This is a genomic window from Pedobacter sp. MR2016-19 (assembly GCF_014947265.1).
Classification (GTDB): domain Bacteria; phylum Bacteroidota; class Bacteroidia; order Sphingobacteriales; family Sphingobacteriaceae; genus Pedobacter.
The window spans coordinates 230686-346028 of sequence record NZ_JADCNK010000001.1 but is presented as its reverse complement, the minus strand read 5'-3'; the positions used below and the strand labels follow the sequence as shown (position 1 = coordinate 346028).

92 protein-coding genes, 1 tRNA gene and 1 pseudogene (2 of these 94 only partly in view) are annotated in these 115343 nt (G+C 37.3%); 49 read left to right on the top strand and 45 right to left on the bottom strand.

Features of this window, described 5'->3' with window-relative positions; all coding sequences use genetic code 11:
• On the bottom strand, positions 1-294 hold the 5' portion of the coding sequence (locus tag IM793_RS01495) for a 5'(3')-deoxyribonucleotidase (protein WP_227256099.1). The gene continues 228 nt to the left of window position 1, outside the view; the window shows 294 of its 522 coding nt (coding positions 1-294); it begins with the start codon at positions 292-294; its stop codon lies off the left edge, out of view.
• Positions 295-438: 144 nt separating this feature from the next.
• On the opposite strand from IM793_RS01495, the gene IM793_RS01490 reads away from it, so the two are divergent.
• Entirely contained in the window at positions 439-999 is a 561-nt protein-coding gene (locus IM793_RS01490; RefSeq protein WP_132395762.1) for a 30S ribosomal protein S16, read from the top strand.
• 79 nt (positions 1000-1078) lie between these two features.
• The gene (rimM, locus tag IM793_RS01485; protein ID WP_193419408.1) at positions 1079-1606 is read left to right on the top strand and encodes a ribosome maturation factor RimM; all 528 of its coding nucleotides are present in this window, start codon (positions 1079-1081) and stop codon (positions 1604-1606) included.
• A gap of 30 nt (positions 1607-1636) precedes the next feature.
• Here the strand turns inward: rimM and IM793_RS01480 are convergent, their stop codons facing one another.
• Complete coding sequence (locus tag IM793_RS01480; RefSeq protein WP_193419407.1) at positions 1637-3787, bottom strand: UvrD-helicase domain-containing protein; 2151 nt, start codon at positions 3785-3787, stop codon at positions 1637-1639.
• A 193-nt stretch (positions 3788-3980) separates the two neighbouring features.
• On the opposite strand from IM793_RS01480, the gene trmD reads away from it, so the two are divergent.
• From trmD to IM793_RS01465, 3 genes are all read left to right on the top strand, one after another.
• A complete protein-coding gene (gene trmD, locus IM793_RS01475; protein ID WP_193419406.1) occupies positions 3981-4655 on the top strand; it encodes a tRNA (guanosine(37)-N1)-methyltransferase TrmD in 675 nt (224 codons plus the stop codon).
• 138 nt (positions 4656-4793) lie between these two features.
• A complete protein-coding gene (gene rplS, locus IM793_RS01470) occupies positions 4794-5141 on the top strand; it encodes a 50S ribosomal protein L19 (RefSeq protein WP_025141628.1) in 348 nt (115 codons plus the stop codon).
• 70 nt (positions 5142-5211) lie between these two features.
• Entirely contained in the window at positions 5212-6387 is a 1176-nt protein-coding gene (locus IM793_RS01465; protein ID WP_132395754.1) for a mechanosensitive ion channel family protein, read from the top strand.
• 346 nt (positions 6388-6733) lie between these two features.
• On the opposite strand, the gene IM793_RS01460 is transcribed toward IM793_RS01465, so the two are convergent.
• The 3 genes from IM793_RS01460 to IM793_RS01450 all read right to left on the bottom strand — a co-directional run bounded on the left by IM793_RS01460 (position 6734) and on the right by IM793_RS01450 (position 10236).
• Positions 6734-7393 (bottom strand): phosphatidylserine decarboxylase family protein, encoded by a 660-nt coding sequence (locus IM793_RS01460; protein WP_132395752.1) that lies wholly within the window; start codon positions 7391-7393, stop codon positions 6734-6736.
• A 55-nt stretch (positions 7394-7448) separates the two neighbouring features.
• Positions 7449-7991, bottom strand: coding sequence for a hypoxanthine phosphoribosyltransferase (hpt, locus tag IM793_RS01455; protein ID WP_193419405.1), 543 nt, complete (start codon positions 7989-7991; stop codon positions 7449-7451).
• An 82-nt stretch (positions 7992-8073) separates the two neighbouring features.
• Complete coding sequence (locus IM793_RS01450) at positions 8074-10236, bottom strand: transglycosylase domain-containing protein (protein WP_193419404.1); 2163 nt, start codon at positions 10234-10236, stop codon at positions 8074-8076.
• Between the two features lie 131 nt (positions 10237-10367).
• Here IM793_RS01450 and IM793_RS01445 point away from each other — a divergent pair, with 131 nt between their 5' ends.
• From IM793_RS01445 to IM793_RS01435, 3 genes are read left to right on the top strand one after another with little or no spacing between them, the layout of a single operon-like run.
• On the top strand, positions 10368-11444 hold the full coding sequence (locus tag IM793_RS01445; RefSeq protein WP_121285419.1) for an Mrp/NBP35 family ATP-binding protein: 1077 nt from the start codon (positions 10368-10370) through the stop codon (positions 11442-11444).
• A 34-nt stretch (positions 11445-11478) separates the two neighbouring features.
• The gene (locus IM793_RS01440) at positions 11479-11724 is read left to right on the top strand and encodes a NifU family protein (protein WP_029274884.1); all 246 of its coding nucleotides are present in this window, start codon (positions 11479-11481) and stop codon (positions 11722-11724) included.
• A gap of 53 nt (positions 11725-11777) precedes the next feature.
• The gene (locus IM793_RS01435) at positions 11778-12413 is read left to right on the top strand and encodes a hypothetical protein (protein WP_121285421.1); all 636 of its coding nucleotides are present in this window, start codon (positions 11778-11780) and stop codon (positions 12411-12413) included.
• Between the two features lie 188 nt (positions 12414-12601).
• Here IM793_RS01435 and def read toward each other — a convergent pair whose 3' ends face one another.
• The 4 genes from def to IM793_RS01415 form a co-directional block, all read right to left on the bottom strand.
• Positions 12602-13162: a peptide deformylase gene (gene def / locus IM793_RS01430; protein WP_193419403.1), complete on the bottom strand. Its 561-nt coding sequence runs from the start codon at positions 13160-13162 to the stop codon at positions 12602-12604.
• Positions 13163-13306: 144 nt separating this feature from the next.
• Positions 13307-14539, bottom strand: a complete 1233-nt coding sequence (locus IM793_RS01425; protein ID WP_193419402.1) for a pitrilysin family protein — start codon at positions 14537-14539, stop codon at positions 13307-13309.
• 26 nt (positions 14540-14565) lie between these two features.
• Positions 14566-15018 (bottom strand): hypothetical protein, encoded by a 453-nt coding sequence (locus tag IM793_RS01420; RefSeq protein WP_193419401.1) that lies wholly within the window; start codon positions 15016-15018, stop codon positions 14566-14568.
• A gap of 91 nt (positions 15019-15109) precedes the next feature.
• Positions 15110-17188 (bottom strand): S9 family peptidase, encoded by a 2079-nt coding sequence (locus IM793_RS01415; protein WP_370629748.1) that lies wholly within the window; start codon positions 17186-17188, stop codon positions 15110-15112.
• A 356-nt stretch (positions 17189-17544) separates the two neighbouring features.
• Here IM793_RS01415 and proB point away from each other — a divergent pair, with 356 nt between their 5' ends.
• Both proB and IM793_RS01405 read left to right on the top strand, forming a co-directional pair.
• Complete coding sequence (gene proB / locus IM793_RS01410; protein WP_193419399.1) at positions 17545-18624, top strand: glutamate 5-kinase; 1080 nt, start codon at positions 17545-17547, stop codon at positions 18622-18624.
• Between the two features lie 135 nt (positions 18625-18759).
• Complete coding sequence (locus IM793_RS01405; RefSeq protein WP_193419398.1) at positions 18760-20007, top strand: glutamate-5-semialdehyde dehydrogenase; 1248 nt, start codon at positions 18760-18762, stop codon at positions 20005-20007.
• 132 nt (positions 20008-20139) lie between these two features.
• Here the strand turns inward: IM793_RS01405 and IM793_RS01400 are convergent, their stop codons facing one another.
• Together IM793_RS01400 and IM793_RS01395 are read right to left on the bottom strand one after the other, a co-directional pair.
• Entirely contained in the window at positions 20140-21522 is a 1383-nt protein-coding gene (locus IM793_RS01400) for an MBL fold metallo-hydrolase RNA specificity domain-containing protein (protein WP_193419397.1), read from the bottom strand.
• A 192-nt stretch (positions 21523-21714) separates the two neighbouring features.
• Positions 21715-22065: a hypothetical protein gene (locus tag IM793_RS01395; RefSeq protein ID WP_193419396.1), complete on the bottom strand. Its 351-nt coding sequence runs from the start codon at positions 22063-22065 to the stop codon at positions 21715-21717.
• A 94-nt stretch (positions 22066-22159) separates the two neighbouring features.
• Here IM793_RS01395 and IM793_RS01390 point away from each other — a divergent pair, with 94 nt between their 5' ends.
• Complete coding sequence (locus tag IM793_RS01390; protein ID WP_193419395.1) at positions 22160-22408, top strand: hypothetical protein; 249 nt, start codon at positions 22160-22162, stop codon at positions 22406-22408.
• 53 nt (positions 22409-22461) lie between these two features.
• Here the strand turns inward: IM793_RS01390 and IM793_RS01385 are convergent, their stop codons facing one another.
• From IM793_RS01385 to IM793_RS01355, 7 genes are all read right to left on the bottom strand, one after another.
• A complete protein-coding gene (locus IM793_RS01385; protein WP_193419394.1) occupies positions 22462-23142 on the bottom strand; it encodes a type 1 glutamine amidotransferase domain-containing protein in 681 nt (226 codons plus the stop codon).
• Positions 23143-23227: 85 nt separating this feature from the next.
• The gene (locus tag IM793_RS01380) at positions 23228-23797 is read right to left on the bottom strand and encodes a Crp/Fnr family transcriptional regulator (RefSeq protein ID WP_193419393.1); all 570 of its coding nucleotides are present in this window, start codon (positions 23795-23797) and stop codon (positions 23228-23230) included.
• A 114-nt stretch (positions 23798-23911) separates the two neighbouring features.
• Positions 23912-24286, bottom strand: coding sequence for a hypothetical protein (locus IM793_RS01375; protein WP_193419392.1), 375 nt, complete (start codon positions 24284-24286; stop codon positions 23912-23914).
• Positions 24287-24690: 404 nt separating this feature from the next.
• Complete coding sequence (locus tag IM793_RS01370; protein ID WP_227256098.1) at positions 24691-25347, bottom strand: vancomycin high temperature exclusion protein; 657 nt, start codon at positions 25345-25347, stop codon at positions 24691-24693.
• 45 nt (positions 25348-25392) lie between these two features.
• Complete coding sequence (locus IM793_RS01365) at positions 25393-25995, bottom strand: hypothetical protein (protein WP_193419391.1); 603 nt, start codon at positions 25993-25995, stop codon at positions 25393-25395.
• Positions 25996-26021: 26 nt separating this feature from the next.
• Positions 26022-26741 (bottom strand): hypothetical protein, encoded by a 720-nt coding sequence (locus tag IM793_RS01360; protein ID WP_193419390.1) that lies wholly within the window; start codon positions 26739-26741, stop codon positions 26022-26024.
• A 17-nt stretch (positions 26742-26758) separates the two neighbouring features.
• A complete protein-coding gene (locus tag IM793_RS01355; protein ID WP_193419389.1) occupies positions 26759-27421 on the bottom strand; it encodes a hypothetical protein in 663 nt (220 codons plus the stop codon).
• Positions 27422-27514: 93 nt separating this feature from the next.
• Here IM793_RS01355 and IM793_RS01350 point away from each other — a divergent pair, with 93 nt between their 5' ends.
• The gene (locus tag IM793_RS01350) at positions 27515-27904 is read left to right on the top strand and encodes a hypothetical protein (RefSeq protein WP_193419388.1); all 390 of its coding nucleotides are present in this window, start codon (positions 27515-27517) and stop codon (positions 27902-27904) included.
• Between the two features lie 3 nt (positions 27905-27907).
• Here IM793_RS01350 and IM793_RS01345 read toward each other — a convergent pair whose 3' ends face one another.
• From IM793_RS01345 to ffh, 3 genes are all read right to left on the bottom strand, one after another.
• Positions 27908-29446: a YifB family Mg chelatase-like AAA ATPase gene (locus IM793_RS01345; protein ID WP_193419387.1), complete on the bottom strand. Its 1539-nt coding sequence runs from the start codon at positions 29444-29446 to the stop codon at positions 27908-27910.
• Positions 29447-29568: 122 nt separating this feature from the next.
• Complete coding sequence (locus IM793_RS01340) at positions 29569-30771, bottom strand: hypothetical protein (protein ID WP_193419386.1); 1203 nt, start codon at positions 30769-30771, stop codon at positions 29569-29571.
• A gap of 404 nt (positions 30772-31175) precedes the next feature.
• On the bottom strand, positions 31176-32513 hold the full coding sequence (gene ffh, locus IM793_RS01335; RefSeq protein ID WP_121285452.1) for a signal recognition particle protein: 1338 nt from the start codon (positions 32511-32513) through the stop codon (positions 31176-31178).
• Positions 32514-33468: 955 nt separating this feature from the next.
• Here ffh and IM793_RS01330 point away from each other — a divergent pair.
• Entirely contained in the window at positions 33469-35889 is a 2421-nt protein-coding gene (locus IM793_RS01330; protein ID WP_193419385.1) for a DUF5916 domain-containing protein, read from the top strand.
• 104 nt (positions 35890-35993) lie between these two features.
• On the opposite strand, the gene IM793_RS01325 is transcribed toward IM793_RS01330, so the two are convergent.
• Positions 35994-36983, bottom strand: coding sequence for an AraC family transcriptional regulator (locus tag IM793_RS01325; protein WP_193419384.1), 990 nt, complete (start codon positions 36981-36983; stop codon positions 35994-35996).
• A gap of 97 nt (positions 36984-37080) precedes the next feature.
• Between IM793_RS01325 and IM793_RS01320 the strand changes: the two genes are divergently transcribed.
• Positions 37081-37809: a hypothetical protein gene (locus IM793_RS01320; protein WP_193419383.1), complete on the top strand. Its 729-nt coding sequence runs from the start codon at positions 37081-37083 to the stop codon at positions 37807-37809.
• Positions 37810-37811: 2 nt separating this feature from the next.
• On the opposite strand, the gene IM793_RS01315 is transcribed toward IM793_RS01320, so the two are convergent.
• The 7 genes from IM793_RS01315 to ruvX all read right to left on the bottom strand — a co-directional run bounded on the left by IM793_RS01315 (position 37812) and on the right by ruvX (position 42788).
• A complete protein-coding gene (locus tag IM793_RS01315) occupies positions 37812-38834 on the bottom strand; it encodes a DUF3078 domain-containing protein (protein WP_193419382.1) in 1023 nt (340 codons plus the stop codon).
• Positions 38835-38927: 93 nt separating this feature from the next.
• Entirely contained in the window at positions 38928-39251 is a 324-nt protein-coding gene (locus tag IM793_RS01310; RefSeq protein WP_370629747.1) for a hypothetical protein, read from the bottom strand.
• Positions 39248-40000 (bottom strand): hypothetical protein, encoded by a 753-nt coding sequence (locus tag IM793_RS01305; RefSeq protein ID WP_193419381.1) that lies wholly within the window; start codon positions 39998-40000, stop codon positions 39248-39250. Before IM793_RS01305 ends, IM793_RS01310 begins: the two co-directional genes overlap by 4 nt.
• A 48-nt stretch (positions 40001-40048) precedes the next feature.
• Complete coding sequence (locus tag IM793_RS01300; RefSeq protein ID WP_193419380.1) at positions 40049-40891, bottom strand: glucosaminidase domain-containing protein; 843 nt, start codon at positions 40889-40891, stop codon at positions 40049-40051.
• A gap of 81 nt (positions 40892-40972) precedes the next feature.
• Positions 40973-41647: a glucosaminidase domain-containing protein gene (locus IM793_RS01295; protein ID WP_193419379.1), complete on the bottom strand. Its 675-nt coding sequence runs from the start codon at positions 41645-41647 to the stop codon at positions 40973-40975.
• A gap of 81 nt (positions 41648-41728) precedes the next feature.
• Positions 41729-42364 (bottom strand): O-methyltransferase, encoded by a 636-nt coding sequence (locus tag IM793_RS01290; protein WP_193419378.1) that lies wholly within the window; start codon positions 42362-42364, stop codon positions 41729-41731.
• 7 nt (positions 42365-42371) lie between these two features.
• On the bottom strand, positions 42372-42788 hold the full coding sequence (gene ruvX / locus IM793_RS01285) for a Holliday junction resolvase RuvX (RefSeq protein ID WP_193419377.1): 417 nt from the start codon (positions 42786-42788) through the stop codon (positions 42372-42374).
• Positions 42789-43361: 573 nt separating this feature from the next.
• On the opposite strand from ruvX, the gene IM793_RS01280 reads away from it, so the two are divergent.
• The 4 genes from IM793_RS01280 (at position 43362) to IM793_RS01265 (ending at position 49495) form a co-directional block, all read left to right on the top strand.
• A complete protein-coding gene (locus IM793_RS01280) occupies positions 43362-44510 on the top strand; it encodes an ATP-binding protein (RefSeq protein WP_193419376.1) in 1149 nt (382 codons plus the stop codon).
• A gap of 1 nt (position 44511) precedes the next feature.
• Positions 44512-46011, top strand: coding sequence for a regulatory iron-sulfur-containing complex subunit RicT (locus IM793_RS01275; RefSeq protein WP_193419375.1), 1500 nt, complete (start codon positions 44512-44514; stop codon positions 46009-46011).
• Positions 45980-46471: a gliding motility lipoprotein GldH gene (locus IM793_RS01270; protein WP_193419374.1), complete on the top strand. Its 492-nt coding sequence runs from the start codon at positions 45980-45982 to the stop codon at positions 46469-46471. Before IM793_RS01275 ends, IM793_RS01270 begins: the two co-directional genes overlap by 32 nt.
• Positions 46472-46636: 165 nt before the next feature.
• A complete protein-coding gene (locus tag IM793_RS01265; protein WP_193419373.1) occupies positions 46637-49495 on the top strand; it encodes a TonB-dependent receptor in 2859 nt (952 codons plus the stop codon).
• Between the two features lie 214 nt (positions 49496-49709).
• On the opposite strand, the gene murF is transcribed toward IM793_RS01265, so the two are convergent.
• Entirely contained in the window at positions 49710-51011 is a 1302-nt protein-coding gene (gene murF / locus IM793_RS01260) for a UDP-N-acetylmuramoyl-tripeptide--D-alanyl-D-alanine ligase (protein WP_193419372.1), read from the bottom strand.
• A gap of 83 nt (positions 51012-51094) precedes the next feature.
• Here murF and IM793_RS01255 point away from each other — a divergent pair, with 83 nt between their 5' ends.
• The 10 genes from IM793_RS01255 (at position 51095) to IM793_RS01210 (ending at position 72517) form a co-directional block, all read left to right on the top strand.
• On the top strand, positions 51095-53590 hold the full coding sequence (locus tag IM793_RS01255; RefSeq protein WP_193419371.1) for a M14 family metallopeptidase: 2496 nt from the start codon (positions 51095-51097) through the stop codon (positions 53588-53590).
• 1512 nt (positions 53591-55102) lie between these two features.
• Positions 55103-58324: a SusC/RagA family TonB-linked outer membrane protein gene (locus IM793_RS01250; RefSeq protein ID WP_193419370.1), complete on the top strand. Its 3222-nt coding sequence runs from the start codon at positions 55103-55105 to the stop codon at positions 58322-58324.
• A gap of 16 nt (positions 58325-58340) precedes the next feature.
• Complete coding sequence (locus IM793_RS01245; RefSeq protein ID WP_193419369.1) at positions 58341-59768, top strand: SusD/RagB family nutrient-binding outer membrane lipoprotein; 1428 nt, start codon at positions 58341-58343, stop codon at positions 59766-59768.
• Between the two features lie 480 nt (positions 59769-60248).
• Entirely contained in the window at positions 60249-63419 is a 3171-nt protein-coding gene (locus IM793_RS01240) for a SusC/RagA family TonB-linked outer membrane protein (protein ID WP_193419368.1), read from the top strand.
• An 11-nt stretch (positions 63420-63430) separates the two neighbouring features.
• Positions 63431-64903, top strand: a complete 1473-nt coding sequence (locus IM793_RS01235; protein ID WP_193419367.1) for a SusD/RagB family nutrient-binding outer membrane lipoprotein — start codon at positions 63431-63433, stop codon at positions 64901-64903.
• 20 nt (positions 64904-64923) lie between these two features.
• Positions 64924-65565 carry a DUF5011 domain-containing protein gene (locus IM793_RS01230; protein WP_193419366.1) on the top strand — a complete coding sequence of 214 codons (642 nt, stop codon included), beginning with the start codon at positions 64924-64926 and terminating at the stop codon, positions 65563-65565.
• A 24-nt stretch (positions 65566-65589) separates the two neighbouring features.
• Entirely contained in the window at positions 65590-66072 is a 483-nt protein-coding gene (locus IM793_RS01225) for a lipid-binding protein (protein WP_193419365.1), read from the top strand.
• 1076 nt (positions 66073-67148) lie between these two features.
• On the top strand, positions 67149-70343 hold the full coding sequence (locus IM793_RS01220; RefSeq protein ID WP_193419364.1) for a SusC/RagA family TonB-linked outer membrane protein: 3195 nt from the start codon (positions 67149-67151) through the stop codon (positions 70341-70343).
• Between the two features lie 23 nt (positions 70344-70366).
• The gene (locus IM793_RS01215; protein ID WP_193419363.1) at positions 70367-71935 is read left to right on the top strand and encodes a SusD/RagB family nutrient-binding outer membrane lipoprotein; all 1569 of its coding nucleotides are present in this window, start codon (positions 70367-70369) and stop codon (positions 71933-71935) included.
• 24 nt (positions 71936-71959) lie between these two features.
• Positions 71960-72517: a DUF1735 domain-containing protein gene (locus IM793_RS01210; RefSeq protein WP_025141583.1), complete on the top strand. Its 558-nt coding sequence runs from the start codon at positions 71960-71962 to the stop codon at positions 72515-72517.
• Between the two features lie 111 nt (positions 72518-72628).
• Here IM793_RS01210 and IM793_RS01205 read toward each other — a convergent pair whose 3' ends face one another.
• Complete coding sequence (locus IM793_RS01205; RefSeq protein WP_193419362.1) at positions 72629-73315, bottom strand: hypothetical protein; 687 nt, start codon at positions 73313-73315, stop codon at positions 72629-72631.
• Between the two features lie 1243 nt (positions 73316-74558).
• Between IM793_RS01205 and IM793_RS01195 the strand changes: the two genes are divergently transcribed.
• Entirely contained in the window at positions 74559-77711 is a 3153-nt protein-coding gene (locus IM793_RS01195; protein WP_193419361.1) for a TonB-dependent receptor, read from the top strand.
• A gap of 11 nt (positions 77712-77722) precedes the next feature.
• Positions 77723-79204: a RagB/SusD family nutrient uptake outer membrane protein gene (locus IM793_RS01190; protein WP_193419360.1), complete on the top strand. Its 1482-nt coding sequence runs from the start codon at positions 77723-77725 to the stop codon at positions 79202-79204.
• A gap of 73 nt (positions 79205-79277) precedes the next feature.
• On the opposite strand, the gene IM793_RS01185 is transcribed toward IM793_RS01190, so the two are convergent.
• Together IM793_RS01185 and IM793_RS01180 are read right to left on the bottom strand one after the other, a co-directional pair.
• The gene (locus IM793_RS01185) at positions 79278-79685 is read right to left on the bottom strand and encodes a DoxX family protein (protein WP_193419359.1); all 408 of its coding nucleotides are present in this window, start codon (positions 79683-79685) and stop codon (positions 79278-79280) included.
• Position 79686: 1 nt separating this feature from the next.
• On the bottom strand, positions 79687-80586 hold the full coding sequence (locus IM793_RS01180; RefSeq protein ID WP_193419358.1) for an LD-carboxypeptidase: 900 nt from the start codon (positions 80584-80586) through the stop codon (positions 79687-79689).
• A gap of 40 nt (positions 80587-80626) precedes the next feature.
• On the opposite strand from IM793_RS01180, the gene metG reads away from it, so the two are divergent.
• The 3 genes from metG to IM793_RS01165 all read left to right on the top strand — a co-directional run bounded on the left by metG (position 80627) and on the right by IM793_RS01165 (position 83861).
• A complete protein-coding gene (metG, locus tag IM793_RS01175; RefSeq protein ID WP_193419357.1) occupies positions 80627-82735 on the top strand; it encodes a methionine--tRNA ligase in 2109 nt (702 codons plus the stop codon).
• A 196-nt stretch (positions 82736-82931) separates the two neighbouring features.
• Positions 82932-83003 (top strand) — tRNA-Arg (locus tag IM793_RS01170).
• A gap of 309 nt (positions 83004-83312) precedes the next feature.
• Positions 83313-83861 carry a phage integrase SAM-like domain-containing protein gene (locus tag IM793_RS01165; RefSeq protein ID WP_193419356.1) on the top strand — a complete coding sequence of 183 codons (549 nt, stop codon included), beginning with the start codon at positions 83313-83315 and terminating at the stop codon, positions 83859-83861.
• Here the strand turns inward: IM793_RS01165 and IM793_RS01160 are convergent.
• Positions 83829-84071, bottom strand: coding sequence for an ATP-binding protein (locus IM793_RS01160; protein WP_370629752.1), 243 nt, complete (start codon positions 84069-84071; stop codon positions 83829-83831). The genes IM793_RS01165 and IM793_RS01160 overlap by 33 nt on opposite strands.
• A gap of 69 nt (positions 84072-84140) precedes the next feature.
• Between IM793_RS01160 and IM793_RS01155 the strand changes: the two genes are divergently transcribed.
• On the top strand, positions 84141-84413 hold the full coding sequence (locus tag IM793_RS01155) for a hypothetical protein (protein ID WP_193419593.1): 273 nt from the start codon (positions 84141-84143) through the stop codon (positions 84411-84413).
• Positions 84414-84798: 385 nt separating this feature from the next.
• On the opposite strand, the pseudogene tnpA reads toward IM793_RS01155, so the two are convergent.
• From tnpA to IM793_RS01140, 3 genes and pseudogenes are all read right to left on the bottom strand, one after another.
• Positions 84799-85147: pseudogene (gene tnpA, locus IM793_RS01150) on the bottom strand (IS200/IS605 family transposase); the annotation flags it as partial.
• Positions 85148-85504: 357 nt separating this feature from the next.
• On the bottom strand, positions 85505-86095 hold the full coding sequence (locus IM793_RS01145) for an IS4 family transposase (RefSeq protein ID WP_193419355.1): 591 nt from the start codon (positions 86093-86095) through the stop codon (positions 85505-85507).
• Positions 86050-86466: a hypothetical protein gene (locus IM793_RS01140; RefSeq protein WP_193419354.1), complete on the bottom strand. Its 417-nt coding sequence runs from the start codon at positions 86464-86466 to the stop codon at positions 86050-86052. The genes IM793_RS01145 and IM793_RS01140 overlap by 46 nt, the downstream gene beginning before the upstream one ends.
• Before the next feature lie 516 nt (positions 86467-86982).
• On the opposite strand from IM793_RS01140, the gene IM793_RS01135 reads away from it, so the two are divergent.
• Entirely contained in the window at positions 86983-87240 is a 258-nt protein-coding gene (locus IM793_RS01135) for a hypothetical protein (protein ID WP_193419353.1), read from the top strand.
• A 112-nt stretch (positions 87241-87352) separates the two neighbouring features.
• Here IM793_RS01135 and IM793_RS01130 read toward each other — a convergent pair whose 3' ends face one another.
• The 4 genes from IM793_RS01130 to IM793_RS01115 all read right to left on the bottom strand — a co-directional run bounded on the left by IM793_RS01130 (position 87353) and on the right by IM793_RS01115 (position 92691).
• Positions 87353-87997 carry a glycosyl transferase gene (locus IM793_RS01130; RefSeq protein WP_193419352.1) on the bottom strand — a complete coding sequence of 215 codons (645 nt, stop codon included), beginning with the start codon at positions 87995-87997 and terminating at the stop codon, positions 87353-87355.
• A 98-nt stretch (positions 87998-88095) separates the two neighbouring features.
• Positions 88096-89688: a tryptophan halogenase family protein gene (locus IM793_RS01125; RefSeq protein ID WP_193419351.1), complete on the bottom strand. Its 1593-nt coding sequence runs from the start codon at positions 89686-89688 to the stop codon at positions 88096-88098.
• Positions 89689-89694: 6 nt separating this feature from the next.
• A complete protein-coding gene (locus IM793_RS01120; protein WP_193419350.1) occupies positions 89695-91419 on the bottom strand; it encodes an ABC transporter ATP-binding protein in 1725 nt (574 codons plus the stop codon).
• Positions 91420-91470: 51 nt separating this feature from the next.
• A complete protein-coding gene (locus IM793_RS01115; RefSeq protein WP_193419349.1) occupies positions 91471-92691 on the bottom strand; it encodes a glycosyltransferase family A protein in 1221 nt (406 codons plus the stop codon).
• A 637-nt stretch (positions 92692-93328) separates the two neighbouring features.
• Here IM793_RS01115 and IM793_RS25085 point away from each other — a divergent pair.
• The 6 genes from IM793_RS25085 (at position 93329) to IM793_RS01090 (ending at position 98799) form a co-directional block, all read left to right on the top strand.
• Positions 93329-93673 (top strand): DUF6249 domain-containing protein, encoded by a 345-nt coding sequence (locus IM793_RS25085; RefSeq protein ID WP_370629746.1) that lies wholly within the window; start codon positions 93329-93331, stop codon positions 93671-93673.
• Entirely contained in the window at positions 93673-94200 is a 528-nt protein-coding gene (locus tag IM793_RS01110; RefSeq protein ID WP_193419348.1) for an RNA polymerase sigma factor, read from the top strand. The genes IM793_RS25085 and IM793_RS01110 overlap by 1 nt, the downstream gene beginning before the upstream one ends.
• Positions 94197-94499, top strand: coding sequence for a hypothetical protein (locus tag IM793_RS01105; protein ID WP_193419347.1), 303 nt, complete (start codon positions 94197-94199; stop codon positions 94497-94499). The genes IM793_RS01110 and IM793_RS01105 overlap by 4 nt, the downstream gene beginning before the upstream one ends.
• Positions 94500-94512: 13 nt before the next feature.
• Positions 94513-97230 (top strand): outer membrane beta-barrel protein, encoded by a 2718-nt coding sequence (locus IM793_RS01100; protein ID WP_193419346.1) that lies wholly within the window; start codon positions 94513-94515, stop codon positions 97228-97230.
• A gap of 12 nt (positions 97231-97242) precedes the next feature.
• Positions 97243-98040: a GLPGLI family protein gene (locus IM793_RS01095; RefSeq protein WP_193419345.1), complete on the top strand. Its 798-nt coding sequence runs from the start codon at positions 97243-97245 to the stop codon at positions 98038-98040.
• 93 nt (positions 98041-98133) lie between these two features.
• Positions 98134-98799, top strand: coding sequence for a S8/S53 family peptidase (locus tag IM793_RS01090; protein WP_193419344.1), 666 nt, complete (start codon positions 98134-98136; stop codon positions 98797-98799).
• A gap of 79 nt (positions 98800-98878) precedes the next feature.
• Here the strand turns inward: IM793_RS01090 and IM793_RS01085 are convergent, their stop codons facing one another.
• The 4 genes from IM793_RS01085 to IM793_RS01070 all read right to left on the bottom strand — a co-directional run bounded on the left by IM793_RS01085 (position 98879) and on the right by IM793_RS01070 (position 103210).
• Positions 98879-99553, bottom strand: a complete 675-nt coding sequence (locus tag IM793_RS01085) for a hypothetical protein (protein WP_193419343.1) — start codon at positions 99551-99553, stop codon at positions 98879-98881.
• The gene (locus IM793_RS01080; RefSeq protein ID WP_193419342.1) at positions 99531-100916 is read right to left on the bottom strand and encodes a radical SAM protein; all 1386 of its coding nucleotides are present in this window, start codon (positions 100914-100916) and stop codon (positions 99531-99533) included. The genes IM793_RS01085 and IM793_RS01080 overlap by 23 nt, the downstream gene beginning before the upstream one ends.
• 111 nt (positions 100917-101027) lie before the next feature.
• Positions 101028-101225: a hypothetical protein gene (locus tag IM793_RS01075; protein WP_193419341.1), complete on the bottom strand. Its 198-nt coding sequence runs from the start codon at positions 101223-101225 to the stop codon at positions 101028-101030.
• Positions 101226-101308: 83 nt separating this feature from the next.
• On the bottom strand, positions 101309-103210 hold the full coding sequence (locus tag IM793_RS01070) for a S41 family peptidase (RefSeq protein ID WP_193419340.1): 1902 nt from the start codon (positions 103208-103210) through the stop codon (positions 101309-101311).
• 721 nt (positions 103211-103931) lie between these two features.
• On the opposite strand from IM793_RS01070, the gene IM793_RS01065 reads away from it, so the two are divergent.
• From IM793_RS01065 to IM793_RS01030, 8 genes are all read left to right on the top strand, one after another.
• A complete protein-coding gene (locus IM793_RS01065) occupies positions 103932-105062 on the top strand; it encodes a serine hydrolase (RefSeq protein ID WP_193419339.1) in 1131 nt (376 codons plus the stop codon).
• A gap of 347 nt (positions 105063-105409) precedes the next feature.
• Entirely contained in the window at positions 105410-106021 is a 612-nt protein-coding gene (locus tag IM793_RS01060) for a GIN domain-containing protein (RefSeq protein WP_193419338.1), read from the top strand.
• 493 nt (positions 106022-106514) lie between these two features.
• Positions 106515-108053 (top strand): hypothetical protein, encoded by a 1539-nt coding sequence (locus IM793_RS01055; RefSeq protein ID WP_193419337.1) that lies wholly within the window; start codon positions 106515-106517, stop codon positions 108051-108053.
• A 28-nt stretch (positions 108054-108081) separates the two neighbouring features.
• Positions 108082-108420 carry a hypothetical protein gene (locus IM793_RS01050; RefSeq protein WP_121285603.1) on the top strand — a complete coding sequence of 113 codons (339 nt, stop codon included), beginning with the start codon at positions 108082-108084 and terminating at the stop codon, positions 108418-108420.
• A gap of 17 nt (positions 108421-108437) precedes the next feature.
• Positions 108438-110081, top strand: coding sequence for a hypothetical protein (locus IM793_RS01045; RefSeq protein WP_193419336.1), 1644 nt, complete (start codon positions 108438-108440; stop codon positions 110079-110081).
• A 6-nt stretch (positions 110082-110087) separates the two neighbouring features.
• A complete protein-coding gene (locus tag IM793_RS01040; protein WP_193419335.1) occupies positions 110088-113996 on the top strand; it encodes a hypothetical protein in 3909 nt (1302 codons plus the stop codon).
• A gap of 5 nt (positions 113997-114001) precedes the next feature.
• Positions 114002-115282, top strand: coding sequence for a hypothetical protein (locus IM793_RS01035; protein ID WP_193419334.1), 1281 nt, complete (start codon positions 114002-114004; stop codon positions 115280-115282).
• 27 nt (positions 115283-115309) lie between these two features.
• A protein-coding gene (locus IM793_RS01030; protein ID WP_193419333.1) for a TerD family protein crosses the window boundary here: on the top strand, positions 115310-115343 show its 5' portion. It continues 533 nt past the right edge of the window; the window shows 34 of its 567 coding nt (coding positions 1-34); the start codon lies at positions 115310-115312; its stop codon lies beyond the right edge, outside the window.

Here is a 115343-nt window from a genome sequence, read left to right as displayed (position 1 = left end):
CAATGAATTGCGGAACTCCATTGCTGCCGAAACAATATACACATCATATTTTTCCTTTAAGGCTTTAATTACCCGCTGGCTATCTTCAATCACCTCAAGGTCGCGAAAAAAGCCAGGTTCATTGATATATTCGAACCATTTTTGGTTAACATCCTGTGGAACATGGTGGTAAATCTCGTTTCCTGCGTCAATCTTTAAATCAAGCGGAACATTAAAATCCCGGTTATATAATTTAATAAATTTTCCAACGGCGTCGGCAATCACCTCGTCCATATCAATCGCAATTCTTTCCATTCTGTACCTGCAAATATTTTGGTGCAAATATCCTGAAAACAAAGAAATTAAACTATGTTTTTAATTTACAGTATTTTAGTTATCTTTGCAGCCCCGCAGCATGAAGCTCCGGGAACTATGTTGAATACATAAATACAAAAGAAAATGGCAACTAAAATCAGATTGCAAAGATTCGGTAAAAAAGGAAAACCTTTTTTCCACGTTGTGGTAGCAGATTCTCGCTCTCCACGTGATGGTAAATTCATTGAGCGTTTAGGTTCTTACAACCCAAATACCAATCCTGCTACCATCGAAATTAACTTCGAAAAAACTTTAGCTTGGGTAAACAGTGGTGCACAACCAACTGATACTGCTCGTGCTATCCTTTCTTACAAAGGTGTTTTATACAAAAAACACTTAGAAGGTGGTGTTAAAAAAGGAGCTTTAACTCAAGAACAGGCAGATGAAAAATTTGCAGCTTGGTTGGATGCTAAAGCAGGTAAAATTTCTGGTAAAACAGAAGGTTTAGCTACTTCTAAAGCAGATGCGCGTAAAGCAGCATTAGCAGCAGAAGCTAAGAAAAAAGAAGATAAAGCAGCAGTTATCGCAGCTAAAAATGCACCAGTTGCAGAAGAGGTTGTTGAAGAAGAAGCACCAGCTGTTGAAGCTGAAGCAACTGAAGAAGCTCCTGCAGCAGAAGCTACTAAAGAAGAAGGAGCAGAATAATTTTAATTATTTTGTTTCATAAAATAGCGTTCCGGATTCGGAACGCTATTTTTTTAACTAAAAATGTCAATGTAATAATATGAAACACGAAGAAGCATTTTATATAGGTTACGTTACTAAAACTAGGGGTTTAAAGGGAGAAGTTCAGGTATTTTTCGAATTTGATGAATACGAACAACTCGAATTTGATGTGGTATTTGCCGATATGAATGGTAAGCTTGTTCCCTATTTTGTGGCTTCGGCAAAATTACAAGCCAATAAAACCGGATATTTTAATTTTGATGATGCTGATCATATCGATAAAGTGCAGCAGCTATTAAAAAAGAAACTATACCTGCCCCTGTCGCAAATGCCAGAACGCGAAGAAGGAGAATTTTTCTATACTGACTTTAAAGGTTATTTAGCAATAGATGAAACTTTGGGTGAACTAGGCGAAATTTTGGAAGTAAACGAATACCCACAACAATTTGTGGCTGCAGTGATGTACAAAGAAACCGAAATCCTGTTCCCGTTAAATGAAGATTTTATTGTAGAATACCACGAGGATGAAAAAATTGTGACGTTGAATCTACCTGAGGGTTTACTAGATATCTATTTAGAAAAATAAAATAATTCTTTTGACATACCTAAATAAGTATTAATTAGGCTCAATTTGTTTTTCTCCGCAGTAAGGGCAAAAAACGAATTTTTTATCTATCTGATTTTTACAAAATTTACATGTATTATGTTCAATTATCGGATTAAATGACGAGTTTGCCTTATGAGTAAAATTGTCTGGTATTTCTTTTAAGAAACTTGATTCATTTCCTTTTTCAGTAATTAAAAACAACTCATCTTTGGCCCTAGTAATGGCAACATAAAAGAGTCTTCTTTCTTCTTCAAACAATAGATCATGATTTGAAATCTTTATTGCTTGAAAAATTCTATCTTCCATCCAGATATCGGGGAAGCCACCATTTCCTTCGGTTAATCCAATAATGAAAACGGCTTTAGCTTCCAAACCCTTTGATGCATGTATTGTTTTTCCTGTAACAGACAATTTTTCCTGTTTCATACGATCTAAATAAGGATTAAACATCTTGCTTCTCCTGTACAAAAAAAGAATATCTTCTCTTAAATAGCCCTTTAAAATTAATTTTTTTACCTCGGCAGCAACATAGTCAAGATTCTCATTTTCATCTTGTCCTGCAAAGATGTTAATCTTATTATCTGATTTTTTAAAAGATTGAATATTTTTCTCAACCTTAAATTTATTGTTTTTTATAACTTCATTGCTAGCGCTTACTATATGCTCAGTGCTTCTATAGTTCATGTTTAATTTTATTGTTTTGGAATGCTGAAAATAGCTTTCAAAATTTACAATGTAATCAACATTTGACCCTCTAAAGCCATAAATGCTTTGCCAGTCATCTCCAACACAAAATAATTGATTATTTTGTGTTAACAATAATTTGAGAAGCGCTACTTGAAGATTATTTACATCCTGAAATTCATCAACTAAAATATATTCAAATTTCTGCCTGAATTTATCACCGATTTCTTTATGATTTTGGAATAAATCAATGGTTTTAATAATCATGTCGTTAAAATCCAGATATGATTTATTGATACAGTACTTCTGGTACTCTTTTAATAATGGGATAGCTAGTTTGTAAAAATCTCTTACTCTTTCATGTTGGTCTTTTTGCGATTTTTTCAATAATAAATCTGTTGCTATATTTTCGACCTTTACCAAATCCAAGGCTGAAAGCGCCAATCTTAAAAAGTCCTTTATTTCTTTGTGGTAAAATTTAAACTCCTCTTCAAAATTTAATGCATTAGTATAATGATAATTTGCTGGTAGCCTGTTTTTAACGATCCGCTCTAGTGTAACATTAAATAGAGCCGTATCTTCCGTTTGCTTCTCATAAGTTTTTACAAGAAGCTTATTTGCTTTTTGAAACTGATCTTCCTTGTTTTTAGTTGAATAACTTTTGTCACTGATATGTTCTATGTATAAATTTGCTTCTGGAATAAAGAAGTCAGGTTTGAAATCAAAATCAGAAAAATTTATAATTGGTTCATATTCAAATTTTATGCTGTGCCTATAAAGCCAGTCTGAAATATATTGCTCGGATTTGGATCTTACTTTTGTTCCATTTAAAGATGTGTAATACTTTCCCTCAGGATATAAATTAGGCCTAGCTTGGTTTTTTTGATGAATCTTATCTACTAAATAATCAAGAATATATCTTTTTAAGTCTAAAAGGTAATTGTTCGATTTACAACATTCAATCAAAATTTTATGCATAACCTCAAAGGATGTTTCTGTAGCAGAGTATTTTGTGAACTCATCTTGGTGGTTTTTTGTTTCACCAATTATTTTGAATTTATTATCAAACTCGTTTACGCCAAAATTTCTTAAGATATTATAGCACAGACTGTGAAATGTACGGAGCGTCAAGTTGTCAATCCATTTATACTTTTTACTGAAAAAATATCGCTCAATATCCTTTTCTTTTGCAGATTTATTTTTATCTGATAAAATTTCCCGATAGTTTTCGGTATCATCAGCAGAAATGATCAGTCTATCAAGCATTTCATTAACGGCGTTTTTAGTAAATGTGATCGCTAGTATATTAGAAGGATTAACATTCTTTTCTTCAATTAAATAAATCAATTTCTGCAAAAGTGTTTTTGTTTTTCCTGAACCCGCACCAGCAAGAACGAGCAGTCGTTTTGTTTCTGAAACCACAGCTTTCTTCTGTTGGCCGTTTAGATTGCTTAAATCAGTTTTTACTTTCTTCATTGGAATGGTGAATTATTTAATATCCGGTGCCTACTAGTTTTAAACTTTAAGCTAATTTACGAATTTTTAAGGGTATCTAATTTTGGATCTCTTCTGATTACTTGCTCCTATTGCTATTCATTTCAAATTTTAATCAAACAGCAAAATTCGACTTCGGGCTAAAGACTTCAGACTAAAGCCTTACCTTTGCGTTATGCGTTTCGATATTATAACAGTTCTGCCCGCTTTATTAGAAAGCCCGTTTGCTCATTCTATTTTGCAACGTGCACAAAAAAAAGGCATTGCCGAAATCGTGGTACATAACCTGCGGGATTACGCCACCAATAAACAAAAAAGTGTAGATGATTATCAATATGGCGGAGGAAGCGGCATGGTGATGAGTATCGAACCCTTTGCAGCGTGTATAGAAAAACTTCAGGCTGAGCGCGAATACGATGAAATTATTTTCATGAGTCCCGATGGTGTTACTTTAAATCAAAGTACAGCCAACGAGCTTTCTATTAAAAAGAACATCATTATTTTATGTGGCCATTATAAAGGCATAGATCAGCGTATACGCGATATCTTTGTAACGAGGGAGATTTCTGTGGGTGATTATGTTTTAAGCGGTGGTGAGCTTCCTGCTGCGATTGTGGTAGATGCTGTGGTGCGTTTAATCCCCGGTGTTTTAAATGATGAGACCTCTGCCCTGTCTGATAGTTTTCAGGGAGAATTGCTTGATGCACCAGTTTATACGCGGCCGGCAGATTGGCGCGGATATAAAGTGCCGGATGTTTTATTAAGTGGTCACGAGGCAAAAGTGAATGAGTGGAGACACGAACAGGCTTTAGAACGGACTAAAATGCGCCGCCCTGACCTTTTGGAATAGAAGCATTTAACACAATCGAATGTGGAATTCATAAAGAATGTGGAAAAAATTAAAATAGGTTTTTTTTTATCAAAAATAATCCCTAATATTGCAATCCGATTTTCACGGGATGAAATATCGATTTAATAGCTTAAAATCATGGATTTAGTAAAATTTGTTGAAGAGCAGGCCATCGCGAAAAAAGATTTTCCTGCGTTCAAGTCTGGCGATACAGTGAGCGTACACTATAAAATTCGCGAAGGTAATAAGGAACGTATCCAAATTTACCAAGGTGTTGTGATACAACGTAACAGTGCTGGTGCTAACGAAACTTTCACAGTTCGTAAAATGAGCAACAGTATTGGGGTTGAGCGTATTTTCCCTATCAACTCTCCAAACATTGAGAAGGTAGAAGTAAATAGCTATGGTAAAGTTCGTAGAGCGAAATTGTTCTATTTACGTGCTTTAACTGGTAAAGCTGCCCGTATCAAATCTTTGAGAAAATAATATTCTTTATTATAAGATATAGCCTTCACGATTCATTTCGTGGAGGTTTTTTTGTTTGTACCTTTGTTAAATGTTAGATTCTGCTTTTTTCGACCAGGTTTTTTGGGGCAATACTGTAAAAGCCTATTTTCTTTTAGGTGGCATTCTTTTTTTAGGCCTAATATTCAAAAGGATTGTATCAAAACTTTTAAGTAAACTGCTGTTTAGGCTCTTTAAAAATTTCTCTAGTCAATCTCATGACGAAGCATTTGTTGGGCTTTTACTTAAGCCGATAGAGGTTTTTATTCTGTTAGCTACGCTTTACCTTTCTATCAACCAGTTAAAGCATCCGCTAGAGGTCGCTGTATTCCATTATAGTAAATTAATCGGTAAGGTTAAAGAGTTGATCCCGGTAACCATTGGCGATTGTATCGACCGGATATTTTTGTTTGGGATCATTCTATCTGTTTTTTGGATTATTTTAAGGATAATCGACTTCATTAGTCACGTTTGGTTATATAAAGCATCGCTTACTGAAAATAAGGCCGACGATCAACTGGTGCCCTTTTTAAAAGAGCTGTTGAAAACGGTAGTGATCTTTATTGGTTTTTTTACCCTGCTGGGTTTTGTTTTCGAGGTTAATGTATTGACGCTGATAACCGGATTGGGTATTGGAGGTATTGCTATTGCATTGGCGGCTAAAGAGAGCTTAGAGAACTTAATAGGTTCGTTCACCATCTTTTTAGATAAACCTTTTACTGTTGGCGACCTGGTGAAGGTTGACGGTGTGGAAGGCACTGTAGAAAAGGTCGGTTTCAGAAGCACAAGGATCAGAACTTCCGAAAAAACCATGGCTACCCTACCCAATAGGGGCATGATCGATGGGGTTTTAGAAAACCTTTCATTGAGAAATTCACGTAAAGTATCATTTGTGATCGGACTTACATACGAAACCAGTTCCGATTCTTTAAGAAAAATTATCACCGAAATTGAAAGTTACATCAATAATCATGAGGGCACCAGCGATGATGGAAATGCCTCGTTTAAAAGCTTTGGCGATTCGGGTTTGAATGTTGAAGTTAATTATTTTGTAACAGTACTTAATTATTCCGAATTCCTTAAAATCAGGCAGGAAATCAACCTGGAGATTATGGACATTGTAATCCGTAATAAATCTGATTTTGCTTACCCAACACAGCGTTTAATTAGCGACAGGCCCCTTGGCAATGCCACAGAAAAAGAAGTGGGTAATGATGCTACAGATTAGTTCTGATCCCGTGGTTTTTGTCTCCACAAACCACTGCGTAAATTAAAGAAATTGCGATACAGAAGATGTAATGGATAAGGAAAAAAAGTTGCTTTTTTTTGGAAAGCAAAGCCTGTGGAACTATTAAAGTTTGTTCCTGCTATTCACTACAAGTCCTCTCCCGATGAAAAATCGGGATCCGGGCTTTCCGTTGCTATCAGGTTTAGGTGGATTCTTCAGTGTTTCAAAATACTTTCAGGTTCCGTGGTCTGTGTTCTCACGGAATACTGGGTTAACACAATGGTAGTAAAAACAAAAAGCCGGTTTAGCATTAACTAAACCGGCTTTTTTATAAAGTATTATATCCTTAGCTTAAAGTTGCCAATGTAGTGATTCCACCTTTTACCACCTGGTTAAGTTCTACATTAACTTTGGTGCCGACCGGAAGAAAAACATCTACCCTCGATCCGAATTTGATAAAACCGAACTGTTCAGTTTGTATCACCTGATCGCCTTCTTTTACATACCATACAATCCTGCGGGCCAAAGCACCTGCAATTTGACGGAACAATACAGGTGTGCCGTTTTTATGCTCGACAACAGTGGTTGTACGTTCATTTTCGGTAGATGATTTTGGATTCCACGCTGCAAGATATTTTCCCGGGTGATATTTGAAGAACTTCACTACTCCCGAAATCGGATTACGGTTAATGTGAACGTTTACTGGCGACATAAAAATCGAAACCTGTAAACGTTTATCTTTAAAATATTCTCCTTCTTCAGTTTCTTCAATTACCACAACTTTACCATCTGCAGGGCAAATAACCAGGTTATCGCCTGAAGAAAAGCTGCGGCTCGGATTGCGAAAAAACTGCAGTACAATAATGAATAATGCAGCTGAAAAAATATAAATGAACCAGCGCAACCAGGTAATGTCGTGATACTTATAATCAACAATAGCGTTGATGACGAAAATAAACAGTATGCTTAAGGCAATGGTAGTGTAACCTTCTTTATGTATGGTCATTGTGTTAAAAATTATTGGGCAAAGGTGCGAAAAATAAATTAATCCAATTTAAAAATTATGCGCCCGTTGCTCTGTAAATATCCGTCAGGTTTCTGCCAAGACCATTGTAATCTAACCCATAGCCCACCACAAACTCGTTAGGTATTTCAAAACCAACATATTCCAGCGCTTTAATTTCATGTTTTAGAGCACCTGGCTTAAGTAAAAGAGAAGCAACTTTAACTGTTGCCGGATTTTTTTCTTTTATCGTTTTTAAAATATGCGTTAAGGTTAAGCCAGTATCAACAATATCTTCTACAATAACAATATCTCTGCCTTCGATGTTATCCGGCAATCCGATCAGTTCTTTTACATTCCCTGAACTTGCTGTTCCTTCGTAGGAAGCTACACGTATAAAAGCAACTTCGCAAGGTACATTAATCTCTTTGATCAAATCAGCCATAAATAGGAAACTGCCATTTAGTACACCGATAAATAACGGGCATTTATTTTCGTAGTCCACATTCATTTGGATGCCCAGTAAACGGATCCTTTTATTTAGGGTATCATTTTCTAAAAATATCTCGAACTCCTTATCCTCTACTTTTATTTTGTGCATGCCGCTGTTGGGTGGTTAATTATATAATTTGGTTAACTGGTTAATTATTGGGTTTAACCATGAACTGTAAACTGGTAACAGCCTACTGCTGACTTTTCTCCAATTCTTTCTGTCTTCTTCGTTCTTCCCTTCGCTCCTGCCTCAATTGTTTTTTGGTTTTGGTGGTATCGGCAGGTGTGGTGGTCTGTTTATTTATCGTTGTATCTTTTTTAGCCCCACTACCAAAAAGGCGTTCGAAGAAACTTTTATTTTTATCGTGTACAATTACAACCGGCAATCCATCTCCATCATCGTCAAATGCAGAAGTATCAACCAAAGCAGTATCAGGTGCTAAGTAACGACGGAGTCCTTCTCTCAGGCGAACATTATAAAAGCCATAACCTGAGGTGTCGCCAGGTGTTAAGCCTTTTCTGGCCATAATATTACCCATAAACCTGAAATAGTTGAACATATAAGGTTTCAGGCTTCCATCGGCCATAAATTTATACATCGACGCTTTCGGTTTAGGTACAATACTGGCCAGGAACAGCCCATCGCCTATAGTTAAATCGGCAGGTTGTTTTCCAAAATAATATCGTGATGCTTCCCCTATCCCATAAATATTTTTCCCCAATTCCATGATGTTGAAGTATACCTCCAGCATCCGCTGTTTGCTAATCAGGTGGTTATGTTCAATAAGCCAAACAATCAAAATCTCTTCGGCTTTACGGGCCAAAGTTTTCTGACGGCTTAAATATACATTCTTAACCAGTTGCATGCTGATGGTACTGCCACCACGCTTAAATTTCTTTTCTTTAAAATTTACGGCGATTGATTTGCGAATCGATTCTTCAACAAAACCATTGTGCGTAAAAAATGAAGGATCTTCTGCCGTTAAAACGGCATTGATAAAATTCTTTGAAATGGCTGATAATGGCGTGAAATTAGGGTTCGATGGTCCAATGGTAATATCACGCATCGGTTTGCCATATTCGTAAGGTGTATATACAAAAGTATTGTTGATTTTTTGCAGGTTGGTTTTTCCCCACTGCACAATTTTGAAATTAACTGGCGTTAAGGTCGAATTAAAGCGTACGCTATCAGGTATTTTGGTGTCCAGGTAAAAGTTAAGGTTATATTTAACTTTGCCCTGTACTTTTAATCCCTCGAGCGATTCGAACAAGCCTTGTGGAAATGCATCTAAAATCCCTTGCGCATCCTGCTCTTCAGCATTTAGCTTTAGCTCATATATTTTATTCTTTCCTAAAGTATATTTAACAAAGGGATGGATCTGTGCATTTTTCAAATAAGCGGTTGAGGTACTGTCCAAAGCAATGTAATTAGGTCCAACTAAGATATCTGCATCTAATTTTGCGCTTTGGATTATAATGTCGTTTGAAGCAATACGGTGTTGATTAATCAACATGTTTTTAACTGACCACGAGCCAGATATCTTATAATCATCGCCACTGTATTTGGCATTTTTTAATTCGGTTTGCAAGGTATCGAAACTAAGCTTGGCATGTAGTTTACTATTGAGGTAAGGTAATTCCAGCTTTTTTCCATCAGCATAGGCCATAAAATTTAACTTTTTACTGCCCGGATTAACATAACCATTAACATGCCAGATAGATTCGTTGTTGTTCACGTCAATGGTTGATTTTAAGTCGCCGCCATCTATCGTAGCATTGGTTGCAAAACTTAACCTGGCCGTATCGTGATCGTTTAACCTGAAAATCATGTTTTTTACATCCATATCATCAGGTATTTTATATAAAACCTGATTTAAAATGTTACTGGCTATTTCTGATAAATTGGCTTTTCGGTTGGTTTGAGTGCTGTCTTTTTTCTTCCGTTTTAAGATGAAATCGATATTTGTAGTCGAATCTTTAAGCACGACATTAACAAAACCGTCTTTCAGTTTTACTTCCGAAAGTTTTACGTTACCGAATATTAATGGAAAAAGTTTAACACTAACACTCAGCTCATTAATGTTTGAAAGGGTATCGCGTTCTTTAGGCACAACAGAAATATTGGTCATTTTAACCGTGCTGAGACCGGTGAAACCTACTGATCCGATTTTGACATCCAGATCATAATCTTTATTGGCCTTGGCAATTGCTTTAGCCACCATTTTTTTAAGAAGCGCCTCCCTTTTGCTGTAGGCTACTGCCCCTAGCGCAATACAAACAACTAAAAAAACACCTAAAACCCAGGCTCCGATTTTTAAATATTTTTTGGGGATCTTAATTTTTGGTATTTGCATATAGTCGTTAAAATGGTTAATTGCTTAAACGTAACAATTAAATGTTTATTTCGTGTTAAAATTACAGTTAAAAAGCCTAAATAAAAGTATTTGTGGCTATGTTTTGTTAATTTTGAATTTAAATTAATACCATGCAGATTAGCCCGCAACAAGTTTTAGATGCGCTTAAAAATGTTGAAGATCCCGATCTTAAAAAAGATCTGGTTACTTTAAACATGATTAAAGATTTACAGATTACAGATAACCTGGTCAATTTTACATTGGAGCTTACCACACCGGCATGTCCAATGAAGGAGATGCTGAAAAATGCCTGTACAAATGCCATCAAACATTTTGTATCGCAAACGGCAGAGGTGGTGATCAATGTAACTTCAAGGGTTACTCAACCAAGTAATTCATCATCGCTAGATAACATCAAAAACATTATTTTGGTTTCATCTGGAAAAGGGGGAGTTGGTAAATCTACTGTGGCGAGCAATCTGGCAGTTGTATTGGCTAAAGATGGTGCCAAAGTTGGCCTTATCGATGCCGATATTTATGGCCCATCGGTACCAACTATGTTTGATCTGGTTGATGCCAAGCCAGGTGCCGAAGAAACCGCTGATGGTAAAACGAAAATTTTGCCAATTGAGAAATACGGGATAAAATTATTGTCTTTAGGTTTTTTTGCAGATCCTGGGCAGCCAGTGCCGTGGCGTGGACCAATGGCATCTAACGCAGTAAAACAATTGTTTAATGATACCAACTGGGGAGAACTGGATTATCTGATCGTAGATCTTCCACCTGGAACGGGCGATATCCATATCACTATTACGCAAAGTTTCCCAATTTCAGGAGCAGTTGTGGTTACTACGCCGCAACAGGTTGCATTGGCTGATACACACAAAGGTTTGGCGATGTTCAGAATGCCTGGAATTAATATCCCGATTTTGGGTGTTATAGAAAATATGTCGTATTTTACTCCTGCAGAATTGCCGGAGAATAAATATTATATCTTCGGAAAAGGTGGTGGTACCGAGCTAGCAGCACGTTTTGATGTGCCGTTTTTAGGAGAAATCCCAATTATTCAAAGCATTTCGGAGGCCGGAGATCAAGGGAAACCAGTGGCATTAAATCAAAACCCGTTATTGGATGTTGTATTTGGCGATATTGCAAGTAAGATTGCACAACAGATCTCCATCAACAATGCGCAAATGGTGAATTGCTAAAAAATTACTATTTTTATAAATTAAAATATATATAATGAATTTAACAGAACAAGTAGAACAGGCATTGGAAACTATCAGACCTTATTTAAAGGCTGATGGAGGTGATGTTTCTGTTGAAGAAATTACATCTGAAGGAACAGTAAAGCTTAAGCTTTTGGGCAACTGCGGTTCTTGCCCGATGAGTTTCATGACTATGAAATCTGGGATCGAACAAGCGATTATGAAAGCTGTTCCGCAGATTACATCGGTAGTTGCCGTTAACATGGCAGAGCAAGATTAAGCTTTAACACTATTTAACAAGGAAGTTTTATTAATAAAATTACTTTTGTCTTAATGAGATATTGTATTGTCCTGATTTGCTTAATTTTTTCTGTAACTGCTTTTGCGCAACAAAAGCCGGAACAGGATAAACTCATCCAATTTTCAGGAATTATTACCGATATCGACAGTTCAAATGTGATACCTTACGTAACCATCACCAATCTTTCTGCCAAGAGTAAAAGGGTTGGAGCAGATTATAGAGGATATTTTACCTTTATTGTTAATCCTGGCGATACGATCTTGTTTACGGCCATTGGTTACAAGAAGTTTTCAACGGTGATTCCGGAAAGTACACCAGATAGCAAGTACACGATTATGGTTAAATTGAAAGCTAATGTGATCGATTTACCTTCGGTGCGTGTTTTCCCTTGGGCTACAACAGAAGAATTTACCCGTGAGTTTTTATCGATGAAACTGGCGGATGATGATATGGCCATTGCTAAAAAGAACCTTTCTCGTTCGTCAATCGATGGCTTGATTCAAACGCTACCGCGCGATGGACAGGAAATCGGCAGTCAGAATTACCGCTATAATTTTGACAGGATGATTAATAAAAACATGGTTCAAACCAATCCACTACTTAATCCTTTCGCCTGGGGCAAGCTGATGCAGCAAATTTTTGATGGCGATAAAAGTAGGACGAATTAGTTTCATCGTGCGGTCATCTCGACTGAAGCGAAGCAAAATGGAGAGATCTATTTAGTTAGATTTAGCTTCGTTGAGCAATCTTGGTTCTAGACTACGTTGCACCCCGCTCAAAATGACGACTGCGGTAATTGCAGAAATAAAAAAGGGAAAACGTTTCCATTTTCCCTCTCACATATTCCATTTTAAGCCTATCTTTTTTTGCTCTTATTCGGAAACTTCATTTTGTAATCTGTTTTGATATTTCCTTTTGAAATCGCATCCAGCTTACTTTTAAGCATGGTTTTACGCAATACACTTACTTTATCTGTAAATAGTTTACCTTCAATATGGTCGTATTCGTGCTGGATTACACGTGCAGGCATTCCATCAACATCATCAGTATGCTCTACCCAGTTTTCGTCGAAATACGTAATCTTGATATTTGGTTTGCGCATAATGTTTTCACGGATATCAGGAATACTTAAACAACCTTCGTTAAAACTCCAGGCTTCGCCTGTTTCTTCTAAAATTCTGGCATTGATAAATACTTTTTTATAGCCTGGATTGCCGTCTTCATCTTCTCCGGTATCTACAATAAACAAACGGATCGGTAAACCAATCTGAGGTGCAGCAAGCCCTACTCCATTGGCGTAATACATGGTGTCGAACATATCGCTGATTAATTGTTTTAATTCCGGATAATCTTTATCGATATCGGTACCTATCTTTTTTAAAACAGGATCGCCGTAAGCTACTATTGGTAATTTCATTGTATTGTATTTTTTTCAGAAGTGAATCTGAACTCTTTAATTATTATAAAATGGTGTCAGTCTGAGCCTGTCGAAGACTCATCATTAAGTCCTTCGACAGGCTCAGGAAGACAAACTGAAAGATTTGACTTACAAAAATAACAATTATTCCTCTATTGGGCAGAAAGTAAAGATATTCAGTTGCTCAATATCTAAAATTTCATGGGTAACATCGGCCATTTGTGTGGTGGTAACGGCATTAATTTTCTCAAAAACAGTTTCTAAAGAATCTATTTTATCATGATCGATCAGGCTTTTGGCCATTGAAATGATTAAACCAATTCTGTTTTCTTCTCCCAAAGCAATCTGTCCTATAAATTTATGTTTGGCCTTTTGTAACTGCAATTCATTTAAAGGATGTTCTCTGAGCTTTTTGATCTCCTTAAAGATTAAAGAGAGCGCTTTTGCTTGTTTTTCTTTATCTGTTCCGAAATAAATGGAAAAAATACCTGTATCACTCAAGGGCGAAAAATTGGATTCGATGGTATAAGCAATCCCGTATTTCTCCCTGATCTGCAGGTTTAAAACAGAGCTCATTCCATTACCACCAAAGTAATTGTTGAGCAGCATTAAAGAAACTTTTTGCGATTGGTAGGTAGAATAGGCCTGTGTACCCAAAATGCAATGCGCCTGCATAATTGGTTTGTAAATGGTGGTATTGCTCTGCGGAAGTATGCCTGGTTTAATCCTTTTTTTAACCGGATTATTCTCTTCAACATCAGCAAAATACTTGCTTCCTTTATTTACAACGTTGTTTAAAGTATAATTTCCTAAAACAGCCACCACAATTTCGTTGGTGCGATAATTTGCTTTTCTGAAATTGATGACATCCTCACGGGTAAAGTTTTGAACAGATTCTGTTGTACCCAAAATATTGTTTCCCAATGCATGCCCGGCGAAAAGCATATCTTCGAAATCATCATTAATAGCTTCTTCCGGTTGATCTAAATAAGATGAAATTTCATCCAGAATTACACTTTTTTCTTTATCCATTTCTTCTTCAGGAAAAGTAGAATGGAAGATAATGTCGTTAAAGAGATCTAAAGTTCTATCCAAATAAGGATTTAAAAAAGAAGCATGTACGCAGGTATATTCTTTTGTGGTATAGGCGTTTAAGTCTGCCCCAACGCTCTCCAACCGGTTTAAAATCTGGTTGGTGCTTCGTTTTTCGGTACGCTTAAAGATCAGGTGCTCAATAAAATGTGCTAAACCTGCTTTGCCTTCAGGCTCGTCTCGTGATCCTGTATTAACGATGATGCATGCATGAGATATGGCAGAGGCCGCAGGCACATGCAATATGCGTATGCCATTTGGCAAAGTGTGAACATTGTATTCCATTAAGGGGCAAAGATAAGCCTAATTGCTTACAAAGACTCGGTATCCGGGTATTGCAATTGTAAGGCGGAAATCAATTTATCTTTTGTTGGTCTTTTTAGGGCTAGAAAAACAAAATTAGCGAGGCCAAAAATTAAAAAGAAGGAGTTCTGCGTGATAAAAAAGCCTACGATATTAAAAAGTGCCCCACCTTCTAAAAGTGCTGCGCTGATGATAAAGGCACTTTGATACATATTGATCTTAGTATCGGCAGAGGCAGATTTATCTATTTTAGAAATTAAATTTCTGTAAAAAAAAATACTCCCCGATATGGTAATCAGTCCCATAATTGGGAATATCGGGTTAAAAGGTGCAGTAGTTTGCGGATTGGCATCAAAAAACATGATTTCGCGGTTAAGGAAAATGGTGACCAACGCGAAAAGTAAAACGCCTGAGCATAGTGCGAGGTGGATGATTTGGAGTGTTTTTAGTTTGGTGTTCATTGAGGGGTGAAATATAATTTATTAATGGTTTAAAAAGATCCGTCATCTCGGCTGCGTTGCACTCCGCTCGAAATGACGGATTTAGGGAAATTTATTTAGTTATGCCCTCCAGCGAGAATAAAAACGCCCAGCGTAATGAAACGTCTTTTAAATAATCAAAACGGCCAGAGGCACCGCCATGGCCAAATTCCATATTGGTTTTAAGGAGTAAAACATTCTTATCAGTTTTGGTTGCCCTTAATTTAGCTACCCATTTTGCCGGTTCAAAGTACTGTACCTGGCTATCGTGCAAACCAGTTGTAACCAGCATATTCGGATAAGCTTTTTTCTCTACGTTTTCGTAAGGCGAATAGCTTTTCATATAATTGTAAGCCGCTTTTTGTTTCGGATTTCCCCACTCATCAAATTCGTTTGTGGTAAGTGGAATGCTTTCATCCAGCATAGTATTAATTACATCCACAAAAGGAACATCAGCAATAAGACCGTTCCATAAATCGGGTGCCATGTTGGCTACAGCCCCCATTAATAAACCGCCAGCACTTCCGCCATGGGCATATAAATGGCCTTTTGAGGTATATTTCTGATCAATTAAATATTCTCCTGCAGCAATAAAATCGGTGAAGGTGTTTTTCTTTTTCATCAGTTTTCCATCTTCGTACCATTGACGGCCCATTTCCTGTCCACCACGGATATTGGCGATGGCAAATACAAAGCCTCTATTCAACAAACTCAAACGTGGCGAAGAGAAATAAACATCCGAATTTGAGCCATAAGAACCATAACCATAAAGTAACAGAGGTGATTTCCCATTCTTTTCGAAGCCCTTTTTATAAACCAGGGCAATTGGCACTTTGGTACCATCTTTCGCCGTGGCAAAAACACGCTCAGTAACATAATCTTTCGGATTATAGCCGCCCAGAACTTCCTGTTGTTTCATTAGTTTCTGGTCTTTTTTTATCAGATCGTAATCGTAGGTAGAGTTTGGAGTAGTTAATGAGGTATAAGCATAACGCAATGTGGTGTTGTTGTATTCGGGATTTGAGCCCACGCCAGCGTCATAAACTGGTTCATCAAATTTGATATAATAATCGCTTTTATCTTTTTTAAGTACGCGCAACTCAGTTAATCCGTTTTTACGTTCAGATAAAACAGTGAAATCTTTAAACTCTTCAACACTTTCCAATAAAACATCTGCACGGTGCGGAATCACCTCTTTCCAGTTTTCTTTTTCGGTTTTATCCAGCGGACATTCCATTAAACGGAAATTCTTGGCGTTCCAGTTGGTTAAGATCAAAAATTTGCCATCAACAGGCATTACATTATACAATACATCTTTTGATCGGGCTGCAAAAACTTTAAAAGGGCTTTCCGGATGGTCGGCATCTACTATTTTATATTCCGAAGTAAGCGTTCCCTGCGAAGCGATAAAAATATACTTTCCGTTTTTCGATTTACCTACACCGATATAATTGGTGTTATCTTTCTCATCGTAAACTACCGCATCTGTTTTGGCATCTGAACCGAGTACATGTTTTTTAATTTTTTCACTAAGTAACGTAACAGGATTTTTTGAGGTGTAAAAGAATGTTTTATTATCATTGGCCCATGCCACCCCACCTTCTGTATTGGTAATGACATCTTTTAACATTTCACCAGTCTCTAAATTTTTAATGTTAATGGTGTACTGACGGCGCGAAACCTGATCGACACCAAAAGCTAAAAGTTTATTGTCAGGACTAACATTAAATCCGGTGGCGCTGTAATAGGAGTGGCCTTTCGCCAATTGATCTACATCCAGCAAGATTTCTTCCGCTGCAGATAAACTTCCTTTTTTACGGCAGTATTTAAAATATTGCTGTCCATCCTCTGTGCGTGAGTAATAGTAGTAGCCATTTCTAAAAACCGGAACCGATTCGTCTTTTTCTTTGATCCGACCTTTCATTTCCTTAAATAAATCAGCCTGAAATTGATCGGTACTCTTCATCATGGTATCCAGATAAGCGTTTTCGGCTTTCAGGTAATTCACAACCTTGGTACTATCGGGGCCTTTTTTAAAGTAATCGATCATCCAATAATAATTATCTACTACGGTATCGCCGTGTATAACTCTTTGGTGTGGAATAATTTCCGCTATGGGTGCCTTTGCATCAGGCCACGTTATTGCTTTCATTTCTTTCTTTTGAGGGTGATTACAAGCCGTAATTGCGCTAAGCAATATAAGACCGGGTAAGATACATTTCATCGCGGTTTGATTTCGGTTCAATTGCAATTTAATAATTTAGTTCAATAGTTCATTAGCCATTGGTTGATTAGTGGCGTGATGGTTAATTGTAAAAGAAATTGTTTAATTGTTGAATGGTTAGATTGTTACCTTTAAATTGTTGTGGAGGGTTAATCGACTCCAAACGCCAAACGCTCAACCCCAAACTCATTTCCATTTTCGCAAAAATCCATCAAGCCTATAGATAATCATTCGAATTAGAAAAATTGATGTTAAATTGCCACATCCAAACGGTTTAAATCATAATGAAATTAGGGTACAAAAAGATAGTTGTTAAAGTTGGTTCGAATGTAATTACGCAGGCGAATGGTTTGCCGGACGAGGCAAGGATCAAACACCTTGTAAATCAACTGGCGGATATTAAAAAGCAGGGTATTGAAGTAATTTTGGTTTCTTCAGGTGCGGTGGCATCGGGAAGAAGTTTGATTAAAGTATCTGAAAAACAAGACGCCGTAACTACCAGACAACTATTGGCGGCCATTGGTCAGGTGAAATTGATCAATACCTACTCCAATTTCTTTGCAGTACATGCTATACAATGCGCTCAGGTTTTGGTTACGAAGGAAGATTTCCGCGACCGGGCACATTATTTAAACATGAAAAACTGTTTGCAGATCTTGCTTCAGAACGAGGTAATTCCTGTTGTGAACGAAAACGATGTGGTTTCGGTTACTGAGCTGATGTTTACCGATAACGATGAACTGGCAGGGTTAATTGCTTCGATGTTAAATGCCGATGCCCTGATTATTCTGTCGAATGTAAACGGTATCTACAACGGCGATCCGAAAGTTGAGGGTTCAGCTGTTATTGAGGAAATTACTGGTTCGGTTGCTAACCTGGCTTCTTTTATACAAACCGGAAAGTCGCAGTTTGGCCGTGGCGGAATGATCACAAAATCGACCATGGCACAAAAAGTGGCTAAATTGGGTATAACTGTCCATATTGCCAATGGAACGAAAGATGGTGTGCTGACTTCTCTATTAAACAATCAACTGGTGCATACGCGCTTTGTTCCCGAGAAAAGCAAATCAGGCAAGAAAAAATGGATTGCCCATTCCGAAACAGCTGCAACTGGTGTCGTAAAGCTAAATGATGGTGCCAAAACGGTATTAACTTCCGGTAAAGCAACCAGTTTATTACCCGTGGGAATTATCGAAATCCAAACAGACTTTTTAAAAGGTGATATTATTAAAATTATCGACGAAAAAAATAACCTGATCGGATTGGGAATAGCAGAATATGGTTCTGATAAAGCCAGAGAGCGTATTGGACAGAAGAAACAAAAGGCTTTGGTGCATTATGATTATTTCTACTCAGCTATTTAAAGGGGTTTACCGCAAAGGACGCAAAGAGATGCGCGAAGGCAAACAGAGGTAGGGTAAACAAGGTTGTAAATATGCAATTAACTTTAGCGTTCTCTGCGAAAAACTTAGCGCTCTTTGCGGTTAATAATTAACAACATGGATTACAAACAATATTTCGAAAAAGCAAAACTGGCTAGTCGCACTTTGATTAGCTTGGGAAAAGAAACAACAGATGCAGTTTTAAAGGATCTGGCTGAAGCCCTGGTGGCTAATATAGCCGAAATTCTTACTGAAAACGCAAAGGATTTAGCCGAAATGCCCATCGAAGACCCCAAATATGACAGGTTAAAGTTAAGCGCTGTACGCATTGCAGATATTGCAAACGACCTTAAAAATGTTGCAGGCTTAAACAGTCCATTGGGTAAAATCCTTTCTGATAAAACGCTGGAAAATCAGCTACACATCCAAAAGGTTAGTGTGCCTTTGGGTGTTGTGGGTGTAATTTACGAAGCACGGCCTAATGTTACTGCCGATGTATTTTCGCTTTGTTTTAAGACCGGGAATGTTGCCGTATTAAAAGGTGGCAGCGACGCTGAGTTTTCTAATCTCGCAATTGCAAATGTAATACATCAGGTATTGGATAATCATAAAATCAATCGGGATGTTTTAGCCTTATTGCCTACAGAGAGAACTGCAACCGAAGCTTTATTAAATGCGAGGGGTTTTGTAGATGTACTGATTCCGAGGGGAAGTCAATCGTTGATTAATTACGTTCGCGAAAACAGTAAAATCCCAGTTATCGAAACCGGAGCAGGCATTGTACATACTTATTTTGATGAATCGGGCGATTTAGAGAAAGGTAAGACAATTATTTTTAATGCAAAAACCAGAAGGGTAAGTGTATGTAATTCTTTAGATTGTGTGTTAATTAACGAAAATAGACTGAATGATCTACCTGCACTTTTATCCCCTCTTGCAGATGGAAATGTAGAATTATACGCTGATGAGAAAAGTTATGCAATATTAAAATATTCTTATCCAGCTCACTTACTAAACCAAGCCACGCCTGAACATTTTGGCACCGAGTTTTTATCATTAAAACTGGCAGTTAAAGTTGTCACGGATTTAACAGAAGCATTGAACCACATTGCCGATTATAGCTCGAAACATAGCGAAGCCATTATTTCTGAAAATGCAGAAAATATTGCCCAATTTTTAAATGAAGTAGATGCGGCTGCGGTGTATGCCAACGCCTCGACAGGTTTTACAGATGGCGCTCAATTTGGTCTTGGTGCCGAAATCGGTATCAGCACACAAAAACTCCATGCCCGTGGACCAATGGGTTTGGAGGAATTAACCAGTTATAAATGGGTGGTACGGGGTGATGGGCAAGTGAGGAAGTGATGTTATTGTCATTCTGAGCGCAGCGAAGAATCTTTTTTGGGTTGATAGTTCATGGTCCATGGTTTTTTAGCCGCAATGGCCATCAACTATGAGCCAAAGGACCATGGACTATTAACACGATGACCAATTGAACTAAAGTTCAAAAACCTCTCCCCTTTCAGGTACTTCTACATTGAAACCATCTTCCTGCAGTGCCAGTGATAAACTTTGAAGGCTTTTATCTTCTCCGTGCACAAGGAAAACTTTTTTAGGCTGACCGGTTTGTTTAATTGTTTTCACTAAATCGTTATGGTCGCCGTGGCCGCTTAACAGATCGGTTTGGCGGATGGTGGCGTAAACCATCATTTCCCGGTCTTTAATGCGCACAATAGGTGCTCCGCTTAATAACTTATACCCAAGCGTTCCTTTTGCGCAGTAACCAATAAAAAGGATGGTACAATAATAGTTCTGAATGTTATAATACAGGTGATCCTGAATCCTTCCACCTTCTAACATGCCGGCAGATGAAATAATAATGCAGGGATCGAAATAATTAGAAACATCTTTACTTTCTTTCATGGTTTGAACGTAAGCCAGGTGCTCAAATTCAAACTCATCACCCATGGTCTGGTAAAAATCTTTTGCTTCCTGATTCACCAGGTTATGGTGTTTGCGGTAAACCTCCGTGGCTTGAATCGCCATTGGGCTGTCTACAAAGATTTGAACAGGTGGCAATAATTTTTTGGTGAATATCTGGTTTAAGGCAAATACCAGCGATTGGGTCCGGCCAATACTAAATGCCGGAATAATCAATCGTCCAGGACTTTTGATACAGGCTTCTGTAATTTCCTGAACTAATCTTTCTTCCAGTGTTTGGTCTTTGGTGTGCACCCTGCCGCCATAAGTGGCTTCACTTATAAGATAGTCAACCTCTGGCAGCGGCTCAGGATTAACCAATACTGGGTAGTTCTCTCTGCCGATATCGCCTGTAAAAGCAATTTTCTTCTCTATGCCGTGATCGTTTATGGTTAGAATAGCTGCGGCAGCACCAAGTAAATGGCCAACAGGAACAAAGGTTAAGCTAATATCCCCATTAATCTTAAAAGCTTTATTAAAAGCAATGGTTACAAAACGATCGATGGTATCCATTACATGTTTGTGCAGGTACAACGGTTTGGGTCCGCTGAAATTACCACGTTTAGTTCTGGGTTTACGACCTGCCTTTCTTAAGAAAAGTTCAACGGAATCGAATAATAATATCGAAGTAAGATCGGCTGTGGGCGGAGTACAAAGTACCTGGCCCTCAAAACCAAATCGAACCAATGTTGGCAAATTACCTGAGTGATCGATATGCGCATGAGTTAAAATTACCAGGTTTATAATTGCCGGATCGAAGGGGAATTGTTGGTTTTCTTCCTGGTAGGTTTCCTTCTCGTAATCTAATCCGCAATCTATCAGTATTTTATAATGCCCAATTTCGAGCAAGTGCATACTGCCTGTTACTTGTTGTGCTGCGCCCCAAAACGTTAACTTCATCTTCTTATCTATCGCGTAAAATCTTTAGCCGTAAAGTAGTATAAATGATGGGATTTTTAAACAATCAGGCGTAATTTTTTAATTATCATTTACCATAGAGGTCACAGAGAAAGACCACAGCGCACACTGAATTTATAGTAATTCCTTTACGGTGTAAAATCAGACAACTACCTTTCCTGAATTTGGCCTTATTTATAGTTGATTAACTTCTCTGAATTTAAGACTCTTTGATATTTCACCTTTTGCCTCTTCCGAAAAATCTTCTAAATCAGCTGTAGTAATGGTTTTATCTACAAGCATAGCAATTACCGTATCAAAAAACCAGGAATTTCTCATGCCGTCGTACCTTCTGGCAATGTGTTTGTCGAAATCTGTTACAGCGGTAAAAATTTTATAATAATCGGCTTTGTTGTCTTCAGGTTGTTGTGTTTTCCATTGGTCTAAAATTTCAGAAAATGCCTGCATTTCTTTTTTTAATTCCCTTTGTAAAGCTACCTCGAATAATTTTCGGGCAACTTTGTTATCTGCTTTTGAAAAATCCATAATGTAAATTTATGCCATAAAGATAAGAATGTCATTATATCTAACTGGCTTAACCCAAAGAAAGATTTTTTATCTTTGAAGAAAAATATCCGCTATGCAAGAACCTTTTGACATCGAAATAAGAGCAATTAATTATTCAGTTTTTCCGGAGGGAAATGATTCGTATACCATTTTTAAAGATGGAAGAGAATACATTCAGATTCAAAAAGATACTTCATCGATCTGGTTGAAAATGGACTATAAAACCGAACTTCCCATTTTTGAGGAAGACGAAGAAGTGAATGCAATTGGCCAGGCGATTGAAAAATACGTGCCTGAAGAAGATGATGAAGAAGAGCTATAATAAGCAATCCTCAACAAGGTTTGGCTATACCAGTCCGTGTTGAGGATTTAAATTTAGGCAAGAAGCTTTAATAATTCTTCTGCAACTTTTTCTGATGAGGCTGGATTTTGTCCGGTAATCAATAAGCCATCAACTACAGCATAGGGATTCCAATCAGCTATCTTGCTGTAATGTCCACCATTTTTTATTAACATATCCTCTACCAAGAAAGGCACTACGTTTGTTAATTGTACAGCTTCTTCTTCGGTATTGGTAAACCCGGTTACATTTTTTCCATTCACCAGGTATTCACCATTTATCTTTACATCCTTAAGCACTCCCGGAGCATGACATACAAAAGCAACAGGCTTGTTGGCGGTATAGAATTCGGTAATGAGCTGTTGTGAAGTTGCGCTTTCTGCTAAATCCCAAAGTGGTCCGTGGCCACCAGGATAAAAAACTGCATCATAATCATCCATTTTTATATCATCCAGTGGGATGGTATTTTTTAATTTGGCCAAAAGAGCAGTGTCTTTGTCCATCCTTTTCGTCGTTTCGGTTTGAAAAGAAGGATCTTCACTTTTAGGGTCTATTGGTGGCTGACCACCTTTTGGTGAGGCCAATACAACATCAATACCTTTGTTGGCTAAGGCATAATATGGCGCTGCCAATTCTTCTGACCAAAAACCTGTTTTTAAACCTGTATTTCCTAATTCGTCGTGGCTTGTAAGCACGAATAAAACTTTCTTATTCATATTTTTTATGCTAAGTGTACCACAAAATTAGTGCTGTTGATTAAGGCAGCAAAGGAGTTCAATCACAAATTTAATGTGAGCAGAATCACACTTTTGCGGAAAGCCTGCTTAAAGTTTCTCTTGAAATGCCCAGGTATGCTGCGATTATTGTTTTAGAAACCCTTTGCATCAATTGCGGATATTGATGAGCGAGTTGTTCAAAACGCTCTTTCGGGCTTGTGGTTAAAAGTGATAAAATCCTTTGCTGTAAAGCTACATAACCCAAACTGTTTTTTATCCTGAAAAAATGCTCCATTTTATGACTTTCGCGGCAAAGCTGATCTAAATTATCTTTGCTGATGGAGAGTAGTTCGGAGTTTTCCAGGCAGCTGACGTTGGTAATCGATTTAACATGACCATAAAAAGCCCTAAAATCAGAAAGCCACCAGTTTTCCATCGCAAACTGGATAATATACTCTTTGCCATTGGCATCTGTAAATGTGGCCTTTAATAAACCTTTAACTACAAAATAAATGTGATTGACAAATTCGTCTTCCTGGATCAGGTACTGGTGTTTTTTAAGCGTTTTGGGTTTGAAGTGTGCTGCTATATGTTCAAACTCCTGATCGGTGAGGGAAACGATTTCTTCGAGGTGTGTTTTTAATTCAAAACTCATGCTATAAATTTAATTAAATTAAGCATGAAACTCATTGTTTTGATTTTCGAATGAGGTAAGGCTAAAAAATAAGGCCCGATTTTTTACTGATCGGGCCTTGTGTCTTTAAATGGTTTACCTAGTGCAATTTGCTGTCCAGGTTTTCCCATCCTTCGAAACCAACATTTTAAGGTTACTGGCATCAATACTGATACCGGTTAAACCCGATCCAATACTTACATAACTGTTGTCGCCTGTTTTTTCAAACTTTACACCTGTAATGTCAGGAATGCCGTTACCAAAGTAAAAATTATACGTTTCGCCAACTTTGCTTACAGTTACTTTACCATCGCTACTGTTAGTTGTAGTCTCTCCATCACGATAGGAAACGGTTCCTTTGTAAGTACCCACGAAGAAATCCCGATCTGCAGGATCAGTATCTTTTTTACATGATACCATTACGGTTAATGCTATTAAAAGCATACTGAAAATTTGAACTGTCTTTTTCATCTCTTTCACTTTTTTAATTTTAAATAGGTCATAAATGTAACAGTGTTATGACAACGACTGTGCCAAAGCGTTGTGACTATTGGCTGAATAAGGCTTTAGAATATAGTGAAATGAAATTATTTTTCAATTTAAAATGCTGTAATACAGTGTCTTGATTAATTTTAAAAAAGAAAGAAAGTGAAAATCTTTTAAGCGTCGATCTGGGAGTTGCGTTAAAGTTTTAGCATAGTAAAACTGTTCAGTTTAAAAGAACCTGTTCAATTTAGCTATAGATAAAGTCTAACATTCTAACCTTTTTAAGTCTATTGCTGTCTTTTAGTAAATCATTTAAATAAGGTACCTAAGGATGGCTATCTTTTTTGGAAATAGGATTACAAGCAAAAAATATGTTAAGGTACTTTATGCTATTCTTTGGTGTAGTTTGATGGACCATTAATGTTAACTTTTTCGCCTAAAAAATGAGGTTTTCTACCAATCATCAAGTCGATTGTTGATTTTACAACGGCAAAGTACTCTCTAAAGGATGCGTATTTGAAACCCTGGTATGTTCCCTGGTCTGCAACAAAACCGTAAGACTTAATACCCAGTTTATTGCCAATATTGATACACCTGTTTAGGTGATATTTTTGCGATACCAGGATCGCGGTATCTATGTTAAAAATAAATTTTGATCGGTACAGCGTAGAGTAGCTATCAAAACCAGCGTAATCAAGATAAATTTTATTGGTATCAACACCATGTTCATAGCAGTAAAGTTTCATTACTGTTAATTCGTCGTGTGCATCACTTCCATTATCTCCTGACAGCAGAATTTTATCAATTTTATTATTTTTATAAAGTTTTATGCCAGCATCAAGCCTGTCCTTTAAATATTTACTGGGTTTATTGTTGTTTATTCCTGCTCCAAAAATAATACCCACTTTAGTTTTTGGTACATCTTGTTCATTCGAATAAATCGCCGGATTAGTCTGGTATTTTATGAGCAAGTTTACACTTAATACTACAATAACAGCCAAAATAAAGGCATATAAGAGCAATTTAATGATTTTTTTGATGTTCATTTATTGATATGTTAATCGTTTATCTCTTTAATCTGTGGTTTTGAATTATTGTTTTTTTAAGATCCTGACAATCTGTTTATCCAGATCTAAATTATCATTATCGTCGAAAGGTTTGCCAATTTTATATGGTATGTGTCTTTTATTAAGTCTATACAACTGATAATAATTAGTGCCTGTTAAACCATAACTCACAATTACTTTGTATTTTTTGGTGTAGCTGGGGTTAACGATATTGTCGAAATCTTTAACCTTGGTTAAGGTATGGTTTTTGGGATTAACCAGGTAAAGATTGTAAAACGAATTTCCTCCCCTTCCACCTGTATCTTCGAAAATTAACAGATCTTTTATCCCGTCGTTGTTATAGTCTTCGTAAGTGATATTATCAGAGATATGGCGCATTTCTATGTTTTCTTTCCAAAAGATTTTATCTGTTTTTACGCCTTTTTTACCAAAATATATATTGGCATGGCATAATTCTGCCGAAGGTTCTTTTTTAATAATTAAATACTGTATAGCGAGTACATAGTCTTTATTTTTAAAAGGATAAATGTATTGCCAAATTCCTGTTGAGGTTGGCTGATGGAATACTTTTTGGGCAAACGAATGACTGGAAATAAATATAAAGCATAGAAAAAATATGCTGTTCATGTTTGGCATATTGCAATAGATTTATGTTAAATTTCTGAAAGTTTTTCGGCAAGTTCTTCCGTCATTTCATTAAGTGTAAGCAATCTGGCCCAATTAAACTTTTTCCATACCGTTTTCGGTTTGTTGGTTTTGTCGCTAAACATATTGCCGCCAGAGGTTTCACTTTTTTTTCGTGTAGAGAAATTAAGGCTGGTAGTGCTTTCTTCTCCCGAAGATCGGCTATAGTTCCCCGTTTGATAGCCGATTAGTTCCATTTTTTGATTTTGGAACCTGAATGTATAACCGACATTACTAACCCCGTAAGAACCACAGCTTGACCAGTATTGATAACTTAAAATCAGTACTCCGTTTTTTATGCTGATGGCACCAGTTTCTTGTAAAGGATCGGCGAGACAAGTGCTCTCTATGTCATTTTCAGTTGGGATAAAATTGGTGTTTTGAGCCAGTAAGCTGTAATTCCCGGATGTTTTTATAAGTACCAAAAGCATACGGGGATTCACATTTAGTGTGTCACGGCCCATACCGTCATTTTTGATGATATTTTTTGGATTGGTATTCTGAATAATGATCGCTTCGTCAGGTAAAGGATCTTTATTTAAATCGCCTTTGGCCTGATAAATTACTTTCCATCCTTTTGGAACAAAGGCATTTGTATTAGTGCCTGTTTTTGGGATTTGAGGATGATCTACCTGCGCATATAGCTGAATAGAAATCAGCGAAAAGAGGATGAATAAACTATTTTTCATGGTCGATTTATTTATAATCAATAATAGAAATATTTGTTGTTGGCCGGAAATTTTAATTCTACTTTACCAGGAGCAAAACCATCCATTTTGGGGATAGCTTTAAACGGATATTTAAAATTGTAAAAACTATCTTTTGGTATTTTTTTGTCGTCATCACAACTTCCGTAAGTGTAAGCCACATTGACTTGTTTGGTAGAAAAATTGATATCATATTGGTAATCAAAATCGCAGGTATCATAATCTTTCATGGTATAACCGATTACAAACCAATCGTTATTTTGATAAAGGTAAATGTTTTTCCAGGTGCTGTAATGCCTGGTGTTGTGATTAAAGGTCTGTTCAGTAATCAGGGTATTGTTTTTAATTTTTATCGAGAGGTTTACGCCTGCATCTGCACAAAAACCACAATCTTTACTGCTCCGTAAAACGGTGCCATTGCTTTTCCATAGTTTTATTTTACCATCAACCTGTTTACAGATATAGAGAATCCTCTTTAAGCCATCTTTCCCATCCGTTTTATCGGTATCAAAAGCATATACCACTTCCTCTTTGCCTAAATCGCCTCTGGCTTCGAGCACCAATTTGTAATTTTTGGGCGGATTAAAATCGGGCAGTGTTTGGCCTATACTTTGTAAAGCAAATAAAAGTATGCTGAAAAGCGCAAAAATTGATTTTTTCATAGGGCTGTTTCTTGTGCAATGATTCATTACAAATCTCTAAAGCTGCAATTTATCTTTTCTATCTATCTTTACTAATAAACCCGTTAAGATTATATGATAAATACAACAACACATATACATTATAAGGATAAGATTCCTTTACATTTTGAAATTAAAAACTTAAAAGGAAATAAGAATGAATTTTTATCGATGACAACTTTTCTAATCTCTGAAAATATAGAAGTTATCATTAATAAAGCATTAAATGTCTTAGTTCCATTTACTGATCAGATTTTTAAAGATGAATATGAGAAAAAACAAGGATATTTTGAACTTGGCGAGATTACAGTAGAAGATACAGGACCACATTCTTATGTGTCTAATCACATTACATATACATTGGCATTTTCGTTAGAATCCCATTCTGGATTTGTTTTGGATTATCTTAGTTATAGTGTTGTATTTGATACCCAGTTTACTTTAACGGCAGTAAGTAGAGGCTAAATATTACCCCGCCCAGCCATCCCTATCCAAGCTCCTGTAATTAATCGATTCTGCTAAGTGTTCCATTTCTACGTTTTCACTTCCATCTAAATCGGCAATGGTCCGGGCAACTTTCAAAATCCGGTCGTAGGCACGGGCCGAAAGACCTAATTTTTCCATGGCTGATTTCAGGAGACTGTTTCCTTCATCACTGATCTGGCATACTTTGCGAACCATTTTCGGACTCATTTGGGCATTGCAATGCAGGTCTTCTCTATCTGCAAAACGTAGATCCTGAATTTCTCTTGCTTTAATTACGCGTTCTCTGATAAAGTTGCTTCTTTCTGTTTCGGTAGTGGAGGCTAATTCTGTAAAGTTAACGGGTGTTACTTCTACATGAAGATCTATCCGGTCTAAAAGCGGTCCGGATATTTTACTCAGGTATTTTTGCACCACACCAGGTGCACAAACGCAATCTTTCTCCGGGTGATTGTAAAAACCACAAGGGCAGGGGTTCATTGAGGCCACTAACATAAAGCTGGCTGGATATTCTACCGAAAACCTTGCCCTTGCAATAGCTACTTTTCGGTCTTCTAAAGGTTGACGCATTACCTCTAAAACAGTTCGTTTAAATTCGGGCAATTCATCTAAAAACAGAACACCATTGTGTGCCAGCGATATTTCTCCGGGTTGCGGATTGATTCCGCCGCCTACCAGTGCTACATCGCTAATCGTATGGTGTGGTGAGCGGTACGGACGGCTTGTCATTAATGCATCGCTTGCAGAGAGTTTTCCGGCAACAGAATGGATTTTCGTGGTTTCTAAGGCTTCGTTTAAATTTAATGGAGGTAATATCGTGGGCAGTCGCTTGGCCAGCATGGTTTTACCTGCCCCTGGCGGCCCTATTAAAATAACATTATGACCACCCGCTGCCGCAATTTCCAGGGCTCTTTTAATATTTTCCTGTCCTTTAACGTCGGCAAAATCGTGTTCGTAATTATTGATATTTTTTAAGAATTCTTCTTTGGTATTCACTTTAACTTGTTCCAGCGCTTCGCTTTTATTAAAGAAAGCAATTACCTGGGCCAGGTTTTCTACGCCGTACGCCACTAAATCGTTTACAATGGCTGCTTCACGAACGTTTTGTTTCGGTAAGATGAATCCTTTAAAACCTTCCTGTTGTGCTTGTATAGCAATTGGTAAAGCTCCTTTTATGGGCTGTATGCTTCCGTCTAAAGAAAGTTCGCCCATAATAAAATAATCTTCTAGTTCGTCGGCTGGGATTTGGCCTGAAGCCGCTAAAATACCGATGGCAATTGGCAGATCGTATGAGGAGCCTTCTTTTTTCATGTCGGCAGGTGCCAGGTTTACCACTATTTTCTGTTTAGGCATGCGAAAACCTGAAACATTAATGGCACTGGCCACCCTTTGCAAGCTTTCTTTTACCGCATTATCGGGCAGGCCTACCATATAGTATTTGGTACCTGCGCTAATATTCACTTCGATTGTTATGGTTAGTGCATTTACGCCATAAACAGCACTCCCGTATGTTTTTACAAGCATTGATTTTAATTAAAATAAATTCGGATGTAAATTATTCGGGATGAATATTGATATAGGCTAATATATAAAGAATTATCTAATTTATTTACTGTTGATTGAAGCTAGGACAATTCAACGACTCTTTAAAAATCTTTACTAAGTTCAATATTACATCTAGAATCGAAAATTTTAACATAGGTTTTAGTTTTGCCATTATCAATCAACCAAACTTGTGCATAATAAGTGTCTTTACTGAATGTTGTTGAAGGTAAAATTTCTGACAAAGGAACCTCTACTCCATGGTAATCAACCCATGAAAGTTTAAGTGTTTTTTTGGAGTTGTTTATGATTATTAATTTTGATTTCTGTTCAGAGTGACCGGATGGAATTTTGCTAAATAAAACCTGTGATTTCTTCTTTATTAGTGTAGATAATATTTTTCCACTATAGATAGAGTCAATTAATTTGTACCCTTGAAGGTCATATGATTTTAAGCCCTTAGGACCAGCTGTTGGCTTATTGCCTTTCATATAGTCTCCATGGGCTCCAAAATACCATGTTGTTAGTTCAGCCCAATATTCTTGTTCGTTTGTTGCTGCATAAGCTCCTTTCCATAGCCCTTGGGTTTTAACAGATGAAATGTATTGAGATACGATTTTACTTCTCACCAAGCTGTCAAGTCCAAAATCCATTATACTATGCGAAAATTCATGTATACAGATATCATATCCACCAGCGTATTTATCACCTTGAAGATTTAATAAATTTTCTTCACCACATGACGCATATATTCCACCCATTCCTCTTGTTCGTTCATCAATATCTGTCATTGAGCCGTTATCCATGTATTGAACACCCTTCATTTCTTTAAATTCTGGTAAATCTGAGGTTTTTTGGTTTTTGCCGATAATGTGAAGTTCAATGCCATTCGCAATTAAATTTTTTCGTACGATCGGCATGTCCTTTAGTAAGTAATCCAATTTTTTAGATGCAACTAATAACGCGCTATCGCTTACTATTTCTGCCGAACGAATGGCGATTCCTTGATTGTCTAAATACTTCGCGTAGAAGCCTTGATATGGTGGACTGATTTTTTGTACTGCATTTATTTCTGTGATCGTATTTTGAGCAATTGAACAGTTAGTAATCAGACATAGTAATAAACTGTAGATAATTTTAGTTGGATTAAGCATATAATTTATTGATGGCGGACTAACAATATATTTATTATAAACCGAACTTTTAAATCTATTTACACATTGCTTACCCGCACTAATATTCACTTCGATTGTTATGGTTAGTGCATTTACGCCATAAACAGCACTCCCGTATGTTTTTACAAGCATTTAATTTTAATTAAATAAATTCGGATGTAAATTATTCGGGATAAATATTGATTCTAATATACAGATTGTTTAAATAAAGATCAAGTTTTAGTATTTATAAGCTTAAGCCCGTTGGTTTTTAGTAAACGATGTTAAATAAACCTGATTGGACGAATGCCGATTCCTTCTATCGGCAGCAGGGAAAGCAGGGCTGAAACCCCCTATGGAAAGCTGAATACTCATTTCCAAAACCTATAAAACAAAAAATCCTGATCATTGCTGATCAGGATTTATATTATTTTTAAAGAGGCTGAAACAATCGATAGCGTCGGATCAGCATGACGCTTTAGGTTGCGATCGGAATTTATATTTTCACAAAGAATAAGAGCTACGGCCTAAACCCTCTCTGCCCTAAACCTCCTAAACTATCTGCCAAATGGCATTTTAGGCATACCTTTCATCATGGCGGCTGCGGCTGCAGGGTTCGAAAACTGCTTCATCATTTTACGCATATCTTCAAACTGTTTAATCAGCTTTGTTACTTCTTCTACCTTACTTCCTGAACCTTTTGCAATACGTAAACGGCGACTTTGCTGAATGCTATCCGGGTTTTCTTTCTCAAACGGTGTCATTGAATTGATGATGGCTTCGATTGATTTAAAAGCATCATCCTGGATATCTACATTCTTCATCATTTTGCCCACACCGGGAATCATACCCATCAGATCTTTCATGTTACCCATTTTCTTGATCTGCTGAATCTGGTTGTAGAAATCGTTGAAATCAAATTTATTCTTACGGATTTTCTTCTGCAGTTCTGCTGCTTCTTTCTCATCGAACTGCATTTGTGCACGTTCAACAAGCGAAACCACATCACCCATACCCAAAATACGCGATGCCATACGATCTGGATAGAAAACATCCAGTGCCTCCATTTTCTCGCCGGTACCGATAAATTTAATAGGCTTGTTTACCACCGATTTAATGGAAAGGGCCGCGCCACCACGGGTATCGCCATCCAGTTTGGTTAACACAACACCTGTAAAATCTAAACGGTCGTTAAATACTTTGGCTGTATTTACCGCATCCTGACCAGTCATCGAATCTACTACGAATAAAATCTCGTGTGGTTGCGTTTTAGCCTTAACTTCAGATATTTCGTTCATTAAAGATTCGTCGATCGCTAAACGACCTGCGGTATCGATAATGATTACGTTATTTCCATTTTGTTTACCGTGCGCAATACCTTCTAAAGCGATGCCAACAGGATCGTTTGATGCACGGTTTGCGTAAACTGATACACCAACAGAGGTTCCTAAAACCTCCAATTGATCTACAGCCGCCGGACGGTACATATCGCCTGCTACCAATAAAGGTTTTTTGCCCTTGCCTTTTAAGTGCAGGGCCAGTTTACCTGCAAAAGTAGTTTTACCCGCACCGTTTAAACCTGCAATTAAGATAATGGTAGGGTTTGCTTTAGTATCTAACTCTGTAACTTCGCCACCCATTAAGGCTGCAAGTTCATCGTTCATTATTTTAGTAAGCAACTGACCTGGAGAAACCGCAGTAAGTACGTTTTGCCCCAAGGCTTTTTGCCTCACATCATCAGTAAATGTTTTTGCTGTTTTATAGTTAACATCGGCATCTAATAATGCTTTGCGGATTTCTTTCATGGTTTCTGCCACGTTGATTTCCGTAATGCTGCCTTGTCCTTTTAATACTTTAAACGCTCTGTCTAGCTTGTCCTGTAAATTATCAAACATCTTTTTTTAAGCTAAAAGCTTCATGCCAAAGGGCAAAAAGCTACTTGTTTTTAATAAAAGGCAAATGTATCAAATTTTGCTTGTAAATCGCTGCACCTCAAAGTCAAAAATCTTTTTTTGAAAATGAGCAGTTTGGTTTTCATAGGTACTGTACTCCCGCCATTCACTTCAATCTTTTTGTGCCTCAGCATTACAGCTAAGTTTGCTATCGTGTGGACACATCTTTTTTAAGTTTAGTTTAGGCGTTTTGCTAACTAACTTTAATAAAGCACGAATTTTAACCAAGGATGCTGTCAATCCCAAGAGCCGGAGAAATCAAAAAAACAGGTGCACAACAGTAAAAATGGCAGTAACAAACCTGAAACGCAGTGGTTTTGTGTTCATAACCGATAATTTAATTTTAAAAAAAAATATTGAACACAAAATGAAGTGTCGCTGTTTTTTTTGATGCGTGTAAGACTGTGCAAAAGGCTCATTGCTGGATTGACGAAGCGTTTTGGGTACTTTGGCGCTCCAAAGTACCATGCCCTGCGGCATAGAGCGATAGAAGAATATTTTACTCAATTGTGTCGATACGATAAGGTATAGAACGGAAAAAAAATCAACATTTATCTCCAAACTAAAGTCTTTAAGCTATAAAAGCTCGTTATTTAGCAGGAAAGATGCTGAAATAAATTCAGCATGACGATCGACCTAGACAACGGCGCTAATATGAATTAGCTGAGATGTGTCCACACGATAGCTAAGTTTGGGAGCGGTGCAGCAAAAAGTATTTCCGTTTCTGTCGGGTTTAAGCACAATGGTTTCCTGCCAGGAGGAAAGGAAATAACGGACAAAAATATTGCGCTGAAAAACAATAAAGCTTAAATCGTTGAATGACCTAAATTTTATGTTTTTTTCATTTGGTGCAACATTCTGGTTAAGGCATAGTCTTATATCTAACTAACCTAAACGAATGAAACGCTGCATCCTCCTTTTTTTTATATTTATTTGTGCTTTTTCTCAGGCTCAGGATATTTCGAAACAGCGCCAGCTGGAAGCGAAGAGAACTGTACTAAGTCCAAAAATAGATGGTATTTTAGATGATGAGTGCTGGAATAATGTTCCCATTGCTACCGATTTTATTCAGATCAGGCCAAATCCGGGAAAAGTAGAAGCCTATGACCGGCGTACCGAAATGAAGGTGCTTTACGATGATGTGGCTGTTTACGTCTACGCCCGGATGTACGATCATCCTGATAGCGTTTCACACGAGTTGGTTTCGAGGGATAATATTGGCAACGCCGATTTTATCTCGATAATTCTTGATCCTTTTTATGATAAAATGAACGGAAACGGGTTTTTCGTTACCGCTGCCGGTGTGCAGTTTGACGCTAAATATTCGCAGGTGGGTGATGAAGACGCCAACTGGAATGCAGTATGGGAAAGTGCCGTTAAATTGGATGACAAAGGTTGGACCTGTGAAATGAAAATTCCCTATTCAGCCCTTCGTTTTTCGAGTAAAGATATTCAGCAATGGGGATTGAATTTTAGCCGCAGGATACAGCGGAGCAATACGCAAACTTTTTGGAATTTCGTTGACCCTAAAGTAAATGGCTTTATTAACCAGGAAGGCCTTTGGACAGGGATAAAAGATATTAAGCCGCCATTAAGGTTATCTTTTTCGCCTTATATTTCGGCCTATGTAAATCATTATCTGGTTAATTTGCCAGGGGTAAAAAACACCACCTCGCGGTTTAATGGTGGGATGGATGTAAAATACGGGATCAACAACAGTTTTACCCTCGATATGACGCTGGTACCTGATTTCGGTCAGGTGCAATCTGATAACCGGATCCTGAACCTTACCCCTTTCGAAGTAAAATTTAACGAAAACCGCCAGTTTTTTACCGAAGGGACAGAGCTTTTTAATAAGGGGGATCTTTTTTATTCGAAACGGATTGGTTCTATTCCGTCCTATTACGATTATAGTGGCGTAGGTGCCGATAAAATTGTGAAGGATCAGAAAGAAGCCAAGGTGCTGAACGCTACAAAAATATCTGGACGGACGGCGAAAGGCCTTGGTATCGGAATTTTCAATGCGGTTACAAATGGCATGGAAACAGAAGTGGAAGATACGAAGGGTAACCTCCAGATGGTCGAAACCCAGCCGCTTACCAATTACAATATTCTGGTTTTCGATCAGTCATTAAAAAACAACAGCTCGGCAACATTTATTAATACCAATGTGTTAAGGCAGGGTTCGGCTTACGATGCCAACGTAACTGCCTTACTGTTTAATCTGAACAATAAGGGCAATAAATACTTTGTTAATGGCGCAGGTAAAATGAGCTCTTTACGGGGTAAAGAAACCAGTACCGGATATAGCTATGGGCTTAAGTTTGGTAAACAGAGTGGTAATTTTACCTGGAGCTATTCGCAGCAATACGCCGATGATAAATTCGATCCCTCTGATTTAGGCTTTTTTACCAACAACAATTTTTTAGACCAGGTGGCGGATTTTCATTACAATGTTTATAAACCAGGCAGTTGGTACAATCAATTATTAAGCTACTTTAATGTTTTATACTCGAGGAGGGCTACTCCAGGCAGCTTCCAAACTTTTTCTGTAGAAGGCGGACCTTATGTTCAATTTAAAAATCTTTGGTCGGCAGAAATAAACGGGATCTATACCGCTGCAAAAAACGATTTCTATGAATCCAGAAACGGGCAGGTATATAAAGCCCCCGAAAGCTATAGTTTCGTGTTATATGTTAATCCCAATCGTGCAAAAGCTTATAACTTCGGTGGAAATTTCCGTTACAGGGAACAGGAACTTTTTAAGGGCAAAGAGTACAATTTTTACTTTTTCCAAAACCTGCGGATAAATGATAAAATTGCTTTTGGTTTAGATCTTAATTTTAACCCGAATTATAATTATGTAAACTGGGTAACAGCACAGGGTGATAAAGCTATTTTCTCCAAATACGACCGCAGAACGGTAGAAAATTCATTCGATGCCAAGTATACTTTTACCAATTTAATGGGATTTATGGTGGTTTTGAGACATTATTGGAGCGATAGAAGGAATAAAGAATATTTCTTGCTTAAACCTGATGGCAATTTAACCGATTATACCGGAGCGCCGCTAAATGGATTGGACAGAAATTACAATGTATTTAACATTGACTTAATTTATACCTGGCAATTTGCTCCAGGCAGCACTTTATCTGTTTCCTATAAAGATGCGGCAGAAACTTACGACACTTATTACACACAGCGTTACAATAAAAACCTGAGCGGAATTTTAAATGCCCCTCAAAATAACAGCCTTTCGGTTAAGGTTTTGTATTATGTAGATTATCTGGACTTTAAGAAAAAAAGGAAAAAGGTTTAGAAAGGTTTGATCTGGACATTTCTAGCTTTAGGTCTAAACCCAAGCTAGGAAATAAAAAATATGAGCTGAGACTAAGGACTGACGACTATGGACTTTTGACTAACCTAACGCGCTTTCCCTGGGCTTATGCCAAATTTCTTGCTAAAGGCATTACTGAAATGCTGTACTGAAGAATAACCTAGTTCATCAGAAATGCTTTTGATGTCCTTGCTGCTATCTGCCAGTAGTTCTTTGGCCTTCAGGAGTTTATAGTCACTCAAATAACCAAAAACAGTATTTTTAAAGACTTCTTTAAAGCCATGTTTTAGCTTAAATTCGTTTATGCCTGCGGTTTTGGCCAGTTCGATTAAAGATGGCGGATGATTTGCATTGGCCAGCAGGTATTCCCTGGCATAATAGATTCTTTCTTTATCATAAGCGGATTTGAGGGCTGGTCTTTCGGTCTTTTTAGCCGCTTCTTCAAAAGCCTGGGCCTGTAGTGCCAGCAGTTCCAAACATTTAGACTGAAGAAACAATAATTTTAATCCACCTGTAAAGTTGCAGTTCATAATATCATTAATGCAGCTATGCATGGCCAGGGTAATGGGCAGGTTTTCTGATGAAATTTCTACCGAACGGCTGTTCATAATGTTTTCGGCAAAATTCTTTAACAGCATGCTGCTTTCGCAGGTTAAATCAATAAAGCGTGATCTTTCGAAATTTACTTCAAAAAATTTATGCGAACCTCCTGTATCAAACTCTGCCATCCCATCAAAATCTGGACTGTAGATAATGTTGTGCTGGTTTGCTTTAATATCCTGGCGTTTATTGGTGAGGTAATTTTCCATAATGCCCCCGCCGGTGAGCGCAAAGTGGAGCTCTACCACATCAGGTTCATCAAAAGCTTTGATGCGCAGGCGGCTCTGTTTCACCACCATATCACCGTAAACAATATAAATACCCGAAAAAGCGATCTCCACAATCTCTGCATCGCCAAATGGAAAGCTGTATTTATCCCTTCTTTCGGTTACCAGTGGCTGATTAAATTCTGTATTGTCGAACTTGTTGCCAACAGTATAGTATTTATCGTCACCATCGTAAATGTTTAAGGCCATAAAAATCCTTTTGATATAAACTTTAATCCTTTTGGCATAAAAAGATTCGTTTGTTAGACGATTATTTTTGTTCAAAGTTACTAAACAAAAGAATACGATGGCTAAATTACCTTCATGGCTGGCCGACACAATGGAAAAAGTGATCAGCAATAAAATATATCAAGTAGAAGTTGTAGAAACCAAAATGTTATGCAGCAACTTAAAGTGCGTTACCTTTAAAGGCGATTTTTTCGATGCTAAATTTATTCCGGGAATGGAGGTGCTGTTTAGGGTTAACGCCAACGAGTATAGACATTATACATTATCAGGCTTTGACGAAGCGCACGAAACCTGTGAGGTGATTTTTTACCTGAACAGACAAGGACCCGGACATCATCTGGCCGTAAATATCCAAAAAGGAGACCGTTTAAAACTGATTGTAGACCGGGCAAAGGTAAAATACAATGAAGCATCCAATCAGCATTTCTTTTTTGGTGATGAAACCAGCCTTGGTTTGTACGAATCGTTAGGTAAAAAAGTAATTGATGAAGATGTAGAATATTTTGGGGTGTTGGAACTTCAGGAAGAAAACCTGCATTCGGTTAAACACCTTAAATTATTGATCGATACCGTACCATCTGACCTGAACGCCCCTGCTAAAAATGCCATTACCTGGATGGATAATATGCATCCGCTATGTTGGGAAATGTGGCAAAATGCTACGTTTTATTTAACAGGCAGGGCGAAATCTGTACAACAGTTTAAACGTTACCTAAAACAAAGGGGCGTAAGCTTTAGGCAGATTATTACCATGCCTTATTGGGAAATGGATAAGGTTGGTGGGTAGGCTTACCTCGGGAAGGTAAAACCAAAACCAAGGGCCAGCGTTTGGTTGGCCTGTATTTTATTGGTGCCTGTATCCTTATCGAACAGGAGTACGCCAGTTAAACTGGTGTTCATAAAACGATTGATTTTTGCCGTTAATGCAACATCTAACCGGTGATCAATATTGCTCATCTTAAAATCCTGATACGGAATGAACATCTGATAACGTGCCTTAAGATTTGTATTGGTAAATATATCCTTATCAAACGCACTTACTACTTGAAAAGCTAATTCGTTACGTATCTTTTTACCTAAATCGACCCCGTAAACGCTAGGCTTTAATTGTTTGGTTGGATCTGGATCAATGAAAAGTTTCTCGTCTAACACAAAAGTTTGACGTGCAGTACCTGTACCAATACGGGTAGAAAAATAGGTAACAGGTTTATACTCGAAACCGATAGATTCTGTCAAATAACCCGGACCCATAAATTTTGAAATCAGTGTGGCGGTTTCCTGGCCGTTTACCACACTGTAAGAATAACCATTATCGAATTGGGATTCAAAACTTAAGGATCCGAAGAAGAACCAGCTTTTTGATAATTGAAAAGAGGCTTTATTGTCCCAAAAAATACGGTCGTTGGTTTTCTTTTGCAGCTGATCTTTATTTTTTATCTTACCATATTGCAAAACAAGCTCGCTTACATAGCTATAACTATCTTTATTGTATTCTGCCTTCCAGTTAACCAAACCACCAACGGCTACCGAATTGGTACCCCCGCCCTTCCAGTTATTGCTAAACTGTGCCTGGTTAACGTTAATGCCGATACTGGTTTTGGTTTTCCAGTAATTAATCTTGGCGTTTACAACCAAAGGTTTAATTTTTACCGGCTCAAAGTTTAACGGGCCCTGTCTGCTTGGCAGTGGACTGCGTTTCAACTTAATGTTCAGGTCTTTGGTATTGATTGGAATGGTATCAATTTCCTGTGCATATAATTGAGTAGAGCAGAAACTTAGAATCAGGATGATGGCAGCTAAACAGTTCTTCATTATTACAAAGAAAAAGAAAAAATTTAGAGATAAAAAGCATTTAACAAAATGATTGCCAGAACAACAATTAAAGCTAGAGTAGAAGTTGCAGTTTCACATCTTTTTGGTCCAGCCATACCAATTGCCATTTTTCAGGTAATTTAAGTCGGTTTCATAATCGTAAGCCTCTTTCTCAAAAACAATGTTCCGATAGGCAAGATCGTGTTTCTTGTATCTGAAAAGGTTGATCAGATAATTAAGCAGGTATAAGATATAAAAGGGGAATATGAGTAATTCTAACTGCTGGCGCAAATGGATTTTTTCGTGGTTAATCATCTCCGGATCGTTTTTAAGCTTTGCCGATTTTAGCAGGATAAATGGAAAAATGGCCATACCGGCTGCCGGAAGTTTTTTAACGATCAGGATGGGCGCTTTCACAGCTTATCGATTGTTATTTTGGGCAATGCTGGCAATTGTAGTGCCCTAGGATTTAACCTGTAGCTTTTATAGGCATTTCTGATAAAAAGGTTAAAGGAATAATCTGTTGCATCTAATACAAATTGATAGGTAGGACGATACTGCTGCATAAAATCTGTCAGTTCGGCATCTTTTATGCCTAATACCTGACTAACCAGGCTGGCGCTGAAACGATAGTCGATCAGGTCTTCACGATAATCTTTTTCCAGGATTTTTTGAAGATGACGGGCATTTCTTCCTTGTTTGCTTAACAGGTTGTAAATGGCATCTATGCCTAAACCAACACCACCGTTACCTAAATTCAATAAATCTTTACTACTTCCCTTCATGGTTTGGTAGCGGTATTCCTGTACATTTTTTTCGTATTGCTGCTGCGGACTTAATCTTTTTTGTTGAATTACGACATCACGCAGTCTGATGCCGAGCGATCTGAGTTGAAAATACGCTGCCGTTTGTCCTTTAAAAACAATAGTATCAACACCATAGCCTGATAAAGCTGCAACTAAAGTATCACCAGGTAAAGCAAAGGTGCTAAACTCGCCTTTAGTATTGTTGTATAAACCGTCACCCGTACGGATGTTGTAAATATAAACCTTGGCCAAACGCTGCTTGGTTTCTTTATCAATAACTATTCCCTGCACTGGTTTATTCTGTGCATGAAGCCACGTAGAGAAGCCGAAAACAAGTAAAAAAGGAATAAAAAATTTCATTAAGCTACAAAACTACAAATATCTGGCAGGCTATGTTTGTACTTAACATTATTTAACCTTAAGTGTTTGGCCCAGCTTAATGGCGTCGGTACTCATTTCGTTTAGCATTTTTAACTGATCAACCGTTAAATTAAAGCGTTTTGCAATGTTGTACAGCGTATCTCCTTTAACAACGGTATAAGTGCCATCGGCAATAATCGGTTTGGCGCCCGCGGGTGGCGTTTCTACTGGTGTAAACTTAGCCTTCTCCTGGGGGATATTTTGATTGATTTCTGAAAAGACACGATCTTCCCGGGCGATCTTCTGCTTTTCGCTTTCTGATTGATCATACTGGTAAAGCTGGTATTTTTCGATGGTGTTAATTAACAGATCAGGATATTTAGGATTGGTTGCATAACCCGCTGTTTTTAATCCCTGCGCCCAGCTTTTGTAATCGTTTTTATCCAACTGGAAAAGAAAACTGTAACGCTTGCGTTTTAAAAATTCAGAATGATCCCTGAATGACTCACGGGCATCTTTATACACCCTGAAACAGTCGTTTTTCTGGTCATCATCGCGGAAATAATTTTTTCCCTTCCAATCTGATGTGCATTTAATGCCAAAATGATTGTTCGCATACTTAGCCAGATCGCTATTTCCACTGCCGGATTCTAAAATTCCCTGCGCCAAAGTAATACTTGCAGGGATACCGTTTGCATTCATTTCTTCTACTGCTACACCTTTAAACTCATCAATATAACTTAAGGTATTGTAACTTTTGTACGAATTGTTATTGGCTTTGTTGGCTGCTTTTTCGATCTGTTTGTTGTTTTTAGAAAATTTCCTGGAACCGCAAGAGCTAAAAAAAATAAGGATTGCCGCGATTAGAAGGTAATGATGGTATGAACGCATACGGGGTTAATTTTTTAATCGGTTAATTAGTTAATTGTGAACTGTAAATTAGACTTAGGACTCATGACTACGGACTTAAGACTAAAACTTAATCTTCTGCCCTGGTTTTAAGCTTGTCTTTTTAATACCGTTTTTCTGCATAAGTGACTTAACCGTTGTGCCTTTCTTTTTTGCAATGATACTTAAGTTGTCGCCTGATTTCACAGTATAAGTTTTTGTTGTTCTTCTGCTTCTGCTATGGTGACGTACCGGAGTAGCGTAAACAGGTTCTTCGTATCCTTCTGGCCGCTCGTCATATTGATAGAGTTCGTATTTTTTAATTAAGCCAATCACCTGGCTGGCCCAGCTTCTGCTGCTTGCATAACCACAGCGACGGATGCCATAAGCCCAACCTTTGTAGTCGTACTGATCGTACTTTGCAAAAAGGTTGTTAAAAGGCTCACGGGTTTCCATTATTTCAACAAAATGGCTGTAAGATTCGTCCGCATTTAAATAATCGCGGTACGAAGAACGGATATCCGCATTGTTGTTAGGCCCTTTTACACCAAAATGGTTATTGAGGTGCTGCGCAATTTTACTGTTTCCTGCTGCCGATTCATGTATGGCAACGGCTAAAATAACGCTGGCCGGAATTTTATGATCATGCATTAAACCCTGTGCATATTCTACGTGCGCTGCAATATATTCTTCTGTGTCTTGCGCTTTTGCAATAATCCCCGTTAAAAGAAACAGGCAAAAAGTAAAGATTTTCTTCATTTCTTTTTTGGTTAATAGACCATGGTTTAATGGTTGATAGGCTTGGCTTAGAAGCCGTGAGCCATTAACTATATGCCATCATCATTTCTTCCTAATCACAAACAAACCATCCCGAACAGGTAAGATCAGTTTCTCAACCCGTTCATCTGCAGCTATTTTATCATTAAAACTAGTAATATTTCTGGTGTCTTTATCCTGTTTCTCCTGGAGTACTTTTCCACTCCACAACACGTTATCAACAATGATAATTCCGCCCGGGCGAACACGATCAAAAATGAGATCGTAATAGGTGCCGTTGTTTTTCTTGTCAGCATCGATAAAAACAATGTCGAAAGCTTCATCTAAACTTGCTATTGTAGTGGTAGCGTCGCCAAGGATGTAATTAATCTGATCGTTATATGCTGATTTGGCGAAGTTTCGGCGAACCATATCTTCCAGTTCCTCATTAATATCCAGGGTATATAACAGGCCATCTTTTGTTAATCCTTCAGCAAGGCATAAAGTGGCATAACCGGTAAAGGTGCCTATTTCTAAAATCCTTTTAGGGGAAATCATTTTGCTGAGCATGCTCAACACCCTACCCTGGTAATGGCCTGAGAGCATACGGGGCATTAAAACTTTAAGGTTGGTTTCGCGGTCTATCTGTTGAAGCAATTCGCTTTCAGGCTCGCAATAGGCAATTAGTAAATCCTGCAAATCGTCGTTTATTAGGCTCATTTGTTGGTTATAAACGGTTACTTTCCATAAAATATTGTAAAATGATGGTTGCGGCAATGGTATCAACCCTGTCTTTGTCTCTTCGGTCCATTTTTTTTAAGCCGCTTTGCATAATCGCTTGGTGGGCCAGTTTAGAGGTAAAACGTTCATCAACCCAATGCCTGGGGATATCGGGGAATGATTTTTTCAACAGCGTGGCAAAGCCCTTTACATGTTGTGCCGAATCGGATGGGGAACCATCCATTTGTTTCGGATCGCCAAGTACAAATGCCTCAACCTGCTCGGTAATCATGTATTTTTTAATGTAATCGATCACATCTTTAGGATGCACGGTATCCAGGCCTGTTGCAATAATCTGCAAAGGATCGGTTACCGCAATGCCGATGCGTTTTGTTCCATAATCAAATGCGAGGATCCTTGCCATAAGTTAAGCGTTGGGTGTTTGGCGCAAAGCGTTTACCACCGTTAAAAAAATAAAAGCCAAAGGTAAGGTTTTTGAAATTATAGGTAAACCTAAATGGTAATGCCTTGGTAGTGTGTTTGTATTGACTGAAAAATTGATTTTTTCTGTTTTTTGGAAAGCAAAACCTGTATTACCTGGGAATGTCCTGCCCTGCTGTATGCTTTAACCCTCATGCTTCGGGGCTACTGCTCCCATCAGGTTTAGTTTACGCAGACCGGTGCGGTTTGGGTAAAGTTGTAGCGTGTGCTATTTGATGTTCCCAAAGAATTACTGATTTAGTTAAATAAACCTGATAGAGCGTAAAGCCCACAGCGTAGCGAGGACTTGAAGCGATAGCAGGACTTTCGGAACCGAAACGCACAGGACCTTGCTTTTCAAAATAACTTGATGACATCAATTAACAGAGGAAATCTACTGAAATGATTCCGGCAATCTAAATTCCTAAGGTTTCCAGAACATCAAAAAGTGTGTTTCAAAAGTAAGAACGTGATGACGAATGTGTGAATCTCATATCTATTTCTTATTTTGCACCAAATGCAGTTTAAAGAAATCATCGGACAGGAAAGAGTGAAGCAACAACTGGTGCAAACGGTTAAGGAAAACCGCATTAGCCATGCGCAACTGTTTTTGTCGCCTACTGGTTCGGGGGCTTTACCCCTGGCTATTGCCTATGCACAATACATCAATTGCCTTAACAAAGGCGAAAATGATAGCTGTGGCGAATGTTCGAGCTGTAGAAAATACGAACGCCTCATCCACCCCGATCTGCATTTCTCCTATCCTTTCTTTGCCTCAGCAAATGTAAAAACTGCTGTAGATGTGTTGGAAGAATGGCGGGGCATGTTAATGCAGGATCCTTATTTTGATATGGATATCTGGCGTTCCAAACTCGATGCGGCCAATAAACAGGCCAATATTAACATCGCTGAGTGCCATGATATTATTAAAAAACTAAGTTATAAAGCCTTTGAGGCAGAGACTAAAGTTTTAATCATGTGGCTACCCGAATATTTGGATAAAGCCGGAAATGCGCTGCTTAAATTGATTGAAGAACCACCTGCAAATACCTTATTTATTTTAATAGCACAAAGCCAGGATCAGATTTTAACCACCATTTTATCCAGAACGCAAATTGTGAAAATTCCGAAGCTTTCATCAGAAGAGGTAACCGGATATTTATTAAATGCGAGAGGATTAACCGAACATCAGGCTATCGATTATTCCTTTTTGGCCGACGGAAATTTAATTGAAGCAAAAGCTCTGGCAGCAGATACGCAAAGCGACAGTTCCGGTACGTTTACGGCCTGGTTAAGAATGGGATTTGGCAATAAAGTTCCCGATTTGATCGACTTTACCGACGAGGCAGCGAAATGGGGAAGAGAAAATCAGAAGAATTTTTTAAAATATGGCGTAAATTATTTACGCGAATGCTGTTTAATTTTAAGTGGTGCCGAAGAATTGGTGAAATTACCCCCTCTAACCTTCGAAACCGCAAAAAAACTCAGCACACATGTGCTTACCTTACCTATGGCAGAGGCCATAATTGGCGAACTGGAAAAGGCACATTACCACATTGAAAGAAACGCAAACCCGAAAATTCTGTTTTTAGATGTATCTTTACAATTGGTAAAAATTATCAAGTTTAAAACGCTCCCTGCGGGGACTCAATATATATACAATTAATATGGGATGTGGAAGTTGTTCAACAGGTGGTGGTTGCACCCCTAATGGATGCAAAAGTAATGGCTCATGCGGCACCGGTGGTTGCCAAACAATGGAAGTTCACGATTGGCTGTCTAATTTGGATATGCCTTCTAATTATAAACCTTTTCAGGTTACCGAAATCAAATTTAAAGGCTCACGTAAAGAGTTTTTCCTCAATAACGATAACATTTATCTGGAAATTGGAGAACTTGTTGCTGTTGAAGGGCCAACCGGTGGTTTTGATGTAGGGCACGTTTCACTTACTGGCGAACTGGTAAGGATCCAGATGAAACGCCGTAAAACGGCACTTGATCAGGTAACCAAAAAAATCTACCGTAAAGCTACTGAAGCTGATGTAGAGAAATGGAATGCTGCCAAAGGGATGGAATGGGAAACCATGCACAAAGCCCGTAAACTGGCATTGGATCTCCGTTTGCAGATGAAAATCAGTGATGTAGATTATCAGGCCGATAAAACCAAAGCCACTTTCTTTTATACGGCTGATGGACGTGTGGATTTTCGTGAGCTGATTAAAAAAATGGCCGAGAGTTTCCGTATCCGTATTGAAATGCGGCAGATTGGGATGCGCCAGGAAGCTGGCCGCTTAGGCGGAATTGGCTCTTGCGGTCGCGAATTATGCTGTTCTACCTGGTTAACCAACTTCAAAACCGTTTCTACTGCTGCGGCACGTTATCAAAATTTATCATTAAATACGTTAAAGCTAGCTGGTCAGTGCGGTAAATTAAAATGCTGCTTAAACTATGAGCTGGATACCTACCTGGATGCTTTAAAAGATATTCCCGATAGAATTGAAAACCTGGATACTGAAGCTGGTTATGCCCGTCACCAGAAAACAGATATTTTCAAAAAAATCATGTGGTTCAGTTATCAGGGTGATGAAAACTGGATCCCGGTGAAAGCTGTGCGCGTAAAAGAGATCATGGCGATGAACAAGGCGGGTAAAAAAGCACCTAACTTAAAAGAAGAAGCCGTTCAGATTGCCGCGCCGGTTATTGTAGAAAAATCTTTCGATTACGAAAACGTAGTTGGTCAGGATAGTTTAACCCGCTTAGATGAGCGTTCTCGCGGTAAAAATAACCAGAGTAAGAACAACAACCAGAAAAATAACCGCAACAATAACCAGAATAGAAGAGAAAGAGTACCTGCTGGTGATAAAAACGCTGCACCTGTTAAGCAACAGCAACCCCAGCAAGGCGGCCAGAAGAACCAACAAGGCGGGAAACCACAGCAACAGGCAGTACCAAAACCACAGCATGTTAATGGGCCAAAACCTCAAAATAATAAACCAAAACAACAGCAGCCACAAGCGCAAAAGCCTTTATTAAAAGCTGAAGGAAATGTAGCTGCAGAAGGTGTTAAGCCAGAACAGAACAAAAATAAGAATAGAAATAACCGTAGGAAAAACAATAACCGCCGAAACAACAATAATGGCTCAGAAAATAAACCTGCTGCTGAATAAAAAGCTGATAATTTCGATTGGCTTTTTATTAATGGTTACCCTATTTGTGGGCTGTATGACGAGCGTAATCGACAGCAATGTTGAGATTGCCGATCGCCGATGGACTTACCGCAACCATATTTCGACTACATTTGAAATAAAAGACAATGCCAAAGCCTATAATATTTACTTCAAGCTAAGGCATACTGCAAATTATAAATACGCCAATATATTTATCCTTGCCCATTTTAAAGACGGTAAAAAGATGGTAACCAGGCGTTATCAGTATAAACTCGCCAAAAATGACGGCGAATGGCTGGGCAGCGGTTCTGGAAATGTATTCAGCTATACCTTACCCATGCTTACCAATTATCATTTTCCAAGAAGCGGCAAGTTTGAAATCGAAATTGAGCAGAATATGCGCGATAATCCACTTTTGGAAGTGAGCGATGTTGGTGTTTTGGTTGGTTTGGCGCAATAAGTGTTTATTTTCTTTGATGGGGTTTGATTTTCGCAATATTTTGATCTTTTGTCTTTAATCATCTACAGAAAAGGTATATTATTTTAGTATTTTATTCTTTATCAGTTAGTTGCTGTTTAAAACTTTGTAATAAAATTGGTATTATTGTTTATAAACCTATGAACTATGATAAGAATTTTATTAAAAAACACCCTAGCTATTCTCCTTTTTCTAATGTCGGGCCATTTATTTGCCCAAGGTTTAAATGGTAAGGTTACGGATTCTGCAGGATTAGCTATTCCAGGCGCTACTGTTCAGGTAGTTGGTTCAAAAATTGGAACATCTTCTGACGGAAACGGGCTATATGCCTTAAAATTTCCTTCTGCCGGAGCTTATAAAGTCCGGATTTCTTTTACTGGTTATCAAACTTCTGAAGTAGCTGTTCAGATCGACAACACTGTTAAAACGATGGATTTTGCGCTGCAGGATACAAAAGAATTATTAAGTGATGTAATTGTGGTGGGATCAAGATCGACGCCGAGAACGAACATCGAAAGCGTGGTTCCGGTTGATCTGATTTCAACAAAAGACGTTAAAGTATTTGCGCAGACAGATTTAACACAGATTTTGAATTTCGTGGCGCCATCTTTTAGCTCTAACCGGCAAACTGTTTCTGATGGTACCGATCACATCGATCCGGCATCTTTACGCGGTTTAGGGCCAGATCAGGTTTTGGTGCTGGTAAACGGAAAACGCAGACATACTACAGCACTGGTAAATATTAACGGTACTTTCGGAAGGGGTTCTGTTGGAACTGATTTAAACTCGATTCCTGTTTCGGCGATTGAACGCATTGAGGTGCTGCGTGACGGTGCAGCGGCGCAGTATGGTTCGGATGCCATTGCGGGGGTAATCAACATTGTTTTAAAAAAGGTAACGCCATATAGTTTCTCTACCTCTTTTGGTCAATCTTCTTCAAATGCCCTCGGCCGCGATTTTAGCGATGGTAGAACTTTTCAGGTTGATTTTAGCAAAGGCTGGGCATTTAAAAATGATAAAGGTTTCATCAATTTTGCGGCCCAATATCTTCAGCGCGGATATACCAACCGTGGCGGTTTAGATACCCGCCCGCTATTGTATTCTGCAAGTCCAACTAAAGGTTCTACAGAAACAGAAGCCGCTTTTCAAGCCCGTTTCGCCAGTTTAAAAGCCGCCGATGACGCCAGGGCTGCTGCAAATGGTTTAGATAGAAACAATATGCGTGTGGGTAATTCCGACTCCAAAAATGGTGGTGGATTTTTAAATGGCCAGTTCAATTTTGGAAAAACTACCCAGTTGTATTATGCCGCAGGTTTTACGCATAAAACAGGAAGTGCAGCGGGTTTTTACCGCTTGCCAACGCAAACTACCCAAATAGATTTGTCGATTTACCCTAATGGATTTTTACCATTTATCGATACCAAAATCAATGATTATTCTTTTTCTGCTGGTTTAAGAGGTAAATTGGGTACATGGGATTATGACCTTAGCAATACCAGCGGCGAAAATACAATCGCGTTTAATATTAACAATACGGTTAATGCTTCTCTGCCCACAGGAACAAGTCCTACTTCATTTTATGCTGGCGAGTTGCTATTCAGACAGAACACCAGTAACCTCGATTTAAACAAAAAACATACTTTTGACGGTGGATTTTTAACTTCATTAAATACAGCTTTTGGCGGAGAATTTAGGATAGATAACTACCAGATTAAAGAAGGCGAGCTTTTATCTTATTCAAATGGTGGCAGATTGATCGGAACTGCTCCTACTGCGTCAGGTGCGCAGGTATTCCCGGGTTTTAAACCCAGTAATGCATTAGATAAATCGAGGCACAACGTTGGTGCTTATGCCGATTTTGAAGCTGAATTTGGTCCCCGGGTAACTTTAGGTGCTGCGGGCCGTTACGAAAATTACAGTGATTTCGGTTCTAACTTCTCCTATAAATTTACGGGTAAGGTTAAACTTTTTGGTGATATTTCTCTACGTGGGGCTTATTCCACTGGATTTAGGGCACCATCTTTACACCAACAATATTTTAATAATGAAAGCACGCAATTTGTAGGTACCAATGCCACACAGGTTTTAACCGTAAATAATGCAAATCCTATTGTTGCCCAGTTTGGTGTTGGCGCATTAAAACCTGAAATTTCTAAATCGGGAAGTTTAGGTTTGGCAGGCAAAATCGCCAAAACCTTTACTTTTACCATCGATGCTTATAACATTGATATCAGCGACCGGATTGTTTTCTCCAGTCAATATGCCCGCGAACGTTCTGCTGGTGTTTTAGTGCCAACCGGTGTGGTAAACCAGATTTTAAATACGGTAGACCCAGCGGCACAGATTAACAGTGTACAGTTTTTTACCAATGCCATTACCACAAATACCGCAGGGATCGATGTGGTGTTAACCAACAGGTTCAATTTGGGTACAAAAAGCAGCTTAATTTTAAGTGTTGCCGGAAATGTAAATAAAACCGTGGTAAGAAGCATTCAGGGATCCGATAAAATTGAAAGCGATCCTACATTAAAGGCTAAGCTTTTCGATCGTTTGGAACGCTCCCGTTTCGAAAGTTCCGTACCTAAAAACAAATTAAATATTACCGCAACCTATAATGTAAGTAAATTATCGTTCGTGGCAAGAACAGTCCGTTTTGGAGAGGTTACTTATCTAAATGCCATCGATCCAAATATTCCTGCCAATGGTTTGCCAACTCAGTTGGATCAAACTTTTGCCCCTAAATGGGTAACTGATTTCTCTGTAAGTTATGCTGCAAGCAAAACATGGTCGGTAACAGTAGGGGCAAATAATATTTTCGATGTTTATCCCGATAAATTATACATCGATCCAAGGAATAATGAAAATAACCTTAGCGGTGTTTCTACCAGTAATTATTCAGGTGGATTAGACAATACGTCTAATGGTAGGTTCTTGTATCCAAGGGCTGTTAGCCAGTTTGGTTTTAGTGGTAGGTATGTATATGGGAAAATTGCCTGTACTTTTTAAGGATATTTAAATTAGTCAGCTGTCTCGAATAAATATAATTATTCTAGTGAAAAATTATATTTAGACGTATCGTCATTCCAAACTTGATTGAGAATCTTAATGCTAATGGAAACACGCATTAAGATTCCCGCATTCGCGAGAATGACGTAAGGTGAATAGAGTTTCGATAAGAATACGATTCAATTCGAGACAGCTTTTTTTCAATATCGAAGACCTACAAATACTGAAGCAAACGCTCCAGTTGCATTCCTCTTGATCCTTTTAACAATACCAAATGATCTTCAACCGGGTTTTCCTGTAAAAAAATAGCTGCTTCGGCAGGTGTTTCAAAGAAAATACCTTTTACATCATTTTTATAGTGAAAAAAGTCCTTCCCGATAAAAATGATCTGATCCAAACCACTTTCTGCAGCCTGTTTCGCAATAATTTCATGCTGACCAGCCGATTCTGGTCCTAATTCGAACATATCACCCAAAATAGCTGTTTTTTTATCGGCCGATAACACTGCGATATTTTTCAGTGCCGCAGTCATGCTGCTTGGATTGGCATTGTAAAAATCGCAGATGACTGTATTTTTTTCAGTTTTGGTGAGTTGCGAACGGTTGTTTTTTGGCTGGTAGTTCGATAAACCGGTATTGATTTCTTCAGGAGCCATATCAAAGAAATCGCCAATACAGATTGCTGCCAGTATATTTTCAAAATTATAACTACCTGTTAAATTGGTTTTTACTGATGATGAAACCTCATGATTGGTCCAGTCTACTTCGATAAAAGGGTCGCTGCTTTTTAATGTACCTTTAATAGTATTGCCGTTTTCTGTTCCGTAATAAATCAGTTTGTTTAATCCTGCAGCAGTGCTCATTTCAAGTAAGTGCAGATTGTCTCTATTGATAAAAGTGTACCCATGGGTTTCTTTTAAATAGGCGTAAAGCTCAGCCTTTCCCTTTTTTACGCCTTCAAACCCACCAAACCCATCTAAATGTGCCATGCCTACATTGGTAATAATGCCATGGGTAGGTTGTGCAATGGTACAAAGCAGTTCTATTTCCTTTTGGTGGTTTGCGCCCATTTCAATTACCGCAACCTGAACCTCATTGGTAATGGCTAAGATAGATAATGGAACACCAATATGATTGTTCAGGTTGCCAAAGGTGGCAAAAGTTTTGTATCGCTCTGATAGTACCGCATTAATCAACTCCTTGCTAGTTGTTTTTCCATTACTACCAGTTAAACCAATTACCGGGATATTTAATTGTTTACGGTGATGGCGCGCCAGATCCTGCAAAGTGCTTAATACATCTTCAACCAATAAGCATTGACTGTTCGTTGCATACTTTTCTTCATCTACAACTGCATAAGCTGCTCCCTTTTCAATAGCTTGAGAAGCAAATTCATTGGCATTAAAAAGATCTCCTTTTAAAGCAAAAAAGATACAACCAGGTATAATGTTTCTGGTATCAGTTGAAATAACAGGGTTTTCTTGATAGTAATCGTATAATCTTTCAGTTGTAATCATGCCTATGGTAAAAAATATGATGTAAAATTAAGCTTTCGCATTAACAAAAAACAAAATTAGTACATTAGGTAAAATTATTACCTATGAAGAGACTCTTAACGTTCTGCTTAATCTCCCTGAGTTCCATTTTTTTTGTACATGCCCAGCTAAAATCTCCTGACGATTTTTTAGGTTATACATTAGGTTCGCACTTTACCCCACATCATAAAGTAGCCGATTATTTTAGGCAAACCGCTGTGGCTTCTGCTAAAAATATGAAGCTTATAGAATATGGTAAAACCAATGAGGGGCGGCCATTAATGGTGGCAGTTATTTCTTCGCCAGAAAACATAACGAAACTGGAACAGATCAGGAACAACAATTTAGCTTTGGCAACCGGTACCAATAATAGTGTTGATCTGACAAGTCAGCCTGCTATACTTTGGTTAAGCTACAATGTGCATGGTAATGAGGCAAACTCTACTGAAACCGCCATGAAGATGCTTTATACCTTGGTTTCGGGTAATAATAAACCTGCTGTTGATTGGTTAAAAAATACAGTTGTAGTGATTGACCCTTGTTTAAACCCAGATGGAAGAGACCGTTATGTGAATTATTTTAACAGTGTTGTAGGTAAAACACCCAATTCCGACCCATTATCAAGAGAGCACATCGAGCCATGGCCAGGCGGCAGACCAAATCATTATTATTTCGATTTAAACCGCGACTGGGCCTGGCAAACACAAATTGAGAGCCAGCAAAGGTTAGCCTTATATAATCAATGGATGCCGCAGGTACATGTTGATTTTCATGAACAGGGTTATAATGAGCCTTACTATTTTGCGCCAGCAGCAGAGCCTGTTCACCATGACATTACATCCTGGCAAAAAAGTTTCCAGGTAGTTGTTGGTAAAAACAATGCCAAATACTTTGATGCCGAAGGCTGGCAATATTTCACCAAAGAGCGTTTCGATCTGCTTTATCCCTCTTATGGCGATACTTATCCTTTGTATAATGGATCAATAGGTATGACCTATGAGCAAGGTGGAATCAGAGCCGGATTATCAGTGGTAACCAATGATGGTGATACGCTAACCCTGAAAGACCGTATCGCACACCACTTTACAACAGGAATGTCGACCCTTGAAGTAACTTCCTTAAACCATGGTAAATTATTAGAGGAGTACAAAAAGTATTTCCAGCAGGAATTAGCCAGTAGTCCGGGTGTTTATAAAAGTTATATTATAAAAGCGACTAATTTATCACGCTTAAAAAAACTGGCAGAACTATTAACCAAAAATAAAATCGAATTTGCCTTTGGTGGTGATAAAGGCGGAAGAGGTTATGATTACGATACCCAAAAGGAAGAAAGTTTTACCATTGCCCGCAATGATTTAATTGTTAACATTCAGCAACCAAGAGCAGTTTTGGCTAACGTTTTATTAGAGCCACAAACCTTTGTAACCGATTCTAATACTTATGATATTACGGCCTGGGCCCTCCCCTATGTGTACGGATTAAAGGGGTACGCCAGTAAAGAAAGTATTAAAGGGAAATATTCAGCAATTGAAGATCCCAAAATAATCAATAATGAGCTTGACAAACCGCTGGCCTGGTTGTTTAGTTGGGGAACAAGCGAAGATATTCAGGTTTTAACAGCGCTGCAAAAAGAAAATATAAAAGTAAGGCAGGCTGATCAGCCACTCGCTGTAAATGGAAAAGACTATCCTGCAGGAACCCTAATTGTATTGAGGGCTGAAAACGAAAGACTGGTAAAAGGGATGAAAGATAAGGTTACGTCTATTTCAAAAACTTTGAACATGCCAATACAGGCTGTTAGCAGTGGTTTTGTAGAAAAAGGGAAAGATTTTGGCTCTAATGTTTACCCTTTGTTAAAACAGCCTAAAATTGCCATTGTGTCTGGTATGGAGGTTTCTTCACTCGCGTTTGGTGAAGCCTGGTTTTTTCTTGAGCACGATTTAAATCTTTCTCCAAGTATTATTAATGCTAAGGAGTTGAATAACCTGGATATTAATAAGGTAAACACTTTGATTTTGCCCGATGGAAGTTACAGCGCTTTTATAGGCGATGGTTTAACCGCATGGCTAAATAAGGGAGGAAGGTTGATTTTGATGGAAGATGCCATTGAAAGTGTATTAGAGAAAAAAGGTTTTGATATTAAAAAGAAGGAGGCTGTTGTAAAAAAGGATGAAAAGCCAGAGGCAAACAAACTGCTTTTCAAGAATAAGGATAAAGACGATTTCGAAACGACAATACCTGGTGCAATTTATCGGATCAATCTCGATGCAAGTCACCCGTTTTCTTATGGCCTGGGTAAAACATATTATAGCTTAAAAACAGACCGTAAGATCTACGAGCCTTTTGTTAAAGGTTGGAATGTGGGCTTAATTAACGAAAAAAGTTTAATGGCCGGTGTAGTAGGTAAAAAAGCAAGGGAAGAGCTTAAAACCGGTCTTTTAATCGGGGTACAAGATTTCGGACGTGGACAGGTAGTTTATTTGGCTAACGATCCTCTTTTCAGAAATTTTTGGGAAGGCGGTAAGACGCTTTTTGGAAATGTCCTGTTTTGTAGTTATTAGTGCATGCAACATGTCGCCTGTTTAAATTTTTTTAACAAATATAAATTGCCTTTTGCTGTCACACTGAGGGATGATTTATTTTATAAAAATCAATATAAAAGGACAGGAGAATTTTTAACGAACTGTAAACTGTGAGGAATCGTCATTGCGAGTAATCATCAGGTCTGTGGCCTGAAAAAAATAGGAATGATGTCCTATATTCGCTTTTTAACGTATTAGGTTTAAGATTTTGCATCCTGCAAAACTCATTGAGCTAAGATGTCTAAGGTGGTTAATTAAAGACTACGCAGTTTAATTAACCACCTTAGACACCTAAGAACACCTAATTCATTAAATAATCCTTTAGGCTTTCACACCATATAAGAACATGTAAGCTTATATGGTCCTTAAATGTCTTATATGGTCAAAAAAATAAACACTAAATATCAGTTGTTTACATAAACGTCATTATAAGAAGGCTTTTTTCAGCCGACGAAGCAATCTTACAACGATGGCTACTAGTGTGCGCATTAAGATTGCTTGGTTCCTCGAAATGACTATTTTCTATTGGAGTCTGTCAATGGTAGCGTAGTCGATTGCTTTATTAATGTGTTGGAATGGTCTTCGACTACGCTCAGACTGACATAAGAAATAAATTTTATTTAATTTCAAATAGGCTCTTAGTGATGTCATTTTTAATCAGGTTAAGAGCAATCATGCAAATACCTTAGATAAAAGTTCAGTATTCCCTCTACGTTTCCTGTTACTATCCTCTTGGAAAGCAACATCAGGCAACCAATGCAGTAAGTTTTCAATCCTCCCGGTTGAAATGAACCTTACGGTTATCTTGACGGCATCAGCATCTATGCTAGAAATTATAATATGGTTTTTCTTTTTGTTCAGTTTGTGAAGCTTAGAGGTAGCGGATACTTATCCGGCCAGGCAAATGGCTTTTAAACCTAATTACCATTCCTGTTTTGATTCCCTGTTAAACGCCATCTTGTTCTAATTCACAGCAGCAGCTGACAGATGATATTGTAATGAAAATAATATCTTCTAAAAAATGCTCTTAGTTCTGTCTATCCCGGAATCGGTTAATGACGAAGAATAGTCAATTGGAATTTCCATTGTTTTTTGCTAAAGTAAAGCGAATTTAACTTTGTATGGTTTTTTTTAATTATCAGCATGTTTTTGTGGGTTTACTGATTTTTTCTATTGTTGTGGTGAATTTTTCTATTTTTTGATGATAAATTTAGAATTTATTGTTTAATAGTGATTTTTTTGGTGCTTAAATTGTATTTTTATAGTTTTTTGATTTAAAAATATATACATTTTTCAGTTATTTATGTATAATAAATACTATTTATATTTTTATTGTTGCTTTTTAAGTAAAATTATAGTGAGTTATTGGTTTGAATGTCACATGTTTGATGTTTTTTAGTGATTTTTTGTTAAAATTTGTTAAAAAAAAGTTTTTTAACTGAATTTTAACGCTTAGATTAGTCGAATCAATAACTAAACTATTTCTTAATTATGAAAAAACTTTTACCGAGTTTGTTCATCTGTATGTTTTTTGCACTAGCGGCAATGGCACAGGATCGAACTATTACCGGAACAGTTACGTCTTCAGAAGACAAACTGCCAATCCCTGGAGTAAGTGTAAAAATTCAGGGAGCCACAGGGGGCACCTCAACCAGCGCTGACGGAAAGTTCTCCATTAAAGTCGCATCAGACGCTAAAATTATTGTATTTTCCTCAATCGGGTTTGCAACTCAATCCAAACCGATTGGAAGTTCAAATGTAATCAATGCTGTCTTATCTTCAGATGCTAATGCTTTGGATGAAGTTGTGGTAACTGCTTTGGGCCAGGTTAGGAAGAAAAATACCTTGTCTTACGCCGCGCAGCAGGTAAAAGGCGAAGAACTTACACAAACACGGTCATCAAACGCAGCGTCTGCGCTATCAGGTAAAGTATCTGGTTTGCAAATTATTCAAGGCAATGCAATTGGTGGATCAACCAATGTCGTAATCAGAGGGAGTAAGTCTTTAACAGGGAATAATCAGGCATTATTTGTCGTTGATGGTGTTCCGGTCGACAATTCAAACAATAATTCTACTAACCAGAGAACAGGAAGAGGTGGTTACGATTATGGAAATGCGGCAGCGGATATCAATCCTGACGATATTGAATCGGTTAACGTGCTTAAGGGAGCTGCAGCAAGTGCACTTTATGGCTCCAGAGGAGCGAATGGTGTAATTATGATCACTACAAAAAGCAGGAAGAGTAAAGGCATGGGAATTACGATTAATAGTGGTTTAACCGTCGGAACAATTGACAAATCAACTTTTCCGGAGTATCAAACTGAATATGGTGCCGGGTATTCAAGCGGATACGAAAGTGGAGATGGCTTTTTATTGATTGATGTTCAGGGTAATGGTGTTAAGGAAAGAGTTGTTCCTACTTCTGAAGATGCATCTTACGGGGCAAAATTTGATCCAAACCTACTTGTGTATCAATGGGATTCCTTTGATCCGTATTCTCCTAATTATAAGAAAAAAACGCCATGGGTTGCTGCTGCAAATAATCCATCAACATTTTACGAGACAGCAATTTCTAATAACAATAATATAATATTTGATGGTGCATCCGATAAAGGGACAATCAAACTGGGCTATACCAGAAGTGATGACCGGGGAACGTTGCCCAATAGTAAAATCATTAAAAATATATTGAATTTTGGCTCTACTTACCAAATTACCGATCGGTTAACCGCGTCGGCACTTGCGAATTATTCAAAAATTGAGGGTTTGGGTCGATATGGGTCAGGGTATAGTGGGTTAAATGTGAACCAAAATTTTAGACAATGGTATCAAACCAATGTTGATATGATGGCTCAAAAGGATGCTTACTTTAGAAATAAGCAAAATGTTTCATGGAATTGGGCTGACCCTTCTACGCCTGCAGGCCTGGTACCTAAATACACTGATAATTATTATTGGACAAGGTACCAGAATTATGAAAATGATACCAGGAGCAGGATTTTTGGTAATGCGTCTTTAAATTATAAGGCTACTGACTGGCTAAATATTCTCGGACGTGTTTCTTTAGATAATTACAATGAATTTCAGGAAGAAAGGGTTGCTGTAGGAAGTCAGGGAGCAGCTTCTTATGCCCGGACGGATAGGTCGTTCAACGAAACAAATTTTGACCTTATCGCAAACTTTGATAAAAATGTAACGAAGGACCTTAATTTGAAAGCATTGCTTGGAGGTAATATCAGAAAGAGTTTATTAAACAGCGTTTTTTCTACAACAAATGGAGGATTAATTGTGCCAGGGCTTTATAGTATTTCTAATTCGGTTGGTGCCGTAGCGGCCCCTATAGAAAACTATCAGCCTAAAGAAGTTGACGGATTTTTTGGCGGAGCTACCCTGACCTATAATGAATCTTTAACATTGGAAGGTACTTTTAGAAGAGATAAATCTTCTACACTTCCAGAAGGTGGAAATGCATATAACTATTATTCGGTTGCCGGCAGCTGGTTGTTCTCTCAGCAGCTAAAGGGTAAAGTTGACTGGATATCATCCGGAAAACTACGTGTCAACTATGCTACAGTTGGAAACGATGCACCTTGGGGAAGTACCAAAAATGTTTATACTTCTCAAAATCTATTTGGATCAAGCATTTTATTTGCATATCCTTTTACTACAAATAATCCTTCATTGAAACCTGAAAAGACAGAAAGCAGTGAGATTGGTTTAGATATGGCATTTTTGGATAACCGCATTGGTTTTGATGCTTCATATTACCTAACAAAAACAAAAAATCAAATTATACCGGTTGCGGTTTCTGCTGCAACAGGATTTACCAATACCTATGTTAATGCTGGCGTGATAAGAAATAATGGTGTCGAGGTTTCATTGTATGGTTCACCAATCAAAACGCAAGATTTTTCCTGGAACATTAACATCAATTGGACAAAAAACAACAGTAAGGTTTTGGAATTGTATAATGATAGTAAAAATTTACAGTTAGCTAGTTTTCAGGCTGGTATAAGTGTTAATGCTACTTTAGGTCAGCCATATGGAACCATTCAGGGTAAAGATTATGTTTATAATGCAAACGGGCAAAAAGTTATTGGTGCAGATGGATATTATAAAATAACATCAAGTACAACGAATGTTATCGGCAATATTAACCCAAAATGGATTGGTGGTATTTATAATAGCTTTAAATATAAAAACGTATCCTTAGGGTTCTTAATCGACATCCGTTCTGGGGGCAATGTTTGGTCATTAGATCAATTTTATGCTACCTATACTGGTATTTTACCAAATACTGTTGGTTTAAACGATCTGGGTAATCCCGTAAGGAATCCGGTAACTAATGGTGGAAACAGCGGAGGCGTTATTTTAGATGGTGTAACAGAAAACGGTCAGGTTAATACTAAACGTGTCGTGATAGATGCCAATTCTCCTACCCTTCCACAATCGGCATTCTCATACGATGCCAGTTATGTAAAATTAAGAGAAGCTACATTAACCTACTCTTTTCCAAAAGCCATGATTTCAAAATGGGGACCTGTTAAAGGGATTGATCTTTCTGTTTTTGGAAGAAATTTGTGGATTATCCATAAAAATCTCCCTTATTCAGATCCGGAAGAGAATTTGTCTTCTGGAAATGCCCAAGGGATACAAAGTGGTGCATATCCAACAACCAGGACAATAGGGATTAATGCAAAGCTATCATTCTAATTAAATCAACAATAAAATGAAAAAATCAATCATATTTTTTGCAATGCTTGTTTCTCTTACAGCTTGTAAAAAGAATATTACATCACTTAATATTGATACCAAACGGCCATCAGAGGTTCCTGCTGCGACTTTGTTTTCATTCGCAACCAAATCTTACAGCGATGTTGTTACGAGTGCCAGTGTTAATACCAATGTTTTTAGGTTTACTACAAGTCAATGGGCAATGGTAACGTATCAGGATGAAGCCCAGTACGACTTTGGTACCAGAAATATTCCTCAGGCATGGTGGACTACGATGTATAGAGAAGTACTCCAAAATCTAACGCAATCATCAACCATTATAAAGGCCAATGCTACATTAAACGCTGGTATAAAATCAAATCAACTGGCAATTATTGATATCATGCAAGTGCTGGCCTTTAGTACACTGGTTAATACTTTTGGCAACGTGCCTTATAGCCAGTCGATAGATCAACAAAATCTTTTTCCGAAATATGATGATGCGAAGACGATTTCGTTAGATCTATTAAAAAGATTAAATACCGACATAGCCCAACTCAATACGGCTAATGCAGGATTTTCTGCAAGTGAGGACCTTATTTTTCAAGGGGATATTTCAAAATGGATAAAATTTGGTAACTCTTTGCGGATGCAACAAGCTTTAATTTTAGCAGATGCAGACAATACAATTGCCAAAACTGCTGTAGAAGCATCAGATGCAGGTGCAATTTCTGCCGATGTGGATAATGCAGCTTTTAAATATCTGGCAGGTGCACCAAACCAAAACCCACTTTATGTTGATATTGTTACGGGTGGGCGTGGTGATTATGTGGCCGCAAAAGATTTGGTAGACAAATTGTTAGCGCTGGCAGACCCTCGTTTACCGCAGTATTTTGGTACCAATGCAAACGGCGCCTATGTTGGTGGTATAGTTGGGCAGGTGAATACGATATCTGCTGTTTCTAAACCTGGACCTAAAGTTTATGCTCCTGATGCGCAAACCTTGCTGATGGATTATGTAGAAACTGAATTTAATAGAGCAGAAGCTGCTGAAAGAGGATATGCTGTTAGCGGTAATGCACAAACGCATTACAATAATGCGATTACGGCATCAATTTTATATTGGGGAGGTACTGCTACAGACGCATCCACTTATCTGGCAAATCCACAGGTTTCCTATACAACGGCATCAGGTACCTGGAGAGAAAAAATAGGTGTCCAAAAATGGATCGCTCTTTATAACAGGCCTTTTAATTGCTGGACAGAGTTAAGAAGATTGGATTTTCCAAAAATTACTGCACCAGTAGGAGCTAAATCTGGTTTTCCTAACAGATTGAGCTATCCAAGCAATGAACAGCAATTAAATGGCAGTAATTACAGTCAGGCTTCTGGTGCAATTGGAGGAGATGTTGTAACTACAAAATTGTTTTGGGATAAATTTTAGAAAGGGAATGATGTTTTGACGTCAGGAATGTACTTTTAAGAGGTTTTGTTATATCAAACCCGTTTAGAAGTGGCTTTCCATAATTTTATTTATAAGATGCTAAAAGGGCTGTCCGAAAAGATCGGATAGCCCTTTTATTATTCGGGGATCTGACGTAAAAAATTTCTTGCATCCGATTGCGGTTTTTGACTAATGTTTTATTAGCATCCCACCCTTTGTACCTGATTTTATACTTATGATGGGAAAAACCTTATTTGGGGGCTAATTTTTGGCGGGTATTAACGGTAAAGCTTAAAAACAGGTTGATAGTTACTAATTTTTTAGTTAAAATGTTTGATTAGCAAAAAAGTTACGATTATGAAACAGGCCTTGAGGGGCATTTAGGAAGCTGCAAGTTAAAAAAGGTTAAAATAAATTTGCTTCAAGAATTAACTAACTCTAATTTAGTACTTTATTTTACACATAACTAACCTATTTACTATGAAAAAACTTCTACAGAGTTTGTTCATTGTCCTGTTTTTCGCGATGAGCGCAATGGCACAGGATCGAACAATCACAGGAACAGTTACGTCTTCAGAAGACAAGCTACCAATTCCTGGAGTAAGCGTAAAAATTCAGGGGACCGCTGGTGGTACCTCTACAGATGCGAATGGAAAGTTCTCCATCAAAGTTTCATCAAATGCTAAAACAATCGAGTTCTCCTCAATTGGATTTGCAACTCAAACCCGTCCAATCGGAAGCTCGAGTGTGATTAATGCCGTTCTAGCTACTGATTCTAAAGCCTTAGGTGAGGTTGTGGTAACAGCGTTAGGAGTTAATAAGGCTACAAAAACTTTAGGCTATTCTCAAAGCACTTTTAAATCAGCTGAGGTTAATGCTTCTGCACCAGCGAGTTTATTTGGTGGTTTGCAGGGTAAGGTTGCAGGGGTAAACATTTCTAATACTTCTGGTGCTCCGGGAGGATCAACCAAAGTTATTTTAAGGGGTTATTCTTCAATAACTGGTAGTAACCAACCCCTTTATGTTGTGGATGGTGTGCCTTTAGATAACTCAACCGCAGGTTCAGATGATAATTATGACTTTGGTAACAATGCGAACGACATTGATCCGAACAACATCGAAAGCATCAGTATTTTAAAGGGATCTGCAGCAACAGCATTATATGGTTCCCGCGGATCGAATGGTGTTTTAATTGTAACCACCAAAAAAGGAGCTGCTGGTAAATTGAAAGTAGACCTTTCTACCTCAACCACCTTAACTAATGTTGCCTCGGTTTATAAACCTCAGGATCAGTTTGGTCAGGGCTGGGATGGTACTTACATTCCTTCTGAGAATGGTAACTGGGGCCCAAAATATGATGGGCAGTTGAGATCATGGGGAGCCATAGTTGATAACTCTCAACTGTTAAAACCTTACTCTTTCATTAAAAACAATGTGAGGGATGCACTAACTACTGGTGTTGAGTTAAATAATAATATTGCCTTGAGTGGAGGAAACGATAATAGCACGGCTTATTTTTCTTATGGTAATATTTATAGCAATGGTTATCTTCCATCGGATAATGATTCTTACAAAAGAAATAACTTTACCTTAAAAGGTTCAACCAAATATGGAAAATTCTCTGCTGATGCATCCTTAAACTATGTTGGTAAAACCACTAAATTTATCAATCAGGGTGGCGGCGATTCTGGCATTGGTTCTTCATTTTATGAAGAGATTCTACAAATCCCAGGAGATATTCCGATTAAAGACCTTCAGGATTATAAAAACAAGTTCTTTAACGTAGATAACTATTTTACCCCGTATGCAGAAAATCCTTACTACGCCCTTTATGAAAATGGCAGTAGGTATAAGAGCGACCGTGTATATGGAAATATTAATTTAAACTTTAAAGCAACAGATTGGTTAAGTTTTCAGTTCCAGCAAGGTGCCGATGTTGATAATGCCATTAGTAAAATCTGGCACAATAAAAATGCGCCAAGCCCAGGTAGCTATAATGATGGTGGAAACATTGAGGGTTCTAAAAGAGCGGCTGATGTTGGTGATGTAATCGAGGGGTCTGTAAAAACTTTTGAGTACGATACAAAATTAAATGCCCTTTTTAATAAAGAACTGAATAGCCATTTCGATTTAGATGGTTTAATCGGTGTGAACTATAATGATCGTGGTTCGAGAGTATTAAGTACAGGTATCGAAAATTTGGCAATACCGGGTTTTTATCAGATCAATAACTCTGCAAATAAACCAACATCAACCAATGCAGAATCTCATCGCCGTTTATTTGGTGCTTACGCTTCTGCCACCCTTGGTTACAACAAATATTTGTATTTAACTTTAACAGGAAGAAACGACTGGTCATCAACACTTCCACAGGATAATAATAACTACTTCTACCCTGCTACCAGTTTAGCTTTCATTGCTTCTCAGGCTATCGATTTAACTAAAACACCAATCAGCTTTTTAAAATTAAGAGCGAGTTATGGTGAAACTGGTAGTGATACCGACCCTTACCGTGTATTTAATACCGCTACCAGAACATCATCGCCATTAGGTTTTGGAACGTTGACCTTCCCTATTTTTGGTGTTCCAGGATATTCAATTTCTAATCAGTTGAACAGCAATAACTTCAAGCCTGAGCGCGTGCAAGAGGTTGAGTTAGGTGCAGAGATCAGGTTCTTAAAAGACCGTATTGGTATTGACGCAACTTATTACAACAAATTAAGAAAAGATCAGATTATCCCATTACCTATTGATCCGGCAACAGGTTATTCTTCTTACATCGTTAACTTTGGTTCGGTTCGTAACAAAGGTGTAGAAATTGCAGTAAATATCAAACCAATTAAAACGACAGATATCGACTGGAACTTAAACTATACGTTTACAAAAGAAAACAGTAAAGTAACCGAATTACCTATCGGATTAGATAAAGTAGTTTTAAATTCGGCTTACGATGCACAATTTGTAGCCCGCGTTGGTCAACCACTAGGTATTATTGAAGCTCCTACCCGTACTTATAGCCCAAGTGGTCAGGTTATTGTAGATGCAAATGGTTACCCAGTATATTCTTCTGAAAATGTAAGCTTTGGTTCTACAGTTCCAGATTTCGTTATGGGATTAAGCAATCAATTCCGTTATAAAGATTTTTCACTTTCATTTACCTTAGACTGGCATAAAGGTGGTGTGTTTTATTCAGGAACAGCTGATTTATTAAACTTCGTAGGTGCTGACGCAAAAACGACTTATAACGATCGCCGCCCTTTCATTGTTCCTAATTCGGTTCGGAAATTAGCAGATGGTACTTATGTAGAAAATACCACTCCAATAACAGAAGCCAATACGGATGATTTTTATTACACTACATCAAATAAGGCCGATGCTTATGCCAACCGTATTTTGGACAGATCTTTCCTGAAATTAAGAGAAGCAACTTTAAGTTATAACCTGCCTAAATCTATTGTGGGCAAGGTTGGAGCACAAAGAGCATCAATCTCTGTTTTTGGAAGAAATTTAGTAACCTGGCTGGCTAAAACAAACAAGACTATCGATCCGGAGGTTTCTAACTTTGGAAATGATTTAGGAAGTGAATTTGGTGAGTTTAGAACTGCTCCTCCGGTTAGGTTCTTTGGCGCATCAGTAAAAGTTTCATTTTAATCTATCTCGTAATGAAAAATAATCACATAAAATATAAAGCGCTGATATTATCAGCAATGGTGTTTCTTGCTTTTGGATGCAAGAAAACGCTAGATATTAACGTAAGTCCGAATAACCCTTTAATTGAAACGACTACACCTGAGGTGTTATTTCCTTCAGCAGTAATGTCAACAGCGGGTCGTGTTGGTGGCGAACTTACTATTCTTGGCGGCATATGGTCGCAGTATTTTACACAGGCAAATGCGTCAAACCAGTACAAAACCATTGATGCTTATGCGCTAACGCGTAACGACTTGAATGGTAGTTATAATGAACTGTTTTCTGGTGCCTTGGCCGATTATCAACTGGCGATAAACCTGGCTGTAGCGAAGAGCGATTGGCGCTATAATTTGATGGCTACAGTAATGAAAGCTTATACCTACCAGGTATTGGTAGATTTGTATGATAAAGTTCCATATACCGAAGCATTAAAAGGTATTGATAATCTACAGCCTAAATTTGATGATGGCTATACGATTTATGTAGGACTACTTGCTGAAATAGACGCAGCCCTTGCTAAAGACTATTCAAGCGTTGCATTAAGTAGCGAGCAGAAGAAAACAGATTTTCTTTTTGGTGGTGATATGGATCTCTGGACTAAATTTGCAAACACCCTGAAATTAAAAATGTATTTGAGGATGGTTAATGCAAAACCTGCTGAAGCACAGGCCGGCATCACTAAATTATATACTGATGGGGCAAACTTTTTAACCACTGGTGCAGGTATCGCTACATTTGATGATACACCTGATAACAGTAATCCTTTTTACGAATACAATGTTCGCCGTTTAAATACCACTACAAACTTAAGGGCAAGTAAAACATTTACGAGTTGGTTAGCGCTTAAAAACGATCCGAGAGCTAAATATTATTTTAATTCACTAAGTCCAGTACCGATGAATCAAGGTGATTATACTGCAACAGCAATCGAACAGCCAACATATGCTAGTGCAAGTGTTTTTGTACAAACGGCTAAAGATCCTGTTTGGTTTATTTCTGCTGCAGAATCTTATTGGATGCAGGCTGAGGCTTTGGAACGTTATTTTGGCGGCGCAGGTGCTGCGGCGATGTACCAAAGTGGAGTTATAGCGGCTTTTGCCCAGGTTGGACTAGGAGACGATGTAATTCCTTCCGATTACTTAACCTACCCAACAGGTTCTTTTGAACAAAGATTGGAGAAAATTATTGTTCAAAAATGGGCCTCTTTTGCAGGTTCACATAGCCTGGAAGCCTTTTTTGAGCAACAACGTACCGGGTATCCTAAAAAAAGCGATGTGTATTCAACTGATGGCAATTATATTGCTGGCCAGTGGGTGTATTCAAAAAACGGTGTTACTTCGGGCTTGTTGCCTAAGCGTTTGGTATTTCCTGCATCATCAAGAGATAGAAATAGCAACACGCCAGCAGAGGTGCCGATTACGACTAAAGTTTGGTGGGGTAAGTAAACATTTTAATCTATAGCAAAATGAAAAAATATTTAATATTAATTATACTGGGGATTATAGGTATGACCTATAGTTCTTGTAAGAAAGATGATTTTAACTATCCTGAGGGATATGTTGGGATATCTAAAGTGACAAAGTATGCTACCTTTACCATGAAAGGAGATGCTTACCAATCGCTAGTAAAGGGGGCTACGTATACTGAGCAAGGCGTAACAGCCAAGGAAGGCAGTAGCGACCTAACTGTTAAGGTCTCTGGTTCAGTTAATACAGCAGTAGTGGGATTATATATTATCACTTATAGTGCAACTAATGGAGATGGTTTTCCGGCTACAGTTAATCGTTATATCGCGGTACTACCTTCATCTGAAGTTGCTGGATCAAACATTGCCGGCGATTATAATTATGCTACTGGGGGAACAACATCAACAATTACTAAGTTGGCACCAGGATTTTATCAGGCTGATAATATTTGGTCGGCAGCAACAACAATATCAGCTTATCTCCTCTCGGTTGATGGACAAAGTGTCATTATTCCAACACAAGCAAATGCTTTTGGTACGTTAAGCGGAACCGGCACTTTGGTAGGAACAAGCTTAAAGTACGTTGTTAGTATTCCTGAGCAAGGCATCAGTAATTCAACCAGAAGCTGGGTTAAGAAATAAGATCGATTATTAAAATAAAACACGATGAAAAAATATTTTTATATACTAACACTTTTTGTACTAAGCATATCTGCTTGTAAAAAAGATGAGCCTGTTGGAGGCACAGCAGTACAAGATCTGTCTGGTGAGTGGTGGGTACAGATTGATGGTGAAGGTGATTATTATGGTATATCCACTTATAATACGGCCGATAATTCATCAACACAAATGTGGTTGAATTTAACTAAACTTTATGGTAATGCTGATAATACAGTTTTTGGTAAGGTAAATGTAAATTTGGATAGCAAAACCTTCACAGGGCAAAATATCGCTAACGCAGGTACATACCCTGGGGGCTTAACCTTTACGGTAACCAACGGGAAAATAACACCTAATGGCGCGGTTGGCCCATCATCTAAAGCACAAACTGATGCGATATCATTGGATGTTGTTTTTTCGGATGATGCAGGAACAGTTTATCATCTTAAAGGTTACCACCGCACTAAGTTTGTTGGCGACGATCATTAACCCAATGTTGGGTCGTCAAAATTTTTAGGATACCTAAAAATTCTTTAAAGATAGAACAAAAAGGAGCATGAGACTACGGTTTTATGCTCCTTTTTATTATTTGAAGGTGCCAGAGAACGTTTATGTTATTTCAGTAACAAACTCCATTTATTCCGATTTTTTCTCTAGACCTGCTTCATTAATTTATCAAACTTACAATCATCAATATTATTAGAGCCTGTTTAAAATTAAATAATTTATTTTGCATGTCAGTCTGAGCGTAGTCGAAGACCATTTCAACGTATTAATAAAGCAATCGACTAACACTATCATAGACAGAATCAATCAGTACGGCCGTCATTCTCGCGCAGGCGGGAATCTTAAAGCGCTTGCATTACGATTATTCATAAGTTTCCATTGTTTCAAAGGCATTCATGAGCACTCCGTGGTTCCCAATCAAGTTGGGAATGACGATTCCTGGCAGCCTATAATCCGCTAAAAATCTGTCATTCATGTTGATTTATACTATAAATTACCCTTCAGTGTGACAGCAAAAGGCCATTTATATTTGTTATAAAAATTTAAATAGGCTCTTAATGTAACTCCTAAGTATCTATTACGGGGCTACGTCATGATCCATGTTAGAAACCTTGTGAAATTGGTCATTATTGAGGTAATTAGGAAATCGGACTGTACCGTTTTGAAATGGCACCTTAGTTCAGGTACTACAACAACAATGCTTCTATTAAGCTAATAAAAGATTTTATAGCTGATGAACAATGTAAATATGGCCATACAAAGCCAGATCCGGCAATTTAAACCATAATGATTTTGGCACGGTTTTTTTAATCTAAATAATGCTCTTGCCGCCTATTAACGTCAATTTCTGCTCATTTGGGGATAAAATATGATTATATTAACCAACAATCTCGCGCATTCTGTAGAAAATTTCCCCAATCCGCCTTTTTAATCAGACATTATTATTGTCAAAATAAAGTCATTATCTGCCAAATTTGTTAAATTTTGTTAAATTATTACTCTGCTCTATTATATTAGCGGTTTAAATAAATAATCATTAACTAACCTATTTTCAAATTATGAAAAAACTTCTACAAAGTTTGTTCATACTTATGTTCATTGCTGTAACAGCAATGGCACAAGAAAGAACAATCACTGGTACAGTTACATCCAAGGATGATGGATTACCAATTCCTGGTGTAAGTGTTACGATTACTGGAGCTAAAAGCGGAACACAGACTTCCGCTGATGGTAAATTCAGTCTTAATGTACCATCTGGTACTTCAAGTTTAAAATTTTCGTTCTTGGGTTTTCAAGCTCAAACTGTTGCCATTCCAGCTAGTGGTATTTTAAGAGTTTCTTTAGCTTCTGATCAACAACAACTTGGTGAAGTTGTAATTACTGGTGCATTAGGAATTCAAAGACAGAAAAAAGAACTTGGATACGCAGCTGCAACGGTTGGAAATGCTACTTTGAATGCAGGTAACGCAGTTAATTTAGCAACTGGTTTACAGGGGAAAGTATCGGGTTTAAATATCGCTACAACTAATAGCGGTGTGTTCGAAAACGTTAAAATTAACCTTCGTGGTATCCGTTCATTAACTGGAAACAATAACCCGTTATTGTTGTTGGATGGTGTTCAAACTGACATCAACTATCTATCGTCATTAAATCCTAATGACATTCAGGATGTTTCTGTACTAAAGGGTGCAGCTGGTGCTGCGGTTTATGGTTCTGATGCCAGAAACGGTGTAATTATCGTTACAACCAAAAAAGGTACTAAAGATGGAAAACCTGTTGTAACCGTTAGTAACTCAACTCAATTTCAGGATATCAGCTTTTTCCCTAAATTCCAAGAAGGTTTTGGTTTAGGTGGTGGTGGTAATAACGCTAAACTTGGTGATTATACTTCTATTGAGAACTGGTCATGGGGCCCTGCTTATGATGGTTCACAAGTTCAGATCGGACCTGATTTAACTGGAATTACAGATCCTGTTTATGGACCATTAACTACTCAACATGTAACATACAGTCCTGTTAATGATAGAAAAGAATTTTTTAAAACAGGTTCTGTCATTCAGAATAATGTTTCTTATGGAGATAAAGACTTCTTTTTATCTTTACAAGATGCAAACATCAAAGGAATTGTTCCTGATGATAAAAACCGTAGAACAGGTATCCGTTTAAATGCGTCTAGAGAATATGGCCGTTTAAAAGTTGCTTTAAATACAAATTACATCCAGCAAAACTATAATATCTTCGATGCAGAAGGTATGGCTGATTTTAACTCTTCTCAAAATATCGGTTTGAATCAGGGTTTAATGAACTTGTTGTTTAACACCGCTGGTTATATTCCTCTTAATAACTATAAAGATTTTAAAAACGATCCTTATTCTTCATATAACTATTATTACACAGATTACGGGTTGAATCCTTATTTTGCTATCGATAACTGGCGTAAAACAGGTAAGAGAGCAGATTTAGTTACCAACTTAAATTTAGATTTTAAAATTACCGACTGGGTTAGCTTAAGCTATCGCGCTGGATTAACTACTCAGGCTACAGACGAAAGAAGAACTTCTCAAGGTGAACAACCAAACGATTTTGGTGTTCAAACCAGAGGTTTTGGAACAATTTCATCAAATGTACAAGAACGTTCTTTCAGATCAGAAAGATTATCATCAGAGTTATTTGCTAATTTTAACAAACAAATTAATGATGATTTCAAAATCACTGGTGTTTTAGGTACCTATGTTCGTCAGGATAAAGCACGTGATACACGTGTTGGTGCTGTTCAACTAGTAGTTCCTGATTTATATAATATTTCTCAACGTGTTGGTGAGTTAACAGGATCTTCTCCATCAAGACAAAGCCGCCTATTTGCGCTTTATGGTAGTGCTGCTTTGAGTTATAAAGGTTGGGCTAATATTGAGGTTACGGGAAGAAATGAACAGACATCTGTTTTGGCTGACAATCTAAATAGCTATTTTTACCCAGGTGTTACTGCTTCATTTATCGTAACGGATGCAATTGATGCATTAAAAGGAAATAAAGTGCTTTCATATTTAAAGTTAAGAGGTGGTTGGAATAAAACAGGTAACGCTGATATTTCTCCTTACCAATTGGCGGCAACTTTTTCTCAGGGCGGTGGTTTCCCGTATGGAACAACACCAGGTTATAGCGCGGATAATACCATTTATAACCCATTATTAAGACCAGAGTTTATTAAGAGTATTGAAGCTGGTTTTGAGGCAGGATTCTTAAATAACAGAATTAGCCTTGAGGCAACTTATTTCCACCAAACAATGACTGATCAGATTATCCCGATCAACTTATCTTTGGCTACTGGTTATTCAAGTGCTTACGTGAATGCGGCATCTTTCATCAACAAAGGTGTTGAGATGGATTTAGGGTTAACTCCGCTAGTAGATTTAGGTCAGGTAAGGATTAACTTTAAGGTTAATGCAACTTATAACAATAGTAATGTTACTGAAGTTTATCCTGGTTTAGATCAGATCTCTATTGGTGGTTACACTTCAGCAGGTAACTATGCTATCAAAGGTTATCCAGCTTTTATGGTTAGGGCAACAGATTATTTAAGAGATGAACAAGGAAGGGTAATTGTTAGTGCATTAACAGGTGCACCAACTGCGGATCCTAATACTAAGATTTTCGGAAACTCAATGCCGAAATGGATTGTTGGTTTAAATCCGTCTATTCGTTGGAAAGGCTTAAATATTTCTGCATTGTTTGAGTATAAAGGTGGTTACATGGCATACAGTGATATAGGTAATGCAATGTCTTGGACTGGTGTTTCTGCGCTTTCTGCTATTAATAACCGTGAGAGATTTGTTTTCCCTAACTCTTCTATATTAGTTAACGGTCAATATGTAGCAAACACTAATGTTACCTTAAATAACCCAGAAACATTCTTTACAGGTGTTGCAAGAAATGTGTCAAGTAACTATTTGTTTAGTGCTGCATCTTGGAGATTCCGTGAATTATCTATCGGTTATGATATTCCAGTATCAGTTTTCGGTAGTCAAAAAGTAGTTAAAGCATTAAATGTTGCATTAACCGGAAGAAATTTATTTTTATGGTTGCCAAAATCAAACATGTACACAGATCCAGATTTTACATTTAGCCCAGCCGCAAGCGATTTCGGTAGCGGAAGTACAACTGGCGTAACAACAGGAAACCAAAGTGGTATTAGTAACTCAACCATTAACCCTCCTGTAAGAACTTTTGGTGGTAGTGTTACAATTACATTTTAGTGATTAAATTAAACAGAAAAGAGATGAAAAAAATAATAATTCCAATTTTTGCAGCAGCTGTTCTACTTGGTGCTGGCTGTAAGAAAGAATTTTTCGATATAAATACAAGCCCTAACTCACCAACTGAAGCTTCGGTAACTCCTCAGGTTCTTTTACCTAGAACACTTCATAATGTTGGATTGAGGGTAGGAACAGGATTTGATTATGCTGCTGATTGGACGGGTTATTGGAGCCGTTCAGGTTCATATGGACAATCAATCGAACTTGAGTCGTATAACATTACCTCGACTACATTAACAGCACAATGGACCAACTGGTATGATATCTTAACAGATGTTAACTTAATGGAGAAAAAGGCACAGTCTTCAGGCTTGCCTTTTTATCAAGGTATTGCGAAAACAATGAAAGCAGTTGGTTTCATGTATCTTGTAGATCAGTATAACAATGTTCCATATTCGAAAGCATTTGACTTTGTTGGAAATATCACTCCTGGTTATGATAAAGGAGAAGATATTTATGCTGATCTTTTTGTACAGCTAGATGCAGCTGGAAAATTGTTTGCTGCTACGCCTACTTTAGATGCAGCTACAAAATCTTCTGATATCATGTTTAAAGGTGATTTAACTTTATGGCGTAAATTTGTAAATACAATGAGGCTAAAGTTACTGATTCATGAATCACAAGTAGTTTCTTCTGCTACTGTAACTGCGGTAGTGGCCCAAATTACGGCAGATGGTTCGGGTTATCTTGGTGCTGGTCAATCAGCTTTGGTAAACCCTGGTTATGTTCAGGTTGATACGAAACAAAATCCTTTTTATAATACCTATAAATTATCTGCTTTAGGTGTAAAGGATACTTACAACAGGGCTAACAACTATATATTGAAAAAATATTTTGGTCCAGACGGTCACGCTGATAATGCTTTAACGCCTGGTACTGACGATGATCTTCGTTATAAAGCTGTTTTTAGTGTAGTAGATACAAGATTGAAGGCTCCGACATATCCTCAGTATGATAATGTAACTTATGATTATGTTGGTACTAACTTTGGAGAGGTTGTTCCTAATAGCGATCCGTTCAGAGCGGTTAATCAATCGGATGTTGCTGGTCCGGGCCTTGCTAAAAGCCCAACTCAGTCTCAACCTGTATTAACATCAGTAGAAAGTTTATTCCTTCAGGCAGAAGCTGCTCAACGCGGCTGGATTACTGGTACACCGCAAACATTGTTGACAAGCGCTGTTAGAGAGTCATTTACTTACCTGGGCGTTCCGGGTGGGGCTGGTGCTGCAGATGCTTATTTAGCACTTGGTATTCCTATTGTTGATTATACAGGAGCGGCAAATAAAGTTAACTTTATAGTAATGCAGAAATATTTGGCATTAATTGGGTTGGCAAACTTTGAAGCTTATGTAGATTATAGAAGATTAGGCGTTCCTACAGACTTGCCATTATCATTAAATGCAAACAGAATCAATAATGTAATTCCATTGCGTTTACAATATCCTCAAAGTGAGTTTAACTTCAACGCAGCGAATGTTGCCGCTCAAGGAACAATTAACCCACAGACTTCAGCAATTTTTTGGGATAAATAGATTTGACTTATAAAAGAAATTGAAATGAAAAAAATAACAAACATATTATTGCTCGCAGGCTTAACTTTAAGCTTGTCTTCTTGTCTGAAAGATAAGGGAGCCGAGTCAAACTTGTATGGGATTAATCCATCATTAGAGGATAATAAAGTGGTAAACATTCCTACAGCAGGTACTACTTTTACTGTTTCTGGTACATATCCGCTGACAGGTACACCTGCTACCACTCCTGTAACCATTACTATTCCTGTGCATCTTTCGGCGAAGGATGTTGCAAGCGAAGAAGTGAATGTTACTTTGGCAGGCGATCCAACTGATGCCCGAATTACAGCTTATAACGCTACCATTGCAACTAATCCAAAATTCATCAGGCTTCCTGCTGATAAATATGTTTTATCAAATGGTGGTGTAGCGAAAATTGCTCAGGGAAGCAGAGATGCATCTGTTACCTTAACTTTTACACCGTCGGCATTAACACCAGGTGTTCGTTATGCGCTTCCTGTTAGTATTGCAAGTATAGATAAGTCGGGTTATATTATCAGTGGAAATCAAGGATATCGCATGTTTCTTCTTACAATAAGATAATCTTGTTTTCATACAGAGAATTAAAATTCTTATAAAAAACGGCCGTTTGTAATTATACAAACGGCCGTTTCTTTTTGTAGTACTATTTGCATTTAGGGATAAAAAATAGCATTATAAAGCATTAAAGTGATCAAATAAAATTGCTAGATCACCATCCTTTTTTATGTTTAATTTATTGCTGGATATATAATTATCTACTTCAATTTTATCTTTTGATAAAATTGAATATATGGCGCTTTTCTCTCTCTTAATTTTCTCTAATTTTCCTGCTTTTTCAATAAAATAGGTGTCTATAGGTTTCATTTTTTTTACAGAATAAAGCATTCCTGTCTCCCTCTCTTCTACCCTTTTCATTTGTACTCTTTTTAATAAAGTTGTTTTTCCTTCTGAAAGAATTTCGTAAAAAGTTTTCTCGTTTCCACCATCAATTGATGGATACCCAGATTTAAATTTTTTACTTGTTCCTCCATTCTCTGGAGATGAAATAGTAAATTCTTTTACTCCTAATTTAAACAACTGCGATAGGCCATTATCTGATTTAAATATCAAACGGTCGTTGCTTAAATCATACATTAAGTTGATTCCTTTGTATAAGCTATCATTAGCCAATTTTACTGATCCCCTATTCCACGTTTCGTATAAATATGAAACATCATTATTTCCTTTAGTTGTGTTTCCAGAATAATTTACGTCATTATTTGCCAATTGTAGATTTACACCTAATTGTGCGTGACTTGCTAAATAAGGTAATATAAAAGCTGATGATAGTACGATTGTTTTTTGAAAGAGATTTTTCATGTTAAAATGATTATTTCTATAAATTTACAATTAATCATATCCTTTTGCTATTAAAATACGAGTCAAAATTTTATAAAAAAAGAAATTTTCTCTTTATGTATTCCACGTAGTTTATATCTAATTCCTTAAAAGCCTGTTTAAAAATGGCTGAATAAAAGCGAGTATTTGTTGAGAAGTGAATAAAAAGGAGATCGCTGGTTTGATAAATAAATATTAATTGTGAATAACTACAAAAGCAATTAGAATGAAAATTTATCCAACCGATTTAAGCGAAAGCCATTGGTAATTTATAAAAAAGACCTTACAATTTACGGATCGTAAACAAAACATGATTTACGTTCTATTGGAATGCGATTCAATACCTAGTTAAAACAGGATGCCAGTGACGAATGCGTCCTGTAAACTTTGCCAAATGGCAGGTGGTTTATTATTATTACAAGAAATGGTCTGATTTAGAAGAATTTGACTAGTTGTTAGCTATGTTGAGGGAACATATCAGGATAAAGAAAGGACAAAATCCCCAAGAAAGTTTGAGAATATTAGACAGTCAAAGTGTCCAATGTGGAAACAACCGCGCCTTGGATAGTTACGATGGCAAGAAAGTAAAAAGGATTTAAGCGGCATGTTATTGTGAATAAAAGCGGTTTTTGGTTGCTGTAATGATAACCTGTAGCCCATGTTCACGATAGCAAAGTCATAATGTTGCTAATGCGGATACTGAAAGATATGCTGTGCAGTATCCAGGTTATTATTGCTGAGGAGGGTACCAGGGAGAGATTGCCGAAAAGATAAAGAAAATGTTCGGTTAAATAATTCAGGTTGTTATGAGAACTGATGAGAAGACCACCGAATTTAAACCCGTCAATAAAAGATGGGTAATCGAAAGAACATATGCCTGGTCTGACAATGATAGAAGACTTTGCAGAAACTATGGACTCCTGATGGAATCATCTGAAAATATGGTTAAACTATCAGCCATAAATTATTATTTAACCAAATTTAAACAGGCTCTTAATGTCATTTTAATCTATTTGTATCATTACTGTTCAAATTTATTGTTTGTTTTTCGCTATTTATAGATGGTTTTCTGGTTTTTGGTGGTTTTTCTTAGTGATTTGGCTCTTTTTATGATTTGGCTCTTTTTATATGTAAATAAAATCAAGAAAAAATTATTTTGTAAAATTTGAATTACAAAATACTAAATCCTATATTGTAATATTATTAACTAAACTAAACTTTTTTTATGAAAAAACTTCTACAAAGTTTGTTCATATTGCTGTTTATTGCCACCTCAGCAATAGCGCAAGATCGAACAATCACAGGGACAGTTACGGCTCAGGAAGATGGATTGCCGCTTCCAGGTGTAAGTGTTAAAATCAAAGGTACAACTGGTGGAACCACAACTGGTGCAGATGGCAGGTATTCACTTAGAGTTAATGGCAGAGCAACCGTAATAGAATTCTCTTACATCGGTTTCTTAAGCCAAACAAAAACTATTGGTAATAGTAATGTCGTTAACGTACAACTAAAAAGTGATTCTAAAACATTATCTGATGTAGTGGTAACGGGTTATACCACACAATCAAAAAGAGATGTTACCGGCTCCATCGCAAGTATAAGCGGCGAAAAACTTAAAAACCAACCGGTTCAGAGTTTCGAACAGGCGTTGGCAGGTAAAGCCGCCGGTGTAAACATTATTCAACCAAATGGCGTACTGAACAATCCTCCTGTTTTCAGGGTGCGTGGTTTTAACTCCATCTCGTTAAGTTCTTATCCATTGATTATTGTGGATGGTATTCCGGTATTTACCGATAACCAGTCTTCAAACAGTGCCTCCAACAATGCCTTGGGAGATATCAACCCGGCAGATATCGAATCAATCGATATACTTAAGGACGCAGCTTCTTCCGCAATTTACGGTTCAAGAGCTGCCAATGGTGTCGTGGTAATTACCACCAAAAAAGGTAAACAGGGTACAACTAAAGTTAATTATGAAGGTTGGGTGGGAACTACAAAGGCCCAAAACCTTACCCCCTTATTAAATGCATCAGAATATGTGCTGATCAAAAATGAATCAAGGACCAATAACGGCCAGGCTCCGGCATTCTTTTTACAAAATAAATCTGACGGCTCTCAGGTAGAAACCAACTGGTACGACTATGCTTATAGAACTGCAACCTCTCAAAATCATGCCCTAAACTTTTCGGGTGCAAACGACAAAACTTCATATTACGTATCAGTAGGATATAGTAATCAGGAAGGCTTTATTATTGGCAACTCTTTCGAACGAAAAAATGGGCGTGTTAATTTAGATCATAAACTGTTTAAAAATGTAACCATTGGAACCAATTTTACTTATAGTAATACTTTAAACCGTGCGCCCAATACAGGTTCATTGGCGGGTCAAGCCTTTTCAACGGTAGGTTTGGGTAGGTTGGCCATTGTATTGCCTCCAAACGTAGCCGCTTATAACGAGGATGGCTCTTACAATATCAATGCCCCGGCAGGTTCAGTTGGATTAGGTGCAAATACCATTGCATCAAATTATCCAAACGCAGCTGTATTGGTAAATGAAGATAAAAATACTTCAGAGAGTGATCGTATCATTGCCAATGCCTATGCTTCAATCCAGATTGTAAAAGGCTTGACTTTTAAAACGACTTATGGCCTGGATAACCTTAAAATTGATAACAATTCATTTGTGAACCGTTTACAGGGCGATGGCTTTTCTTATAATGGCGGTGCTACCAGTAATTTTGTGAAAAATAGCAGATGGAACTGGTCTAATACTTTAAACTATAATGGCGTTTTTGGTGATCATACACTGGGTGCATTTATAGGTGCTGAAGACCAGTATACCAAATCACTGGGTTATGGTGCAACCAGACAAGGTGTTATTGATCCGTTTATCGAAGTTTTTCAAGGTGCATTTGGAGCCATTACTCCTGCAGGTTTAGTGCAAGGGGATAATGCTTTCCGTTCTTACTTTGGTAGCATCAATTACGATTATAAAAAGAAATATTATTTAACAGGGTCCTTCAGGCGTGATGGCTACTCAGGTTTGTCAGCTGGTAATCAATATGGTAATTTCGGTGGTGCATCAGTTGGTTATGCTATCTCTGAAGAAAACTTTTATAAAGACCTGTCCATCAGCAAAGTATTAACGCGCATTAAATTACACGGAAGTTATGGAGAGGTTGGAAATATCAACATCGGTAATTATCCTGCCCTCTTCTTGTATAACCCTGGATTGTATGGATCATCACCAGCATTATCATTCTCACAGGCAGGCAATCCGAATTTAAGATGGGAAACCAGTAAAAAAGCCGACGTTGGAATTAACCTGGAATTCTTGGGTGGGCGTTTCTCATTGGATGTAGATTATTATCATAATAATATCGATAACCTTGTTCAAAATGCACCTCAGGCACCTTCAAAAGGTATTCCTGATAATGCCATCACAACAAACATCGGTAGGATGTACAATAAGGGGTTTGAATTTACATTAAATTCAAGAAATTTCGAAAGTGATGACTTCGGCTGGACAACAAGTTTTACTTTCAGTACCTTGAAGAATGAAGTTACCGCGTTAGGTAACAATAATGCCGACGTGTTCGGTGCAACTTCTCTTGAAACGGCGAACATTACACGTGTTGGCTATCCAATCGGCTCTATTTATACCGTACCTACCGCAGGTGTTGACCCAGCAACTGGTGAACGTATTTTCGTGAATAGATTTGGACAAAAATTAAGATTCAGTTTTGGGCGTGCCACTGCTGCACGTTATCAATATCTTGATGGTCCAAATGCAGGACAGAATGCTCCAGCCATTGATGCGGCGTTAGATGCAACGATTACCGGTCAGTCCATACCAAAATGGTTTGGTGGTTTAGATAACAACTTCCGCTATAAAGCTTTTGATTTGAGTTTAGGATTAACATTTTCTGGTGGTAACAAAATTTATTATGGATCGTTAGCTGGTCTTCGCGATCAGCGTTTTTGGAATAACGACAAAGGGATGTTGAATAGATGGACTACACCAGGTCAAATTACGGATATTCCCCGTGTTGTTTATGGTGATAATACTTCAAACGGATCAGCTTTTGCACAATCACAGAATGTTTTCACTGGTAATTTCTTGAAAGTTAGAAACCTGGCATTGGGTTATACACTGCCAAAAGCACTTCTAAGTAAATATGGTGTCTCAAATATTAGGATTTATGCACAATCAAGTAATCTTTTGATTATATCTGGTTACCCGGGCCCAGACCCAGAGGTCTCTGTGAATGGTAACTCAACTACGACAGGAAACAGTGGTAACCTTGCTCCTGGTGTGGATAGAAACTCTGTGCCGTCTGGTAGAACATTTACGTTTGGTATTAATGTTGGATTTTAAAATTAGAGATCATGAAAATTAAAATAAATAATAAAATAAAATATCTTTTTATTGCCGCCCCCTTGCTGTTTGCATCGTCATGTAAAAAGGATTTCTTGACTACAGCCCCGGATACATCTTTACCAATTGAAGATGCATTTGCCAATCCGGATAGGATTCTTTCGCAAGTAAACGGCATTTACGCCGGGGTAAAGAACGGCCAGTTTTATGGCGGAAGATATTTAATCTATAATGATATCCGTGGGGAGGAATTTATTGTAAACAAACCCAATGGGGTAACGGGTTTAGATACCTGGAGGTTTAACCTGGTTTCGAACACGAATGAGGTTGTAAATCTATGGGGTGCTATTTATGCTGCCATTAATAGGGCCAATTTGGTTATTGAAGGTGTTAATGCCAATGCATCTTTGCTTACTCCGGCAGTAGCGAAACAATATATTGCAGAAGCCAAATTTTTGCGGGCTTTATGTTATTATAGCGCATTGCAATTATATGCCAAACCTTATATTACAGATAACGGCGCTAGCTTAGGCGTTCCCTTAAGGCTTAAGGGAGAGAAAGATTTAACTGGTAACGATTTAAAAAGAAGTACCGTTGCGGAAGTGTATACACAGATTTTAAAAGATTTAAATGAGGCAGAGCCAGACTTGGCATTAACCTTACCAACAACAGCAATATCCACTAGGGCTTCCAGGAATACGGCTATTGCATTGAAAACCAGGGTGTACCTGGCAATGGGAAATTTGCCCTCAGTAGTTACTGAAGCCAATAAAATTGTTAGCGCAACCGCACCATTTAAAGCAACAACAGGCACGCCCTTACAGTTAGAAGCCAATATCACTAATGTATTTGGCGGTGCTTATGTGGGTAATGCAACTGCTACTGAGGCTGTGTTATCATTCCCAATGACAGATTTAAATGCGCCAGGCACCCAGAACCAGTTGGCCTATTATTACAACGTTTCGCCAAATCAGGCAGGTGGTAATGAAGAATACTTTTTAAACCCAACTGGAATTTTGGCCAATTCTGTATTCGCAGCTGGTTCAACCGATGCCAGAAAAGGATTAACAGCAGTTTCTGGTGCCAATACCTATTTAGTCAAATTCAAAAAACCTTCTCCTTATACGGATTACATTCCGGTAATCAGGTATGCAGAAGTGTTGTTAAATCTGGCAGAGGCTACCGTGGTAACGGACCCTACAAGATCTATTGCGCTATTAACTGCGGTTAGACAAAGATCAAATCCCGGATACTTATTTCCGGCAGCAGATTTATTGCCTGCTAATTTGAAAAAAACCATCCTTACCGAAAGAAGAATTGAACTGCTTGGAGAAGGTTTTAGATCTCCGGATGTGATGAGATTAGGTGCTGGTTTTGTGGCGAAAAGTGGTACTCAGGGCTCCGCTCCTGCAATTCCGTTTAACACGGCAGGTTATATCTGGCCAATATCGGCTAATGAAGTTCAAAACAATAAATTGATTGTTCAGAACTAGAATTGAATAAAAAAATAAAAGGCTGGGAAATTTTCTCAGCCTTTATTTTTTATCAGTAAATGTAGATGGTAAACTACTTCTTATCCACACTATATTTCCCCGGGCCAATAAAAATCAACCCGAAAAATACGATGCCCAATTCAATTGCATGGCTGGCGCCTTGTAAGCCATCCCCTTTACCAAAATGAACCAACGCAGCGATAATCATCGTAAAGATTAATAAGATTAATGCCGGACGGAAAAACAATCCCACAATCAAAAGGAAACCACCAAAGGTTTCGGCAACAGCTGCCATAAAACCCCAAAATACAGGTAAAAAGTTTATGCCAATTACTTTCATACTTCCTCCTAAACCTGTCCAGCCGTCTGGCCCGCCTGCAAGTTTCGGGAAACCGTGAATAATAAACATTACACCTAAACCAATACGGATCAGCAATAAGCCTGTATTGCGGTATTTTCCTAAATTGTCTAAAATAGCCATCTTATAAATATTTAAATTGAACGTTATTTGTTTCTATTTTTAAATTCACCTCAGCACCTAAAACCATACTGAGGTTATTATTAATATGCCCCGTTGGGAAATTAAAGCAAACTGGGAAATCATATTCCTCAACAATATCCCAAATTACCTCATCGGCAGTTTGTCCGAAAGAGATCTTTTCTTCTTCAATTTCATTAAAGGCACCAACAATTAATCCTTTTAAATGGCTGAGTTTGCCTGCCCGCTTTAACATGCGGAACATGCGGTCGATGCTATATTCGTGTTCTCCCACGTCCTCAATAAAAAGAATTTTACCTTGAAAGTCCATCTCTGATACCGAACCCTGTAGCATGGCTAATAAAGTTAAATTTCCGCCAATTAAAATTCCATTTGCCTCTCCTATCCTGTTTTTAAATGTACCCTCAAATTCGTACGACTGTTTTTGGCCGAATAAAGTCTTCTTTAGAGAAATTAAGGCTTCTTCGGTTGATTCCTCAAAAGTATAAGGCATTTGTGCATGTACGCACTGGCAATTGCATTGCGCTACCAGGTGTGATAGCAGGACAGTAATATCGCTGAAGCCTACAAACCATTTAGGGTTTTTGTTAAACGCTGTAAAGTCCAGGTCATCAATAATCCGGATGGTGCCATAACCTCCACGACCCGAAATAATTGCTTTTATAGATGGATCATCTAAAAAGCGCTGAATGTCTTTAGTTCTTAAAGCATCGGTTCCTGCAAACTGGTGGTGACTGGCATATACACTTTCGCCAATAATAACCTCCAAACCCCAGCTTTCCAATAACGCTATGGCATGGTCTATAGGTTTAGGTATTTTTTTTGCCGGACATACCAGGGCAATCTTATCTCCTTTTTTTAAATACGGGGGCTGCTTAATCATCTTCAAAACACTTATCTTTGCCAAATTAATAAAAATTGTTTTGGATAATAGTAAAATAAAAAGATATACCGTAACTGCAGCACTTCCATATACCAATGGGCCAGTTCATATTGGGCACCTGGCTGGTGTTTATATTCCTGCAGATATTTATGCCCGTTATTTAAGGTCGAATAAACGCGATGTAAAATTCATCTGTGGTTCTGACGAAAATGGTGTGCCCATTACTTTAAAAGCCAAAAGAGAAGGAATTACGCCTCAGGAAGTGGTAGATAAGTACCATAAGATTATCGGCGATTCTTTTAAAGAGTTTGGCGTATCTTTCGATATCTATCATCGCACTTCATCGCTTACGCATCACCAAACTGCTGCTGATTTCTTTGAAACGCTTTATGAAAAAGGGGTTTTTACAGAAGAAATTACCGAACAATATTACGATGCTACGGCAAAACAATTTTTGGCCGATCGTTACATTACAGGTACCTGTCCTAAATGTGGTAACGAAAATGCTTATGGCGATCAGTGCGAAAATTGCGGTTCTACCCTTAATGCTACTGATCTAATCAATCCAAAATCTACCCTGTCAGGCGATAAACCTATTTTAAAAGAAACTAAAAACTGGTTTCTGCCGCTGGATAAATACGAAGACCGTTTACGTACCTATATCGAAAGCCACAAAGAATGGCGCCCGAATGTATACGGCCAATGCCAAAGCTGGTTAAATGCTGGTTTGCAGCCAAGAGCAATGACACGTGATTTAGATTGGGGCGTGCGTGTTCCGCTTCGCGATGCTGAAGGTAAAGTGCTTTATGTGTGGTTTGATGCGCCTATTGGATATATTTCTGCAACCAAAGAGCTTTGTAATTATGCAAAACTCGACGTGTGGAACCCTAAAGCCGAAGAATATTACATTAGCAGTTACGAGAACGATAAATGTGGTTGGGAAGAATACTGGAAAAGTGATGAAACCAAGTTGGTTCACTTTATCGGTAAAGATAACATCGTTTTCCATTGCATTATTTTTCCGGCAATGTTAATGGCGCATGGCGAATATACCCTGGCTGATAATGTACCGGCAAACGAATTTTTAAACCTGGAAGGTCAAAAAATATCGACTTCTAAAAATTGGGCTGTTTGGTTAAACGAATATTTAAGAGAGTTTGAAGGGAAACAAGATGTATTGCGTTATGTATTAACAGCAACAGCGCCTGAGACTAAAGACAACGATTTTACCTGGAAAGATTTTCAGGCAAGAAACAACAATGAACTGGTAGCCATACTCGGGAATTTCGTAAACCGGGTTATGGTGCTTACGCATAAATACTTTAGTGGTTCGGTGCCAACCTGTATGGAGATTACCGAAGTAGATCAGGCTGTTATTGATGAATTGGCAGGTTACCCGGCAAAAATCTCAGCTTCTATCGAAAACTACCGTTTTAGAGAGGCGCTATCTGAAGTAATGAATGTTGCCCGTTTAGGAAATAAATACCTGGCCGAAACCGAGCCCTGGAAGCTCATTAAAACTGACGAAGACCGGGTAAGAACCATTTTACACATTGCGCTTCAAATAGCGGCCAATATTCAGATCCTGATCGAACCTTTTTTACCATTTACAGCAGAAAAGTTAATGAAGATGCTTAAAAATGGCGGTCATGATTGGGATGATGCTGGTACGGTTAGCCTGTTAAAGCGTGGTCACGATATTGGAGAAGCGGTGCTCTTATTTGATAAAATTGAGGATGAAGAAATCAACTTCCAGATCGAGAAATTAAATCAAAGCAAAGCCAGTAATGCTGCTAATAATGTTGTTGCTGTTCCGGCAAAAGAAAATATCCAGTTTGACGATTTCTCTGCAATGGATATCCGTGTAGCCACTATTGTTGCTGCCGAAAAGGTAGAGAAAACCAAAAAGCTGTTAAAGTTAACGGTAAATACAGGCATTGATGAAAGAACCGTGGTTTCTGGCATTGCCGAATATTATAAACCTGAAGATATATTGGGGAAACAAGTAAGTATGATCGTAAATCTTGCTCCACGCGAAATCAAAGGAATTCTATCGCAGGGAATGATCCTGATGGCCGAAAATGCTGAGGGAAAACTCACTTTTGTGGCACCTGTAGAAAAGTTCCAGGAAGGTAGTGTAATCAGGTAGGATTACCGGTAATAAGGTTTAAAGCCATTTGATTAATTTCAAATGGCTTTTTTTATTGCTTATCCCTATGCAATAATCCTAAAGGGCATCTGTCGTAATTGATTTTTATGTTTTTAAAGACAATTATCATTTAGATAAACGCTTGCTAAAATGAATTCTCTTGCGACAAAACTTTTGTTATATTTGCGCAACAAATGGTCCCGTAGTTCAACGGATAGAATAGAAGTTTCCTAAACTTTAGATATGAGTTCGATTCTCGTCGGGACCACTTCCTTAGATTCAAACCAGAACATTGTCGCACAAATCGTTGATTTTCAAGACTCTGTTTTGGTTTTTATAACACATTAAGACTTTGTTTTCGACCATTCTGAATGGTTAATTTTAGTGAGTCGAAATTGACGATTTTTTTGTAAAACACTGTAGGCCAGTGGATTGGTGGGGGCATCAAACCAGAATTATTCCGAAATCTTCGGGTACTGGTTTTTTTTAAGATATTGATTTACAGTTCGTTCGACTGACGGACCTCTTGATGACTCCCTGGCTCAATGTACATTTGTTTAATTTTAAATGTATCATTATGAGTTACAATTTTCGTCTTTTATTCTATCTGAAAAGACCAAAAAATTTTATCAAGGGCGAGATGATGCCCATCTATTTACGGATTACCGTGAAAGGAAAACATTTGGAATATTCTGTGGGCCGGGAAATTATTCCTAGCTTTTGGTCGGCACTTAAAGGTAAAGGCACCGGCCTGCGCGAGGAGATCCGGGAACTTAATGATTACTTGGACACGCTAGCCTCAAAAGTTCGACGGTTTCATGCCACTCTTGTGGAAAAGGATGATGAGATGACAGCGTTGATCTTACGGGATCATCTTACCGGAAAGAATTCGTCTAACCATAGCCTTTTGAGAGTTTATCAGAAGCACAACAATGACAATATGGAAAAACTGATTGGTAAAGGATACAGTTATAGCACGTTTCAAACCTATCAAAGTTCCATTAGACATGTTAAACAATTTCTTCAGCTCAAATATGAGGTTCAGGACATCAACATCAAAAAGGTGGATTTTAAATTTATCACCGATTATGAACTATGCCTGATACCGATTGCAGATGTAAGGTAGCTTTTTTCCTATCCCATTGCTTCCGGTTATGAGCAGGTTTTCGAACCTGTCGATGAGGGTACAGTCTGCCAACTTCATGATCTGGTTCCTGTCAATACTTCTTTCTACATGATAATGCAGACCCTCAATGGATGCCTTGTAACGGAACCTGGCGTAAAGGATCTGGCGTTCAATCTTTCGGTTTTGCCTGTCATCCCATTCGGTCTCTATGAGGTGGGCTAACAGCTCATCAGCGGTATACTCTGTGGTCTGCCCGGTTTAAATACTGCTCTTGAAGGCATGGAACATTCCATAGAACTTCAGCCTTCGCATTTTGTCAAGTGTGTTCGTATTCATTTTTATATGGTTTTAAGGGTTATTTGTAGTAGTCGCCCCACGGATGTTGTAATGGGATGGCATTGGCAGTTCATCGGCGAACAGGCTTTCCTCATACTGGTTAAGGTTACGCTCAAGAATGGCCTGTATGGTTTTATAACTGTATATCCCAAAGCCCAGTGCCCGTCTGCAGGCATTGATCAACCGTTCGTTCCCGGCTTTCTTCGCAAAGCTTAATATGCCGACGCATGATTTGTATGCCTGCTCAAGATGTTGTTTTCTGTCGAGTATTTTAAGGATATAAAGCCTGACATCGTCATCTATGCTGGATGCCCATTCCAGAAACGGTCCGGTGTCCAGTCCGTCACGAACTTATGGGTAGTGGCCGTATGGTCCTTATCGGTGGTGTAACTATAGGGGCTTTTCATGCGCTTGTGCATCGCTATGCGTTCATAGTGATAGAAGACTTCCACATTTGACCTGGAGTAAAGTATCTTGACTTTTTTACCAATAAATAACCTCGAGGTATTAAAAGAGCTTGAGTTGTTATAAATGTACTTTTTGATACTCATTTTCCTTTATTCTCTATATATTTTCTTATCACGTCTTTATTGCCATATTAACCTACAGTATTTGCATAATAGCCACTTGTCCAAAAATTGCCTCCCACAACAATTGCTTTATTTCCGGATGGCGTTTAAAAAGCTCACGAGCTGTAAGGCTTTTTATCAAGGTCACAAGTTTTGAAACACTCATCGAGGGAACAGCTTGAACTAAAAAATGAACATGATCTGACTCGTAACCTATTTCCAAAAACTGCATTCATAACGATCAGATATCTCAACACAAATATCTTTCAATGAAACACCTGAAGAACTGTTTATCGCTGCTCCCCGTCTATATTTCAGAGGAAATACCAGATGGTATAACAATAGGGTCTTATTGTGTCGTTTATAAATATGTTCATCCACGATGTAAATGTATTAGAAAACTCTTCGTTTTCAAACTTTCCGCTTTGACCCCGAGGCTCAATGTCATTAAGTTAAGGGATTTTCATATACTATCTTTTTGATTTTTAGTTATTTTAGGCTTGATTTTGCCTTTTTGTCTAACTTTTCTGGGGTATGTACGGTTGATTCTTATTGGTACCGTATTTTTGAGAAACAGTTCTTGTAATTCGAGAAAAATCCTTTCCAAAGGCTGCCTTTCCTGTAATAATTCCAGAATTCTATTTTTGAGAAATCCATTGGAAAGATTGGTATTTACCTTATAGCTATATTTTTTGTTAATGCCCCGTTCGGTTAAATCATCCTGCAGGTCATTTACCGTTACCGATTGCTAATGAATATTGCGCATTGGAAATCCTGCCTGATGGTATTTTCCGAGTACCCCGTAAAATGCTCAACCTTTAGTTTGTTCTTTAGTTCATCGTAGAAACTCTCTATTCCCCATCTAAAAAAATAGAGTTGGCCGAACATCCCGTTCGGATATTTCCTGCTATCCAAAAGGGTGGTGATGAGAACCTCGACCTCTCCGTTTGCTAATTCTACCCTTACAAGACGTACCCTAACTGTACTATCTTTGCCATAGGGCTTCCTCTTGAACGATTGGTTCTGCGCGGGTGATAATTCGGCAATCAGTGTTTTCTTTTCGCTGGCGACAAAGGAGCTGACCCCAGAGAAACCATAAGGGGTCTTAACTCTTATCAGGCAATCTATCTTTGCCGATATATGCTCATATATCAGGTTATAGGATGGATACCCACGATCGTAAATGATAAGATCCCCCTTTTTCCAATGGCAACTATGCGTCAGGGCAAGTTTGTGTTCCCCCTGTTCCAGGTTGCCCAATGTTGCATCCAGGGCTATCTTGTTCAGTACATCGTAAAGGATGGAAGCTCTTGCTTGCACAATCTCCACTTGCGATTGGTCTTTGCAGTACCAAAACAACTTTTCAATTCATTGGTATTGGGGAGTGTGATCCTGGAACCATCAACAGCAAGTATCCTGAAACCATTCCAAAGTTTGATGCCATCATTCTCTTTGGTATAGAAATTATCAATGATTATCCCGGAAAGGTGCTTAAAAACATCGGGATTGATCTTTTTTCTGTTCTGTATAAATGCACTGGAGGTAAAGCTTGTGTTCTTGACGTGGGCCAAGCCCTTTCTTAGGTAGTTTACAAAGCCACCTATTTCGATGGTAAGGCTCTTTCTTAAAAAGTGCAACATCAGTAACAGAGTTGAGGTAAAAGGTTGCTTCCTGTTCCTGCTAAAGTCCTGTTCTCCCATTCTAAAATTTAAAAGCAGCTCTCTGCTAAATATTGTTTCCCTCAGTTTTTCAATAATAAAAAATGAGGTTTTTTTTGGACATTAACTATTTGATTATGAGTTAAATATACAAATAAAAAAGCATAAAAACAATTTAAATAACTGATAATCAGCAAGTTGAAACACTAGCTTAATGACATTGCCCCGAGGCTTGCCTCGGGGTCAAAGCGGAATAAAGCGGAACGGGACGCTATAATAATGTTTGTCGGAACCAAGGTTAACGTGGCCATTCTTCATCACCGTTGCGTTGTGCTGTTTCTTGAACTCGTATTTCAGTACGGGCAAAGGATTGAGTGCCTCCCGCTCAATCTCCTCAAACTGGAGGCGCCTGCTATAATTTCTTCCCTTGAGTGGCTCGCTATTTTGCACCTCAAGTGCCCCAAGTATTGCAGCATTCAGTTCTGCCAGGGAGTGAAAGACATGTTTTCTTAACGGCGCATAGATCCGGCTATAGGCAATCTTATTGCATTAATAGGAATGAAAAATACATTAAAAAAATTAAAAGTCTTGCTAATGGAATATGTTCCGCACCACCTAAAAAATGTCGCCTGCATAACTCCAGTAGATTTAGTAGAGCATTTACAGGATTTCAATTATCTCCTAATCCCTTCCCTAAATACATCTGTAGAAAAAGCTGAATTTCTAAATACCTTACAATTCATGTATGATAATAATTTAATTGATGACGGATTGGTTTTTTCCAAAGAGGACTTATCTTTCGTACTTCTTCAATAAAATATAAATCGACTAAGAAAATATTATAATCTGCTTTTACTGAACATAAATAATATTATAGTATAGTTGATTTCGTCATTCTTGCAAAGAGAAACGTTATTGCAATTGAAAGCTAAATATTTTTGTATTTGTAATAATCGTCAACTATACGGATTTTCTTTAACCTCTCACCTGATACTTCAAATATTTTTTCAAAATTATTAATTACTTCCTTGATCCCGGTGGCATCAGAGTAACCAAAATCTTTCTGTATTGAGATAAAAGGATGTATACAAAATTTATTAATAGACAAAGAAGAGATCTTTAAATCGGCAACTTCATTTTTATAATATTTTGTTTTCAAGATTCTATCATAAAATTTTCTAAATACAACATAAAATTGGGTGCCATTAAAGTAGTGTATCCAAAACAAATCTTCATCTATTGGAATTGCACCATGGAACCAGCTTATTCCACCGAGTAAAATATCGGCTTTCTTTTTTTTCATATTGTTGATGTAAGTCTGAAATTTATTAGCGTTATATGCGGGGGTGAAGATGTGATCATCCTCACAGATCAGTATGTAAGGCTCATTTGTTGCATGTTCCTCTACTATATAACGTATTGTTTTCCAAAGACCTATTGCGCCTACATCGGCTCTAATAGCCGGGATAACTGTTAAATCAAATTCGTCTCTATCTTTGAATTCACTAAGAATGTTTTCCAGTCTATCTGTTCGTTCCTTTAGGTTTATAATAAAAGTTTTAATCTTAAACATCGAATTAAAGTTAAATTAACGGTTTATAGGGCGTGTATTATGCTTGGCGATTACCCTTTGATAAATTTCTAAAGGTTTTATAGCATCTTTTAATTGCATTAAAGCAATTTTTGATCTAATAGCAACGATAAGTCTCCATTAACAGGAATAGTATGTGATACGATATGCCTCCAGCTTTTTAAAATTTCTTGCCACTCTCTACTATTTTCTAACGAAATCTTTTGGATGCTATTAGGCAGTATCCCCTGGCCGGCCAAGATGTGGTCTATTCCATAAACATCGAAAATTTGATCGTGTATATGATATTTTAGGATCTCCCTCAACGGAATATCTTGGTAAGATAAAAATCCAATTTCTTTATATAAATTAATAAGATTTTGGAATCCAGAGACATCTACGTTTGCTCTAGACTCTCTCCAGTATGCTGTATTCGATTTGTTGTTAAATTTGAAATGTATAGAAAGAAACCAACGGATGTAATCCCAATGAGCATTCATGTCTCTATTGATAAAGGAAATCAGTGTCTTATTACCTTTTAAATTGATAAAGTTATTCATTAATATAATTACTTCCTGAATAATCATGTGTACTCCAGTAGATTCTAAAGGCTCTACAAAGGAATAGGAATTCCCAATTGCAGCTGTGTTACCTATAATGAATTCTTCGTGTCTTCCGCTTCGGAAAGATATCGACTGTATATCTTTTGACGTACCAGGTTTCTTTCTAAGAATTTCTTCAATAGCTTGGTCTTCAGTACAAAAACTTGAAGAGTACACATACCCCAGATGATCTTCTCCTCTTGTGGGAATAGTCCAACACCATCCGTTATCCATTGTTTCAGCCAAAGTGTAACAGTTTAGAGTATCATTATTTATTTTCGTAACTATCGCTTTATCGTTATATAGGCTGTCGCTGAAAGAAACGTATTTAGACTTTAATGTCTTTTCTAATAGCAATGACCTAAATCCGCTACAGTCGATAAAAAAATCATAATAATGTTTGTTCCCGGCAAGGTCTATTAAATGGTCAATTTCCAATTTGTCGTTTTTTAATTGAGCATGCTGGACTTCTGTGTTGATGAAATTCACGCCACATTGTTCTGCTTTACGCTTCAAATACGCTACAAACTTTTTATTATCTAAATGGTAAGCATACTTGAGATGTTTATCTAAAGACTCGAACCTTACATTATCGTTTTCACTAAAACGCATTAGAAAACTTGATTTGTTTGTCATAAGTAAAGAATTTAGCGAACAATGGTCTATATCTCCATTATGATGCAACGAGGATAAAATATCTTTACTGTCAAACGGATAATTAAAGGTATAGTCTCCAGGTTTGCCCCAAAAGAATTTTATTCCTAATTTCCATGTAGGTTCTACTTCTCTAAAAAATTCCTCCCTATCAAGTTCTAAAATATCAAATAAGTAATCATGTAGAATGGGTGTCGTTGCTTCTCCAACACCTATTATAGGTATATTTGGCGATTCAATTACAGTGACAGGAATATTAAAGAATTTTTTGAAAGCAATAGCTGTTAAGTAGCCAGCTAGCCCGCCCCCAATGACTCCCACATTAGTGTAAATGTTAGTTGAATCTACTTCTAGGTTTTGATAGTAAGGAATCTTCGAATTAAATGCTTTTTGGGAACTCTTGAAGATACGTAATGATTCTAGGATATTGTTTTCCATAATTAGTTAGAATTGGCTTTGAAAAATTGATCGGTAGTGGGATGTATTCGAGAGTAAATCGGCATGTTTACCTTCCTCCAAGATTAATCCATTCGCCATTACCCCTATACGATCTAGATTTTTTATCGTACTTAGTCGATGACTAACAAATATTACAATTTTATTTTTATATTTTTCTTTAATCTTTATCAATATTTGTTCCTCGTTTTTTGTGTCCACTGCAGATGTAGCTTCGTCCAAAATCAGAACGGATCGATCTCTATATAATGCTCTTGCTAGAGCTAATAGTTGTCGCTGTCCGCCTGACATCTTCAATTCATTCTCTCCATCTCCGTAAATTGTTAAAAGACCATTAGGTAGATTTTTTACAAAATTTGCCAAACCTACTGTATCCAAGGCGTCCCAAACTTTTTCTATCACGGGAACAATCGATCCGTATGAAATATTTGACAGAATTGAATCATTCAAAATTAGAGGTTCTTGAAAAACTACAGCAATATTATCAAGCCACGAGTTATCATTTAGATCAGATAGAGAGTGCTCATTGTTCACAAGAATAGTACCCTCTGTCGGGGTATAAAAACCACATAATATCTTTAATAATGTACTTTTTCCAGATCCATTTTCACCAACTATAGCGTAACTGGTGCCTTGTTCGAATTTAAAACACAAATCTTTTATTACTGGCTTTTCATCTCGCACGAAAGTCAGTTTGTTAATATCGATTTTAACTATGTTTTTAATAAATAATGAAGATTTACCCAATTCATTTTTATCTTCTTCTTTTAGTACTAAAAGGGGATAAATATGCTTCATTGAGATTAAAACTTGAGAGTATTCCAAATGGATACCTATAATGCCATTCAGGGGAGGTGTTAATCTATTTGAATATTGAATAAATGCCACTACTGCACCAATAGTTAGATTGCCCAGTATTGCTTGGTAACCTCCAACCATTAGGATTAAAAGTGGACCAATAGATATAAACAATCCGGAAAGATTACCTGAAAGAGAACCAAACACAGATCTGCTTTTAATATTACTGAAAATTGTACTCAATTGCTCTTTCAATCTTTCATTCTCTATTGAAATGGAATTGTAAGATTTGATCAATGAAATGTTTTTTATTTTGTCTATGTAAAAATTAAAAAGATCGCCTTCCAAAATGGATGATTCTTTTATTAGCTTTTTAATCTTTTTATTGAAGAATAAATTAATTAAAAATGGAATGGGAAAGACAGAGAGATATAGTAAAAATAATAATTTGTTTGTTATTGCTAGCATGAATGATACGCCAACGACTAGAAACAAGTTATTGATAAAACTGATCATTACATTTGATAGAAATGACTGTATTTTACTGACTTCAAAATTTATTTTTTGAACTAGGTTTCCTTGCGTGTTGTTCTCGAAGTATTCGTAAGGTTGCAATATCATATTATTAAATAGCGTTCTGCGTATATTATCACCTATTTTATTATATATCAGTGTTGAATAGTGTGCATTCAAGTGATTAATTCCTGACCTAGCTAAATATACTAAAAGTAATATTTCACCAATTTTGTAGAGAAGATCAAGATCCTTATTAGGTATACAGTTGTCTATTAAAACCTTTAGTGCATAGGGTGGTGCTAAACTGATAGCCGTACTGATTATTATAAAAACCAAGAGCAATAACTGAATTTTAATAAATGGGTATACAAACTTGGCAAATGCTTTAATATATTTCATAGTGTTCTATACCAAATGACAAATGTAAACTACTGTGCTTCATTAATATTTTTATTCAAGTTTGTTTTTGGAACGTAAGATTTCCTCGCCACGTAATTGTTCGCCTCTCCATTGATGCATATCATTGAGTGAATGGATTCTATATTTATATGTTAAATGAGACAAAAAAATCACCTGATGATATTCAACCAGTTCCATCAAAGGAAATAATATAGCCATGTCATAGGGCATTTTTAAAATGGAACCGTCGGAATCTTTTAGCATGTGTAAATAAGGGTCTGATTCAAGGTATTTTTTGAAGATGCTATATTTAAATGAACGCATATGCGAAACACGCCATGGGCTTTTTCGTACATTTTGAAATTCTGATTTCGTATATTTACTACCTATGTTTCTATTTCCATTATGATTCTGCATAGAACCATAAGTTATCATAGTTTCTTCTTGTTGATAAACTTGATTTAAAGTCAGTAAAACATATTTATGTGGGAGGTAATCGTCGGCATCAATAAAGCAGATAATGTCGTCGTCAGAAAATTGTGAATTTATAAGAACGTCTAGAATATTTTGAAGAGCATACTTTCTATCAGTATTAATCTTTTTGCTTATAAATGGTTTATTAGGGATTAATTCCAAACTACAGTCATTAGAGGCGTCGTCAACGTAATGAAGATGGTAATTTTGATAGGTTTGAGATTTTATTGAGTCAAAATTACATTTGATGAATTCAGAAGCATTTCTAAAGGCAGAAATAATGTGAATCAAGTATTCTTTATCTGGTTTGCTATGCAATTTTGATGTTGAAAACGCAAATCGATTAGCATTTAACATTTGTAAGAAATCCAACCATTCTATGTTGATCTGTGATTTATGGATGTAATCAATAAATAATTTAACATCTTCATAAATTGGTTTGGTTAATAAGAAGGAAGATACTTGATAAACTTCGTGAACCACATGACATAGGTCATTAACTGGAAAGGCTTTTTCATGACGGGTGTGTACATATAGTATATATGCACCTTCAGCTACAATATCTCGAACTACGTACTCTAAATTACTTAAATTTAATTCTTCAATTAAGTATTCCTCACATACACAATAAATAATATCTTCATCATTATTTATTGCCCAGTTAATTGCTCGATTTAAATTTTCGTATTTGGACTGACCAATTAAAATATTACTTGGCGATATATCTAAAGTTTCGTAAGGATTTAATTCTAAACACGTATACCGTTGGTCTGCGTTAAAAATGAAAGTAGGAATCATAGTTTATGATATTATGTGTTCATATTAAAACTCGTTATCATTGCTTACTGAGGCATTTGAACTATTCTTTATAATCAACACATTTAAAGTTAAATATTATAGTTCTATTTAGAATATGAATATAAACATTCCATATAATTAATTTCTTCACTTCCTTATTATTATAAAGTTGCAAACGAAATGTATAACAACTATTCATTTCTACTAGATAATGCTTTGGAACAAACCTCATTAAACTTCATCAGAACAAAATAATAGTTAGATATTTATCAATGATCACCACTTAGTTAAGCCGAATGAAACTAATCAATTTAATGCTCAATAAGAAATAAGGTAAAAAAGGGGTTTGCATTTATTTAAAAATAGCATAAAATATTCTGTATACTTAATATAATGCTACTTTGCGATTTTTTCGTGTTCATAAATATATCTAACATTTATTTTTAATTATGACGTATTAATCATGTTTAAATTAATTTCCTTTTGATGTATAAATAACCTAAAAAGAAAGAGTTACAATATATGTTAAACTTGCGATGTGTCTTCCTATTTTAGGATACACTCATAAATTTATTTGAAAAGTGTAACCTTTTCTTTGTTTCACAGATCAAAGTATAAAAAAATAAAGAACAATATTATGAACTCACAAGATTTATTAACCGTACTTCTCCTTATCGTAACTTTTATAACCTTTTTTATTCTATTAGGATATTCAATAAAATTAAAACACAGGCAGAAAATGGAACTGATTAAGAAAGGTGATATTATGTTTGAAAACACATCAATGATGGAAAATATGAAATATTCTTCCTTAAGTCATGGCATCTTACTAATTGCATTGAGTATAGGATTGATAACTTCTTATTATATTACAGGTTCAATTAGTGTAAAAAATCAGTTCATTATATACATTGCTATTTGTAGTTTATCCATCGGTATTGGCTCGTTAACTTTCTATTTTATTACTAAGAAAGGGCATTAATGGACAATGCTTTGATTACTTCCGCAATTAGCGGTAATAGGGGAGCTTTGGAGCATTTATTAAATAAATTTAGGAATAACGCCTTTTCTATTGCTCTTAAATTTGTCAAAGAAAGGGCAGAAGCTGAAGATGTCGTTCAAGAAGCCTTTATTAAAGTCTTCCTTAATATTGAAAAATTTAGAAACGAGGCGAGCTTTTCGACTTGGCTATACAGGATCGTATACATCGAATCTATTAGGATTTTAAGAAAAAACAATCAGTTACACACTCTCTATTCTAGTATAGATCCACTGATAGAAGTGCAACAGCATACACAAGAAGATACCGAAATTTTTGTTAAAGAAAAGATCGAGGTGGCTATGAAAGCATTATCAGCTCGGGAATTTTTAGTGGTCAATCTATTTTATCTTTCCGAAAAAACAATCAATGATATAGCGCTAGTCACTAACGAATCAACTTCAAATATTAAAGTGATGCTTCACCGGGCTAGAAAAAAAATGTCGAATCATTTAAGCAAAGTATTATGAATAATAAAGGTAAAGCCTCGAATCCTGACAGTAATGAATTAAAGGGTTCGGAAAAATTTAATCAGCGTGTTTTAACGCAGTATTTATTAATAAAGAAGCAGAATTTCGATGGAAATAAAATAAAGTCTTCGCCTGTATTAATCACAAGTAATGCGGTTTTTGTAGTCGTCTTTCTTTTTATCTTTTCTGTATCATTATTCATTATCAATGACATGCTTTTATTCGCATTAGGAGCTGCTATCATTCTTTTGGTTTGGTTGGCATATTTTCTATTAGCCGAATATTTTCTAAGGAAATAACTTAAAATTATGTATGCAAATTAAGAATTGGTTATTGTTGGCTTTCCTTTTTTTAAATTATGAGGCTCTAATGGGGCAGACGACCCTAAATGGAACCGTAATTGATACTGTCAATCAGCACCAGTTACCGGACGTGACTATAACAATCTTGAATCGAGCAGATTCCATGCTTTATTCATTTGCACATTCAAACCACCTGGGAAAGTTTGTATTTAACAATGTCATGCCAAATAAATACATTATGATTGTTTCCAAGCGTGGTTATGCTGACCTAATAGATACTATTATAGTATCAAGTAGCCAGACGAATCTTAAGACGATTTCGCTTATTCCAAAGGGTATTTTGCTGGACGAAGTATTGATCAATAAGAGAGTCGATGCTGTCGTAATCAGGGGTGATACAACCGAATATAATGTAGATAGATTTAAGGTTCCAAAAAATGCATCAGTAGAAGATATGCTAAAGCTACTTCCAGGTATTCAAGTGGACCGAAATGGAAATATATCTGTTCAAGGCAGGAGCATTAGCAAGGTATTAGTAGATGATGAAGAGTTTTTTAGCGATGATTACACATTAGTTACTAAAAACTTTAAATCTAAAATGATAAACAAAGTTCAGGTATATGACAAAACTTCTTCTTTTTCGAAAGACAAAACCAAGGTTGTAAATTTACAGCTAAAAGAGAACAGCAAAAATGGTTTTTTTGGAAAAGCTGTCATAGGTGGGGCACCGAAGTCTACTTATGAAAACCAGCTCATGATCAACAGATTTAAGGGTAAAATGAAAGCCTCGATTTTCGGAACATTTAGCAATACTGATTTGATAGGTCTGGGCGGAAAAAACAGAGAAACTTACGCCGAAGGGATTGATGAAACAATTACATATGATATAGATCTTGATACCTGGGATGGAAATTATAGTGGCTTCGGGCTACCGAAGAATGCTTCGCTTGGTACCCATTTCAGCAATAGATTTGATAATGATCGGCAATCTTTTAGTTTAAATTACAAACTTTCATCTTTAAAAATTGATGTGCAGGAAAAAACTCTATCTGAAATAACTTTACCTAATAATACCATTTATTCAGAAAATAATTCTCTTGCAAATAACAATAGGTTGAATAATAGTTTTAAAACTGGGTACGAGATTAAACTTGATTCGACAGCATTGCTAAGATTTGAAATTTCGGCGCTTTCGAACGACAAGAATTCTACCAACAGGTTTGATTCTTATCAACTAAACAATGACCTAGACACAATCAATTCTGGATATCGCGATATTGCTAGTAAAACAAGGTTTCAGCGGTTATCAACAAATATAAATTTTGAGAAATATATAACAATGCCGAGACGGATATTTGGGCTGACATTGGGTCAAACTAAGATTGAGCAAAATTCTAGGGGCAATTTATCTTCTATCTATAAAATAGGAGCCACTCCTGATGATTACGAACAACTAACTACTAATCAAGATAAATTTAATTCCTCTAAATCTAACTATTATAAGATAAAAGCATATTATACGGAACCTATTCATCAATATTGGGACATTACTCTTAATTATGCTATAGATTTCGATTCTAATAGATCAAAATTAGAAACTTACAATTTGGGAGCCAATATATATAAGACTTTAGATTCAGCATTTAGTGGTGTCTATGACTTTGACCGGATAATTAATAAAGGTGGATTCTCTGTATTATATAAAAAAAATAAAATTAGACTTCTTTTGGCGTCTGATATAGGGCATATTGCTTTAAATCAAAACGATTTGAGTAACCAAGATAACTTTGACAAAAAATTATTTTACCTGTATCCTAAAGCTTCGCTTGTATATTCGTTTTCACCGCAAAAATCGATTGAGTTTAGATATGAGGGTGATGTTTTACAACCAACCGTACAACAATTTCAACCGGTACGTAATAACATAGATCCTCTGAATATTTATAGTGGCAATATGGGGATAGTACCGTTTTATAAACATACCTATTTTATTTCCTACAATAACTATATCCCTACTGGGAAAAAGTATTTATTTGGTAACTTTACATTCACTACTTTGGATGATCCAATTGGTTTAAAGGTTAATACTAACGCAGAAACTGGCCAGAGTATGTATCAATATGCAAATATAGGAAGTTCATACCAATACAATGGGTATCTGGGGATTGGTAAACAAATATCAACGATCAGTGAGGGATCCATAGGTGTAAATTTTAATGTAGATGGTTTTAAAAATAACATCATCTTAAATGGTGTTATGAGTGATGTACGTAGCTCCATTTATTCTTTGGCGCCTTACGCCAACAAAAATTTCCAAAACGGTTTTCGTATGGCAATGAGCTTTAATACTAAATATAATATTAATCGGACTAGTTTACAGGAAAGCAGAGTTGGAAATTTTTGGCAACACAATTTATCAGGTAATTTTTATTTAGATCTACCACTTGACTTTTCCCTATCAGTTGATGCTAATTTGGAGTTTAGACAAAAAAATGCAACATTTAATGACAATGTAAATATTTTCGTTATTTCGTCGGTTCTAGAGAAAAAGTTTCTCAAAGAAAAGAATTTACTACTACGATTATCTGGTAATGATTTATTAAATCAAAGAATCGGATTTAGAAGATATATTACATACAATTCAGTTAGCCAGCAGACCTATAATACATTAAGTAGGTATTTCTTAATAAGCTTAAATTGGGATTTTAATAGAATGAAAACACAATAGGAGGATATTTTTATGAGCGTAAAATTAACTTTATCTATTATCCAGAAGAAAAACATTTTAAAAGTGATTCTATTTTTATTTACTGGTATACCATTTAATTCGGTAGGTCAATGGAATTCTGGCACGATAACTTATGAAAGAAAGATGAACTCGGAATTCTTAATGGAAGAAATGCGCAGTCTTAATGGTATTAAGGATGAGGCTTACCAAAGTTATATTTCTTCTCAACCAAAATTTAAATCAAGCATCTTTACCTTAAAATTTAAAGGGGATTCTTCTTTTTATTATCCTAGTGAGTCAAAACAAGTTACCCCAGCTTCTAATGATGAGTGGTTTGTTATGTGTGGATATAATAATCGAGTTCAGAAAAATACAAAGAAAAGGATTGCTCAATGGGAGAAGGAAGTTTTTGCGTCAAAATTTTTAATTTCAGATACTCTGCGCCATATAAAATGGAAGATAACGGATGAAACCAGAGAAATTGCTGGATTTGAATGTCGTCGAGCTAATGCGCTTATAATGGATTCTATTTATGTTGTAGCTTTTTATACAACTGATATACAAAGCTCAGATGGTCCTGAATCGATCTATGGATTGCCAGGAATGATTCTTGGGGCAGTTTTGCCCTATGAGCATATTACTTGGTTTGCCGTTAATGTGAATACTGAGACGGTAGACACCTTGATAGAAGGTGCCAACAGTAAGCAACCCAAGTCCTTATCAAATTTAAGCTATAAAAGCAAAATAGAAGAACTTACAGCTAGCTGGGGCAATATAAAAAATTTAATAAAGAAGAAGGCATTATTCTGAAAAGACTAAACATAGCGAAATGAGCAATTGTTATCAGTGGTATATTTTTACTAAAATTAATAAGTTGATGTCCATGCTATTACCTGGCAAATTATGGCTTTAAGAATTGGTATAATCGACACGGGTTTGAATTGTGATGTTCACGAAAGCATAGAGAGTATATTCCTTTACAAGGATGACGACGGTACTATTAAACTTGACAGAGATGTTGTTGGAGATACGTTTGGTCATGGCACAATATGTTATACCATAATAAAGGAAGAGTGTCCAAGCCTAAACTTTCTTATAGTAAAAATAATTTCAGATCAATATTTTGTACATGAACAGGTACTAATCGCTGCTATTGAAAAATGTTTGGAAGAAAAAGTCGACCTCATAAATATAAGTTTGGGTATTAGAACACGTAAAATATCATCACATCTTAATAAAGTGTTGTATCGAGCACATAATCTAAATATACCTATTATATCTCCTGCTCACCAAGATCACTTACGCTGCTTTCCTGCGTCTCATCCTGCGGTATATGGCGTAGGGCTTACCTATAAGCCAGATAAAAACAAGATAATTTATTGTTTCAATTCAGATGTAGATATTCTACTGAACGCATTTTATTTCACAAATCCTATAGTGCAGGCAACTAGCTTCGCAAGCGCAAAAGTTGCAGGCATGATTGCCAATACAATGCAAAAAATTGATAAAACAGAAAGGCTCAAGTCTGAAACTTTTTTGCGATTGCTAAAAGATATAAATATTAGTTAAATACTCTAGCGTTAAACTGTTGGTAAATCAATATGTATTGCTTCAATAGACATAAGATTTACTTGTAAGTATTACTGCGTTAATAGCGTCTTATTTTTAAATAGTTATAGGCATTGCCAATAATCGTTAATGCTCGCTCACTAAGATAATACTCCTTAAAAGTATTAGACTTCGAATTTTGAAATTCTCTGGGAAAAGATATAAATGGATAAGTCAGCATAATATTATTCGCATTATCAGATATAATTCTTTCAATGCTCTGCAAAGAATTATTTCTCACCAAACTGGCCAAATTTTTGTAAAATCTTTTATAGATAATAATAAATGTCGAGTCTGCAAAAAAATCTATCCAAAACAAATTATCTATGATTTTAACGCTGTCAACAAATCCGGTTGCGCCCCCGAGCAATACATTTGCACCAATACTATTTGCCTGTAATAAGCAATTTTCGAAAAACTTGCTATTATACGAGGGTGGAAAGTCATGATAGTTTTTGCATAGGATTATAAAATCATATTCTTTAGCCTCCGCTTCCTCAATTACAGCCAAGATAGTGTGGCTCTTGGTATTTTTATCCTTTATATTTGCTTGCCCAATACGTCTGTATTCTTTCCTTCCAGAAAACTGTTCCTTAACATGATCAACTTCTTCAAAGGACAAATCACGATTAAGAATTATATAATAAAATAAGGGATAATGAATATCTTGCCTATTAGAATAGGCTTTATGTTTAATCAGCAAAGTTTTTTTCATAAATCGCTGATATCCGTTCATTCATGAAATATTTCCAGCTTGAGCAAATCTTACTTTCCGCGTTTGTTACAAATCTCATATTACAATTTTCTTCACAGATAGGCAAAACCTTGCAAGTACTACAATCAGCAACCTTAGTTTTGTCAAAATTCATATAATAATCTGTTCCGGCTCCATATGGGTCGAAGTCCGAGATATGTTGTATCCTCTTGGATTTATCATTTACGGTATTATAACATTTATGAATAAACCCCCCATCATCTAATGAAATAGAATATGGACTTTCTACAGTAGCGCAATAAAACTTTGCAGGCTCTGGCAAGGCATATGTTAAAGTTTTGCTATTTCTAGCATTATTTGAGGCCCATTTATTATATCTAGAAATTTTTAGCTTTGCAAAATCCTCACGTGACTTCTGATATTCGTAGCTTGTATAGTAAAAGGCCTTCTCCTCATTAAAACCCGTAACGTTGAAAAACTTTGGCGACCAGTCGAATTGAATTTCATCATTTCTTTGCGGCCAAATCTCCATGGCTTCCAAATCCTCAAATAGTCCCTCTAACTTATCGAAAACGCGCTTATCACCATTAATTCTTAAAATAAAATAAAATTTGTGTTTTGGAATATTTTTTAAGTTGTCCAGAATCTTTTGATAAGTACCCTTTCCATTATTTAAATAGCGGACAGAATCATGCATTTCTTTATTTCCATCAATCGTAATCTGGATTTTTCTAACTTTCGACTTTTCCAATATGTCGTAGTTCTTTTCATTTAGTAGTACGCCGTTAGTTATAATACTAGCCTCATATAAGATGGAGTTTTTGTTAGCAAGGTTTATTACATACTCTGAAAACTCCTCAATGATGTTAGATTTAATTAGCGGCTCTCCACCAAACCATTCAATGGCTATTTTTTTTATTTTGGTTGTTGCAATTGTTGTGTTAACATATGCTTTTAAATGTTCAATATTTTCTTCACTCAGATACTTAGTATCTCCTGCCTTAATACTCTTATCCCCTTGAAAGCAGTATGGGCAGCTCATATTGCATGAGTTAGTTGGGGAGATAACCATAAATAAAATCTCCGAATCCTGTATATCAGCCCTGTTTCGTTCAGCAGAATTAAATATAGCATTGAATTCATTAAATGCATTATCTACAATCATTCCATGTTGTAAAAGTCTATCAATGATTTCATCCTCAAGAAAGTGTATCTCCATACTATTCATTTTAGAGATACGAGTCCCTAAATCCCATTCTAATTCCAACATTGATCCAGAGAAAGTATTATAGATAACAAACACCTGACGGTTTTCAATGGGAACAAAATGATTGTAATAGCTCAATTTTAAATTTGGTAGCATAAAAAATATTTTTTACGGTTACAATGTTAGTATAGTTTGCAATATGAGTTTCTGTTTTAACTAAAAAAGGATCACAATTTGATTGTGATCCTAATCTAATTCCTTTGTTAACTAAAAAAGAACTTCTTCAGGGGAGTCGGCATTACTAACGCACCAGAGGTTACTGGAATAACCGCTAGCACAAGATGCACCGCCACTTGCACCAGCAGAATATCCAGAATTGCAATAAGGAACAGCCATCTTTTCAAATTCGCTTTTTGAGTTTTCTTGTTTAACAATCAAATCTCTGATTTTGATCTTTTTTTCCATGTTTTTTCTGATTAAGATTTATATTTAGATTATGTTATGTTGCTCTAATATAGGTAATTAAATAAATAAAAACCAAATTTTTTTTATTTTTTTAATGCATATTTTAAAATTTTGTCATCATAAGGATATAGATCAGAAAAGGTGTAGAAGGGAACATATATATCTGGCTCAATACCTTTTTGTTCTATAAATTGCATCTCTGGTATGTAAAACTGTGTAACAACGTTGGCTCTTAAAGTTAGATCAAAAGGTAGATAAAAAAACTCCGCACTTGAATAAGATCCCATGGAAGATTCATTCCCAACAAGAATAGCCCCACCATATTTTTTCATTAATGAAATAAAAATTTCTGAAGCACAAGCTGTATTTTTATCAATTAATATTTTAACACTTTTTTTTGTAAGATTGAGATGCGGATTAGGCTTAACTATATTAGTTGCAATTTTTTTAACACCATTTTCAAATGTGTAGACGCTATTGCTAGCTGCAATTTCCTTTTCTATAAAACAAGAGAATAGACGATATGCCTCTGCTTCCGAGCCTCCTGGATTACCACGAAGGTCAAATATTATATTTTTCTTATTAAGTATTTCATCACGATAATTATAAAATGTTGTCCAGGTTTTAGCATCCCATGTATTAAACCTAAAGTAAACAGCATCTTCATAAATTCTAGTTTCGCAATGGATTGGTTTATAATTTTTTGGTATCTCTATCTTATTAGAAAAGTGTAATGTTACGTTTTTTTGCTTTCCTATATGATCTTGAATAAGCAACGTTACAGAGTCCATTCGGGTTCGATCAGCAAATTTTACTATCTGCTCTTGTGCTGAAAAGCTTTTCACCTCTCTTAGAACTACATCTTCTACTTTAAGTACTCGATCCCCTACTGACACCTTGTCTTTGATAACTGGATCAAAAATGCCAACCACAATAAATTCTCCATTAATCTCTCTAATATACAGAGGTATATTTAACTTGTCATTGGTGTTTCGGACCAAATCGAAGTGTCTATCATTCAGAGATTCAATAATTTGATCCATGTTATTCACTTTTTCTTGGAATGACATATTTATACTTGTTATGACCGAATCTACAATCGATAAAATCCGTCTCTTATTTATTCCTTTTTCTAGAAAATAAGGATATTTCTTCACTGTATATGAAAGCATTGCCAGCGTCTGCTTTTCGACTATTTTGAAATCCTTATCGCCACTTTCAACATAATAATTTTGGGCATTGATATCGCGAAATATTGTAAATGATTTAAGGGGATATACATCACCAAAGTCGGCATAGGAATAGGAGGGAGAATTATTCACAGGGTCTTCAGTAAACTCATAAAAGAAATAGCCTTTAGCCGGCTGATTTGAATTAAATATTTTCTTAATCTTTAATTCCCCAACAGCGAGTTTGAACGGCTTACCCTTATTCTTTTCAACAGCCCTCAAACTAATTTTTCTAATGTTAACTTCTTGATTTTTTTTAATCCAATTCTGCATAGAAAATAACAATGGGCCGGAATACCTGTCAGATTCTACTTGGACAATATACTTGTATAAAGAATCCTTGTCACTAGTAAGCTCAACTGATATACTGGAAATGTTTTCGGCATAATAGTTTAGGTACAGATGGCTGTCAAGTTTGGCTGGAAATGGATGCTTATCAAATAACACTGTTATCATAGGCTTCACTAAACCTTTGCTTAAAGAATGCGTACTACCTATTACCAAAGCTTTTTTAATAGTACTATCGGTGTAACTTTCTAGAAGTGGGAAAAAAATATATTCATTTTTTATGGCATGTTTTTGTTCAGCAAATGCAAGTAAATCAAGCTGTGTCCGAAAAGTACTTTGCTTGGAGAAAATTTTGATTTGGCTGAAAGCGACCTGACTTTTAGAAAAAAAGGCCATCATTACAATTAAAACCACGAAACACCCCTTAATATTTCTATTATTTGCTAAAACATATTTTATAGAATTCATAGTGTCTATTAAGTATTTGGAGTTTGTAACGTTAAATTAAATAAAATTGTAGAATTACAAGAAGTTTTACGTATAAATAATTTCCTAAACTTTGCAAAAAATATAACTGCAAACGTCTATACTTAAATACGTTGTTCCTCTACTTTTAAGAAACTACTACTATTATGAGTAATTCGGGTCAACTTTTGTTTGCTTAAGTCGTTAATAAATATGCTATAGGTTCTACTTCTACGAAAGTCTTTAGCCCTTTCCATCAACCCCATTGAAAAGTTCTTGATGTATTAGTCATTGGCTAATTACTTTTTAAAATAAATAAGTGACAGTGATCAATTCTGATCCTATTATCAACGCATATTCGGTTTGGCACTAAAGTTTTTATTTCGTAATATAAATAAAGCTTGTTCTGGCTTCGTCGGGACCACTATAAACATCAACAAAATGTATAAAAGGCTGTAAGTGAAATGTTTAAGGTCTTTTTTTTAAAAAAACTTTCAGAAAATATAAGCATTCTCCAATAAAAGTAAGTTTTTCGTTAGCGGCCTCATCTTTTTGGTCTGGTATTCAGCTGCCTCGATTATCTTTAATGTGCATACTAAAAGCAGCATAACTGGTCTTACAAAATCAGAACAACGAAATGGTTGCTAAAAACCTTTAAACCTTCATCGGCCGTGCAACCATTTGTCCATCTCCGGCGTCTTATTCAAAAAACCCAAACCAGCACATGAAAAAAGCAAGCCTGTTTTTAATCTTTCTGATGCACTTATCTTTCTGCTTTGCCCAAAAAAACAGTAGCAAAGTAGCCAGCGATAATAGGTTGAAAAGCAAGCTGGATTCAGTTGTAGAACAATCTGCTTCGATATTTATGAAAAATAATGCCAGGGTAGGCATGTCCATTGGGATCATCCAAAACGGAACACCATATCTCTACAATTATGGCTCCACCCGATTAGACAGACCTGTATTGCCAACGGGAAATACGGTCTACGAACTTGCGTCAATTACCAAAACCTTTGGCGCTGCCCTGCTTGCCCAGGCTGTTCTCGAAAAAAAGGTGACCCTTAATGATGATATCCGCAAGTACCTCAAAGAAGGTTATCCCAATCTAAATTATAACGGAACACCGATCACCCTCCTGAACCTGGTCAACCTTACTTCCGGACTACCCAACTGGATGCCAGAAAAAGACCTCTTCTCAAAGGCCCATCCGGATTCGATACCATTTATCTTAGATTCGGTACACTCGGTTTATAGCAGGCAAGACCTTTACAGGGATTTGCACAACGTTAAATTACAAGTAATGCCGGGAAGCGTTAGCCGCCACTGTAATACAGCCGCCCAGCTGCTTGGTTATATTATGGAAGAAGTATACCAGGATTCTTTTCAGAATCTTTTGAAGAAATATATATCCCGGCCGCTTAAAATGAAAAATACTTTACTATTAGGGCCGGGAAAGTTGCCGCGGGAAATGGCAAAAGGTTACGACGGTAAAGGACGCCAGATGCCTGTCATCAATTGGGAGGCTTTACGGGTGGCAGCCAGCATTGCCTCTACCAGTTCGGACATGTTAAAGTACATGGCTTACCAGCTCAACGAAGAAAATCCTGCAGTTAAGTTAGCCCACCAGCCAACCTTTGGAAAGGTGGAAGATGGGGCAATTGCCCTGAACTGGAAAATCAGAAAAACAGGCACCGGTAAACGCAGCATCTCCCATACTGGCGGAAGCTTAGGCTTTAGCAGCTATATGGTCTACTACCCGGAGTTGAACTCAGGTATTGTTTTGCTTTCTAACCAGGCAGATCCATCCACCCAGAACGAACTGATAGCCCTTGCAGATAAAATTATACATCCATAAATTAATTTCCTCCCTCCCAGGCCAGATTAGGTTCTTGTATGAAAGTATACCTCATAGGGTATACTGTATACGAGAGTGAGAAGATTCACTTTGTCCATAATGCGTGAACAACCAATTAAAATGAGCATCTCCATAATTTAAATAAAGCTGGCGGCCAGGATAAGTATAACCACATCCGCTGGGTTTATGCATTCAGCTTATACAACGAACACCCATTCGTCTAGAAATTACAGGCGTTGGTCTGGCGGTTACCAACGCTGGTATAATACAAGGTTTTTGCCTGCAACGTTTGGGGTATGGCTGCGTCTTAATAACAAACAATAGCAAAAACCTAAAATATAAAAGATATGAAAACTTTAGCAAAAACCTTATTCGCAGCAGCATTAACAGCAGTAGTATTCACCTCGTCTGCCATGGCAACTTTAGCCGCTGAGCCCGTTAAAACAGAAACAAAAACTGCGTCATTATCAACATTCAACCGGATCTGGGTAAGCGGGAATGTGAAAATCGTTTTAACACAAGGCGAAGAGCAAAAGGTAGCCGGTGCCAGCAACTACAATGCTGCAAAAACCTCCGTAACCACTGATGGAAAAACCTTATTTATCAATTCATTAGAAACCAGTCAGGTAACACTTAATATTACCGTAAAAGATTTAGAAAGAATAGAAGCTTATGGGCAATCGGTTGTAGTAACCAATAATAATTTTGATGTAAAATACCTTCAGTTATTTTTGGGCCAAAGTGCTACAGCAAAAATTAAAACTACAGCAGGCAGTTTATATACCATTGTTAAAGATGATGCTGTATTAAAATTAAATGGTACTGCCGGCCAAAGTACAATGATTGTAAGCAATAGGAATAATGTAAAATTAGCTGACTTTGCCAGTCTTAAATCAGCATCCTATGCTTCTGAAGCGATGATGGAAGCCGAACAAAATGCAATGGTTTTAGCCAAATAGAAATTTTTCTTTCGGATGAATAAGAGCTGCTCAATTGGGTGGCTTTTTTTTGTTTAAGGGAGTGATTTAAAAAATATTTCTGTATAATGCGTAACCATAAGATTGTAAGTTTTAAAAATGGGCAGGGGTCGTTTTTATAACTACCTTGTAACCCTGGTTTTAGACCGGTAATTATATTTTCGATTCAATGCAACGTTCTGTATTTTCCGGACGTCTTTGTTCTAAGCCCGAACCTTAAACCAATTGAAAATGAAATGCGCTATACTATTCTTATTCCTTTCTCAGTGAGGCCTTATTAATTGAATGAGTAAAATGTGTATTGGTTTAAAGCATATCTTTTTTCGAGCTCCATCACTTTCATTCGGTTCTAAAAATTAAATCAAAATTTTATTGCCTTTAATTTTCCCTTTACGGTTTTCCGTAAGGATTGCCCTTACTATGCTTATACTTTTGATCAACTAAACAATACTAGGAACATTAAAATTTATAAATTATGAAAACAGGCAATACCCTGAATTTTTTCAGGATAATGGGATTACTGGGCTTATTTGCAATTTCAGCATGTAAAGGTTCTGGAGGATCCAAATCAGAAGATCCGTTTGCTGCTACAAATTTCAACTTTTATGATCAGGATTTAGGAAAGCGTATCGAAGCATACAATAAAGCCATAATCCCAGGGAATCATCCGAAAAGAGGTACTCCGGCACTTTATATTGATTTCTCTTCAGGGATAAATAAGGCTTTTAGTAATCCTACGATTAAAAGCATGATGTCGGCCTGTTTCAACACCGTTCTCGCCCAACAGTTTGAAGTTTACAAATTAGGTTCCAACAAAATCTCATTACTCAACGTAGCCAATACTACCGAACTGGGCCAACAGGTAAGTGACCCAAAACAATACGCTGATATTTGGGCACCTTTACAAGCAACAGTAGAAAAAATTGTTGACGGGAACAGCGATGCCCTCCTGATTACGGATTTTGAAGAGTGGCAAAAAAACATAGAGGTGACCAATACTGCTTTTCTTAAAATCCCATTCTCCAAATGGCTCGAAAAAGGTAATGCTGTCCATTTTTTTATTGCAGATTATAAAGAAGGCAAGGTGAATAAACATCTTTATTTTACCATATTCAGCTGTGGCAATCCAGATGCAGGAAGTATGATTTCAAAACTCGAATCAAAACTTTCTCCGTCAACAACCAGATTTGATTTATCGAACAATGCTTATAAGCTATCTACAGTATATCCTTCAGAAAAATCAGGCGGTATTTTTTATGATGAAAGTGCAAAATCAGATAAGGCAAAAAACATCCTCGATTTAAAAGAAGGTTACATTAACGGCCTTAAAAACGGGTACAACTTTGAGTTTTATCCACTTGGTTTAGATTGGAAAAACATCGATCAACTGCATACTACATACGCTGGCCAAAATCAATTTAACGATTTCTTCAGGAAACTTTTTATTGACCTCAGTAATGAAGATAGCTACACTTTCGGGAATTTCAGCGTAAAAGTTTCGGATGTAACAGCTGATTTTGAAAATTTTGCAAAAGCAGAAGAAGCTAAAAAACACCAACCCAAATTAACCAAAGGAAATAATGGCGAGGCAAAGTTCTCTGATAAAGAAAGTGATGCAATTGCACTGGCATGTTTCAATGCTGATGGGAAATTAAAAGAACAATGGGTTTACAAACAGCAAGCATCAAGCCAATTAAATGAGGTTTTTACCCTCAACCAAACCCTTTTTACCAATACCAGGGCGTCTAATCCAAAACATGTAGAGTTTGGTGTTTCTTTCGACCCTAAATTCAGTGTAGCCAACATCCATAATCCAGAAGGGTTGATCAAGGTGGATATTTTATCAAACACAGCTACTCCTAGTCTACAGGGCGCCAAAATGGCCAAATTCGAGTGGGTTAATGCTAAAAACACTCCTAATACCGCTTTGTCGGAATCTATAAAAAACACTTTACAGGAACTTAAACCCGTAGACAAAGTAGTGTACTCGTACTATATCAAAACTAAACAGTAATCTAAAATCATTAAAATAAATTCTAAAAATGGAATCAACGTCAGCTTACATCATTTCGATCATTACCGCATTGATCTTTCTTCTTTTATCTGCCATCATTGCAAACGCCATCAAGTTCGAAGGTGGGAGTAATCCCAAAGACCCACAGGCACGTAAAACCTGGTTTTGGGTATTGGCCATCATAAATCCGGCAGTCTGTTTTCTATTGGGCTATTATGTATTCAAACCAGATGCAAATATTATGGTATTGAATAATTATGTAACAGCCTTAAGTATTGGTACAGCTATCGGTTTTATGCTCTACATCATCATCGGTTTTGTAATGAGCAAAATATTTGCCACCGGAAAAATCGGCCACTGGTTTTAATCCCTAATCAAACATCAATGGATAAATTATTCGTAATCGCCATAGGCGGTACCGGGATGCGCTGCCTGGAAGCTTTTACCCACTTGTGTGGAATCGGGATGTTCGATAATCAGGAAATCGAAATCCTCACGCTTGATACCGATCAAAATAACGGGAATAAAGGACGGGTTGAAGAACTGATCAGTCTTTATAACCGGATCAAAACAACCGGTACCAGTGTTGGCGGAACCCCAAATGCAAATACTTTTTTCTCAGCAAAACTGAATTTACACCGGTTTTTCACCAATTATGCTGGACCTGGAAGGGAAACCTACAAAAACATTAGTAAAATTACCACGGGCTCACCCGAGCAGCAAAAAGCCAATAAATTAATCTCTGATCTGTTTTTGGACAATGGCTCAGTACAGGAGTTTGCATTGGATCATGGCTACCGGGCACAAACCCACCTGGGTTCTATGCTGATGTACCATGGCATTGTAGAAGCAGCGCGAAATATTATAAAAGGTTCTGCGGTACAATCGCAGGAACGCGAACTGGATACTTTTATGGGTAAACTGGAAAGTGCCGGTGCAAATGCGAGGGTTTTCATTTTTGGGTCTATATTCGGTGGTACAGGTGCATCATCTATCCCGGTCATCCCTAAAGCACTACAGGATTTTGTAAAAATCCGCTCTAACGGAAATGCCAGTATTGATTTCGTCAAGGCCAAATTTGGTTCTACTTTATTAACAGAGTATTTCACTTTTAATAAACCCGATGATAAACAGAAAGCCAGCAAAGCGAATAGTGTAATCGCCGATTCATCATTCTTTCCTTTAAACAGTCAGGCTGCGTTGCAGTTTTACCAAAGCGACCCTACGGTTCAGAAGTGTTATAAGCTATTGTACCATATCGGCTGGCCGATAGAAAGCAAAAAAATTGATGGCAACAACATTTCCAATCAAACCATAACCGGAGGAAGCGAACAAAAAAATCCCTGTCACATTACAGAATTGTTATGTGCCTGTGCAGCATACGATTTCTTTACCCGCAATGATGGCTTTAACAGTGCAAAAGCCGATTACCTGTATAAAGCAGTAGAATTTAAAGATAATTCGTTCAATTTTTCTTTTGACGACTTTATAGGTAATGAAAATAAATCAGGTGAAATATTTGTAAATAAACTGGGTGCTTTTTTCTCCCTCGCACACATTTCTTTAACCAAAAATGGTGGTGCTTTTGATGATGCCGGTATAAAAGGTTTCATTAAACAATGTGAGAACCAAAAACTCAATCAGTACAGTACCATTACCGATGCAGAATGCAAAGATATAAACGAATACTTTAAACTCTTTGCCTACACATTCAAAGATGCCAAATTTATACCTGGCTGGCTTTACCAGGTGAGGAATTCCGTTGCCCCGGGCAGGTTCCTCTTTGATAGCAAAGCATTCCCTGATAACCCTTCCGAACTAAAAAAACTGGATGTTGGCACCATTTTCCTGGATGAAAAACACCATTGGAGTAAAGGAAGGCTTTTTAGGGATCGTTATGATCTTTTCGTCGAAAAATTGATCAATACTAATCCCAAAGACGAGCAAAAAGTAAATACCACCAAGGAGAAATTCCTTGCGCACATTTTTAATGCACTTACCATTTCACAAAACTTCGATATAAACTAAAGAACCATGTCTGATAAAAGAATCAAAGCACTGGCGATAAAAGTTCATCCCAAAACAGAGCCGAACGGAGTAGAATTTGCCTGGGATAAAATTCCCCAGCTTGAAGTATTTACAAAAAACATCCTGATACCCGAAATCGCTGTTGATCAGGATGGAAATTCTGCTGTTAATATCGGAACAATTGTATCTGGCATACCTTCTGTATTTGCCCGGGCCAATTTATTCAAAAATGCCATAGATAATATCCGCGATAAAGACGCTGAAGCATCAGGGTTAATGTTATTCTATAAATCCCTGATCAGTGAATGGAAAGGACTGATCAGCTGTATAGCTTTAAACTATAAAGATATAGAAGTGAATAGGATTCATCTATCTTATTCGGACGGCGGCCATTTAAATACAACAGAAAATATATACGAACCCACTGGTGCATTTGGCAATATGTTATTCGAGCGAAAACCCTTATGGTGTGATCAATCTTTAGCAAATAATGCAGATAAAATACCCTTTATTGATGTAATGTCTTTTAAGGGTAACGTTATTGGCGGAACTTCACCTGACAGTTTTGTTTTTACTTCGGTATCGTACCAGATTAAGGAAAAATTCCCTTTCATCAATGTACAGAACGGAAAATTTATCGATCCTTTACAATCTGAAATTAATCCGCAGGAACTTTTTACACTGTATGGTTACGCTAAACACATTCTGGATAATATTGAAAGGTTCAGGTTAAATTATGCCGGAGTAGAAGAACTGATCAGGCCTGAATATGGAAATATTTCGACCTGTATCCAGGCATGGATGACCGAGATGGTTATTTATCAGCAGGCAAAAGGTTACCCTAAACTTGATAAATCTACCCCACCCGAAGTCGGCTCGCTGTTCAATTATCCTTTTAGCCTTCTTTTTAACTATTCCACAGCATTATACGGTTCGGAGGGAATTATTTATAATGAATTGAAAGAAGGAAGTATCCTATTCGATCCGAAAGATTTACTGCTTCCGGATACTACCGAGATTGCCCAGATCGATTTTGGCAGAGAGGGGATGGAAACCCGGAACTTTCTAAAATCAAAACCCATATTGCTATTGGCGGCTGAAACCAAGGGCCAGCTGAACAGCTACGCTTATTTTACCCTCCCATTAACACCTTTGGCGCTAAATGTTTTTGGCGCCACGCTTGACGCATTGGTGGGTATTTCAGAATCATCTAACGTAAAATCTAGGATTACCGCTATTTACGACCCAACAGATAAAGACGGCGAACGCTTGATCGTTCAGTTAAAACTGTATGCCGAAACCGGAAATGAGATTGTAAAAGAGGTAATTTACAGGGTAACTTCCGAATCGATAAGCGGCAAAGACATTTTAATGTGGCCTAATTTCATATCCAAACAATGGAACCGATATTTTCTTTATTCAGAAATACCGCATAACGACGCCAAGTTTCAGGCTACGCCATTTATCGGAAATGTGGATGACGATTTTTTCAGGATCGTACTGGATGAACAGGGTGTTCCTTTATACCTCGCCAATAACGGAAAGGCAGCAGTAATCTCCGAAAAATACGGCAACATTAAAGCGCAGTTGCATATCGCATCCAATAACGCGGTGGCCGACAATAAATACAAATACGAGATATACGAAAGCAATAAACCCTTTAAAGGCGTAAAATTTGCACATGCAGGGGTTGATTGTGGTTTTGGGATTATCCGTTACGATGGATCGGGCAATACGCAGGCTTTACCGGTGAATATGTTAAACGCGCCAAGAACATTGTCGCCAGCCTTTTTAGGTGTCGACTTTGGCAGTACAAATTCATCGATAGCTTACTTTTCCGATCAACGGAATGAGGTTTGCGAAAATTTAAAACTGACCAATAAGAGGGTATCCTTGCTGGCCAGCGATAGCAAAAATAATGACGAGAGGCCTGCAGTAGAAGATGAGATTTTCTTCTTTCAGAACGACGAAATCCTGACCAATTCCATCAAATCTGTTTTAACCATCCACGATTCTAGAAGAGTGGTGAACGACGGCAACATTCAGGTCAATTCATTAATGGCGCAGGCGGTAAAAGGTGGTTTTCCATGTTTTGAAAAAAACCTACCCATTGAAAATGCAGAAAACAACCGATACATTTTAGGTTATAATCGGATTGGCAGGGCAGAGCTGGTATACAATATGAAGTGGTCTACCCAGCAGATTGACAAGAGTTACAAAACTGCCTATTTAAGTACCTTACTGCTTCATGTGTATGCACAATTGTTTATCGAAGGCCATGAACCACATACTTTAAAATGGTCGTACCCCTCATCAATGGGTAAAGAATTATTAAGCGAATACAGGGGGATATGGGATTCGCTTAAAGAAATATCACCGATTGAAAGCAGCGTTAAATTAAAAACCTTCCCTCCTTCTGATCTTTCCGATATCGGCGATACATCGGGCAGCAGCAGCTGGGGATCTCCGGTAGCTCAATCGGGTGGTTGGGGCAGCCAGGATTCAGCACCTGTAACCACAACACCGGCATGGGGTGCAACAGAAACGGTCAATAGTGGCTGGGGCGAGCAATCTAAAGCAGCTATTGCTACAGGATGGGGAAATGAGGCTAAAAAAACACTTACAGCGGTAGATATCAAAACTGAAACCGGTCCGGTAAGGTTCGATTTCAAAAAGTTAAGCAACGAAGAATCCTTATCCGAGGCCTGCGCCGTAGCAAACTATCTGGTTCGCCCAAATGGGGGTTACTCCATTAATCCCGGAGAACTGGTGTTATGTTTCGATATCGGCGGAAGTACAACAGATATTACGGCGCTGTGCCAGATGGAAGGCGGAAAGGCAATGATCAAACAGAACTCGATCCGTTTCGCTGCCGAACGTGTGGCACAGGCGACCAGGTTTTCTCCAAATTTTAAAAATGTGCTGCTCAGGATCTGCGAAAAGAAAAAAATATCGATCCAGGGCTTAAATTCCGGTACGCCTAAATTTAACGAAAATACCGCACCCTATTATTTCGAACAGGTTGTCGACCGTTTAGAAGCCTCAGATTTTGAAACTTTTTACCTTTTAATTGCTGCCGAGTGTAAAGAAATGATGAGCATTAACCTGTATGTTACAGGCCTGATCATGTTTTATGCAGGTCAGCTTGCCTATAAATTAAGGAATGAAATTGTAAAATCTGAAGATGCCCCTCCAGCGGTTAAAGCCATCCCGCCTAAAATAAAAATTGCTTTTGCAGGAAAGGGCGCCAGGATATTCGACTGGTTTACGGCAGTAAATCCAGCCGCAGCCGATGATTATTATACGCAGATGTTTATCAGGGGAATGGGTGGAGAAGCAGTGGCCAAACAAACAATTAGTCCGATTACCACAAGCCCTTTAAAAATAATCGATATCAATTCGCAACGCGGAACAGATAATGCGGATGTTAAATACGAAGTATCGAAAGGTTTGGCAATTCCAACCAATATCACCAGTATTTTGGTGCCGACAAATAAACAGGCCATTGAGATATTGGGTGAAGATAATTTCTGTGTAGTTACACCAAATGGCGAATTTAAATACCTGGAATCAACCAATTCCATTACCTCTGAAATGCTGGAGCACATTGGGAATCATTTTATCTGTTTGCCGCAGGAAGGCAAGCCGCACTGCCCAAGGTTTATGGATTTTGCGGATCTGTTTTATAAGGTCTCTTCGAGTATGTTCGGTTTGAAAATGAATGCGACAGATTTTATGGCCGGTTTTCAGGATATGAACATCGAAAACTACATCAAAGGCGAGCCGGATTTTATTAAAGCGCAAAAGCGGAAACACGACGATCAGAAAGATTTCGATTATGTGGCGCCGATCATCATTCTGGAAGGAATGAAATTCTTCGAAAAACATTTGCTTAAGGGTATTCAAAAACAGTAATAGTGATGAAATTCTGCGTATTGGCAAAAATATCGAAGCGGACGGTTACTTTCTGGTATCAATCAGACAGTAACCCTTATGCCTCATTAAAAATGAAGGAATCGAATGAAATTCCTTTATACTTTTACGTAAATGGCAACGATTTTATTTTTGGGGCCTCAGCGAGGGAACGTTTCTATAAGAATGATCCATATGCTTATGGCAATTACTTTGAAATTATAAAGGATCCCAGTAAACACTTTATTATTTACGGCAACCAAAAGCCTGTTAAACAGCTGTTTTATTACGGGATTGAACAATACCTGTCGCACTTTTTAAATACGCTATTATATAAAGCCGATTCTATCGAATCGTACAGGCAGCAGTTCCCTTTACGCTTTTTATTTGATGATGATATTGAAGATAATGAAAAATCGCTTATCGAAACCCTGTTCCAGGAAGCCGGTTACTTTAATTTAGACCGCGTTGGATATCACCATACCCTTTTTAATATTCTGACTCAAAAACAGGTACTGCCAAACAATAAGGCTATCCTGCTAATGAACGGTATTGATGATGTACTTTATTTAAAACTTTATAAAAATAGTAAGGCCAACGTGCTGGGCTCAGCCAAACTGGTAGGTCAGGGGGCAGATCCAAGGGTAAAAATATTGGCCGATATGATTGTAGAATACATTATCCTCCAAAACTCCTATCTGTCGATTAATAAAGAGAACGAAATTTCTTTTCTGCTGCCGTTCTGTGCAGGTCTACTTCAAAATATCAATCCGATTATTAATGGTGACGCTGAACTATCCGACGGAAACCGGCACTGGTTTAATGTAAAGTGGAAAAACCTGAACGACAGGCTTCATTATTATGCCAACGATGGAATGATTTTTACGGCAATAGACGATCTGTTGAAGGTAAATAACTTATCGGTAGATAATGTGATAATCTTACTTGGATCAGAAGAAATCAACACACTTTATTTTTCCGAAAAACTGCTTAAAAAATATCACCATGTTGTCGCATTACAACAACTTGATGTTAAAGATACCATGCAGGCTGTTTTTCAGGAAATTGCCAGTACCAATTACAGTGTTAAAATAAAAGCCCCTGCTGCAGCACCGGTAATGACAAGGCCTCCGCTACCAACCCCTAAATCACCACCGCCTTTGCCTCCAAAAATGGAAAGTAGCGCTCCAAAACCGGTGAATATCCCCAGGCTACCCGAATTAAAAGTAACGCAAAGCACAAAAAACAATTCAGTAAAACCACCACCGCTACCTCCAAAAAAAAGTTAGCACGTATAAAATCTAAAACTTAATAAAATGGCTATACAAATAGAAAAAAGAAAACCCGTTT

Coding starts and splice junctions, on each gene's coding strand:
- IM793_RS01490 (WP_132395762.1), top strand. CDS start 439: ATGGCAACTAAAATCAGATTGCAAAGATTCGGTAAAAAAGGAAAACCT.
- rimM (WP_193419408.1), top strand. CDS start 1,079: ATGAAACACGAAGAAGCATTTTATATAGGTTACGTTACTAAAACTAGG.
- IM793_RS01480 (WP_193419407.1), bottom strand. CDS start 3,787: ATGAAGAAAGTAAAAACTGATTTAAGCAATCTAAACGGCCAACAGAAG.
- trmD (WP_193419406.1), top strand. CDS start 3,981: ATGCGTTTCGATATTATAACAGTTCTGCCCGCTTTATTAGAAAGCCCG.
- rplS (WP_025141628.1), top strand. CDS start 4,794: ATGGATTTAGTAAAATTTGTTGAAGAGCAGGCCATCGCGAAAAAAGAT.
- IM793_RS01465 (WP_132395754.1), top strand. CDS start 5,212: ATGTTAGATTCTGCTTTTTTCGACCAGGTTTTTTGGGGCAATACTGTA.
- IM793_RS01460 (WP_132395752.1), bottom strand. CDS start 7,393: ATGACCATACATAAAGAAGGTTACACTACCATTGCCTTAAGCATACTG.
- hpt (WP_193419405.1), bottom strand. CDS start 7,991: ATGCACAAAATAAAAGTAGAGGATAAGGAGTTCGAGATATTTTTAGAA.
- IM793_RS01450 (WP_193419404.1), bottom strand. CDS start 10,236: ATGCAAATACCAAAAATTAAGATCCCCAAAAAATATTTAAAAATCGGA.
- IM793_RS01445 (WP_121285419.1), top strand. CDS start 10,368: ATGCAGATTAGCCCGCAACAAGTTTTAGATGCGCTTAAAAATGTTGAA.
- IM793_RS01440 (WP_029274884.1), top strand. CDS start 11,479: ATGAATTTAACAGAACAAGTAGAACAGGCATTGGAAACTATCAGACCT.
- IM793_RS01435 (WP_121285421.1), top strand. CDS start 11,778: ATGAGATATTGTATTGTCCTGATTTGCTTAATTTTTTCTGTAACTGCT.
- def (WP_193419403.1), bottom strand. CDS start 13,162: ATGAAATTACCAATAGTAGCTTACGGCGATCCTGTTTTAAAAAAGATA.
- IM793_RS01425 (WP_193419402.1), bottom strand. CDS start 14,539: ATGGAATACAATGTTCACACTTTGCCAAATGGCATACGCATATTGCAT.
- IM793_RS01420 (WP_193419401.1), bottom strand. CDS start 15,018: ATGAACACCAAACTAAAAACACTCCAAATCATCCACCTCGCACTATGC.
- IM793_RS01415 (WP_370629748.1), bottom strand. CDS start 17,188: ATGAAAGCAATAACGTGGCCTGATGCAAAGGCACCCATAGCGGAAATT.
- proB (WP_193419399.1), top strand. CDS start 17,545: ATGAAATTAGGGTACAAAAAGATAGTTGTTAAAGTTGGTTCGAATGTA.
- IM793_RS01405 (WP_193419398.1), top strand. CDS start 18,760: ATGGATTACAAACAATATTTCGAAAAAGCAAAACTGGCTAGTCGCACT.
- IM793_RS01400 (WP_193419397.1), bottom strand. CDS start 21,522: ATGAAGTTAACGTTTTGGGGCGCAGCACAACAAGTAACAGGCAGTATG.
- IM793_RS01395 (WP_193419396.1), bottom strand. CDS start 22,065: ATGGATTTTTCAAAAGCAGATAACAAAGTTGCCCGAAAATTATTCGAG.
- IM793_RS01390 (WP_193419395.1), top strand. CDS start 22,160: ATGCAAGAACCTTTTGACATCGAAATAAGAGCAATTAATTATTCAGTT.
- IM793_RS01385 (WP_193419394.1), bottom strand. CDS start 23,142: ATGAATAAGAAAGTTTTATTCGTGCTTACAAGCCACGACGAATTAGGA.
- IM793_RS01380 (WP_193419393.1), bottom strand. CDS start 23,797: ATGAGTTTTGAATTAAAAACACACCTCGAAGAAATCGTTTCCCTCACC.
- IM793_RS01375 (WP_193419392.1), bottom strand. CDS start 24,286: ATGAAAAAGACAGTTCAAATTTTCAGTATGCTTTTAATAGCATTAACC.
- IM793_RS01370 (WP_227256098.1), bottom strand. CDS start 25,347: ATGAACATCAAAAAAATCATTAAATTGCTCTTATATGCCTTTATTTTG.
- IM793_RS01365 (WP_193419391.1), bottom strand. CDS start 25,995: ATGAACAGCATATTTTTTCTATGCTTTATATTTATTTCCAGTCATTCG.
- IM793_RS01360 (WP_193419390.1), bottom strand. CDS start 26,741: ATGAAAAATAGTTTATTCATCCTCTTTTCGCTGATTTCTATTCAGCTA.
- IM793_RS01355 (WP_193419389.1), bottom strand. CDS start 27,421: ATGAAAAAATCAATTTTTGCGCTTTTCAGCATACTTTTATTTGCTTTA.
- IM793_RS01350 (WP_193419388.1), top strand. CDS start 27,515: ATGATAAATACAACAACACATATACATTATAAGGATAAGATTCCTTTA.
- IM793_RS01345 (WP_193419387.1), bottom strand. CDS start 29,446: ATGCTTGTAAAAACATACGGGAGTGCTGTTTATGGCGTAAATGCACTA.
- IM793_RS01340 (WP_193419386.1), bottom strand. CDS start 30,771: ATGCTTGTAAAAACATACGGGAGTGCTGTTTATGGCGTAAATGCACTA.
- ffh (WP_121285452.1), bottom strand. CDS start 32,513: ATGTTTGATAATTTACAGGACAAGCTAGACAGAGCGTTTAAAGTATTA.
- IM793_RS01330 (WP_193419385.1), top strand. CDS start 33,469: ATGAAACGCTGCATCCTCCTTTTTTTTATATTTATTTGTGCTTTTTCT.
- IM793_RS01325 (WP_193419384.1), bottom strand. CDS start 36,983: ATGGCCTTAAACATTTACGATGGTGACGATAAATACTATACTGTTGGC.
- IM793_RS01320 (WP_193419383.1), top strand. CDS start 37,081: ATGGCTAAATTACCTTCATGGCTGGCCGACACAATGGAAAAAGTGATC.
- IM793_RS01315 (WP_193419382.1), bottom strand. CDS start 38,834: ATGAAGAACTGTTTAGCTGCCATCATCCTGATTCTAAGTTTCTGCTCT.
- IM793_RS01305 (WP_193419381.1), bottom strand. CDS start 40,000: ATGAAATTTTTTATTCCTTTTTTACTTGTTTTCGGCTTCTCTACGTGG.
- IM793_RS01300 (WP_193419380.1), bottom strand. CDS start 40,891: ATGCGTTCATACCATCATTACCTTCTAATCGCGGCAATCCTTATTTTT.
- IM793_RS01295 (WP_193419379.1), bottom strand. CDS start 41,647: ATGAAGAAAATCTTTACTTTTTGCCTGTTTCTTTTAACGGGGATTATT.
- IM793_RS01290 (WP_193419378.1), bottom strand. CDS start 42,364: ATGAGCCTAATAAACGACGATTTGCAGGATTTACTAATTGCCTATTGC.
- ruvX (WP_193419377.1), bottom strand. CDS start 42,788: ATGGCAAGGATCCTCGCATTTGATTATGGAACAAAACGCATCGGCATT.
- IM793_RS01280 (WP_193419376.1), top strand. CDS start 43,362: ATGCAGTTTAAAGAAATCATCGGACAGGAAAGAGTGAAGCAACAACTG.
- IM793_RS01275 (WP_193419375.1), top strand. CDS start 44,512: ATGGGATGTGGAAGTTGTTCAACAGGTGGTGGTTGCACCCCTAATGGA.
- IM793_RS01270 (WP_193419374.1), top strand. CDS start 45,980: ATGGCTCAGAAAATAAACCTGCTGCTGAATAAAAAGCTGATAATTTCG.
- IM793_RS01265 (WP_193419373.1), top strand. CDS start 46,637: ATGATAAGAATTTTATTAAAAAACACCCTAGCTATTCTCCTTTTTCTA.
- murF (WP_193419372.1), bottom strand. CDS start 51,011: ATGATTACAACTGAAAGATTATACGATTACTATCAAGAAAACCCTGTT.
- IM793_RS01255 (WP_193419371.1), top strand. CDS start 51,095: ATGAAGAGACTCTTAACGTTCTGCTTAATCTCCCTGAGTTCCATTTTT.
- IM793_RS01250 (WP_193419370.1), top strand. CDS start 55,103: ATGAAAAAACTTTTACCGAGTTTGTTCATCTGTATGTTTTTTGCACTA.
- IM793_RS01245 (WP_193419369.1), top strand. CDS start 58,341: ATGAAAAAATCAATCATATTTTTTGCAATGCTTGTTTCTCTTACAGCT.
- IM793_RS01240 (WP_193419368.1), top strand. CDS start 60,249: ATGAAAAAACTTCTACAGAGTTTGTTCATTGTCCTGTTTTTCGCGATG.
- IM793_RS01235 (WP_193419367.1), top strand. CDS start 63,431: ATGAAAAATAATCACATAAAATATAAAGCGCTGATATTATCAGCAATG.
- IM793_RS01230 (WP_193419366.1), top strand. CDS start 64,924: ATGAAAAAATATTTAATATTAATTATACTGGGGATTATAGGTATGACC.
- IM793_RS01225 (WP_193419365.1), top strand. CDS start 65,590: ATGAAAAAATATTTTTATATACTAACACTTTTTGTACTAAGCATATCT.
- IM793_RS01220 (WP_193419364.1), top strand. CDS start 67,149: ATGAAAAAACTTCTACAAAGTTTGTTCATACTTATGTTCATTGCTGTA.
- IM793_RS01215 (WP_193419363.1), top strand. CDS start 70,367: ATGAAAAAAATAATAATTCCAATTTTTGCAGCAGCTGTTCTACTTGGT.
- IM793_RS01210 (WP_025141583.1), top strand. CDS start 71,960: ATGAAAAAAATAACAAACATATTATTGCTCGCAGGCTTAACTTTAAGC.
- IM793_RS01205 (WP_193419362.1), bottom strand. CDS start 73,315: ATGAAAAATCTCTTTCAAAAAACAATCGTACTATCATCAGCTTTTATA.
- IM793_RS01195 (WP_193419361.1), top strand. CDS start 74,559: ATGAAAAAACTTCTACAAAGTTTGTTCATATTGCTGTTTATTGCCACC.
- IM793_RS01190 (WP_193419360.1), top strand. CDS start 77,723: ATGAAAATTAAAATAAATAATAAAATAAAATATCTTTTTATTGCCGCC.
- IM793_RS01185 (WP_193419359.1), bottom strand. CDS start 79,685: ATGGCTATTTTAGACAATTTAGGAAAATACCGCAATACAGGCTTATTG.
- IM793_RS01180 (WP_193419358.1), bottom strand. CDS start 80,586: ATGATTAAGCAGCCCCCGTATTTAAAAAAAGGAGATAAGATTGCCCTG.
- IM793_RS01165 (WP_193419356.1), top strand. CDS start 83,313: ATGAGTTACAATTTTCGTCTTTTATTCTATCTGAAAAGACCAAAAAAT.
- IM793_RS01155 (WP_193419593.1), top strand. CDS start 84,141: ATGGAACATTCCATAGAACTTCAGCCTTCGCATTTTGTCAAGTGTGTT.
- IM793_RS01140 (WP_193419354.1), bottom strand. CDS start 86,466: ATGGGAGAACAGGACTTTAGCAGGAACAGGAAGCAACCTTTTACCTCA.
- IM793_RS01135 (WP_193419353.1), top strand. CDS start 86,983: ATGAAAAATACATTAAAAAAATTAAAAGTCTTGCTAATGGAATATGTT.
- IM793_RS01130 (WP_193419352.1), bottom strand. CDS start 87,997: ATGTTTAAGATTAAAACTTTTATTATAAACCTAAAGGAACGAACAGAT.
- IM793_RS01125 (WP_193419351.1), bottom strand. CDS start 89,688: ATGGAAAACAATATCCTAGAATCATTACGTATCTTCAAGAGTTCCCAA.
- IM793_RS01120 (WP_193419350.1), bottom strand. CDS start 91,419: ATGAAATATATTAAAGCATTTGCCAAGTTTGTATACCCATTTATTAAA.
- IM793_RS01115 (WP_193419349.1), bottom strand. CDS start 92,691: ATGATTCCTACTTTCATTTTTAACGCAGACCAACGGTATACGTGTTTA.
- IM793_RS25085 (WP_370629746.1), top strand. CDS start 93,329: ATGAACTCACAAGATTTATTAACCGTACTTCTCCTTATCGTAACTTTT.
- IM793_RS01110 (WP_193419348.1), top strand. CDS start 93,673: ATGGACAATGCTTTGATTACTTCCGCAATTAGCGGTAATAGGGGAGCT.
- IM793_RS01105 (WP_193419347.1), top strand. CDS start 94,197: ATGAATAATAAAGGTAAAGCCTCGAATCCTGACAGTAATGAATTAAAG.
- IM793_RS01100 (WP_193419346.1), top strand. CDS start 94,513: ATGCAAATTAAGAATTGGTTATTGTTGGCTTTCCTTTTTTTAAATTAT.
- IM793_RS01095 (WP_193419345.1), top strand. CDS start 97,243: ATGAGCGTAAAATTAACTTTATCTATTATCCAGAAGAAAAACATTTTA.
- IM793_RS01090 (WP_193419344.1), top strand. CDS start 98,134: ATGGCTTTAAGAATTGGTATAATCGACACGGGTTTGAATTGTGATGTT.
- IM793_RS01085 (WP_193419343.1), bottom strand. CDS start 99,553: ATGAAAAAAACTTTGCTGATTAAACATAAAGCCTATTCTAATAGGCAA.
- IM793_RS01080 (WP_193419342.1), bottom strand. CDS start 100,916: ATGCTACCAAATTTAAAATTGAGCTATTACAATCATTTTGTTCCCATT.
- IM793_RS01075 (WP_193419341.1), bottom strand. CDS start 101,225: ATGGAAAAAAAGATCAAAATCAGAGATTTGATTGTTAAACAAGAAAAC.
- IM793_RS01070 (WP_193419340.1), bottom strand. CDS start 103,210: ATGAATTCTATAAAATATGTTTTAGCAAATAATAGAAATATTAAGGGG.
- IM793_RS01065 (WP_193419339.1), top strand. CDS start 103,932: ATGAAAAAAGCAAGCCTGTTTTTAATCTTTCTGATGCACTTATCTTTC.
- IM793_RS01060 (WP_193419338.1), top strand. CDS start 105,410: ATGAAAACTTTAGCAAAAACCTTATTCGCAGCAGCATTAACAGCAGTA.
- IM793_RS01055 (WP_193419337.1), top strand. CDS start 106,515: ATGAAAACAGGCAATACCCTGAATTTTTTCAGGATAATGGGATTACTG.
- IM793_RS01050 (WP_121285603.1), top strand. CDS start 108,082: ATGGAATCAACGTCAGCTTACATCATTTCGATCATTACCGCATTGATC.
- IM793_RS01045 (WP_193419336.1), top strand. CDS start 108,438: ATGGATAAATTATTCGTAATCGCCATAGGCGGTACCGGGATGCGCTGC.
- IM793_RS01040 (WP_193419335.1), top strand. CDS start 110,088: ATGTCTGATAAAAGAATCAAAGCACTGGCGATAAAAGTTCATCCCAAA.
- IM793_RS01035 (WP_193419334.1), top strand. CDS start 114,002: ATGAAATTCTGCGTATTGGCAAAAATATCGAAGCGGACGGTTACTTTC.